Here is a 115,343-nt window from a genome sequence, read left to right on the forward strand (position 1 = left end):
AGGCGCCCAAAGGTTCCCTCAGCCTGGTTGGCAATCAGGTGTTGAGTGTAAGTGCACAAGGGAGCTTGACTGTGAGACCGACGGGTCGAGCAGGGACGAAAGTCGGGACTAGTGATCCGGCGGTGGCTTGTGGAAGCGCCGTCGCTCAACGGATAAAAGGTACCCCGGGGATAACAGGCTGATCTTCCCCAAGAGTCCATATCGACGGGATGGTTTGGCACCTCGATGTCGGCTCGTCGCATCCTGGGGCTGGAGTCGGTCCCAAGGGTTGGGCTGTTCGCCCATTAAAGCGGTACGCGAGCTGGGTTTAGAACGTCGTGAGACAGTTCGGTCCCTATCCGCTGTGCGCGTAGGAATATTGAGAAGGGCTGTCCCTAGTACGAGAGGACCGGGACGGACGAACCTCTGGTGTGCCAGTTGTCCTGCCAAGGGCATGGCTGGTTGGCTACGTTCGGGAGGGATAACCGCTGAAAGCATCTAAGCGGGAAGCCTGCTTCGAGATGAGTATTCCCACCTCCTTGAGAGGGTAAGGCTCCCAGTAGACGACTGGGTTGATAGGCCGGATATGGAAGCCCAGTAATGGGTGGAGTTGACCGGTACTAATAGGCCGAGGGCTTGTCCTCAGTTGCTCGCGTCCACTGTGTTAGTTCTGAAGTAACGAACTGTCGAACCCCCGTCTGTGTGGGTTCCGGGTCGATATCTTCATAGTGTTTCGGTGGTCATTGCGTTAGGGAAACGCCCGGTTACATTCCGAACCCGGAAGCTAAGCCTTTCAGCGCCGATGGTACTGCAGGGGGGACCCTGTGGGAGAGTAGGACGCCGCCGAACAATTTTTAGCCTCAACCCCCGGACCATGTCCGGGGGTTGAGGCATTTTTGCGTTCAGGACCGGCCGCCGGCGGCGGCGCAGGTTCTCTGGCCCAGGTGGTTCGAACCACGGCTCGGTTCGGGGTATGATCTATCCCGTTGCCACAGCGCAGCAGGCCCCAATAGCTCAGTCGGTAGAGCGTCTCCATGGTAAGGAGAAGGTCTACGGTTCGATTCCGTATTGGGGCTCGTACGAAGAAGGCCCCCGCCAAGTGGCGGGGGCCTTCTTACTGTTCAGGAGTGCTGAGGTTCCGGTACGCGCATCGCGAGGATGGCCATGTCGTCCGAGGCCGGCTCGGCGGCGAAGCGTTCGACCGCCCGCAGGACACGGGCCGCCACCGCGCCCGCGGTCAGTCCGGTGCAGGTGGTCAGCACATCGGCCAGGCCCTCGTCGCCCAGCATGCGTGTGCCCTCGCGGCGTTCGGTGACGCCGTCCGTGACACACAGCAGGACGTCGCCCGGGTCGAGGGTGACCATCTGCTCGTACAGCTCGAGGTCGTCCATGACACCGAGCAGGGGCTGCGGTTCGGCCGCCGGTGCGACGGTGCCGTCCTGGCGCAGGCGCAGCGGGAGCGGATGGCCGGCGCAGACGACCTTGAGAACGGCGCTGCCGTCCTCCTGCGGCCACAACTCTCCGTAGAGCAGGGTCAGGAAGCGGCTGCGGGCGCCCTCGTCGAGGATCGCGGCGTTGAGACGCTCCAGGACCGCCGGGCCGCCGAAGCCCTCCCTGGCCAGCAGGCGCAGAGCGTGCCGGGCGAGGCCGGTGACCGCCGCGGCCTCCGGGCCCGTACCGCAGACATCGCCGATGGCGAAGCCGTACGCGCCGTCGCGGATGGGGAAGAGGTCGTAGAAGTCACCGCCGACTTCGTTGCCTTCGCCGGCCGCGCGGTAGATGACCTCGACCTCGACGCCCGGGATGTGCGGCAACTCCGGCGGCAGCAGGCTGCGCTGGAGGGACTGGCTGATGGCCACGCGCTCCGAGTACAGCCGGGCGTTGTCGAGGGCCAGGGCGGCCCGGCGCGAGAGGTCCTCGGCGAGTTCCAGGATCTCCTGGCGGAAGTGGTCGTCGGAGGGCTTGCCGAGGGTGAGCATGCCGATGACGCGGTTGCGCGCCACCAGGGGCAGTACGACCGTCTCGCCGCCGACGGCGGCCGCCGTCGCGAGCGTGGTGCCGATGCCGGAGGAGACGGGCGGGGTGGATCCGATGCCGAGTTCGCGCTTGGAGGTCAACAGCGCCGCCTGCTGACCTGCTTCGGCCGGTGCGGTCCACACGCGTGCGCCGGGGGTGGGCACCGGGTCCGGGGGTGCGATCTTGGAGAGGAGGGCCTTGAGGCCGTCGATGCGCTCCTCGTCCTCGTGGAGCACATAACTGAGGTACGGGTCCGAGGCCTGGTCGGCGATCGTGTAGACGGCGCACCAGGTGGCCAGCGTCGGCACGGTCATCTGTGCCATGAGCGCCAGCGTCTGGTCGCGGTCGAGGGTGCCGGCGAGCAGGTCGGACGCCTCGACGAGGAAGGAGAGGGAACCGCGGCGCAGTCGTTCGAGCTCGCCGAGACGGGCGGACTCCACGGCGAGGGCGATGCGGTCGGCGGCGAACTGGAGGCGCAGGGCCTCCTCGTTGGAGTACCGGCCCGATGCTTCCGCGGCGACGCCCAGCGATCCGGTGAGGCGGCCCTCGACCTTCAGGGGAACGGTGACGACGGAGCGCATGCCTGTCGAGTTGAGGAGGGGGACGGCGCCCGGCACCACGGTGAGGTCCTCGTGTACCGCGGGCATCCGCGCCGACCCGTAGCGTCCGGTGCCGGCCTCGACGGGCACGCGGGCGAAGCGCTGGCGTGCGGAGGGAAGGCCGGTGCTGGCCCGTACTTCCAGTTCGGTCTCGTCGTCGGTGGCCAGCAGCAGGAAGGCCGCGTCCCCGTCGAGCATGTCGCGGGCGCGCTCCACCGTGCGCTGCAGGAGGCCGTCGAGGTCGTCGGGCGCGGGGGAGCCGATGAAGACTTCGAACGGGTCGGTGGTGTGGCTCTCGGAGCCCGTGTCGGTCACGGGGGCGCGCTGCGGGCTCTGGAGCACGGCGCGTTCGTCGTCCCTGACGAGCAGACAGACGGTGGAGGGTTCGCCGTGGGTGTCGCGGACCCGCAGGTGCGAGGCGTAGACGGGGACGACCCGGCCGTCGGTGTCGCGGATGCCGTAACTGCCCTCCCAGCGGGAGAGCTGGAGGGCTTCGGCGATGCCGGTGCCGATGCCGGGGGTGTGCGGCCAGGCGGCGAGGTCGGTGAGCGGTTTGCCGACGACCTGCTCGGCCGCGTATCCGAAGAGGTGCTCGGCGTCGTCGTTCCAGACGGAGATCGCGCCGCTTCTGTCGATCTGGGTGACGGCGACGCGGACGCGTTCGTCGGCGACCGGGAGGAGCGTGGTCGGCAGGACGGGTCCCGCGGACCGGGTGCCCACCGGGCGCTGGGGGAGATCGAGTTGGAACCAGACCTGCTTGTAGGTGGGGCTGTACTCGACGCCCCAGCGGGAGGCGAGCGCCGCGCACAGCAGCAGTCCGCGGCCGTTCTCGCGGTCGGGGCTGCCGAGGGAAAGACCGGTGCCCTGTATCGGGACCTCGCGTTCCGGGTAGCGGTCGGCGACCTCGACCCGTACGCCGTCGTCCGAGCGCAGACACAGGACGTCGGCAGCGGTGCCGGCATGGATGACGGCGTTGGTGACGAGCTCGCTGGTGAGGACGACCGCGTCGTCGACGACGTCCGCGAACCCCCACCCGTGGAGTGTGTCGCGCACGAAGGCCCGGGCGGTCGCGACGGACCGCCCGACAGGGTCGAAGGTGGCAGCCGCCCGCGCGGTGATCACAGAACTCCTCGTACGCGTCTCGACGCCCGGCTCTGCCATGATTCGGCCTGCCCCTCCCGGTGCCCGGTGGTAGTACTGCGTCCGGGCCGCCCCCGCCGGGCGGACCGGGGCGGTTGGACAGCCGGATGCCAGGTTACTTACCTTCGCTGTCCGAGCGGATGCCGGTTGCCGCTGTTTCCGTCCGACGGGGACGGGGACGCTATGCGAAGCTGCCGAACTGTTATGGCCTGGTTCGGCGCAGGTGAAACACTGGGCAGGCTTCCAGGTACAGCCCGGACAGTACGGTCAACCCCTGCGGGAGGGACACGGTGGAGTCTGGCGTGGCGGCGCGTGGCAAGAGCACGCGTGCGAAAGGCGGACGGTCCCGTAGCAATGGGACAACCGAGGTGGACACAGCGGCCCTGAACAGGCTGCTGGGAGCTTTGGTGTCGATGCGGGACGGCAATTTCCGTCGGCGCCTGACCGTGTCCGGCGACGGGGTGATGTCCGAGATCGCGGCTGTCTTCAATGAGGTCGCGGACCGGAACGTTCATCTCACGGGCGAGCTCGCCCGGGTGCGCAGGGTGGTCGGACGCGAGGGAAAGCTGACCGAACGGCTGGAGACGGGGGCCTGCGAGGGCTCTTGGGCGGCGGCGATCGACGCCTCGAACGCTCTGGTCGACGATCTCGCGCGACCCGTGTCCGAGGTGGGCCGTGTCCTGTCGGCCGTCGCCGAGGGCGACCTGGAACAGCGGATGGAGCTGCGCTCCCACGCCCCGGAGGGGGAGGGGGCCGTACGGCCGCTGCGCGGCGAGTTCCTGAAGGTCGCGCGGACCGTCAACAGCCTGGTGGACCAGCTGTCGGCGTTCACCGACGAGGTGACCAGGGTCGCCCTGGAGGTCGGCACCGAGGGTAAACTCGGCGGCCAGGCGCAGGTGCGCGGTATGTCCGGTTCGTGGAAGGACCTCACGGATTCGGTCAACACCATGGCGTACCGGCTGACGGCGCAGGTGCGTGACATTGCTCTCGTCACGACGGCCGTGGCCAAGGGCGATCTGTCGCAGAAGGTCACCGTCCACGTCGCCGGCGAGATGCTGGAGCTGAAGAACACCGTCAACACGATGGTGGACCAGCTCCAGTCCTTCGGCTCCGAGGTCACGCGGGTGGCCCGCGAGGTGGGCACGGAAGGCGAGCTCGGCGGTCAGGCCGAGGTGCCGGGTGTGGCGGGCGTGTGGAAAGACCTCACCGATTCCGTGAACACCATGGCCGGCAACCTGACCTCCCAGGTGCGCGGTATCGCCGAGGTGACCACCGCGGTCGCCAACGGCGACCTGTCGCAGAAGGTGACGGTCAGCGCACGCGGCGAAGTGGCTCAACTCGCCGAGACGATCAACCAGATGACCGAGACGCTGCGGACGTTCGCGGACGAGGTCACCCGAGTGGCGAGCGAGGTCGGCGCGGAGGGCCTTCTCGGCGGCCAGGCGCAGGTGCCCGGCGCCGCCGGGACCTGGAAGGACCTCACCGACTCGGTGAACACCGTCTTCCGCAATCTGACCACGCAGGTCCGTGACATCGCCCAGGTGACGACGGCGGTGGCTAACGGTGATCTGTCGCAGAAGGTCACGGTCGATGTGGCCGGCGAGATGCTGGAGCTGAAGAACACCGTCAACACGATGGTGGACCAGCTCCAGTCCTTCGGCGCCGAGGTCACGCGGGTGGCGCGGGAGGTCGGCGTCGAGGGACGCCTCGGCGGTCAGGCCGAGGTGCCGGGCGCCGCGAACACCTGGAAGGACCTCACCGACTCGGTGAACACGGCCTTCCGTAACCTCACCGGCCAGGTCCGTGACATCGCCCAGGTGACGACGGCGGTGGCCAACGGTGATCTGTCGCAGAAGGTCACGGTCGATGTGGCCGGCGAGATGCTGGAGCTGAAGAACACCGTCAACACGATGGTGGCGCAGCTGTCGTCCTTCGCCGACCAGGTGACCCGGATGGCGCGGGACGTGGGTACGGAGGGCCGTCTCGGCGGCCAGGCCCGGGTCGACGGCGTCAGCGGCACCTGGAAGGAACTCACCGACTCCGTCAACTTCATGGCGGGGAACCTGACCTCGCAGGTGCGGCAGATCGCCCAGGTGACGACGGCGGTCGCGCGGGGTGACCTGTCGCAGAAGATCGACGTGGACGCGCGCGGCGAGATCCTGGAACTGAAGAACACCATCAACACGATGGTCGACCAGCTCTCCGCGTTCGCCGAGCAGGTCACCAGGGTGGCCCGCGAGGTGGGTACGGACGGCCGGCTCGGCGGTCAGGCACAGGTACCGGGTGTCGCCGGTGTGTGGCGCGATCTGACCGACTCCGTGAACGGCATGGCGGGCAACCTCACCGCCCAGGTTCGCAACATCGCCCAGGTGGCCACCGCGGTGGCGCGGGGTGACCTGTCGCAGAAGATCGACGTGGACGCGCGCGGCGAGATCCTGGAGCTGAAGAACACCCTCAACACGATGGTGGACCAGCTCTCGAACTTCGCCGAGCAGGTCACGCGGGTGGCGCGCGAGGTGGGTACGGAGGGCATCCTCGGCGGTCAGGCCGAGGTGCAGGGTGTCTCCGGCACCTGGAAGGACCTCACGCAGTCCGTGAACTTCATGGCGAACAACCTGACCAGCCAGGTCCGCAACATCGCCGAGGTGACGACGGCGGTCGCCAAGGGTGATCTCTCCAAGAAGATCACCGTCGACGCCAAGGGCGAGATCCTGGAGCTGGTGACGACCGTCAACACCATGGTCGACCAGCTCTCCGACTTCGCGGACGAGGTGACCAGGGTCGCCCGCGAGGTGGGTACGGAAGGTGTGCTGGGCGGTCAGGCCCGGGTGCGCGGTGTCACCGGCATCTGGAAGGACCTGAGCGACAACGTCAACCTGATGGCCAACAATTTGACCAGCCAGGTGCGCAACATCGCCCGTGTCTCCGCGGCCGTCGCCAACGGTGATCTGACCAAGAAGGTGACGGTGGAGGCGCGCGGCGAGGTCGCCGAACTCGCCGAGACCGTGAACACGATGGTGACGACCCTGTCGTCGTTCGCCGACGAGGTGACCCGGGTGGCCCGCGAGGTGGGCACCGAAGGCGAGCTGGGCGGTCAGGCGCATGTGCCCGGCGTCTCCGGCACCTGGAAGGACCTCACCGAGTCCGTGAACTCGATGGCCTCCAACCTGACGGGCCAGGTGCGGCAGATCGCCACGGTCACCACCGCCATCGCGAAGGGCGATCTCACCAGGAAGATCGACATCGATGCGCGCGGCGAGATCCTGGAGCTGAAGACCACCATCAACACCATGGTCGACCAGCTGTCCTCGTTCGCCGGGGAGGTCACCCGCGTGGCCCGCGAGGTGGGCACGGACGGGCAGTTGGGCGGACAGGCCCGGGTGCGGGACGTCGACGGCACCTGGCGCGACCTCACCGAGTCGGTGAACGAGATGGCCGGGAACCTGACCCGGCAGGTGCGTGCGATCGCGGCCGTCGCGACCGCGGTGACCCGCGGCGATCTGAACCTCAAGATCGATGTGGACGCCGCCGGTGAGATCCAGGTCCTTCAGGACAACATCAACACGATGATCGCGAATCTCCGCGACACCACCCTCGCCAACGAGGAGCAGGACTGGCTCAAGGGCAACCTCGCCCGGATCTCCGGTCTGATGCAGGGCCGGCGCGACCTGGACGACGTGGCCTCGCTGATCATGAGCGAGCTCACGCCGGTCGTCTCGGCGCAGCACGGCGCCTTCTTCCTGGCCATGCCGACGGGTGGCACCTCGGAGGTCCCGAGCAACGGGGAGCCGTCGTACGAGCTGTGCATGCGCGGCAGTTACGGCTACTCCGCGGGGCTCATGCCGACATCGTTCCGGCCGGGCGAGACGCTGATCGGAACGGCCGCCGAGGAGAAGCGGACGATCCAGGTCAATGTGCCGCCGGGCTATCTGAGGATCTCCTCGGGCCTCGGGGAGGCGTCGCCGGCGTATGTGATCGTGCTGCCGGTGCTCTTCGAGGGGAAGGTCCTGGGCGTGATCGAGCTGGCCTCGTTCCAGCCGTTCACGCAGATCCAGCGGGACTTCCTCAACCAGCTCGCCGAGATGATCGCCACGAGCGTCAACACCATCAGCGTCAACACCAAGACCGAGGTGCTGCTCAAGCAGTCGCAGGAGCTCACCGAGCAGCTGCGTGAGCGCTCCGCGGAGCTGGAGAACCGGCAGAAGGCGCTCCAGGCGTCCAACGCCGAGCTGGAGGAGAAGGCGGAACTGCTCGCGCAGCAGAACCGCGACATCGAGGTCAAGAACACCGAGATCGAAGAGGCCCGGCAGGTCCTCGAGGAGCGCGCCGAGCAGCTCGCGGTCTCGATGCGCTACAAGAGCGAGTTCCTGGCGAACATGTCGCACGAGCTGCGTACGCCGCTCAACTCGCTGCTGATCCTGGCCAAGCTGCTCGCCGACAACGCGGAGGGGAACCTCTCGCCGAAGCAGGTGGAGTTCGCGGAGACGATCCACGGCGCCGGCTCGGACCTGCTCCAGCTGATCAACGACATCCTCGATCTGTCGAAGGTCGAGGCGGGCAAGATGGATGTCAGCCCGACGCGTATCGCGCTGGTGCAGCTGGTCGACTATGTGGAGGCCACCTTCCGGCCGCTGACCGCGGAGAAGGGTCTCGACTTCTCGGTCCGTGTCTCGCCGGAGCTGCCGGCGACGCTGCACACCGACGAGCAGCGACTGCTCCAGGTGCTGCGCAACCTCCTGTCGAACGCGGTGAAGTTCACCGACTCCGGCGCCGTGGAGCTGGTCATCCGGCCGGCGAGTGCGGATGTGCCGCAGTCGATCCGCGAGCAGCTGCTGGAGGCCGGGTCGTTGCAGGACGCGGACGCCGATCTGATCGCTTTCTCCGTCACCGACACGGGCATCGGCATCGCGGCGGGCAAGATGCGCGTGATCTTCGAGGCGTTCAAGCAGGCCGACGGTACGACGAGCCGTAAGTACGGCGGTACGGGCCTGGGTCTGTCGATCAGCCGGGAGATCGCGCGGCTGCTCGGCGGTGAGATCCACGCGGCCAGCGAACCGGGCCGCGGTTCGACGTTCACGCTCTATCTGCCCCTTCACCCGAGTGAACTGCCGCCGCAGGGTTATGCGCAGGTCACCTCGGGCGCCGTGGAGGCGCAGCCGGCGCCGGCCGACGTCGCGGCGGACGAGGCCTTTTCGCAGCCGCCACGCCCGGAGCGTTCCGCGCCGCAGGGTCCGGCCGCGCTCTTCCGGCGCCGCCGAAAGGCGTTGGAGGCGACCGACGAGCGGACGGCGCTGCCCGGTCGGCAGGGGGCGTCGGGCGAGAGTGCCGGGGCGTCGGGCGAGGGTGCCCGGGGCCAGGAGGAGTGGCAGGGCGGCCGCGGTGGCCAGGAGTCGCCGGAGCAGCGGCGGACGTTCACCTTCGACAACGAGAAGGTACTCATCGTCGATGACGACATCCGCAATGTCTTCGCGCTCACCAGTGTGCTGGAGCAGCACGGTCTGTCCGTGCTGTACGCGGAGAACGGCCGTGAGGGCATCGAAGTCCTGGAGCAGCACGACGATGTGACGGTCGTACTGATGGACATCATGATGCCGGAGATGGACGGCTATGCGACGACGACGGCGATCCGCAGGATGCCGCAGTTCGCCGGACTGCCGATCATCGCGCTCACCGCGAAAGCGATGAAGGGGGATCGGGAGAAGGCGATCGAGTCGGGGGCATCCGACTATGTCACCAAGCCGGTCGATCCTGACCATTTGCTCTCTGTGATGGAGCAGTGGATGCGCGACGAGTGAGCGGCCGCTGTTCGGATCTTCGCCCGTTGTGGACCGGCTGTGGCCGAAGGCGTGTGAGGCGGTGGTATCCGGGGAACCTTCTGGTCTCCCGCTACGTTTCCGCTTCGTGCACAGTGACATCGCGGTGACAGGGTGTGGCGACGGGCGGGGTGCGGCTACCATGACCGGCACAAGGACGGGCGACGCAAGGGAGTCGTCCCCTGGGGCGGCGCCCGGTGCGTCCCCCGGCTCGAAGAGCTGGGGAGACCCCACGCCGGGGCGAGGAGGACGGGGCATGGTGCAGAAGGCCAAGATCCTCCTGGTCGATGACCGGCCGGAGAATCTGCTGGCGCTGGAGGCCATTCTCTCTGCGCTCGATCAGACACTGGTGCGGGCATCGTCAGGGGAGGAAGCGCTCAAGGCGCTGCTGACAGACGACTTCGCGGTCATTCTGCTGGACGTCCAGATGCCTGGAATGGACGGTTTCGAGACCGCGGCGCACATCAAGCGGCGGGAGCGGACCCGGGACATCCCGATCATCTTCCTGACCGCGATCAATCACGGACCGCATCACACGTTCCGGGGCTACGCTGCGGGCGCGGTCGACTACATCTCCAAGCCGTTCGACCCCTGGGTGCTGCGCGCCAAGGTCTCGGTCTTCGTCGAGCTGTACATGAAGAACTGCCAACTGCGGGAGCAGGCCGCGCTGCTGAGGCTCCAGTTGGAGGGCGGCGGGCAGTCGGGCGTTGACAGCCACAAGGAGCCGGCGGGCCTGCTCGCCGAGCTCTCCGCGCGCCTCGCGGCCGTCGAGGAGCAGGCTGAAGCGCTGTCGAAGCAGCTCGACGACGACTCCGCGGATGCCGCCGCCGTGGCGACCGCGGCCCATCTCGAGCGCAAACTCACGGGTTTGCGCAGAGCCCTGGACGCACTCGAACCGGGCACCGGCGGGCCCAGCGCCCTGCCCACGCAGAACTGAGCGGCCCAGGCGTCGTCCGGTGGGTGAGGGAACGTCACTTTGCCGCCTCCGAAGGGCGACACGAACGGGTGAAGCAGTAAGCACACGTGTCCACTGCCTCCCACACCGGTAACCTCACCACTATGGCCTCACGTACGTCCGGCAAGGGTTCCCAGGGCACGGCGGGCACCGCGAAGCCGCGCCCCGGCCGTACGACCGGTGCCGCGAAGAAGGCGGCGCCCGCCAGGAAAGCCGTCGCAAAGAAGACCGTGCCCGCGAAGAAGGCACCGGCCAAGAAGGCCGTTGCCAAAAAAGCCGCGCCGAAACCGGCACCGTCTCCCACCGGTGGTGTCTATCGGCTCGCCCGCGCGCTGTGGCTCGGACTCGCGCACGGCCTGGGAGCGATGCTCCGCGGCATAGGGCGTGGCGCGAAGGGACTCGACCCGGCCCACCGCAAGGACGGCCTGGCGCTCCTCCTCCTCGGTCTCGCCCTGGTCGTCGCCGCCGGAACCTGGTCCAATCTCCGCGGTCCGGTCGGCGATCTCGTCGAGATGCTGGTGACCGGCGCCTTCGGCAGGCTCGATCTGCTGGTGCCGATACTGCTCGGCGCGGTCGCCGTCCGGCTGATCCTCTATCCCGAGAAGCCCGAGGCCAACGGCCGCATCGTCATCGGCCTGTCCGCTCTCGTGGTCGGCGTGCTCGGCCAAGTGCACATCGCGTGCGGCTCCCCGGGCCGCGGCGAGGGCACCGGCGCCATGCAGGACGCCGGCGGTCTGATCGGCTGGGCCGCGTCCAAGCCGCTGATCTTCACCATGGGTGAGGTGCTGGCGGTACCGCTGCTGGTCCTCCTCACGCTCTTCGGTCTGCTCGTCGTCACCGCCACGCCGGTCAACGCCATTCCGCAGCGCCTGCGACTGCTCGGCTCCAAGCTCGGCATCCTCGAGCCGGTGTACGAACCGGGGGAGTACGGGGACGACGAATACGAGGAGGGCACCGACGACGACCGCCGTTACGACGAGCAGTGGCGCGAGGCCGTCCCGGCTCGCGTCCGCCGCTCGGGCGCCCGCCGCAGCGTAGCTCCCGTCGACCACGACCCGGACCAGGCCGAGTCGGAGGCGCTGTCCCGGCGGCGCCGGCCGCGCCGCGGCTCGGTGCAGCCCGCCATGGACCGCCCGATGGACGCCGTGGACGTGGCGGCCGCCGCGGCCGCCGCGCTCGATGGAGCCGTCTACAACGGATTCCCGCCCTCGCCCCTGGTCGCCGACCTGACCAAGGACGTCACCGCGGAGCGGCAGCGTGCCGCGTCCCCGCTGCCGGCGGCGCGCGAGCCCGAGCAGGCGGAGCCCAGGAAGCCACGGGTCAAGGAACCCGAGGAGACTCCTTCACAGAGCGGGCCCGTCCCCGACCTCACCAAGCCCGCCCCCGACGACTCCCAGCCCCTGCCGCCGCGCGCCGAACAGCTCCAGCTGGCCGGGGACATCACGTACTCCCTGCCGTCGCTCGACCTGCTGGAGCGGGGCGGGCCGGGCAAGACCCGCAGCGCCGCCAACGACGCGATCGTCGCCTCGCTCTCCAACGTCTTCATGGAGTTCAAGGTCGACGCGGCCGTCACCGGCTTCACCCGGGGCCCGACGGTCACCCGCTACGAGGTGGAGCTCGGCCCGGCGGTCAAGGTCGAGCGGATCACCGCGCTGACGAAGAACATCGCGTACGCCGTCGCCAGCCCCGACGTACGGATCATCTCCCCGATCCCCGGCAAGTCCGCGGTCGGTATCGAGATCCCCAACACCGACCGCGAGATGGTCAACCTCGGCGACGTCCTGCGGCTCGCGGACGCGGCCGAGGACGACCATCCGATGCTGGTGGCGCTCGGCAAGGACGTCGAGGGCGGCTATGTGATGGCCAACCTCGCCAAGATGCCGCACGTCCTGGTCGCCGGTGCGACCGGCTCCGGCAAGTCGTCCTGCATCAACTGCCTGATCACCTCGGTCATGGTGCGGGCCACCCCGGAGGACGTCCGGATGGTGCTCGTCGACCCCAAGCGGGTCGAACTCACCGCCTACGAGGGCATCCCGCACCTGATCACCCCGATCATCACCAACCCCAAGCGGGCCGCCGAGGCGCTCCAGTGGGTCGTGCGGGAGATGGACCTGCGCTACGACGACCTCGCGGCGTTCGGGTACCGGCACATCGACGACTTCAACCAGGCCGTGCGCAACGGCAAGGTGAAGGCCCCCGAGGGCAGCGAGCGCGAGCTGTCGCCGTATCCCTATCTGCTCGTCATCGTGGACGAGCTCGCCGACCTGATGATGGTCGCGCCGCGGGACGTGGAGGACGCGATCGTCCGCATCACGCAGCTGGCGCGCGCCGCGGGCATCCATCTGGTATTGGCGACGCAGCGACCGTCCGTGGACGTCGTCACCGGACTGATCAAGGCGAACGTGCCGTCCCGGCTCGCCTTCGCCACCTCCTCGCTCGCCGACAGCCGGGTCATCCTCGATCAGCCGGGCGCGGAGAAACTGATCGGCAAGGGCGACGGGCTCTTCCTGCCGATGGGGGCCAACAAGCCCACCCGTATGCAGGGTGCCTTCGTGACCGAGGACGAGGTCGCGGCCGTCGTCCAGCACTGCAAGGATCAGATGGCCCCGGTCTTCCGCGAGGACGTCGTGGTCGGCACCAAGCAGAAGAAGGAGATCGACGAGGACATCGGCGACGACCTGGATCTGTTGTGCCAGGCCGCCGAACTCGTGGTATCCACCCAGTTCGGGTCCACGTCGATGCTGCAGCGCAAGCTGCGCGTCGGTTTCGCCAAGGCCGGACGGCTGATGGACCTCATGGAGTCGCGCAACATCGTCGGACCGAGCGAAGGCTCAAAGGCTCGTGATGTTCTGGTGAAACCTGATGAGCTGGATGGAGTGCTGGCCGTGATCCGCGGGGAGTCTCACTCGTAAGGGTTTTGAGAGCAACCGTTTCCCCCGGTCCTACGTCAAGTTGGAGGGTGAGACATACAGATGTCCCACCATCACGGATACCCGGCCATTCCGATGGCGTACAAACTCCCTCCGCCCAGTTGCCCCACCCTTTCGTACCACCCATAGACTGAACCTCCAGCAGGTGGCTACACGCTCGAAAGGCGCCCCCGTGTCCATCGGCAACTCCCCCGAAGACGACCGGCCTTCCCCCGAGGAGGACCGGCCTTCGATCGGTCATGTGCTCCAGCAAGCCCGCATCGACGCAGGTCTGACCGTCGACGAGGTCAGTGCCTCCACCCGGGTGCGCGTCCCGATCGTCACCGCGATCGAACAGGACGACTTCTCCCGCTGTGGCGGTGATGTGTACGCGCGCGGCCACATCCGCATGATCGCGCGTGCCGTCGCCCTCGATCCCGACCCGCTCGTCTCCCAGTTCGACGCCGAGCACGGTGGGCGGCCCGCGCCGACGCCCGCCGCGCCGCTGTTCGAAGCCGAACGCATCCGGCCCGAGCGCCAGCGCCCCAACTGGACCGCGGCGATGGTCGCGGCGATCGTCGCCGTGATCGGTTTTGTCGGCTTCACCACGTTCAACGGCGACGAAGAGGGCAAGGACGGCTCGAACGTCGCCGAGGGCTCGGCGCCCGACAAGAAGCCCTCGCCCAGCAAGTCCACCAGCAAGCCCGTCGACCCCAAGCCCGAACCCTCCGACAGCGCCATCGCCGCGGTGCCGAAGGACAAGGTCACGGTCAAGCTGTCCGTCCTGGCCGACAAGAGCTGGATCTCCGCCAAGTCGCACAACGGCAAGCTTCTCTTCGACGGCACCCTTCTGAAGGGCGAGTCCAAGACCTTCCAGGACGACGAGCGGGTCGATCTGATCCTCGGCAACGCCGGCGCGATCGAGCTGTACGTCAACGGCAAGAAGGTCGAAGACCGGTTCGAGACGGGCCAGGTCGAGCGGCTGTCGTACACCAAGGGTGACCCCGAGGTCGGCTGACGCCACAGGGCGGCGGACGGCCGGGAACCCTCGGGGCCGGGGTGAGGGTCGGGACAAAGTAGTCTTGAGCCCATGCCCGAACGCCGTACCGTCGCCCTTGTCACTCTTGGCTGCGCCCGTAACGAGGTGGACTCGGAGGAGCTTGCAGGCCGCTTGGCAGCGGACGGCTGGGAGCTCGTCCAGGAAGCCGCCGACGCGGACGTCGCCGTCGTCAACACCTGCGGCTTCGTCGAAGCCGCGAAGAAGGACTCCGTCGACGCCCTCCTCGAAGCCAATGATCTGAAGGACCACGGCAGAACCCAGGCCGTGGTGGCGGTCGGCTGCATGGCCGAGCGGTACGGCAAGGAACTCGCCGAGGCGCTGCCCGAAGCGGACGGTGTACTCGGCTTCGACGACTACTCCGACATCTCCGACCGGCTGCAGACCATCCTCAGCGGCGGCGTCCACGCGTCGCACACTCCGCGCGACCGTCGCAAGCTTTTGCCGCTCAGCCCGGTGGAGCGTCAGTCGGCCACCGAGGTCGCGCTGCCGGGCCACGCCCAGGCACCCGAGGACGTGCCCGAGGACCTTCCCGAGGGAGTCGCCCCGGTGTCGGGGCCGCGCGCCCCACTGCGTCGGCGCCTCGGCACCAGCCCCGTCGCGTCCGTGAAGCTCGCCTCCGGCTGCGACCGCCGCTGCTCCTTCTGCGCGATCCCGTCCTTCCGCGGCTCGTTCATCTCCCGGCGGCCCAGCGACGTCCTCGGTGAGACGCGCTGGCTGGCGGAGCAGGGCGTCAAGGAGGTCATGCTGGTCTCCGAGAACAACACCTCGTACGGCAAGGACCTCGGCGACATCCGGCTGCTGGAGACCCTGCTGCCGGAGCTCGCGGACGTCGACGGCATCGAGCGGGTGCGAGTCAGCTATCTCCAGCCGGCCGAGATGCGGCCCGGACTGATCGACGTGCTGACCTCGACGCCGAAGATCGCGCCCTACTTCGACCTCTCGTTCCAGCACTCCGCCCCCGGCGTGCTCCGAGCCATGCGGCGCTTCGGCGACACCGAGCGGTTCCTGGACCTCCTGGACACCATCCGGACCAAGGCTCCGCAGGCCGGTGTGCGCTCGAACTTCATCGTCGGCTTCCCCGGCGAGACCGAGGCCGATTTCGCCGAGCTGGAACGCTTCCTCACGCATGCGCGTCTGGACGCCATCGGTGTGTTCGGCTACTCCGACGAGGACGGCACGGAAGCCGTCTCGTACGACAACAAGCTGGACGCCGACGTCATCGCCGAGCGGCTGGAGCACCTGTCGCGGCTCGCCGAGGAGCTGACCGCGCAGCGCGCCGAGGAGCGCCTCGGTGAACGCCTGGAGGTGCTCGTCGAGTCCGTGGACGGCGAGGACGGTGCGGTCGGCCGGGCCGCGCACCAGGCCCCGGAGACCGACGGCCAGGTGATCTTCACCTCGGGCGAGGGCCTGGTCCCCGGCCGTATGGTCGTGGCGAAGGCTGTCGGTACGGAGGGCGTCGACCTGGTGGCCGAGTTCTGCGAGGTCCTGGAGGACGACCACGGGATTCAGGAGGCGGCCAGATGACCGGAGTGCCGGCATCCGCGGGGGGCGGCACGGGTAGGCCCGCGCCCGGCGGCAAGCTCGGCGCTGCGGCTGTCAATCAGGCCAGCCTCTGGAACATCGCCAACATCCTGACCATGGTGCGGCTGGTGCTGGTGCCCGCCTTCGTCCTGCTCATGCTGCAGGACGGCGGGTACGACCCGGCATGGCGGGCCTGGGCATGGGCCGCTTTCGCCGTCGCCATGATCACGGACATCTTCGACGGCCATCTGGCGCGTACGTACAACCTGGTCACCGACTTCGGGAAGATCGCCGACCCGATCGCCGACAAGGCGATCATGGCGTCCGGCCTGATCTGCCTGTCCGCGCTCGGCGATCTGCCGTGGTGGGTGACCGGAGTGATCCTCTTCCGTGAGCTGGGCATCACGCTCATGCGGTTCTGGGTGATCCGCCATGGCGTGATTCCCGCCAGCCGCGGCGGCAAGATGAAGACCCTCGTGCAGGGCGTGGCGGTCGGGATGTACGTCCTCGCGCTGACCGGTCCACTCGCCACCCTCCGCTTCTGGGTGATGGCACTCGCCGTCGTGTTGACGGTGCTCACCGGGCTCGACTACGTGCGACAGGCGATCGTGCTGAGGCGCAAGGGGCTGGCCAGGGAGCGTGCCGTGGCGGAGGCGGACCGGTGACCGTCGCCGCCGGGATCATCGCGGTGCTTGCGGAGCGTGGCCAGACCGTGGCGGCCGCGGAGTCCCTGACGGGCGGTCTGGTGGCCGCGGAGCTCACCGGTGTCCCCGGAGCCTCGGCGGCCTTCCGCGGATCCGTCACGGCGTACGCAACCGAGCTGAAGCGGGACGTCCTGGGCGTCGACGGGACCCTCCTGGCGGAGCGAGGCGCTGTGGACGCCGAGGTCGCGGTGCAGATGGCGGCCGGTGTGCGCACGGTCCTGGGCGCCGGCTGGGGCATCGCCACCACCGGTGTGGCAGGTCCCGAGCCGCAGGACGGGAAGCCCGTCGGGACGGTATTCGTGGCCGTCTCCGGGCCGGACGGTTCAGGGAAAGTCGCCGCACTGCGGTTGAACGGTGGCCGGGCGGAAATCCGTAGAGAGAGTGTACGGAGCGTGCTCGAGCTGCTCTCCGGCGAACTGCACGAAAATGCGAGGGCACAGGATACGGAACAGAACGGGGGGAATTGATGTTTGCAGCCCTGAGTGAACACGACATCGCTCCCCGCACGGCCGCAGCGCGAGGCGGTACGGTGGGGCGTGAAGGATGCGGCTACACGGTCCGAGGAGGGAGCCACCGATGATTCTGCTCCGTCGCCTGCTTGGTGACGTGCTGCGTCGGCAGCGCCAGCGCCAGGGCCGTACTCTGCGCGAAGTCTCCTCGTCCGCCCGAGTTTCGCTCGGCTATCTCTCCGAGGTGGAGCGGGGGCAGAAGGAGGCTTCCTCTGAACTGCTCTCCGCCATCTGCGACGCGCTTGACGTACGGATGTCCGAGCTCATGCGAGAAGTGAGCGACGAGCTGTCGCTGGCCGAACTGGCCGAGTCGGCAGCGGCCACCGAGACGGTGCCTGTGCCAGTACGCCCGATGCTCAATTCCGTATCCGTGACGTCGGTGGCAGGTGTGCCGACGGAGCGGGTGACCATCAAGGCGCCTGCGGAGGCGGTCGACGTCGTGGCCGCCTGACCATACGGCTGGTGCGGCTCGATGCGAGCCGAGCCCCGGTCGCTGCCCCTGTGGGCGGCGCGCCGGGGTTTTTGCTTTGCGCGGCTTGTGCCCGAATGTCTGGTACGTGCGTCTGTGACATGGTGGGAAAGGCTGACTACCGAGGACATGGTTGAAGGCCTGCCTACCGAACTGATCCGACTGACCACCCACTGGAGGACACGCATGTCTGTCGTGAAGAGCCCGTTGTCCGAGGCCGACCTCAAGGCGGTCGGTAACGCGCTGCGTGGAGCCCTGGTGGATCTGGTGGATCTCGGCCTGGTGGCCAAGCAGGTCCACTGGAACGTCGTGGGACCGCGGTTCCGGTCCGTCCATCTCCAGCTCGACGAGGTCGTGGACACGGCCCGCCAGCATTCGGACATCGTGGCCGAACGTTGCTCGGCCATCGGCGTGACCCCGGACGGCCGGGCCGGCACGGTGGCGTCCCAGAGTGCCATCGGCACGGTGCCGGAGGGCTGGATCAAGGACGTCGACGCCGTGAAGACGCTGGTGGACGCCCTCGGCGCGGTGATCGGGCGGATGCGGGAGCGTATCGAGGTGACGGACGAACCGGACCCCGTGAGCCAGGACATCCTGATCGGGCTCACCGCGGACCTGGAGAAGCACGCCTGGATGTTCCAGGCCGAGAGCGCGTAGATCGGAGCCCGGTGCCGTTTCGCGCGCCGGGCCTGCATCCGGTGCGCCCTCCCGGCGGATGATCGCGCCGGTCTAGCGTGGGGCCGGAGGGAGGCGAGCCATGGCACGAGGCGGAGGAGCGCGCGTGCCTGTGGTCGCCCTGGGACTCATAGCCGGCGGTCTGTGGTGGTGGGCCGTGCTGCGCCTGCTGCTGGCGCCGGACCAGTCCGGTCTGGTCGAGGGGGCGGTGGCGGCAGGCGGCTGGGGGCTGAGCCTGCTGCCGGTGCACGTCACGGCATCCCGCGGGATGGCCAGGGCGTCCCGCGGGGGTGGTGGGACGGTGACCGAAGGGGTGACAGGCGGTGGGGGACCGGTTGTCGGTGGTGGGGGCCCGGTGGTCGGTGGCGGGGCGGCTGTCGAGGGGCCTGCTCGCATCGGTGGCGGATCGCGCTGTACCGGGAAGGCATGGCGCGGCACGTGGATGCGGCGCGTCACGCGGGCCGTGCGTGGGTCCCAGGTCCACGGCGGTTCCGGCCTCACCAGGGCATGGCGACGCCCCCGTTCGGGCGAATGATCTGCCCCGTCGTGAACGACGACGCGTCCGAGGCGAGATACAGGACCGCGTGCGCGATGTCCTCGGGTTCGCCGACCTTGCGGAGGGGAGAGAGCCGGACCATCGCCGCCTCCGCCTGATGCTGGAGCGCCGCGTCGTGGCGGTCGGTCATCGGGGTGCGGACCCAGCCGGGGGCGATGGCGTTCACTCGTATGGAGTGCGGGCCGAGTTCGGTGGCCAGCGTCTTGGTCAGCTGGACGACGGCCGCCTTGGCCGCGCTGTAGCAGAGCAGGCCGGCGCCGGCCGCGTCCACGGCTCCGGAGGCCATGGTGACGAGGGAGCCCGGAGTGCCGGACGCGATCATGGTGCGTGCCGCTTCCTGACAGGCGTACAGAACTCCCTTGAAGTTGACCGCGAGGACGCGGTCGAGGTCCTCGTCTCTGGTCTCCAGCACTGAGCTGCTGTGCATGATTCCGGCGATCGCGGCCAGGATGTCGAGCCGTCCTGCGCTCTCGATCGCGGCCTGCACCTGCGCCCGGTCGGCGACATCGAGGGGGTGGGTGAAGGCCGTGCCGCCAGCGTCGCTGATCATTCTGCGGGTCTCGTCCAGCCCCTTCTCGTCGATGTCGGCGCAGTGGACCGCGGCGCCTGCTTCGGCGAGGAGTACGGCCGACGCCCGGCCGATGCCGCCGGCTGCACCGGTGACGAACGCCGTCCGGCCGGTGAGGTCGTACGCGGTGAGACCCATGCCGGGACCGTACGACCAGATATGACGGGCCGTCAACTAATTGTCGTCGTGGACTGGTTGCCCGGCCACGCGCGCTCATGATGTCCGGGGGTGCCGGGGTGTCAGGTTGGGAGTGTCAGGGGAGGGCGGCGTGGTGTCTGGCAGGGGTGTCGGGAGAGGTGGCGTGGTGTCTGTCGGAGGGTTGGGCCGGGGGCGTCAGGGGGTTGGGATCGGGCCCGCCTGGCAGCCCGGGCACCAGTACGTGACGCGTTCGCCGGTGCCGTCGCTCTGGTCCGCCTTGCGTACGGCGGCGCCGCAGCGCAGACAGGGATGTCCACCGCGGCCGTAGACGTACAGCCGGGGGCCGAAGGTTTGCCGGCGAGGGCCGGCCAGCACACTGCGGTCGGTGGCCGTGGTCTGCCGTTCGAAGGTGTTCTTGTTGAGTTCCAGGAGCCGCTGGGCGGTGGCGACGAGCCGGGCGGGGGCGTCCTCGGGCAGTTCGCCCACGGGGAGCCAGGGCGTGACCCCGGCGAGGAAAGCGAGCTCCGACTTGTAGACGTTGCCGATCCCGGCGAGATTGCGCTGGTCGAGGAGCGCTTCGCCGAGGGGGCGGGCCGGGTCCGTGAGGAGGTTGGCCCGGGCGGTGACGGGGTCCCAGTCGGGGCCCAGGAGATCGGGGCCGAGATGGCCGACGACGTTGTTCTCTTCGGCGGTGCGGACCAGCTCCAGGACGGGGAGGCGATAGCCGACGGCCGTCTGGGCCGCGGTGCCGAGGATGACCCGGATCTGGTGCGCGGGCCCGCCGCTCCAGCGCTTGCCGACGGCGAACACACGCCATGCGCCGTCCATCCGCAGGTGCGAGTGGAGGGTGAGACCGCCCTCGATCCGGGTGAGGAGATGCTTGCCGCGTGCGGTGACGTCGAGAACGGACCGACCGGTGAGGTCGGCGGTCGCGAACCGCGGCACGCGCAGATCGGACACGGTGAGGACCTGGCCCGCGAGGGCGGTGTGCAGCCGCTTCGCGGTCAGCCAGACGGTGTCTCCTTCGGGCATGGATCCATGATGCGGGAGGCCGGCTCGGCGCGGGAGCCGGGCCACGCGAATGAACCCTCGGCGTGAGGAGGCACGCGTCCGCGAGCCCTGTTCGCGGGGCGACGCGGCGCCGTACTGCGTCAGGCGGGGCGCCGCCGCACTGCGGGGGCGGGGCGGCGGCGCATTGCGGGGGCGGGCGGCGTCCGCGAGTGGCCCTTGATGTGCGGGCCGACGCGGCGCCGCACTCCGGGGGCCGGGCGGAGTCCGGGAGGTGAGGGGCCGATGATGTGCGGCCGCGGTCTCGCGCGCTTCGACTGCGGGGGCAATCCTCAGGGGCGCAGCCGAAGCCCTCGCGGTGTGGCGAGGAAGCCGGAGGTTTCCAGGGCCCGGGACAGCGGCGAGGTGAGCGCCGAGACCCCGTTCGCCCGTTCCACCGTGATCGTGCCGATGGCTCCCGCGCGCGCCGCGTTGGCCAGCGCCGTGGCCGCCGCGTTAAGGGCCGGCGAATCCGGGTCGGTGGCCCAGGACAGCAGTGACTTCCCGCCGCGCTCCATGTACATCGTGAGCTCGCCGTCGACCAGCACCACCAGGGACCCCGCCTTCCGGCCGGGCTTGTGGCCGGCGCCGTCCGGCGGCTCGGGCCAGGGCAGCGCGGCTCCGTAGGCGTTGGCAGGGTCCGCGGCCGCCAGGACGACCGCCTGGGGCGGCGCGTCGCCTCCGCTCCGGTCCAGGGTGTTGGCCGTGGCCCGGAGCCGGTCCACCGCGCCGTCCATCGCGAACTGGGCCGCCCCCAGCCCTTCGACCACATAGCCCCGCCGCGCCTGTCCGCTGTCCTCGAAGGCGGCGAGGATCCGGTACGTGGCGGAGAAGCCGCCTTCGACCCCCTCGGCCGCCACAGCGCCGCGGGTCACCACGCCATGGCGGTCGAGCAGGGTCCGGGCCAGGGCGTGTGCGCGATGCGTCGGTTCGGGTTCGAGGGGCGGCAGGAGCGACCAGCGGCCACTGACCGTCGGCGGTCCGGTACGGGACGCGGCGCGGGCGCTCGCCGTCAGGCTCCCGTAGCGCCCGCGCGGCACCGTCCGCTTGGCGCGGTGCGCCGTCGATCCGGCGGTGCGGCCCGAGCCGAGCAGTGAGCGCAGCGGCGAGAGCGTGTCGTTGGTGAGCCGACCGGACCAGGCCAGGTCCCAGATGGCGTCGGCCAGTTGGGGATCGTTGACGTCCGGGTGGGTCGTCGCCCGGACCTGCTCGGCGATCTGGCGGAAGAACAGCCCGTAGCCCGGGGCGAGGGCGGTCAGGACGGATTCGTGGAGCGCGGTGAGCTCCAGCGGATGGGGCTGGGGGAGCAGCAGCGGTGCCGCGTCCGCGAGGTAGAGCGAGACCCAGCCGTCCTTGCCGGGCAGCGCGCCCGCTCCGGCCCACAGGACTTCTCCTGCCGTGGTCAGCTCGTCCAGCATCGCGGGGCTGTAGCCGCGGACGCGGGAGGGCAGGATCAGCTTCTCCAGGGCGGAGGCGGGGACGGCCGCGCCCTGCAACTGCTCGATGGCGCGTGCCAGCCCGTCGATGCCGCTCAAGCTGTTGCTGCCCATGTGCTGCCACTGGGGGACGAAGGCAGCCAGAGCGGCCGGTGGTACGGGTTCCAGTTCGTGGCGCAGAGCCGCCAGCGACCGGCGGCGCAGCCGTCGCAGCACTGCGGCGTCGCACCATTCCTGGCCGATGCCGGCGGGGTGGAACTCGCCCTGCACCACGCGCCCGCTCGCGGCCAGCCGGTGCAGCGCACCGTCGGTCACGGCCACGCCCAGCCCGAAGCGGCCGGCGGCCTGTGCCGTGGTGAACGGGCCGTGCGTCCGCGCGTACCGGGCGAGCAGGTCGCCCAACGGATCCTTGACCGGTTCGGTGAAGGCCTCGGGGACGCCCACCGGGAGCGCGGTCCCGAGTGCGTCGCGCAGACGTCCGGCGTCCTCGATCGCCGCCCAGTGATCGGCTCCGGCGATCCGCACCTGGATCGCCCGGCGGGCCGCGGCCAGGTCCCGCGGCCACTGCCGCTCGGCGCCGCGCTCGACGAGTTCCGCGTCCGTCAGCGGGCCGAGGAGCCGCAGCAGGTCGGCAACGCCCTCCTCGTCCTTGACCCTCCGGTCCTCGGTGAGCCACTGGAGCTCGCGCTCCAGCTCGGTCAGCACGTCGGCGTCGAGCAGCTCCCGCAGCTCCGCCTGGCCGAGGAGCTCGGACAGCAGCCGGGAGTCCAGCGACAGGGCGGCCGCCCTGCGCTCGGCCAGCGGGGAGTCGCCCTCGTAGAGGAACTGGGCGACATAGCCGAACAGCAGCGAACGCGCGAAGGGCGACGGCTCGGGCGTGGTCACCTCGACCATCCGGACCCGGCGGGACTCGATGTCGCCCATCAGCTCGGTCAGGCCCGGCACGTCGAAGACGTCCTGGAGACACTCGCGGACCGCTTCGAGGACGATCGGGAAGGACCCGAACTCGCTCGCCACCTCCAGGAGCTGGGCCGCCCGCTGGCGCTGCTGCCACAGCGGGGTGCGCTTACCGGGGTTGCGCCGGGGCAGCAGAAGCGCTCGCGCGGCGCACTCGCGGAACCGGGAGGCGAACAGCGCGGAACCGCCCACCTGATCGGTGACGATCTGGTTGATCTCACCCTTGTCGAAGACGGCGTCGGCCGCACCGACCGGTGCCTGGTCGCTGTCGAACGTGGCATCCAGATGCACCGGGTCCTGGTCCAGCAGATCCAGGCCCATCAGATCGGCGTCCGGCAGCCGCAGCACGATTCCGTCGTCGGCGTGCATGACCTGGGCGTCCATGCCGTACCGCTCACTTAGCCGGGCGCCGAGCGCCAGTGCCCACGGGGCGTGCACCTGGGCACCGAACGGCGAATGGATCACCACCCGCCAGTCGCCCAGCTCGTCCCGGAACCGCTCAACGAGGATCGTCCGGTCGTCGGGCACATGCCCGCACGCACGGCGCTGCTCGTCGAGGTACGCCAGGATGTTGTCGGCGGCCCAGGCGTCCAGGCCGGCGGCCAGCATCCGCAGCCGGGCGTCCTCGGGGGACAGTCCGCCGACCTCCCGCAGGAACGCGCCCACCGCGCGGCCCAGTTCGAGCGGGCGGCCCAGTTGGTCGCCCTTCCAGAAGGGCAGGCGTCCCGGAACCCCGGGGGCGGGGGAGACCAGCACTCGGTCGCGGGTGATGTCCTCGATCCGCCACGAGGTGGTGCCCAGGGTGAAGACGTCGCCCACGCGCGACTCGTAGACCATCTCCTCGTCGAGCTCGCCGACCCGGCCGCCGCCCTTCTTCGGGTCCGCGCCCGCCAGGAACACGCCGAACAGACCGCGGTCCGGGATGGTGCCGCCGGACGTCACGGCGAGACGCTGCGCGCCCGGCCGGCCCGTGACCGTACCCGCGACGCGGTCCCAGACCACACGCGGGCGCAGCTCGGCGAAGGCGTCCGAGGGGTAGCGCCCCGCCAGCATGTCGAGGACGGCCGTGAACGCCGACTCGGGCAACGAGGCGAACGGTGCGGCCCGCCGAGTCAGCGCCAGCAGGTCGTCGACCTGCCAGGTGTCCAGGGAGACCATGGCCACCAGCTGCTGGGCGAGCACGTCCAGAGGGTTCGACGGGACGCGCAGCGCCTCGATGGAGCCGGTGCGCATCCGCTCGGTGACGACCGCCGACTGCACCAGGTCGCCGCGGTACTTCGGGAACACGACACCGGTGGAGACCGCACCCACCTGATGGCCGGCGCGGCCGACGCGCTGAAGGCCGGAGGCCACCGACGGCGGCGACTCGACCTGCACGACGAGGTCCACCGCACCCATGTCGATCCCCAGCTCCAGGCTGGAGGTGGCGACGACGGCGGGCAGCCGCCCTGCCTTCAGGTCCTCCTCGACCAGGGCTCGCTGCTCCTTGGAGACCGAACCGTGGTGCGCGCGGGCGAGGAGCGACGGGGCGCCGCGCGCGGACCCCGACTGCCCCATGAGCTCCGCGGGCGAGGCCTCTTGCGGCATCGCCTCGCCCGTGGCCCGTTCGTAGGCGATCTCGTTGAGGCGGTTGCACAGGCGCTCGGCCAGCCGGCGGGAGTTGGCGAAGACGATCGTGGAGCGATGGGCCTGGACGAGGTCGACGATCTTCTCTTCGACATGCGGCCAGATCGACGGCTTGTCGCCGCCGTCCGGCGACGACGAGGCCTCGGACGCCGGGGATCCGCCCAGCTCTCCCATGTCCTCGACCGGGACGACCACCGAGAGGTCGAACTCCTTGCCCGACGTCGGCTGGACGATCTCCACCTTCCGCTGCGGCGAGAGATAGCGGGCCACCTCGTCCACCGGGCGGACCGTCGCCGACAGGCCGATGCGCCGGGCCGGGCGCGGCAGCAGCTCGTCGAGACGCTCCAGCGACAGGGCGAGGTGCGCACCCCGCTTCGTCCCCGCGACGGCGTGCACCTCGTCGAGGATGACCGTCTCGATGCCCGACAGCGCGTCCCGCGCGGCGGAGGTGAGCATCAGGAACAGCGACTCGGGTGTGGTGATGAGGATGTCCGGCGGCTTCGTGGCCAGGGAGCGGCGCTCGGCGGCGGGGGTGTCTCCCGAGCGGATGCCGACACGGATCTCTGGTTCGGGCGTCCCGAGCCGCACGGACTCCTGGCGGATACCCGTCAGAGGGCTGCGGAGATTGCGCTCCACGTCGACGGCGAGCGCCTTGAGCGGGGAGACGTACAGGACGCGGCAGCGCTTCTTCGGGTCCGCGGGCGGGGGAGTGGAGGCGAGGTCGTCGAGGGCGGCGAGGAACGCGGCCAGGGTCTTGCCCGAGCCCGTCGGCGCCACGACCAGGACGTCCGAGCCCTCGCCGATCGCCTGCCAGGCGCCTTCCTGCGCGGCGGTGGGCGCGCTGAAGGCTCCCGTGAACCAGCTGCGGGTCGCGGGAGAGAAGGAGTCGAGTGCGGTCCTGGCCATGTCCACCATCGTGCACCGGACCACTGACAATTACTGTCCGCGCAATGGACGTGCAGGTCAGAGGCGCCCCGCTCGGGCGCACAATGGCTGGATGAGCGGTTCGGCGGATCACGAGTGGGCGCGGCACTGGCAGTACGAGGAACTGCCCGGCCTCGACCTGCTGCGCGCCCGCTATGTGCGGCACACCTTTCCCCGCCACAGCCACGAGGGCTTCGTCTTCGGGGCGGTCACCGGCGGGGTCGAGGACGTGCGCATGCCCGAGGGGAACATCAGCGCCCGGCCGGGCACGGTCGTCATGATCAATCCCGAGGTGCCGCACTCGGCGCGAGCCGGCGTGGACGAGGGCTGGGCGTACTCGACCCTGTACCCCTCCGTGGAACTCGTCACCGAGATAGCCGGCGAGGTCACCTCGGTGCGCGGCACGCCCGCGTTCGGCGAGACGATCGTCGAGGACGCGCAGACCGCCGAACTCATTCGCGGTGTCCATCAGGCGGCGGAGGCGGGCAACGCCCTCGCCGCCGACAGCCTGCTCCGGGTGGCTGTGGCCCGGCTGGTCGCGCGGCACGGCAGCCGGCTGCCCTCGCGGACTCCCAGTGCCTCCGGGGCACGTACGGCGGCGGAGGCGAAGGCTCTGCTGGAGGAGCGCATGACCGATCCGCCGTCCCTGGAGCGGCTCGCGCAGGAGCTCGGCACGAGCCCCTTCGCCCTCCTGCGGGCCTTCAAGGCGGCGTACGGCATGCCTCCGCACACCTGGCTCACCAACGCGCGGGTGCGCCGAGCCCGTCGGCTCCTGGACGCCGGGGCCGCGCCCGTCGACGCGGCCGTCGCCGTGGGGTTCACCGACCAGCCTCATCTGAACCGGCATTTCACCCGGATCGTGGGCGTGCCTCCCGGGGCTTATCGCAAAGAGCGCGCAAGAACGTACAAGACGGTGGGCGAGAGCCCCGCGTAGCGTCCCTGACGTGCCTGAACAGACAGCTTCTCCCCAGACCCGCACCCCGAGCCCGCCGGAGATACGCACGACACCCCCAGAGCCCCCGTCCAAGCCGGACTCGGCCGTCGTCCGGGACGCGCTGGGCGTCGGCATCGCCGTCGGCCTCTCCGGCTTCGCCTTCGGCGTGACGTCCGCGGGCGCCGGACTCACCCTGCTCCAGACCTGCGCGCTGAGCCTTCTGGTGTTCACCGGTGCCTCGCAGTTCGCGCTCGTCGGCGCGATCGCTGCGGGCGGCAACCCGCTCGCCGCCGCAGCGGGAGCGTTCTTCCTCGGTGTGCGGAACGCTTTCTACGGGCTGCGGCTGTCGCAGCTGCTCGCCCTGCCGCGCTTCGTACGTCCCTTCGCCGCGCACTGGGTGATCGACGAGACCACGGCCGTCTCCCTCGCGCAGCCGACCCGGCGGGCCGTACGGATCGGCTTCACGGTCACCGGTCTGACGCTGTACGTGCTGTGGAACCTGACCACGCTGGCCGGCGCGCTCGGCGCGGAGGCGCTCGGCGACACGGATGCCTGGGGGCTGGACGCCGCCGGACCCGCCGTGTTCCTGGCGCTGCTCGCACCCATGCTGCGGACGACCACCGAACGCGTCGTCGCCGGGCTTGCCGTCGTCCTGGGGCTCGGGTTCCTGCCGGTGCTGCCCGCCGGCGTCCCGGTGCTGGTGGCGGCGTTCGCTGCGCCCGCCGTGCTCTGGCTCAAGGGCCGGGGGCTGCTCGGGCGCAGGGCACAGGAGAACGACGTCGCGGCGAGAGCCGCCGTGCCGGCCGCCTCAGCGAAGGCGGACCCTGCCGGGAGGGGCGCGGCTGAGGCAGACCGTACCGAGCGAGGCCGTGACGCGTCCGGCCGTGGTGAGTCCGGCCCTGGTGAGACCGGCCGTGGTGAGTCCGGTCGTACGAAGGGAGACGACCGATGAGCATCTGGATCGCGATCGCAGCCACCGCCGTCGGCTGCTACCTGGTCAAGCTGGCCGGTCTGCTTGTGCCGGCCCACACCCTCGAGCGCCCGGTCGTCCAGCGGCTCGCGGCCCTCCTGCCCGTCGCGCTGCTGGCCGCCCTGACCGCCCAGCAGACGTTCAGCGAGAACAGCTCCCTGGTCGTCGACGCCCGCGCGGCAGGCCTCGCGGCGGCGGCGGTCGCGCTGATCCTGCGGGCGCCCTTCCTGATCGTGGTCGGCGCCGCCGTGGCGGTCACGGCGGGCGTGCGGGCACTCGGCGGGTGAAGCGGGGGCGGCGAGTGCGGCGATGAAGCGGGCTGCGGCCCGCGCGGTCAGCCGATCGCGCGGCCGTACGCCCGCAGCGTCCGCGCCTCGATCGTGACGAGCGGACGGGCCTCCAGGGCGGTACCGGGTGCCCACTGGCGCCAGTTCACGGGCCAGCCGCCGTCCTCCTGCTGCCTGCTCTCCAGGTGGTTCAGCGACCGTTCCATCTCCTCGTCCGTGAACCAGCGTCTGGCCAGGGACTCAGGTGTACGGGCGTAGTCGTGCGGGAAGTGGTGCTCCCCCGGCGCATAGCCGTCGGCGACCGGGAACGCCTCGATCCGCGCCGGGTCCAGCACCGCCAGTCCCTGCTCGCGCACCAGCCGCCCGAGCCGGTCGGCAGCGGCCTCCGCCCGGACCCGGTCCGGTACACCCTCCAGGAAGGTGATCGCGGCCTCGATCTCGTACGGATGCGACTTCTCCAGAGCGTCGACGGCGGTCCAGCAGTAGTCCGTGGCCCGGAACAGCCACGCGTGCCAGACCTGGTTGCGGTGCAGCAGCCCGACCACCGGTGCCGTCGTGAGGAGTTCGCTCGGCGGGTCGTCCACCACGGGGACGAACGGCGCCGACGGATAGCCGCGCTGCGAGGGATGGACGGCGGGAAGCGCACCGTCCGGGGTCGAGACATCGGTGAGATAGCGGCACATCCGCTCGGTGCGGAGCCCGCCGCAACGGCCGATGGAGTCCAGGACGCGCAGGGCGTGTGCGGTGTGCAGAGGCTGGCTCACGGGCCCGCGCAGATCCGGTTCGAGGGCGTGGCCGTAGCCGCCGTCCTCGTCGAGATAGGCGGCCAGGGCGGTCTCTACGGCGTCAGAGCTCCCTCCCAGGAAGTGATAAGCGAAACGCCGCTGCTCCAGGACCCGTGCCGTGAGCCAGACGAACTGCTCGGCGCGGGCGAGTGGTGACGCGGGAGAGGGCACAGGAGTTGCTCCGGTTCCAGCCATCCTCCGACGGTAGGGCGGAAAGAGCTTTCGGCATGCGGGACGGACGATGCCGCACCCCCGGGAGCGGGATAATGCAGTCATGCGGTTGACGATTTTCTGGGAGCGGATGGCGGACCACTTCGGCCCTGCCTACGCCGACTCCTTCGCGCGCGACCATGTGATGACCGAGCTCGGAGGGCGTACGGTCCACGAGGCGCTGCAGTCCGGCTGGGAGGCGAAGGACGTCTGGCGGGCCGTGTGCGCAGCCATGGATGTACCTGCCGACAAGAGGTGATTCATGTGATGGACATCCGGGCGGCCGACCAGCGGCCGCGGCTGTAGGCGAGACTGAGCCCGTGGCCCAGACCGACGAGAGCGACCAGGACAGAACCGAGCAGGGCACGCCCGCGGGAGGCGCGACTCCTCCGCAGGTGCCGCCGGGCCCGCCGGTGGCCGGATCCGCCGGTTCTGCCCGGATGCCCCGCTGGCTGCCGCGCGCGATGGTGCTCGGGCTGACGCTCTACGCCTGCTTCCAGCTCGGCAGTTGGGCCTTCCATCAGCTCATCGGGCTGCTGATCAACATCCTGATCGCCTTCTTCGTGGCGCTGGCGATCGAGCCCGCAGTCGGCAGGATGGCCGCGCGGGGGATGCGGCGAGGACTCGCCACCTTCCTCGTCTTCATCGCCGTAATGATCGCGGGAGCCGGCTTCGTCTTCCTGCTCGGCTCGATGCTGGCCGGTCAGATCATCCAGATCGTCGAGGACCTCCCCCAATACCTCGACTCGGTCATCAAGTGGATCAACGACACCTTCAGCACCGAGCTGTCCCGGGTGGAGGTCCAGGACAGCCTGCTGCGCTCCGACTGGCTCCGCCGTTACGTGCAGAACAGCGCGAGCGGCGTGCTGGACATCTCGGCCACGGTGCTCGGCGGTCTGTTCCAGGTGCTGACGATCTTCCTGTTCTCGTTCTACTTCGCCGCCGACGGACCCCGGCTGCGCCGCGCCCTGTGCTCCGTCCTTCCGCCGGCCAGGCAGACCGAGGTGCTGCGGGCGTGGGAGATCGCCGTCGACAAGACGGGTGGCTACATCTACTCGCGCGGCCTGATGGCACTGATCTCCGGCGGCGCGCACTACATCCTGCTGGAGATCCTTGGGGTGCCCTACGCCCCGGCGCTCGCCGTGTGGGTCGGCCTGGTCTCCCAGTTCATCCCGACCATCGGCACCTACCTCGCGGGCGCGCTGCCGATGCTGATCGCCTTCACCGTGAACCCCTGGTACGCCCTGTGGGTGCTCGGCTTCGTGGTGGTGTACCAGCAGTTCGAGAACTATGTGCTGCAGCCGAAGCTCACCTCCAAGACGGTCGACATCCACCCCGCGGTGGCTTTCGGGTCGGTCGTGGCCGGCACGGCGCTGCTGGGAGCGGTCGGTGCCCTGGTTGCGATTCCTGCGGTCGCCACGCTCCAGGCGTTCCTGGGTGCCTATGTGAAGCGGTACGAAGTGACCGACGACCCGCGGGTGCACGGGCATCGGCACCGCGGCGGCCGGACCCTCCGGCGGATGCGCGATGTGCTGGGCAAGAAGCGGGATGCTCCGGGGGCGGGGAAGAACGCGCCCGCGGAGGCCGCGCACGAGGCCGAGCCGCCTGCGGAAGCTGCGCAGGGCGGGGAGCCGCCCGCCGCTCAGCCACCGGCCGCCGGTTCGGCCGGCGCCGACGGTCCCTCGGCAGGGGGCCCGTCCGGCGAACCCGGTGCGAAGCCCGGCACCGACGACCCCGACCGTCCCGCCTGACGAGCGCTGCCAGACAGGGTGCAGGCATGCCGGCCGGGCCGCGGGCGACGGTTCGTGGCGCGCTTGACACCAAAATCGAACATCCATTCTTATGGGATTCCGGTCGCGGTGACCCGGGAGTTGTCCACAGGCTGGAAGGACGTCGAGGCCCATTGTCAGTGGCAGGGGATAGCGTCTTTGACGTGAAGCGATCGACTCAAGCAAATCGGGTGGAACCCATGGCAGGAACCGACCGCGAGAAGGCGCTCGACGCCGCGCTCGCACAGATTGAACGGCAATTCGGCAAGGGCGCGGTGATGCGCCTGGGTGAGCGGCCGAACGAGCCCATCGAGGTCATCCCCACCGGGTCGACCGCGCTCGACGTCGCGCTCGGCGTCGGCGGACTGCCTCGCGGCCGTGTGGTGGAGGTGTACGGCCCGGAGTCCTCCGGTAAGACGACTCTCACGCTGCACGCCGTCGCCAACGCCCAGCGGGCGGGCGGCTCGGTGGCCTTCGTGGACGCGGAGCACGCCCTCGACCCCGAGTACGCGAAGAAGCTCGGCGTCGACATCGACAACCTCATCCTGTCCCAGCCGGACAACGGCGAACAGGCGCTCGAGATCGTCGACATGCTCGTCCGCTCCGGCGCGCTCGACCTGATCGTCATCGACTCCGTCGCCGCGCTGGTGCCGCGGGCGGAGATCGAGGGCGAGATGGGCGACTCGCATGTCGGTCTGCAGGCGCGGCTGATGAGCCAGGCGCTGCGGAAGATCACCAGCGCGCTGAACCAGTCGAAGACCACCGCGATCTTCATCAACCAGCTCCGCGAGAAGATCGGCGTGATGTTCGGCTCGCCGGAGACCACGACGGGTGGTCGCGCGCTGAAGTTCTACGCCTCGGTGCGTCTCGACATCCGGCGTATCGAGACCCTGAAGGACGGCACCGACGCGGTGGGCAACCGCACCCGGGTCAAGGTCGTCAAGAACAAGGTCGCACCGCCGTTCAAGCAGGCCGAGTTCGACATCCTCTACGGCCAGGGCATCAGCCGCGAGGGCGGCCTGATCGACATGGGCGTGGAGAACGGCTTCGTGCGCAAGGCGGGCGCCTGGTACACGTACGAGGGCGACCAGCTCGGACAGGGCAAGGAGAACGCCCGCAACTTCCTGAAGGACAACCCCGATCTCGCCAACGAGATCGAGAAGAAGATCCTCGAGAAGCTGGGCGTCGGCGTGAAGCCGGAGGCGCCGGCGGCCGAGCCCGGTGCGGACGCGGCGGGCAGCCCGGCTGCTCCGGCCGAGGACGCGGCGAAGTCGGTGCCTGCGCCCGCCACCAAGGCCAAGTCGGCCAAGACGGCGGCGGCCAAGGGCTAGCGCATGGCCCGGCGAACCGAATGGCCGGGCGACAGCGCCGACTCGTCGAGGGCCGAGAAGGAGCTGTCGCCCCAGGACCCGGCGGAGCGGGCGCGGGCGATCTGCCTGCGCCTGCTCACCGGGACGCCGCGCACCCGCAAGCAACTCGCGGATGCGTTGCACAAGCGGGAGATCCCTTCGGAGGTGGCCGAGGAGGTTCTCTCCCGCTTCGAGGACGTGGGCCTGATCAACGATGCGGCCTTCGCGGACGCGTGGGTGGAGTCCCGCCACCACGGCCGCGGGCTCGCTCGACGGGCGCTGGCGCGGGAACTGCGGACGAAAGGCGTGGAGTCGTCCCTGATCGACGAGGCGGTGGGGCAGCTCGACTCCGAGCAGGAGGAGGAGACCGCGCGCGAGCTGGTCGCCCGCAAACTCCGCTCCACCCGCGGCCTCGACCGCGACCGCCGCATACGCCGCCTCGCGGGCATGCTGGCCCGCAAGGGCTACCCGGAGGGCATGGCGCTGCGGGTGGTCAGACGGGCCCTGGAGGAAGAGGGCGAGGACGTGGAAGGCCTGGACGAGGGTGGGGCGTTCTAGCCTTCCCGCCCCGTGGGGGAGGAACTCACGCGGACCGGCCTACCATCCAGCCGGAAGCCGGAAGCCGGAAGCCGGAAGCCGGAAGCCGGAAGCCGGAAGCCGGAAGCCGGAAGCCGGAAGCCGGAAGCCGGAAGCCGGAAGCCGGAACTGGTGTGGCCGGCCTCCCCGTGCCGCCCTACACCTCGACCGGGAGACCAGCTGCCTTCCAGGCCTGGAACCCGCCGATGAGGTCCGTCGCGCGGTACAGACCCAGGTCGCGCAGTGAAGCCGCCGCGAGCGAGGACGCGTAGCCCTCGTTGCAGATCACCACGACCCGCAGGTCGTGGCTGACCGCCTCGGGTGCGCGGTGGCTGCCCTGCGGGTCCAGGCGCCACTCCAGCTCGTTGCGTTCCACCACCAGCGCGCCGGGGATGAGTCCGTCGTGGTCGCGCAGGGCGGCATAGCGGATGTCGACCAGCAGGGCGCCGTCCGCCGCTTCCGCGAAGGCCTGCTTCGGCTCGACACGGTCCAGTCCTTCGCGGACCCGCTCCAGCAGTTCGTCGATCCCGATCCGGTCGAACTGCTCACTCACTGCCAGTCCTCCGGGCTCTCGACCTGCTCGAGACGGAGCACCACACCGGTCCGGCTGAAACGCCGGATCAGCGGCAACGGCGGGTAGTAGGCATGGACCGAGACGGCATGCTCGCTCGCCGACTCGTTCAGCACCTCGTGCACATGGTGTGTACCGAAGGCGCGGCCCCGTCCGGCGCCCAACTTCCGCTCGCGGTCGACGCCTTCGTGCAGCTCCAAGGTCTTCCAGCCGCTCGCGGGCAGCCGTACGGCGAGCGAGTTCTCCTTCAGCTCACCTGCGGCCGTGGCGAACGCACCGAACGACTCGGCGTGGTCGTGCCAGCCGGTGCCCGTGCCGGGTGGCCAGGCGATGAGCCAGGCCTCGCTGCCGCCGGGTCCTTCGAGCCGTACCCAAGTACGGCCCTCGGGGTCGAGGGGCAGTGAGGCGATGAGGTCGGTGTCGGCGACGGCGTTCCGCACGAATTCGAGAAGCTCGGCCGCGGTCGGAGCCGACGGCTCGGCCACCACGTCCACCGAGGCCGGCGCGCTCTCGACCGGGGCGCCGGAGACGGACACGGCGGGCTCGGAGGCGGAGGTGCCGGAGACAGATTTGCCGGAGACAGATTTGCCGGAGACAGCGGTGGTGGAGACCGAGATGTCAGAGGCAGACGTGTCGGACGCAAGGGGGAGAGGGGTGACGACAGACTGGGACACGGAAACCGTCCTGGGAGTTCGCGGGAGCGCGCGCAGGCTCAGTGGGCCCGCGCGCTGGGGAAAGGCGAATTCAGCAGGAGGGTCGACACACGCAGCCCGCATAGCGGACGAGGTCCATATGGACCCTCCGCCACAGGCGCACATCGGTGTCGGTCACGTTCCGGAGTACACCACGCGGGTCCGCGACGGTCAATTGATGTCCGCGGTGCGGTCACTGCGCACCGATGACGGCGGGCCACCCCGCGCCGCGTCCGCCGCCGCGTACAGCTCGGCGGGCCGGACACCCGTGAACGCGGCGACCAAATGGCCGTCCGGCCTCACCAGCAGCACGGTGTGTGCCGAGGCGCCGGGATAGCTCTCCGTCACCAGCAGCTCGGCCCGCACGGGCAGAGCCGTCACCGCCGCCGCCAGGCGTGGCATCAAGCCCGCGCCCATCCAGTGCCGCTGGTCCCAGACCCCGGTACCCGGTGCGACGAGGACCACGAGCAACTGCCCGTCGCTCAGCCGGTCCCGCAGTCGCGCGCTCGTCCCGTCGGGCGTGGTCACCCGGACGTCGACGACCGGAGCGCCGGCCTCCGTACCGACGAGGGTCTGCGCAGGGGCGTATTCGGGCGCGAGAGGTGAGTGCGTGTAGACGGGGGGCGCACCGAGCGGGCCCAGCCCCAGATGGCCGTCCATGAGGAGGGCGTCGTGGCCGCGCGCCGCACCGGGCAGATACGAACGCAGCGGGCTACTGCCGCGCAGTATCGGCAGCGACTGATCCGCGGCCCGCAGCCGGGCGGCCACACACGACCGGCGCTCCGCCTGATAGCTGTCCAGCAGCAGTTCGGACCCGCCGTGGTGCCAGACGTGCGCCAGCTTCCACGCAAGGTTCTCCGCGTCCCGCAGCCCTTCGTCGAGCCCCTGAGTGCCCACCGCGCCGAGCAGATGTGCGGCGTCGCCGGCGAGGAAGGCCCGGCCCACGCGCCAGCGCCGGGCCAGCCGGTGGTGCAGGGTGTAAACGCCGGTGTCGATCAGCTCGTACGACGCCGTCCCGCCGGACCAGCCGGCCAGCGTGTCCCGGACCCGGGCGATCAGGGCGTCGGGGGTGACGAGCTCGCCGCGGGCCGGCAGCAGCCAGTCCAGCCGCCAGACGTCGTCCGGCAGCGGGCGCGCGGTGATCTCCTCGCCGCCCGTCCGCCACGGCGGCAGGCGGTGCAGCAACGCCTCGTCGGGCCAAGGGAGTTCGGTGCGCAGCGTGGCGACCGCGTGCCGCTCCACCGCCGTACGCCCCGGGAAGCGCACACCGAGAAGCTTGCGGACCGTCGACCGCGCGCCGTCGCACCCCACGAGATGGCTTCCGCGCCACCATGTCGCCTCCGGGCCACGGGTGTGGACACTGACCCCGTCGTCGTCCTGCTCCAGCGAGTCCACATGGCTCTCGGTCACGATGTTGATCAGCGACTGGGCGGCGACGGCGTCGCGCATTCCGCGGGCCAGGGAGTGCTGAGGGATGTGCAGCGGTGAGGGGGCGAAGTCGTCCCCCAGCGCGACCACGCGGACGTCCTGCTTCCGCCGCATCGTGCGCCAGCCGGCCCAGCGGGCTCCCTCGTCACGAAGAGTGGTGCAGCCGAGCCGTTCCATCATGGACGCGACATCGTGGCGCAGCACGACCGTGCGCGCGGGGCGGGGCTCCTCCTTACCGACGCTGTCGTCGAGCAGGACAGAAGGGACTCCTCGCTGGGCAAGGGCTACGGAGAGCGCCAGTCCCACGGGACCCGCGCCGACGATGATCACCGGGTCCACGGCGTGACTCCTCGGGCCCGGAGGGACGTGCGGAGAGGTGCGGTAGGAGCCCGGTGCGCGATCACAGAACGTATGCAACCTATTGCGCGTGCCCGCGTCAAGCGACCACGGTACGCAACGGAGGGCCCCGGCGAATTGCCGGAGCCCTCCGTGAGGTGCAAGCGGTCAGGCCTTGCTGACGGGACCCTCGGGCCCGATGTGATCCGGTCCGGGTGCGGCCAGATCCGCGATGGCATCAGCGCCTACTACAGCCCCCGTGCTCTTCTTGCGTCGCCGCAGCCTGCGCTCCAGCCAGCTCGCGAAGGAGGTCAGCGCGAAGTTCACGATGATGTACAGCACCGCGACGATCGTGAAGGAGGCGATGGTGTTCGCGCCGTAGTTCGCGCTCATCGGGCGGACCGATGCCAGCAGCTCGGAGAAGGTGAGCACCGCTCCGCCGAGGGCGGTGTCCTTCACGATGACCACGAGCTGGCTGACGATCGCCGGAAGCATGGCGGTCACCGACTGCGGCAGCAGCACGCTGCGCATCGTCTGACCCTTGCGCATACCGATCGCCTTGGCGGCATCGGTCTGCCCCTGTGGCAGGGACAGAATGCCGGCCCGGACGATCTCGGCCAGTACCGAAGCGTTGTAGAGCACCAGGCCAGTGACCACCGCGTACAGCGGACGCATGTCGCTGCTGATGGTCGTGTACTCCGAGTACACAGCGTTCGCGATGATCATCAGGATGAGCACCGGGATGGCGCGGAAGAACTCCACGACCGTGCCGGCGGGCACCCGCACCCACCGATGGTCGGACAGCCGGCCGATGCCGAACAAGGCTCCGAGCGGCAGCGCGATCACCAGGGCGAAAGCCGCGGCTTTCAGCGTCTCCTGCAGTCCCGGCCAGAGGTAGGTCGTCCAGGGCTGGGAGCTGGTGAAGAAGGGCTTCCACTTGTTCCAGTCGAGCTGGTTCTTGGCGTTGAGGCTGTCGTAGACCCACCACAGGACGGCAGCGAGCACGATGACGAACAGCACCGTGTAGAGGATGTTCCGCTGCTTGGCGCGGGGCCCCTGGGCGTCGTACAGGACGGAAGTCATCGCTTCACCGCCACCTTCTTGCTCACCCAGCCGAGGATCAACCCGGTCGGGAGGGTGAGGCAGATGAATCCGAACGCGAAGACGGCCGAGATCAGCAGCAGCTGTGCCTCTGCCTCGATCATCGTCTTCATCAGGTTCGCCGCCTCGAGTACACCGATCGCGGCAGCCACGGTGGTGTTCTTGGTCAGGGCGATGAGGACATTGGCCAGGGGGTTGACGACAGAGCGGAATGCCTGCGGAAGGATGATCATCCGCAGCACCTGCGTGAAGCTCAGACCGAGCGCACGTGCCGCTTCTGCCTGTCCGACGGGCACAGTGTTGATGCCCGACCGCAGCGCCTCACAGACGAAGGCCGCTGTGTACAGGGTCAGGCCCAGCACGGCCAGCCTGAAGTTGATGTCCTTGAAATCGCTGGCGCCGAGGCTCACCCCGAGCGTCTGGAAGAGGCCCAGTGAGGTGAAGACGATGATGATCGTCAGTGGGACGTTCCGGACCACGTTCACATAGGCGGTACCGAAGCCGCGCATCAGAGGGACCGGGCTGACCCGCATGCCGGCCAGCAGTGTTCCCCATATCAGGGAACCGAGGCCGGAATAGACGGCGAGTTTCACCGTCACCCAGAAGGCCCCCAGTACGTCGTAACCTTCAAGAAAGTCGAACACGATCTCCCGCGCTTCCGCCTGTGGGAGGGCTAGGCGCGCCGCCTTCCTGGGCGGCGCGCCTCGTCAGCCCTGCTGCACTACTTGACGACGTTGCCGACCTTGGGGGCCGGCTCGTACTTGTAGTTGGCCGGACCGAAGTTGGCCTTCACGGCCTTCTCCCAGGAGCCGTCCGAAACCATCTTGGTCAGTGCGGCGTCGATCTTCTTCTTGAGCTCGGCGTCGCCCTTCTTCAGACCGATGCCGTAGTTCTCGTTGCTCATCTTGAAGCCCGCGAGCTTGAACTTGCCCTGGAACTCCTTCTGAGAGGCGTAGCCCGCGAGGATGGAGTCATCGGTGGTCAGCGCGTCGACCGCCTTGTTCTCCAGGCCGGTGAGGCACTCGGAGTAGCCGCCGTACTCCTGCAGCTGAGCCTGCGGCGCCAGCTTCTCCTTGACGTTCTTCGCCGAGGTCGAACCGGCGACGGAGCAGAGCTTCTTCTTGTTCAGGTCCGCGGGGGACTTGATCGAGTTGTCGTCGGCGCGGACCAGGATGTCCTGGTGGGCCAGCAGGTAAGGGCCGGCGAAGTCGACCTTCTGCAGTCGCTCGTCGTTGATCGAGTAGGAGGCGACGATGAACTTGACGTCACCGCGCTCGATCGCCGTCTCGCGGTCGGCGCTCTTGGTCTCAGTGAACGTGATGTCCTTGGCGTCGTAGCCGAGTTCCTTGGCGACGTAGGTCGCGACGTCGACGTCGAAGCCGGTGAACTTGCCGTCCGGGGTCTTCAGGCCGATACCGGGCTGGTCGATCTTGATACCGACCTTGATCTTCCCACCCGAGGCGCCCGAGTCGCTGTCCTTGTCGCCGGACCCGCAGGCGGTGGCGGTCAGGGCGAGCGCCAGGACGGCGGCCGAAGCGGCGGTGACCTTGCGAAGCTTCATGGTGACTTCCCTTGAGTTGACGCGATGTAAGTGGTTCAGCTGAGCCGGGCTCAGTGGTGCAGGATCTTCGAAAGGAAGTCCTTGGCGCGGTCACTGCGCGGGTTGCTGAAGAAGTTGTCAGGGGTAGCCTCTTCGACGATCTTGCCGTCTGCCATGAACACCACACGGTTGGCCGCCGAACGCGCGAAGCCCATCTCGTGCGTGACGACGACCATGGTCATGCCGTCCCGGGCGAGTTGCTGCATGACTTCCAGAACCTCGTTGATCATCTCCGGGTCGAGCGCGGACGTCGGCTCGTCGAAGAGCATCACCTTGGGGTCCATCGCCAATGCGCGGGCGATGGCGACACGCTGCTGCTGACCACCGGAGAGTTGCGAGGGGTACTTGTCCGCCTGGTTGGCCACGCCGACCCGGTCGAGCAGGGCGCGAGCCTTCTCCTCGGCGAGCTTCTTCTCCATCTGGCGAACCTTGAGTTGCCCCAGCATCACGTTCTCGAGCACCGTCTTGTGCGCGAAGAGGTTGAAAGACTGGAAGACCATCCCGACGTCTGCACGCAGCCTGGCCAGCTCCTTGCCCTCGTCGGGCAGCGGCTTGCCGTCGATCGAGATCGCGCCCGAGTCGATCGTCTCCAAGCGGTTGATTGTGCGGCACAGGGTCGACTTGCCGGACCCGGAGGGCCCGATGACAACCACGACCTCGCCACGGGCAATGGTCAGGTCGATGTCCTGGAGCACATGCAACGCGCCGAAGTGCTTGTTCACGTTGCTCAGCACGACCAGGTCGCCCGCTGCGGGTACGGCGTCCTCGGCGCCCTTGGTCACTGAAACTCCGCTCATCGGCTTCTTGCTCCGTCCTCCTCGGTTGGGAGGGACCTTAGTCACGCACCGCGACCAGCGTCATTACATCTGAGCGGAAATTGAGCATAACGATCCGGCCGCAAACGGACACTATGTGTGAACACGGTGACGCAGGGCGTACCGTCGGCGTACCGGGTGGGTAACGGAACGCGTCGGGCATGGGAAAGTCTCTTGACTGTCCGCCCGGGAATAAGCCTTGATGCCCTGGTACGCCGGAAGACCGCACGACCGAAGGGGGGCCATGAGGCTGCTGCTCGTCGAGGACGACGATCATGTCGCCGCCGCCCTGTCCGCGGTGCTCGCCCGGCACGGTTTCGACGTCGTGCACGCTCGCAACGGCGAAGAGGCTCTGCACGCGGTGCTGCCCGCGACGCACCCCGACAAGCCGCCGTTCGGCGTCGTCCTGCTCGACCTGGGGCTGCCCGACCAGGACGGCTACCAGGTGTGCGGAAAGCTCCGGAAGATCACATCGACTCCGGTGATCATGGTGACCGCCCGCGCCGACGTGCGCTCTCGTATCCACGGCCTCAACCTCGGCGCCGACGACTACGTCGTCAAGCCGTACGACACCGGCGAACTGCTGGCCCGTATTCACGCCGTCAGCCGGCGCAAGTCGGGCGGCGATGAACCTGCGGTGGCCGTCGGTGACGAGGCGCTGCGGCTCGGCGCTGTCACCGTCGAACTGTCCACCCGGCGCGTCAGCGTCGACGGCGCTCCGGTGCAGCTCACCCGCAAGGAGTTCGACCTGCTGGCGCTGCTCGCCCAGCGGCCGGGTGTCGTCTTCCGCCGGGAGCAGATCATCAGTGAGGTCTGGCGCACCAGTTGGGAAGGCACCGGCCGCACGCTCGAGGTGCACGTCGCCTCCCTGCGCTCCAAGCTCCGGATGCCCGCACTGATCGAGACCGTGCGTGGCGTCGGCTACCGCCTGGTCGCCCCGGCCGCGTAACCCCTGTGCGTACCCGACTTCTCCCGCTCCTCATCGTCCTCATGGCGGGCGTGCTGCTCGCGCTCGGCTTTCCGCTCGCGGTGAGCGTCGCCGCCGCGGAGCAGCAGCGGGTGGTCGTGGACCGTATCGACGACACAGTGCGCTTCGCGGCGCTCGCGCAGTTCGTCACCGACCGCTCCAGCCTCGACGAGCGGCGCTCCACGCTCCAGGAACAGCTCGACCGCTACCACGCCACCTACGGCATCAAGGCGGGCGTCTTCTACCGCGACGGCGACGCGATGGCCCGCGCGCCCGAGGACTGGTCCGTGCCGCCGGACGGCGAGGGCCGCGAGGCCTTCAGGGACGCCCTGTCGGGGCGCCGCAGCCAGGACCCGCCCCAGGTGTGGCCGTGGCAGCGGGGCGGCCGTCTCGTCGTCGCCTCACCCGTCGTACGGGACGGGGACGTCGTCGCCGTCGTCTTCACCGACTCACCCACCGACCAGCTGCGCTCGCGTGTGCTGCGCGGCTGGCTGCTGATCATCGCCGGTGAGAGCGCGGCCATGCTGGTGGCTGTCGGTGCTGCCTTCCGTCTGACCGGATGGGTGCTGCGGCCGGTACGCGTTCTGGACGCCGCCACACACGACATCGCGACGGGCCGGATGAAGTCGCGGGTCGCCGCGGCGGGCGGGCCGCCGGAGCTCAGACGGCTGGCGGGCTCGTTCAACGAGATGGCCGACAACGTCGAGCAAGTGCTGGAACAGCAGCGCGCGTTCGTCGCCGACGCCTCCCACCAGCTGCGCAACCCCCTGGCCGCGCTGCTGCTGCGTATCGAGCTCCTCGCACTCGAACTGCCCGAGGGCAACGAGGAGATCGCCTCCGTCCGTACCGAGGGAAAGCGACTCGCCCGGGTCCTCGACGATCTGCTGGACCTGGCGCTGGCCGAGCACGCCGCCGCGGATCTGCGGCTCACCGACATCGGCGAGCTGGCGGCCGAACGCGTCGCCGCCTGGCGTCCCCTCGCCGAGGAGAAGGGCGTCCGGCTCATCGAGCACCGGGCCGCCGTCACCGCCTGGGTCGACCCGATCGCCCTGTCCAGCGCCCTGGACGCGGTGATCGACAACGCGCTGAAGTTCACGCCGGCCGGTGAGGAGGTCACGGTGACGGTCGCCTCCAACGGCGAGACGTCCACCATCGTGATCACCGACCGCGGCCCCGGCCTGACCGACGAGGAACTCAGCCGCGTCGGCGACCGCTTCTGGCGCAGTGGCCGCCACCAGAACATCAAGGGCTCGGGCCTCGGGCTCTCCATCTCGCGTGCCCTGCTGTCGGCGGGCGGCGGTCGGATCACCTACGCGCACCACGAGCCGCGCGGACTTGTGGTGACGGTGAGTGTGCCGCGCACAGCTCCGTGAGGCATGCCGGGAGCGGCAAGGGCACGACCGCGCGGGCTCGGGAGCTCGGGTGCTCAGTGGAGCCGACGGCTCAGGGCTTCGACGAGCTGTAGTAGCGCCGGGCGCCCTCGTGCAGCGGCAGCGGGTCGGTGTAGACCGCCGTCCGCAGATCCACCAGCTGGGCGGGGTGCACGGTGTTCCCGATCCGGTCGCGGCTCCTGATCACCGTACGGGTGAAGCCCTCCGCCATCGCCGGATCGATCCGGTCGGTCGTCACCAGCAGGTTCGCCACCGCCATCGTCGGTACGGGCGCCCCGCTCTGCGCCTGCAGATAGGCGTCGGGCGGCATCACGGCCGAGCGGTAGTAGTTCGCCGCGTCGCTGGTCACATGCAGCTTCTCCACCAGGTCCGACTCCAGCGGCACCAACCGGATCTGATAGCGCTCCGACAGCTTCTGCACGGTGCTGGTGGGCAGACCGCCCGACCAGAAGAAGGCGTCGAGCTTTCCACGCTCCAGCTGCGACGGCATGGTGTCGATGCCCGCCGGCACGGCCGTGATGTCCCTCTTCGGGTCGATGCCCGCGGCGGTCAGCAGCCGCTCGGCGATCAGACGCACACCCGACCCCACCTGGCCGACGCCGATCTTCCTGCCGCGCAGGTCCTCGATCTTCAGAACCGGCGAGCTCCGGGGCACCACGAGCTGGACGTAGTCGTCGTACAGTCGCGCACAGCCCCGCAGCCGGTCGGCGCCGGGCTTGCTCTCCCGCTTGTACTTCGCGACGGCATCGGCGGTGGCGATGGTGAAGTCGGCCTCGCCCGAGGCCAGCCGTGCCAGGTTCTCCTGCGAACCCTCGCTGAGCCGTAGGTCTATGTCGACGTCCGGCAGATCCTTCGCGAGCGCCTCCTTCAGCAGCACGCCGTAACGCTGGTAGACGCCGCTCTGCGAGCCCGTACTGAACGTGACCGAGCCCTCCGGCGAGGCGCCGCCGAACGGCAGCAGCCACCAGAGCAGCAGTCCCACCACCGCGAGAGCGGTGGCCGACGTCTGCAGAGCACGACGACGGGCGACACGGGACAAAGGCTGGAGCATGTGGCGATCCTGCCAGCTCACTCCCTGTGATGGCCAGGCCCGGCCTCGCGGAAGCCCGGGGCGGAGGGCCGGTGCCACCCCGTACCCTGGTTGGCGCGATGAGTGCGAAAACTTACGAGGTGCGCACCTACGGGTGCCAGATGAACGTCCATGACTCCGAGCGCCTGTCGGGCCTGCTGGAGGGCGCCGGATACGTCCGTGCGCCCGAGGGGGCCGACGGTGACGCCGACGTCGTCGTCTTCAACACCTGCGCGGTGCGGGAGAACGCGGACAACAAGCTGTACGGCAATCTCGGCCGGCTCGCCCCGATGAAGACCAAGCGGCCGGGCATGCAGATCGCCGTCGGCGGCTGCCTGGCCCAGAAGGACCGCGACACCATCGTCACCAGAGCGCCCTGGGTCGATGTCGTCTTCGGTACGCACAACATCGGCAAGTTGCCCGTCCTCCTGGAGCGGGCCCGCGTCCAGGAAGAGGCGCAGGTCGAGATCGCCGAGTCGCTGGAGGCCTTCCCGTCGACGCTGCCGACCCGCCGCGAGTCGGCGTACGCGGCCTGGGTCTCGATCTCCGTCGGCTGCAACAACACGTGCACCTTCTGCATCGTCCCCGCGCTGCGGGGCAAGGAGAAGGACCGCCGGCCGGGCGACATCCTCGCCGAGATCGAGGCACTCGTCGCCGAGGGCGTCTCCGAGATCACCCTGCTCGGCCAGAACGTCAACGCGTACGGCTCCGACATCGGCGACCGTGAGGCCTTCAGCAAGCTGCTGCGCGCCTGCGGCACGATCGAGGGTCTGGAGCGCGTGCGGTTCACCTCCCCGCACCCCCGGGACTTCACGGACGACGTCATCGAGGCCATGGCCGAGACCCCGAACGTGATGCCGCAGCTGCACATGCCGCTGCAGTCCGGCTCGGACACCGTGCTCAAGGCGATGCGCCGCTCGTACCGGCAGGAGCGTTTCCTCGGGATCATCGACAAGGTGCGCGCCTCGATCCCGCACGCCGCCATCTCCACCGACATCATCGTGGGCTTCCCCGGCGAGACCGAGGAGGACTTCGAGCAGACGATGCACACGGTGCGCGAGGCCCGTTTCGCGAACGCCTTCACCTTCCAGTACTCCAAGCGCCCCGGAACCCCGGCCGCCACCATGGCCGGCCAGATCCCCAAGGAGGTCGTGCAGGCGCGCTACGAGCGTCTCGTCGCCCTCCAGGAGGAGATCTCCTGGGCGGAGAACAAGAAGCAGGTCGGCCGGGTCCTCGACGTCATGGTTGCCGAGGGCGAGGGCCGCAAGGACGGCGCCACCCACCGCCTGTCGGGCCGCGCGCCCGACAACCGCCTGGTGCACTTCACCAAGCCGGACGAGTCGGTGCGGCCGGGCGACGTCGTGACGGTCGAGATCACCTACGCAGCGCCGCACCACCTGCTCGCGGAGGGGCGGGCCACCTCGGTGCGCCGCACCCGCTCGGGCGACGCCTGGGAGAAGCGCAATGCCACGCAAGCGGCGCAGCCCGCGGGCGTGATGCTGGGTCTGCCGAAGATCGGCGTCCCGGAGCCGCTTCCGACGGCCGCGGCACCGGGCTGCGGCTGCGACTAGGACCCGGTCCGGACGGGGTCTGAGCGACGGGACGGCGTCAGGCCCCGCGCGGTGCCTTCGACCGACCGCGCGGCGGCTTCCCTGTGCGGACTAGGCTGCCGATCATGCTTGTCGCCGCCGCCGTCTGCCCCTGTCCGCCGCTGCTCGTTCCCGAGGTCGCCGCGGGCGCCGCGCCCGAACTCGACGTGGCGCGGACCGCGTGCGCGGACGCCCTCGGGGTGCTCGCCGCCGCACGCCCCGATCTGCTGGTCGTCGTCGGGCCCACCGATGAGAGCGCCGGCGGTCCGTACGCCGCCGGAGCACCCGGTTCCTTCCGCGGCTACGGCGTGGACGTCGATGTCCGCCTCGGCGGCGACAGTGCTCAACAACTGGACCGGATCCTGCCGCTGTCCCTCGCCGTCGGCGCCTGGCTGCTCGACCGCGCCCGGTGGTCGGGGCCGGTGGAGGGCCTCGGTATCAGCGAGGACCTCTCTCCCGGGCTCTGTGCCGAGAGCGGCCGGGAGCTCGGGAGCCGGGCCGGGCGGGTGGCTCTGCTGGTGATGGGCGACGGCAGCGCCTGCCGCACCCTCAAGGCGCCGGGATATCTGGACGAGCGGGCCGCGGACTTCGACGCCCTCGCCGCCCGGGCGCTCGGCGACGCCGACGTCCAGACGCTGAAGGCGCTGGACAAGGCCCTGGCGGACGAACTGAAGGCGGCGGGCCGTGCCCCGTGGCAGGTTCTCGCCGGAGCGGCCGAAAACGCCGACCTCGAGGGTCGGCTGCTCTATGAGGACGCCCCGTACGGTGTGGGCTACTTCGTGGCGACCTGGTCGTAGACCGGCCCAGGGCCCCCGGACCGGTCGTAACCCGCTCCCGGGCTCGTCGACTCAACGGCGGACGGCCGCGGAAGGACATGTCCGCGGCCGTCCGCCGTTCAGTACCGCCGGCCCGGAGAGCAGGCGGTGCAGTGGCTGCCGAGCAGCCTCAGCTGCGTGCGCCCTCGCCCGCCGTCGTCTCCGCCGCCTCCTCGGCCGAATGCTGCTTCGGGATCTCCACAGCGTCAGCTGCGGGGGCCTCCGCGGCCACCGGCTCGTCGGCCGCGGCAGCCTCCGGCGCCCGCTCCGACGTCTCCGCCGAAGCCTCCGCCTCGGGGGCGGCCTCGCGGGCGGTCTCCGAAGCCGCGTCGGAGACCGCCTCGGCAGCGCCCTCCGCCGGGGCCTCCGCCGTCACCGGCGCGGCGCTCGTCTCCTCGGACGGTGCCTCGGGTGTCGCCTTGCGGCGGAAACGTGAAAAAACGCCCATATCTACTCCAAAACGTACTCGTGTGGGCGAAGTTCCGTACCGCCCGGAGCGTCTCCTTGCGCCGCCCGCGGGCACCGGTCGGTAAACCGGCGTTCGGAACCTCGCAACAGGCAACGAACCCCCGGCCGTACCGTCACCTCGCTCGTTCGGGGACTCCTCCGCATGTTTGCGAAACTGGGTCGGTGAGAACTGCAGCTCCCGCACCGCGGGTCATCGCCGTCGTCGGTCCCACCGCGGCCGGAAAGTCCGATCTGGGTGTCTTTCTCGCCCAGCAGCTCGGGGGCGAGGTCGTCAACGCCGACTCCATGCAGCTCTACCGGGGGATGGACATCGGCACCGCCAAGCTGACGCCCGAGGAGCGCGGCGGCGTCCGGCACCACCTCCTCGACATCTGGGACGTCACCGAGGCCGCGAGCGTCGCCGAGTACCAGCGGCTGGCCCGTGCGGAGATCGACCGGCTGCTCGCCGCGGGCCGCACTCCGGTTCTCGTCGGCGGCTCCGGGCTCTACGTGCGCGGCGCCATCGACGCCCTCGAATTCCCCGGCACCGACCCGCTGATCCGCGCCCGCCTGGAGGACGAACTCATCGAGTTCGGGCCCGGCGCTCTGCACGCCCGGCTCGCCGCCGCCGACCCCGGCGCCGGAAAGGCGATCCTCCCCAGCAACGGCCGCCGCATCGTCCGCGCCCTCGAAGTGATCGAGATCACCGGCCGGCCCTTCACGGCCAATCTGCCCGGCCATGACGCCGTCTACGACACCGTGCAGATCGGTGTCGACGTCGAGCGGCCCGAACTCGACGAACGCATCGCGCTGCGTGTCGACCGGATGTGGGAGGCGGGGCTCGTCGACGAGGTGCGCGCGCTGGAGGCGCAGGGGCTGCGGGAGGGGCGCACGGCCTCACGCGCGCTCGGCTACCAGCAGGTCCTCAGGGCGCTCGTGGGGGAGTGCACCGAGCAGGAGGCGCGCACGGAGACCGTACGCGCCACCAAACGCTTCGCGCGCCGTCAGGATTCGTGGTTCCGCAGGGACCCCCGTGTGCACTGGCTGAGCGGGGCCGCCGCCCACCGGGAGGAACTTCCGCATCAGGCGCTGACGTTGGTCGAACGAGCGGTTACAGCCTGATCACGTGATGGCATCGGGACGCCCTGCCCGTCATTTCGGCGCCCCGGACCGTGCCATCATCGAGCATCGATCGACGGTGAGTCCGAGTTGGGAGGGCGCGTGGCGATGGAGGCCGGCCCTCATGACACAGAGCGACAACCGCTGGGCCCCACGGACAGGGCGTCCCGGCTGAGCCCTGACGGACCCGACGAGCAGGACGTCCTCGCGGACGAGGTCGAGGTCGAACTCCGCCCGCCGCGCCGGCTGCGGATCTGGCAGCTCGCCCCCATCGTGACGCTCGCGGCCCTCGGCTCGCTGATGTTCGCCTTCCCCCTCGCCTTCGGCACCGGGGACGGCGGCGCGGTCGTCGCCATGCTCGGCCTCCTGATCAGCTGCTGCGCCGCGGGCTGGGGCGTGATGGCCGCCCGCCGGGTCGGCCACATCTGGCCCGGTCTGCCGCCCCGCGGCTCCGGCGAACGTCCCGACTGGCGTGTCATCGCCCTCTACGTCGGCGTGGGCGTCGTCATCGTCGCGCTCGCCGTCTGGCGCGTGGCCCGCCTCCGCTGACCCCTGCCGCGGCGCCCCGGCGAGCCACCCCGGGGGTCGCCTCGGATCACCGTTGTCGCACCCTCCTCGTACGATGGACGGCGTGAGCACCTCGCAGACCTCGGCGGTCCCCTTCCTCAAGGGTCACGGGACCGAGAACGACTTCGTGATCGTCCCCGACCCGGACAACGTCATCGACCTGCCCGCGTCCGTCGTCGGGCGGCTGTGCGACCGCCGGGCCGGCATCGGCGGCGACGGGCTGCTCCACGTCGTGCGCTCCGCGGCCCATCCCGAGGCGCGCGCCATGGCCGACGAGGCCGAATGGTTCATGGACTACCGCAATGCCGACGGGTCCGTCGCCGAGATGTGCGGCAACGGCGTACGCGTCTTCGCCCGCTACCTCCAGCGGGCGGGCCATGTCCAGTCCGGTGATCTCGCCGTGGCCACCCGCGGCGGCGTCAAGACGGTGCACATCGCGAAGGCCGCGCCCGGCGGCGGAGCCGACGCGGGCGAGATCACCGTGTCGATGGGCCGGGCGGCCCTGTCCGGACAGACCGTCACCGTCACGGTGCAGGACCACAGTTGGCCCACACACAACGTGAACATGGGCAATCCGCACGCCGTCGCCTTCGTCGAGCACCTCGACGACGCGGGCACCCTGTACGCCCAACCGCCCTTCTCCCCGGCCGCCGTCTACCCGGACGGGGTGAACGTCGAGTTCGTCGTCGACCGCGGCGAACGCCATGTCGCCATGCGGGTGCACGAACGCGGCTCCGGTGAAACCCGCTCCTGCGGCACCGGTGCCTGCGCCGTCGCCGTGGCGGCGGCCCGCAGGGACGGCATCGACCCCGCGGTCACCGGTGTGCCCGTGACGTACACCGTGGACCTGCCGGGCGGACGACTGGTGATCACGGAGCGTCCCGACGGGGAGGTCGAGATGACCGGGCCCGCCGTGATCGTCGCCGAGGGGTACATCGAGCCCGCGCTCCTCGCACAGACCGAAACCCCGCTCGGATAGAGCTTCGCTCGAATGGGTGATCCGGTTCACGCTCGGCGAGAGCCGGACTGCGCCACGTGGTGGGCTCGGTAGCATCAAGCACCGGCCCGGAGGGCACGCCTGCTCTTCCACCGCCGGTCGATTGTTGCCGGAGGTGCCCCCATGAGTGCAGAGGCCGCCAACCCTGGTGCCCACAGCCGCAGACGCGGCCGTCCCAGGATCGACCTCCGCCGGCTGGGGCGTGCCGCGCTCCTCGGACCCGCCGGGCGTGACCGGCTGCCCGACGCCATCGGGCATGTCGCCGAAGCGCACCGCGCCCACCACCCCGACGCGGACCTCGCCATCCTGCACAAGGCGTACGTCCTGGCGGAGACGTCGCACCGCGGACAGTTCCGCAAGAGCGGCGAGCCCTACATCACGCATCCGCTCGCGGTCACCCTGATCCTCGCCGAACTGGGCGCGGAGACCACGACCTTGACGGCCTCTCTGCTCCACGACACCGTCGAGGACACCGATGTGACGCTGGAGCAGGTGAAGGCGGAGTTCGGTGCCGAGGTCGCCTATCTGGTCGACGGCGTCACCAAGCTGGAGAAGGTGGACTACGGCGCTGCCGCCGAACCCGAGACCTTCCGCAAAATGCTCGTCGCCACCGGCAACGATGTCCGCGTCATGTCCATCAAGCTCGCGGACCGGCTGCACAACATGCGCACGCTCGGCGTGATGCGCCCCGAGAAACAGGCCCGCATCGCCAAGGTCACCCGCGACGTCCTCATCCCGCTGGCCGAACGACTCGGCGTCCAGGCGCTCAAGACGGAGCTGGAAGACCTCGTCTTCGCCATCCTCCACCCGGAGGAGTACGAGCGCACCCGTGCCCTGATCGCCGACAACACCGCCGCCGGGGAGCTGCTCGACGCCATGGCGGAGCGCTTCGGCGCGGTCCTGCGGGAGGCGGACATCACCGCCGAAGTGCTCATCAGACCCCGGCACTTCGTCTCCGTTCACCGGGTCAGCCTCAAGCGCGGCGATCTGCGCGGTACGGACTTCGGACGCCTGCTGGTACTCGTCGGCGAGGACGCCGACTGCTACGCGGTCCTCGGCGAACTGCACACCTGTTTCACGCCGGTGATCTCCGAGTTCAAGGACTTCATCGCCGCCCCCAAGTTCAACCTGTACCAGTCACTGCACACCGCCGTCGCGGGCCCGGACGGCGCGGTCGCCGAAGTCCTCATCCGTACGCACCAGATGCACAAGGTCGCCGAGGCAGGCGTCGTCGCGCTCGGCAACCCGTACGTACCCCTGGAAGGCGCGGAACCGGCCGACGGCGAACGCGCCGACCCCACCCGGCCGGGCTGGCTCTCCCGGCTGCTGGAGTGGCAGGAGTCCACCCCGGACCCGGACACCTTCTGGACGTCGCTGCATGCCGATCTGGCACAGGACCGCGAGATCACGGTCTTCCGTGCCGACGGCCGGATGCTCGGCCTGCCCGCCGGCGCAAGCTGCGTCGACGCCGCCTACGCGCAGTACGGCGAGGAGGCCCACGCCTGCATCGGCGCGCGCGTCAACGGCCGTCTGGCCACGCTGAGTACGGTGCTCAGCGACGGCGACACGGTGCATCTGCTGCTCGCCCACGACTCCGCCTCGGGGCCTTCGCCCGAATGGCTCGACCACGCCCGCACCCCCGCGGCGCGCATCGCCATCACCACGTGGCTCGAAGCCCATCCCGAGGAGACGAAGGACGCGGCGGCGGCGCCCCGCCGGCCCGCACCCGTCACCACCGAGCGGCCCACCGACGCGAACGCGGTCGTCGATCTGCCCGACGCGACCGTACGGCTCGCAGGCTGTTGTACACCCGTACCGCCCGACGCCGTCACCGGCTTCGCCGTACGCGGGGGAGTGGTCACCGTCCACCGCGAGGAGTGTTCCGCCGTCGCGCGGATGAAGTCCCTGGAGCGTGAGCCGATCAAGGTCAGCTGGGGCGACGCCGCCGCGTGCCGGGTGACCCTGGTCGCCGAGTCCTTCGGCCGCCCCCGGCTCCTCGCCGATCTCACCGAGGTCATCGCCACCGAGGGCGCCGCGATCGTCTCCGCGACCGTCGAGCCGCCGAGCCAGTCGCGCGTCCGGCACACGTACACCCTGCAACTCCCGGACGCCGCCGGGCTTCCCGCGCTGATGCGGGCCATGCGCGATGTGCCGGGGGTGTACGACGTGAGCCGCACCCAGCATCCGGCGGCCATCACCTGACCTCGTTCGGGTGGCGCGACGCGCGTCGTCACCACGGCCGCCGTACGCGCTGGTAGCGGTAGGGCATGCTGCTCTCTTCCCGGCGCCGTCTGCGTGCCGCCCTGCTGGCCGCCGCGTCGGCCACCCTCGTCGCCGCCGCCCTGCCGTCACCGACGCCGCTCGGCATCGGCGATCCGCTGTTCCCGCACCTCGGCAACCCCGGCTACGACGTGGTCGCCTACGACATCGCCTTCACGTACAACGGCACCAACACCACACCGCTGGACGCCGTCACCAGGATCGAAGCCGTCGCCACCCAGCGACTCGACCGCATCAACCTCGACTTCACCCACGGCACGGTGAGCGAGGTCGTGGTGAACGGTCTCCCGGCCGAGTTCGCCACCGCGGGCGAGGATCTCGTCGTGGAACCGGCCGTCGCCCTCCAGCGCGGCTCCCAGGTGCGCATCACCGTCGCACACACCAGTGACCCGAGAGGCGCGGCCAGTGCGGGCGGCTGGGTGCGCACCGGGGACGGGCTGGCCATGGCCAATCAGGCCGACGCCGCGCACCGGGTGTTCCCGTCCAACGATCATCCCGCCGACAAGGCGTACTTCGCCTTCCGTATCACCGCTCCCAGCGAGCTCACGGCGGTGGCGAACGGGCTCGCGGAGTCGAAGCACCAGAACGGCGCCACCACCACCTGGTCGTACCGCACCACCCACCCCATGGCCACCGAGCTGGCCCAGGTCTCGATCGGCTCCTCCGCCGTGGTGCACCGCCAGGGTCCCGGCGGACTGCCCGTGCGCGACGTGGTCCCCGCGAAGGACCGGGACCGGCTGGAGAAGTGGCTGGCGAAGACGCCCGGCCAGCTGGAGTGGATGGAGGAGAAGGCCGGCCCCTACCCCTTCGAGACCTACGGCGTGCTGGTGGCCGACGCGGACACCGGGTACGAGCTGGAGACCCAGACGCTCTCGCTCTTCGAACGCTCGCTCTTCACGAACCCCGCCTACCCGGAGTGGTACGTCGACTCGATCATGGTGCACGAGCTGGCCCATCAGTGGTTCGGCAACAGCGTCTCGCCCCGCACCTGGTCCGACCTGTGGCTCAACGAAGGACATGCCACCTGGTACGAAGCCCTCTACGCGGAGGAGAAGTCCGGTCACACCGTCGAGAGCCGGATGCGTGAGGCGTACAAGCACTCCGACCAGTGGCGGACCGACGGCGGCCCGCCGGCGGCGCCGAAGCCGCCCGCCCCGGGGAAGAAGATCAGCCTCTTCCGCCCGGTGGTGTACGACGGCAGCGCGCTCGCGCTCTACGCACTGAGGCAGACCATCGGCAAGGAGGCCTTCGAGCAGCTGGAGCGGACCTGGGTGAGCGAGCACCGGGACGGCACCGCGACCACCGCGGACTTCACCGCCCTCGCCTCCGAGATCGCGGGGCGTGACCTCTCGGTGTTCTTCCGTGAGTGGCTCTACGGGCAGCGGACCCCGGCGATGCCGGGTCATCCGGACTGGCGGACCACGGCCCCGAAGAAGGCCGCGGCCCGGTGAAATATGGGTGACGGCCCCGGAGGCACCGTGCGACCATCAGCAGGTCGGCGAGGCGGCCGGGGCCGGAATTTCCGCAGGGGAATGATCCGGGCCCGTCACACGTTGTCACTGACATACGTACCGGAGTTCTCCGGCACGTCACGGCATTTTTCTTCGACGCAAAGGATCCAATGACCTCCTCTTCATCCCCTTCCCAGGACGAGCAGAGTTTCGCGGAGACGCGCACCGAGAGCCTTCGGGCCGATGCCCTGATGGAAGAGGACGTCGCCTGGAGCCACGAGATCGACGGAGACCGGGACGGCGATCAGTTCGACCGTTCCGAGCGCGCCGCGCTGCGGCGTGTGGCGGGTCTCTCCACCGAGCTCGAGGACGTCACCGAGGTCGAGTACCGGCAGCTGCGCCTGGAGCGTGTGGTGCTCGTCGGTGTCTGGACCACGGGGACGGTGCAGGACTCGGAGAACTCCCTCGCAGAGCTTGCGGCCCTCGCCGAGACGGCGGGCGCCCTGGTCCTCGACGGTGTCATCCAGCGCCGCGACAAGCCGGACCCGGCCACCTACATCGGCTCCGGCAAGGCGCAGGAGCTGCGGGACATCGTGCTCGAGACCGGCGCCGACACCGTCGTCTGCGACGGTGAGCTGAGCCCCGGCCAGCTGATCCACCTGGAAGACGTCGTCAAGGTCAAGGTGGTCGACCGGACCGCACTGATCCTCGACATCTTCGCCCAGCACGCCAAGTCCCGAGAGGGCAAGGCGCAGGTGGCCCTGGCACAGATGCAGTACATGCTGCCGAGGCTCCGCGGCTGGGGACAGTCGCTGTCCCGGCAGATGGGTGGCGGCGGCGGTGGCGGCATGGCCACCCGAGGCCCCGGTGAGACCAAGATCGAGACGGACCGTCGTAGGATCCGCGAGAAGATGGCGAAGATGCGCCGGGAGATCGCGGAGATGAAGACCGGCCGAGAGATCAAGCGGCAGGAGCGCCGGCGCAACAAGGTGCCCTCCGTCGCGATCGCCGGTTACACCAACGCCGGAAAGTCGTCCCTGCTCAACCGCCTCACGGGCGCCGGCGTCCTGGTGGAGAACTCCCTGTTCGCCACCCTGGACCCGACCGTCCGCCGGGCCGAGACGCCGAGCGGCCGGCTCTACACCCTGGCCGACACCGTCGGGTTCGTACGGCATCTGCCGCACCACCTCGTCGAGGCGTTCCGCTCCACCATGGAAGAGGTCGGTGACGCCGACCTGATCCTGCACGTGGTGGACGGCTCGCACCCCGCACCGGAGGAGCAGCTGGCCGCCGTGCGCGAGGTGATCCGCGATGTGGGTGCGCTTGACGTACGCGAGATCGTGGTGATCAACAAGGCGGACGCGGCCGACCCGCTCGTGCTGCAGCGGCTGCTGCGCATCGAGCGGCACGCGATCGCGGTGTCGGCCCGGAGCGGCAAGGGCATCGACGAGCTGCTCGCGCTCATCGACATCGAACTGCCGCGACCCGAGGTCGAGATCGAGGCACTCGTCCCGTACACGCAGGGCGGCCTGGTCTCGCGGGTGCACGCCGACGGTGAGGTCCTCTCCGAGGAGCACACCACGGAAGGCACCCTGCTCAAGGCACGGGTGCACGAGGAGCTGGCCGCGGCGCTGGCCCCCTACGTACCGGTGCCTCACTGATCGCCCGGCCGATCGCGCACTGATCACAGCCGACAGCGCCCGCCCCTCGTCGAGAGGGGCGGGCGCTGTCGCTCTGCTGCGCGGACCGTCCGGCGGTCGCGGTCCGCGATCAACCGCGGGTTGCGGCCCGCGCCGGGACTACTGGTTCGCGAACTTGTCGCTCATCGTCGTGTAGATCTGCTGAGCGCCCTCACCCAGGCGCGGACCCGCCAGCCAGCCCGCGGTGACCGGGCCGATGGACGTGTTGGAGACGAGCGCAAGCTTGCCGTTCGGCTGGGTGGCGAACCATCCGCCGCCGGACGAACCGCCGGTCATCGTGCAGCCGATACGCCACATCGTGGGCGTACCCGAGGCGATGGAGAGACGGCCCGGACGGTCGATGCACTTGTGCATGATCGCGCCGTCGTACGGCGGCGCGGCCGGGTAGCCCCACGCGCCCATCGAGCTGATGCTCCGTGCCTCGGGAGCGGCGAAGTTGACGTCGAGCGCCACTCCTACGGTCTCCTCCAGCGACTTGCTGCCCCGCTCCGGCTTCACATGCATCACGGCGTAGTCGTACGGAGCGCCCGTACCACCGGTGGGGCCGCCCTGGCTGATCCACTCGCCCGAGGTCGAGACCCAGTCCGCCCAGTACACGCCGTACGGGGCGACGTCCTGCGGCTGCGCGGAATTCAGCGCCGCGGGGGACTGGCCCTTGTCGTTGTAGGCGGGAACGAAGGCGATGTTGCGGTACCAGCCGCCCGCCTGACCGGCGTGGACACAGTGACCCGCGGTCCAGACGAGGTTGGACTTGCCGGGGTTCTTCGGGTCCTTGACGACGGTGGCCGAGCACACCATCGAGCCCTGCGGGGCGTCGAAGAAGACCTTGCCGACCGGTGCGGCGTTCTGGTGGTACGGCTTCTTCTCCGGGACGGCCTGCACCGGGCGCGGCTCCGGGTCGGTGACGTCCTGATCGCCGGTGATGTCGCCGGCGGCGAGCGTCTTCGCCGGCGCCTTGGCCGTCGTCATCCGCTCGGGCTTCCACAGCCCCTCGATCACCGGGTTGACGAAGTCCTTGGCCTCACGCAGCCACTTGTCCTTGTTCCAGTTCTTCCACTCGCCGTTCTTCCACTTCTCCGGGTCGACACCGTGCTCCTTGAGCCGGTCGGCCAGATCCGCGGGAATCTCGGTGCCGCCCTGATCGGCGGCGGAACTGGAAGAAGCGGGCTTGTCGGCGGCCTTGTCCTCGCCCGGGCCACATGCGGTGGCCGTCAGCGCGAGCGCCGCTGCGGTGCCGATGACGGCCACCAGCGGACGTATGGATCGCATGGAAACGATTCCCCCTGAAGGTGCTTCTGTAGATGCTTCTGACGTGCTGCGGAACGCGTCATGAACGTGTCACGGGACATGCCGTGTACCGGTCATGCGAAAGGGCGGCCTTCCGGGGCCGCCCGCTACCGCGGCGCCACTCTATGACGGTGCCGGGCCGCCGAGTTGGGGCAGACCCTCACCTGCACGGAGTCTCCACGAGGCAGGACAACACCGGGCTCGGGGGCAGAGGCCAACGCCCGTTCAGAAGGCCGAGCGAAAGGCCCCGGCCTCTGATCCCTGCCTGGAGAGGGCAGGGCCGCGACCACTCGGTCTCAGGCCCCTGCCCCTCCCGCGAACCGTGTGCCTACTGGCCCGCGAACTTCTTGCTCACGGCGTCGTAGATGGCCTTCGCCCCGTCATCGAGGCGCGGGCCGGCCAGCCAGCCGGCCGTGACCGGGCCGATCGAGGTGTTGGACACCAGCGCGGGCTTGCCGTCCTGGCCCTCGGCCACCCATCCGCCGCCGGACGAGCCACCGGTCATGGTGCACCCGATGCGGTGCATCGTCGGCTCGTCGGCCTTGATGGAGAGACGCCCCGGCTTGTCGGCGCACTGGAACATCCTCTCGCCGTCGAACGGCGGCGCCGCCGGGTACCCCGTGGCGGTCATCTTGGCGATGTCCGTCGCGGGCGGTGCGTTGAATTCGACCGGCAGCGCGGAACCGACCGTCTCCTCCAGCGACTTGCCCGTGCCGCCCTTCTCCGGGGTCACATGGATCACCGCGTAGTCGTACGGAGCGCCCTGACCGCCGGTCGGCGCACCCTGGTTGATCCACTGCTCGGACGTCTGCGCCCAGTCGCCCCACCACACACCGTACGGAGCGATTTCCTCCCTGGGCGCCTTCGCCAGCTCGGCGGTGGACTTGGCGCTGTCGTTGTACGACGGCACGAAGGCGATGTTGCGGTACCAGCCGCCGTTCTTGCCGGCGTGCACACAGTGGCCCGCGGTCCACACCAGGTTGGACTTGCCGGGGTGCGCCGGGTCCTTCACGACGGTCGCGGAACAAACCATGGAACCCTCGGGGCCGTCGAAGAGGAGCTTGCCCGCCTCGGGCTCGCTGGAGTTGTACGTGGCCTTCACCGCCTGCGCCTTCACCGGGTCCGGCGTCGGGTCGGTGACACCCTCGTCACCGGAGATGTCGGGGGCGACCGGCTTCTCCGGCGGCTTCTGCGCCTCGCGCATCCGGTCCGGGTCCCACAGGTCCTCGATGATCGGGTTGACGAAGTCCTGGGCCTCGCGCAGCCACTTGTCCCGGTCCCAGTTCTTCCACTCGCCGTTCCTCCACTGGTCCAGGTCGATCCCGTGCTCCTTGAGCCGGTCCTTGAGATCGTCCGGAATAGTGATCTTGCCGTCGGTGGACTCGCCGGCGGCGGCGCTCGGCTTGTCGCCCGCGTTGTCCTCGCTCGGACCGCAGGCAGTGGCAGCCAGTACGAGCACGGCGGCGAAGGATGCCGCTGTCAGCTTCGGGCGAATGGGTCGCATGTCGTGATCCCCCTGGGACTTCAGAACTGATGAACTACTGAACCGTCGAACTGCCGGAACCCTACAAGGGCCCCTGCTCCCGGCCGTGACGCCCGGAGCCGGAAGGCGTCCCCACTATGCCGGTGCCGATGGGGACGGCTCCCGGCAGGTTCGCGGTTCCGCCGCCCCAAGGATCTTCCGATTGCCCGTGATCTCCGGCTTCCGGCGTCGTTGGTACGTACGGGGGACACCAGGACAGCGTTCATCCCAGGTGGGTGGCGTACGGCCGCCGTACCGATGTGCAACGCAACTGTTACAGCTGGAGGACCAACAGCCGTGGCCGTGACCGAACCTGCTCCGGCGCCGCCGGCCGCGCACGAGGGAATTCTCCGCCGGCAGTCGCTGCGCGAATCAGCGGCCAGGACCTACGCGCGCTCGCTGCCCATCGTTCCCGTGCGCGCACGAGGGCTCACGATCGAGGGGGCGGACGGCCGGCGCTACCTGGACTGCCTCTCCGGAGCGGGCACCCTGGCGCTCGGTCACAACCACCCAGTGGTGCTCGAAGCCATCAAGAAGGTCCTCGACTCCGGCGCGCCCCTCCACGTCCTGGACCTCGCGACCCCGGTCAAGGACGCCTTCACCACCGAGCTTTTCGCCACGTTGCCGCGGGAGTTGGCCGAGGACGCTCGCATCCAGTTCTGCGGGCCCGCGGGTACCGACGCCGTCGAAGCCGCCCTCAAACTCGTCCGTACGGCGACCGGCCGCTCCGGTCTCCTCGCCTTCACGGGTGCCTATCACGGCATGACGGCCGGAGCCCTCGACGTGTCCGGCGGAGCGACGGACGTCCGGGTCAGCCGGCTGCCGTTCCCGCAGAACTACCGCTGCCCCTACGGCGTCGGCGGTGAGCGCGGCGCCGAACTGGGCGCGCGCTGGACCGAGAGCCTCCTCGACGATCCCAAGAGCGGTGTGCCGACGCCGGCCGGAATGATCGTCGAACCCGTCCAGGGGGAGGGCGGGGTGAACCCGGCCCCCGACAACTGGATGCGCAGAATGCGGGGGATCACCGCCGACCGCGGCATCCCGCTGATCGCCGACGAGGTGCAGACCGGAGTCGGGCGCACCGGCGCCTTCTGGGCCGTCGAACACAGCGGAGTCGTCCCCGACGTCATGGTCCTCTCCAAGGCGATCGGCGGCTCCCTTCCGCTGGCTGTGATCGTCTACCGCTCCGAGCTCGACGCCTGGCAACCAGGCGCCCACGCCGGCACCTTCCGTGGCAATCAGCTCGCCATGGCTGCCGGTGCCGCCACTCTCGCCTTCGTACGCGAGAACCGGCTGGCCGACCGCGCCGCCACCCTGGGCGCCCGCATGCTGGGCCGCCTCCAGGGCCTGGCGACGGCCCACCCCTGCATCGGGGACGTCCGGGGGCGCGGCCTGATGATCGGCGTCGAACTCGTCGACCCGGACTCCGCGGCCCCGGACGCGATGGTGCCCCCACCCGCCCCGGAGCTCGCCTCGGCCGTCCAGCAGCAGTGCCTCGACCGCGGACTCATCGTCGAACTCGGCGGCAGGCACTCCGCGGTCGTACGGCTCCTTCCTCCTCTCACTCTCACCGACGAACAGGCGATGGCCGTCCTCGACCGTTTCGCCGACGCCCTGGCCGCGGCCGAGCGGTCCCTGCATGGAAGCAACGGCAGCAGGCAGTCCTACTGATCCGGACAGAACGCAAGGAAGCATCCGTGAACCCCATTCCCGCTCCCGACGCCCCCGAGGCCGACGGCCGTTCCACCGCTGCCGACCGCCGACAGGACGGTGACCACGGCCGCCTCGCGGCGGAGACGGCGACGGTGCCGCGCCAGCAGGGGAGCCATGGTGAACCGCATCCTGCGGCGCTGCCCACCGGGGCTCTGAGCACCGAACTTCTCGACCATCCCGACCCCCACCGCGCGGCGGACGCGGCAGCGGTCGAGAGCCTGCTCCGCTGCTGGGTGCGGGAGAACAACCTCGACAAGCCCGAAGGAACCGTCCTGCGCATCCCGCTGCACTCCAGCGGCACCGCGCTGCTCGTCCCCGTGCGCTACTGGTCGCCCGCAGGCTGGCACCGCTTCGGTGCTCTCTCCATGGAGGGAGCTCTCCGCGATGCGCAGGCCGTCGACGCCGTGACCGTAGCGGCGCTCCTCAGCCGGGAAGCCGGCCACGGCGAAGGGACCGACCTGGTCGGACGCGTCGCCGACTCCGCACGCCGCACAGCCGACTTCATCGCCGACCGGCGCGTCCGCCCCACCCCCGCGGCCGAGGCGGACCTCTTCCTCAACGCCGAGCAGTCGCTGCTGCTCGGCCACCCCCTGCACCCGACACCCAAGAGCCGCGAAGGACTCTCCGAGGGCGAAATCCGGTGTTACTCACCGGAGTTGTACGGCTCCTTCCCCCTGCACTGGATGGCTGTCGACCGATCCGTCCTCGCCACCGACTCGGCGTGGACCGAGCAGGGCCGCCCGCTGCCGGCCGAGCAGCTCACCGCCGGGCTCAGCGGCGACCTGGCCCTCCCCGACAGGTGCGTCGCCCTGCCCCTGCACCCCTGGCAGGCACGAGAACTGCGGAGCCGCCCCGCCGTCGCCGCACTCTTCGAGGGCGGTCTCCTCCATGACCTCGGCGCCCACGGAGACCACTGGCACCCCACCTCCTCGATCCGGACCGTGCACCGCCCCGGTGCCCCGGCCATGCTCAAGCTCTCCCTCGGCCTGCGCATCACCAACTCCCGTCGTGAGAATCTCCGCAAGGAACTCCACCGTGGTGTCGAGGTCCACCGTCTGCTGCGCACCGGCCTCGCCAAACAGTGGCGCGCTGCTCACCCCGGGTTCGACATCGTCCGCGATCCCGCCTGGCTCGCCGTGGACACGGCCGACGGCGAACCGGTGCCGGGGCTCGACGTCCTGCTCCGGCACAACCCGTTCGGACCCGGGGACGATGCCGCCTGCATGGCAGGACTCACCGCCCTCCGACCCTGGCCCGGACGCCCGGGCATGCACTCGCGCCTGGCCGAGCTCGTGGGCCGACTGGCCGCGCGGACCGGCAGGCCCCTCGGAGCCGTCGCCGCCGAGTGGTTCCTGCGCTACCTCGACCGTGTCGTCCGCCCCGTGCTCTGGCTGGACGGCACCGCGGGCATCGCCCTCGAAGCCCACCAGCAGAACACCCTCGTGATCCTCGACCCCGAGGGCTGGCCCATCGGCGGCCGCTACCGGGACAACCAGGGCTACTACTTCCGTGAGTCGCGCCGCGACGAACTCCAGCGCCGACTCCCCGGCATCGGCACCCTCAGCGACACGTTCGTCTCCGACGCGGTCACCGACGAGCGCTTCGCCTACTACCTCGGCATCAACAACATCCTCGGCCTGATCGGTGCCTTCGGAGCACAGCGCCTCGCCGACGAGCGGATCCTCATCGCCGGCCTGCGCCGCTTCCTCGCGGCGGCCAACGGCCTCGGCTCGCCGCTGCCCGCGCAGCTCCTGGAGTCCCCCACCCTGCGTTCCAAGGCCAATCTGCTGACCCGGCTGCGCGGCCTCGACGAGCTCGTGGGCCCGGTCGACACCCAGTCCGTCTACGTCACCATCGCCAACCCCCTTCGTTCTTGAGGAAGCACACCCCTGACCGACCTGCGAGAGGAGAGCGCCGCAATGCCTCCCATCGATGCGAGCAACGGAACCGAAGCCGGTGCCGCCGCACCCCAGCTCGCCGACAGCGTCGAGGACACCCTCGATCTACGCATCCCCGACGAGCTCCTGGCGCTGTTCCGGGAGGGCGAGCCCGACGCCGACCCAGAGCAGGCCGACGGCTGTGCCGGAGATCTGCTCGACCACCTCGCCGAATGGGGGCCGGCGACCACCTCCCACGGCTCCTTCCAGCTTGTCCCCGTGCGCATCGAGCGGGACCTGGTCCTGATCAGCCGCTGGATGAACGACCCTGCTGTCGCAGCCTTCTGGGAGCTGGCCGGACCCGACTCCGTCACAGCTGCCCACCTGCGCACCCAGCTCGACGGCGACGGCCGCAGCCTCCCCTGCCTGGGTGTGCTCGAGGGCGTGCCCATGAGCTACTTCGAGATCTACCGCGCCGATCTGGATCCTCTGGCGCGGCACTATCCGGCTCGTCCTCATGACACCGGCCTTCACCTCCTCGTCGGGGGTGTCGCCGACCGCGGCCGCGGCGTCGGCTCCACCCTGCTCAGAGCCGTCGCCGATCTCATCTTCGACAAGCGCCCCCGGTGCACACGCGTCATCGCGGAACCCGACCTTCGCAACACTCCCTCCGTCTCCGCCTTCCTCAGTGGTGGCTTCCGCTACTCCGCGGAGATCGACCTCCCCCGCAAGCGGGCCGCTCTCATGGTCCGCGACCGCGCGCTGCGCAACCTGCTGTGAACGATCCGCTGCCTTCCCTACACCGCTCGCCCCGCATCGGTTCCACTCGAGGAGTCCCCGTGCCCCAGCCTCCTGCCAGCTCCGACTCCGAGCACCCGTCCGCGGCACCCTTCAGCCCACCCGGTCTCACCGCGCAGCGCTGGGACCGGGTGGGAGCCCGCCTGCTCGCCAAGATGCTCGGCGAGTTCGCCTACGAGGAGATCATCGAGCCGGTGCCCGACAAGGCCGGTGAGGCACCCGCGCCGGACGCCGGGCAACGTAACCGGGAGGCCGACGCCCAGCACCCACAGGCACCGGACATAGCTCCGAGCGGGAACGGCCACCCCCGGCCCGCTCGCTTCACCCTCGATCTGGACGACGCCGCCCGCCTGTCCTTCCGCGCCCGCCGCGGGGCCTACGGCAGCTGGCGCGTGGATGCCGACTCCATCCGGTGCGACGACAGGCCGTACGCCGACCCGCTCGACTTCCTCGTCCGGGCCCGCCGTCTCATCGACCTCGACGGCGCCACCCTCGGCCACCTGCTCCGTGAGCTCAGCGTCACCCTCGTCGCCGACACGGGCCTCGACCACGCGGCACCGTCCGCCGCCGCACTCGCCGATCTCGGCTACGCCGAGCTCGAAGGCCACCAGACCGGCCACCCCTGGCTCGTACTCAACAAGGGCCGTATCGGCTTCTCCGCCACCGACACCGCCGCATGGGCGCCCGAGGCCCGCAGGCCCGCCCGGCTGCCCTGGATCGCCGTCAGTACATCCCTCGCCTCCTTCCGCGGAGTCTCCTCCCTCGCCGCCGCAGGCGACCTGTACGCCCACGAACTCGACGCCCCGGTACGTGAATCCTTCGTCGACGCCCTGCGCGCCAGGCAGCTCGACCCCGACTCGTACCTCTTCCTGCCGGTGCACCCCTGGCAGTGGGACGAGGTGATCCTTCCCCTCTACGCGCCGGCTATCGCGCGTGGCGAGATCGTGCCACTGCCGACCGACGGTGATCTGCGGCTGCCCCAGCAGTCCATCCGCACCTTCGTGAACCTGGACCGCTCCCACCGGCACACCGTCAAGCTGCCGCTGTCCATCCTCAACACCCTCGTCTGGCGCGGCCTGCCGACCGAGCGCACGCTCGCCGCCCCCGCCGTCACCGCCTGGGTGCACGGACTGCGCGACGAGGACCCCTTCCTGCGGGACGAGTGCGGCGTGATCCTTCTGGGTGAAGTCGCGTCGGTCAGCGTCGAGCACCCGCTCTACGACCGCCTTCCCGAGGTGCCGTACCAGTACAAGGAACTGCTCGGCGCGATCTGGCGCGAGCCCCTGCAGCCGCGCCTGGCACCCGGCGAGCGGGCGAGGACGCTCGCGTCGCTGCTGCACACCGATCCGCAAGGCCGTTCGTTCACCGCCGAACTCGTCACCCGCTCCGGTCTCGACCCAGCCGTATGGCTGCAGCGCCTGTTCGCCGCCCTGCTTCCGCCGCTGCTGCACTTTCTCTACTGCTACGGCACGGTCTTCTCCCCGCACGGCGAGAACGCCATCGTCGTCTTCGACGACCAGGACGTGCCCGAACGCCTCGCGATCAAGGACTTCGTCGACGACGTCAACGTCAGCGCGCAGCCGCTGCCCGAGCACGACTCGATGCCCCAAGACGTGCGGTCCGTGCTGCTCACCGAGGAGCCCGCCTTCCTCACCCAGTTCATCCACTCCGGCCTCTTCATCGGCGTCTTCCGCTACCTCGCGCCGCTGTGCGAAGAGCACTTGGGCGTGCCGGAAGCCGACTTCTGGGCGCTGGTCAGGGCGGAAATCCTGCGTCATCAGGGGCGATTCCCCGAGCTCAAGGACCGCTACGAAGCGTTCGACCTGCTCACTCCCCGTATCGACCGGATCTGTCTCAACCGCAACCGGCTCCACCTGGACGGCTACCGGGACCGCCCGCAGCGCCCGCACGCCGCCGTCCACGGCACCGTCCCCAACCCTCTGGCGTGATCGGATCGGAGTTGTCAGTGGTGAGCCGTAGGGTGGTCGGCCTATGACGAAGCCATCCCTCCCCGAACTACTCCACGCCGCCGTCACCGCCGTCGGTGGTGTGGAAAGGCCTGGCCAGGTCACCATGGCCGAGGCCGTGGCCACCGCCGTCGACGACGGTTCGCATCTGTTGGTCCAGGCCGGTACCGGCACCGGAAAGTCCTTGGGCTATCTGGTGCCCGCACTGGCGCACGGGGAGCGCGTCGTCATCGCCACGGCCACCCTGGCCCTCCAGCGGCAGCTTGTCGAGCGGGACCTGCCGCGCACGGTGGACGCGCTGCATCCCCTGCTGCGCCGCCGGCCGGAGTTCGCCATGCTCAAGGGCCGGTCGAACTACCTCTGCCTGCACCGGTTGCACGAAGGCGTGCCGCAGGAAGAGGAGGACGGCCTGTTCGACCCCTTCGAGGCGGCCGCCCCCACCAGCAAGCTCGGACAGGACCTGCTCCGCATGCGGGACTGGGCCGACGAGACGGAGACGGGCGACCGGGACGACCTCACGCCCGGCGTCTCCGACCGGGCGTGGGGACAGATCTCCGTCTCCTCCCGCGAGTGCCTGGGCGCCAGCAAGTGTGCCTACGGCGCCGAGTGCTTCGCCGAGATGGCACGGGAGCGCGCGAAGCTCTCGGACGTCGTCGTCACCAATCACGCGCTGCTGGCCATCGACGCGATCGAGGGCGCGCCCGTGCTGCCCAGCCACGAGGTCCTGATCATCGATGAGGCCCATGAACTCGTCTCACGGGTGACGGGTGCGGCGACCGGGGAGCTCACGCCGGGCCAGGTCAACCGGGCGGTGCGGCGCGCGGCCAAGCTGGTCAACGAGAAGGCGGCGGATGCCCTGCAGACCGCGGCGGAGACCTTCGAGCGACTGATGGAGCTCGCCCTTCCCGGCCGGCTGGAGGAGATCCCCGAGGATCTCGGATACGCCTTGCTGGCGCTGCGCGACGCATCGCGCAATGTCATCTCGGCGCTCGGCTCCACCCGTGACAAGTCCGTCCAGGACGAGGACGCGGTTCGCAAGCAGGCTCTGGCCGCCGTCGAGAACATTCACGGTGTCGCGGAGCGCATCACCCAAGGCTCCGAGTACGACGTCGTCTGGTACGAGCGCCACGACCGGTTCGGCGCCTCCTTGCGGGTCGCTCCGCTGACCGTCTCGGGGCTGCTGCGGGAGAAGCTGTTCACCGAGCGGTCGGTGGTGCTCACCTCCGCGACCCTCAAACTCGGGGGCGACTTCAACGGTGTGGGCGCGTCGCTCGGTCTGTCCCCCGAAGGGATCGCCGGGGAGGACGTCCCGCAGTGGAAGGGCCTCGACGTCGGCTCGCCCTTCGACTACCCGAAGCAGGGGATTCTCTATGTCGCGCGCCATCTGGCGACGCCGGGCCGCGAGGGGTCCCGCGCCGACATGATGGACGAGCTCTCCGAGCTGGTGGAGGCGGCAGGCGGCCGCACACTGGGACTGTTCTCGTCCATGCGGGCTGCCCAGGCAGCGGCCGAGGAGCTGCGCGGGCGGCTCGACAACCGGATCCTCTTGCAGGGCGAGGAGACGCTCGGCGAGCTGATCAAGGCCTTCGCCGCCGAACCGGAGACCTGTCTGTTCGGCACCCTCTCGCTCTGGCAGGGCGTCGATGTGCCGGGTCCCAGCTGTCAGCTGGTGGTGATGGACCGGATTCCGTTCCCGCGGCCCGACGACCCGCTGATGAGCGCCCGCCAGAAGGCGGTCGAAGAGTCGGGTGGCAACGGCTTCATGGCCGTCGCGGCGACGCATGCCGCCCTGCTGATGGCGCAGGGCGCCGGACGTCTCGTACGGGCCACGGGCGACCGCGGCGTCGTTGCCGTACTCGATCCCCGGCTTGCCAACGCCCGGTACGGGAGTTACCTGCGAGCGTCGTTGCCGGACTTCTGGTACACCACGGACCGCAACCAGGTGCGTCGCTCACTGTCCGCGATCGACGCAGCGGCCAAGGCAGCACTCTGACACCGGATACAGCGCGGGACGCGGTCGACATGCGGGGCCCTGCGGACATGGCAGGGCCCCGGGACCGGCGCAGTGGGTCCCGGGGCCCGGTCGGAGCCGGCGGGTGGTGTCACACCCGCCGCAGCACAGCCACCACCTTGCCGAGGATGGTCGCTTCGTCGCCGGGGATCGGCTGGTACGCCGCATTGTGCGGGAGCAGCCAGACATGGCCGTTCTCCCGCTTGAACCGCTTCACCGTGGCCTCGCCGTCGAGCATGGCTGCCACGATGTCGCCGTTCTCCGCGACGGGCTGTCGCCGCACGGTCACCCAGTCGCCGTCACAGATGGCGGCCTCGATCATCGAGTCACCGACGACCTTGAGGACGAACAGCTCGCCGTCACCGACCAGCTGCCGGGGGAGCGGGAAGACGTCCTCGACCGACTCCTCGGCCAGGATCGGGCCGCCGGCCGCGATCCGGCCGACCAGCGGGACGTACGACGCGGCGGGCTTGCCGCTGGTGTCCGTCGGCTGGGTGCTGGGCTGGTCGGAGCCGCGCACCTCGTAGGCCCGGGGCCTGTGGGGGTCCCGCCGCAGGAAGCCCTTGCGCTCGAGCGCCATCAGCTGATGGGCGACCGATGAGGTGCTGGACAGGCCGACGGCCTGGCCGATCTCGCGCATCGACGGTGGGTATCCCCGTCGCTGGACGGAGTCACGGATCACCTCGATGACACGCCGCTGCCGATCCGTGAGCCCGGAGCTGTCCGCCCTGATCCCTGGGGGCCGGCCGGGCAGCGAACGCGTCGGCTTGGGACCCTCCGGGGTCGTGGCTGCGTCATTCATGGCATGCACCGGCTCGAATCGGTTCTGGGAGCGGTCCTGGGCAGTGATGGTGGCACTGTCTGCGGTGGTGGTCACGTCGGCCCCTCTCGAATGGTCTCCCTAGCTGGACAACGGTAGTTGCTTTCGAAAGGTTGCGCCAAACACACGTTCGAGTGAAATATGGCAGATTAGCTGACGCAAGCACGCGGCTGGGTGTATGTGCGAACGATCGCCCAGTGAGCAATTCGGGCCATTACGGTAACCACCCGCCTCGCGGAACGGCAGGACGGTGCCCGCAGTCTTGCATCCGGGCCCCGGAAAGCGGTGGCGCCGCGCCTCTCGCGTACCCTCGTGGCCGGTCTTCCTGAGCGTCGCCGCACCGGACGCCGTGAGCGTCTTCGCGGCAGGGTTCGCCGCCCGCCAGGAGTCCTCGGTGCCGGGGCGTCACCGCCCGCCGGGAGCCCTCGGTGTCGGGGTGTCACCGCCCGTACGCCGTCCGCGATCCGTGCTCGCCACGCGACACGCTCCAGGAGCGAAAAAGGCGGCCCAACCCCAGATCTAGTGGTTGGATTGTGTCTGCCGCCCACAAGTTGTGGTCCCCGGTGCTCCAAGACCGTGGTCATCGCCTATGCTTGGGGCTGCTTCGAAAGGGCTTCGACCGCCTGTCGAGGCTATTCAGTCGTGCTGTGAAGGAGGGTTGGGAACCGTGCACTGCCCCTTCTGCAGGCACCCCGACAGTCGTGTCGTCGACAGTCGCACCACCGACGACGGGACGTCGATCCGGCGCCGTCGGCAGTGTCCCGACTGTTCCCGCCGCTTCACGACGGTGGAATCCGCCTCGCTGATGGTGATCAAGCGCAGCGGCGTGACCGAGCCCTTCAGTCGTAACAAGGTCATCTCCGGCGTGCGCAAGGCGTGCCAGGGGCGGCCGGTCACCGAGGACGCCCTCGCCCAGCTCGGCCAGCGGGTCGAGGAGGCGGTGCGTGCCACCGGAAGCGCCGAGCTGACCACCCACGACGTGGGTCTGGCCATACTCGGCCCCCTGCAGGAGCTCGACCTCGTCGCCTACCTGCGCTTCGCGTCCGTCTACCGGGCATTCGACTCACTCGAAGACTTCGAGGCGGCCATCGCGGAGCTCCGCGTGCAACGGCCGCCCGCTGAGGAAGGCGGCACGGGCGAGACCCTCGAGGTCCCCGTGCCCGCCACCGCCGCCGACTGAGTGACGCCGGCCGCGGCGGTCGGACCCCCGACCGCCCGCCGACCACAGTCAGGCGGCACCAGAACCTGCCACGGCGCCCTGCGGCGTTCGCGGCATCGGACAAGAACTGTGCCTCGGGAAGATCTGGGCACATCAGGGCGTTTTTGCCCATGTATGGGAGGCGGCATGACAGAGACGACGAGCGGCCCGGCACGAGGATCCCGCGCCAAGGGGTCCAAGGCGAGCAAGGGTCTGCGCATCGAGCGAATCCACACCACCCCCGGAGTGCATCCGTACGACGAGGTGGTCTGGGAGCGCCGTGACGTCGTCATGACCAACTGGCGCGACGGCTCGGTCAACTTCGAGCAGCGGGGCGTCGAGTTTCCCGACTTCTGGTCGGTCAACGCGGTCAACATCGTCACCAGCAAGTACTTCCGCGGGGCCGTCGGCACCCCGCAGCGCGAAACCGGTCTGCGACAGCTGATCGACCGGATCGTGAAGACCTACCGGAAGGCCGGTGAGGACTACAACTACTTCGCCTCTCCCGCCGACGCCGAGATCTTCGAGCACGAGCTGGCGTACGCCCTCCTGCACCAGATCTTCAGCTTCAACTCGCCGGTGTGGTTCAACGTCGGCACGCCTCAGCCGCAGCAGGTCTCTGCCTGCTTCATCCTGTCCGTCGACGACTCCATGGAGTCGATCCTCGACTGGTACAAGGAAGAGGGAATGATCTTCAAGGGTGGCTCGGGCGCCGGCCTGAACCTCTCCCGGATCCGTTCCTCCAAGGAACTGCTGTCCTCCGGCGGCAACGCCTCCGGTCCGGTCTCCTTCATGCGCGGTGCGGACGCGTCTGCAGGAACGATCAAGTCGGGCGGCGCCACCCGCCGCGCGGCCAAGATGGTCATCCTCGACGTCGACCACCCCGACATCGAGAACTTCATCGAGACCAAGGTGAAGGAAGAGGAGAAGATCCGCGCCCTGCGTGACGCGGGCTTCGACATGGACCTGGGCGGCGACGACATCACGTCCGTCCAGTACCAGAACGCCAACAACTCGGTGCGGGTGAACGACGCGTTCATGCGGGCCGTCGAGGCCGGTGACAAGTTCGGTCTGCGCGCCCGGATGACAGGGGACGTCATCGAGGAGGTCGACGCCAAGTCGCTCTTCCGCAAGATGGCCGAGGCGGCCTGGGCCTGCGCCGACCCGGGCATCCAGTACGACGACACCATCAACAACTGGCACACCTGCCCGGAGTCCGGCCGTATCAACGGCTCGAACCCGTGCAGCGAGTACATGCACCTGGACAACACCTCGTGCAACCTCGCCTCGCTGAACCTGATGAAGTTCCTCAAGGACGACGACAAGGGCAACCAGTCCTTCGACGTCGAGCGCTTCGCCAAGGTCGTCGAGCTGGTCATCACCGCGATGGACATCTCCATCTGTTTCGCGGACTTCCCGACGCAGAAGATCGGCGAGAACACGCGCGCCTACCGCCAGCTCGGCATCGGCTACGCCAACCTCGGCGCCCTGCTGATGGCGACGGGTCACGCGTACGACTCCGACGGTGGCCGCGCGCTCGCCGGCGCCATCACCTCGCTGATGACCGGTACTTCGTACCGGCGCTCCGCCGAACTCGCCGCGGTCGTCGGCCCGTACGACGGCTACGCCCGCAACGCCGCCCCGCATCAGCGCGTCATGAAGCAGCACGCCGACGCCAACACCGCGGCCGTCCGCATGGACGACCTGGACTCGCCGATCTGGGCCGCCGCGACGGAGGCCTGGCAGGACGTCGTCCGCCTCGGTGAGAAGAACGGCTTCCGCAACGCGCAGGCCTCGGTCATCGCGCCCACCGGCACCATCGGTCTGGCGATGTCCTGCGACACCACGGGCCTCGAGCCCGACCTCGCCCTGGTCAAGTTCAAGAAGCTCGTCGGCGGCGGCTCGATGCAGATCGTCAACGGCACCGTCCCGCAGGCCCTGCGCCGCCTGGGCTACCAGGAGGAGCAGATCGAGGCGATCGTCGCCCACATCGCCGACCACGGCAATGTGATCGACGCCCCCGGCCTCAAGACCGAGCACTACGAGGTCTTCGACTGCGCCATGGGCGAGCGTTCCATCTCCGCGATGGGACACGTCCGCATGATGGCGGCCATCCAGCCGTGGATCTCCGGCGCCCTCTCCAAGACGGTCAACCTGCCGGAGACCGCCACCGTCGAGGACGTCGAAGAGGTCTACTTCGAGGCGTGGAAGATGGGCGTCAAGGCGCTCGCGATCTACCGCGACAACTGCAAGGTCGGCCAGCCGCTCTCCGCCAAGACCAAGGACAAGGAGAAGGCCGAGGTCACCGCGAAGGCGGAGGAGACGATCCGGACCGCGGTCGAGAAGGTCGTCGAGTACCGCCCGGTTCGCAAGCGCCTCCCGAAGGGCCGTCCCGGCATCACCACCTCGTTCACGGTGGGCGGCGCCGAGGGCTACATGACCGCCAACTCCTACCCGGACGACGGTCTGGGCGAGGTCTTCCTGAAGATGTCCAAGCAGGGTTCGACCCTCGCGGGCATGATGGACGCCTTCTCCATCGCCGTCTCGGTCGGTCTGCAGTACGGCGTCCCGCTGGAGACGTACGTCTCGAAGTTCACCAACATGCGCTTCGAGCCGGCCGGTATGACGGACGACCCGGACGTGCGGATGGCGCAGTCGATCGTCGACTACATCTTCCGCCGCCTGGCGCTCGACTTCCTGCCCTTCGAGACCCGCTCGGCGCTCGGCATCCACTCGGCCGACGAGCGTCAGCGTCACCTCGAGACCGGGTCGTACGAGCCGACCGACGAGGAGCTGGACGTCGAGGGCCTGGCCCAGTCCGCTCCGCGGCAGCAGGAACTGAAGGCGGTCGCCACTCCTGAGGCGGCCATCCCGGCCCCGCAGCAGGCGCACACCTCGGCGGAGCTGGTGGAGATGCAGCTGGGCATCAGCGCCGACGCGCCGCTGTGCTTCTCCTGCGGGACGAAGATGCAGCGGGCGGGCTCCTGCTACATCTGCGAGGGCTGCGGCTCGACGAGCGGCTGCAGCTGATCGCGGGCACCCATCGAGGGTGAACCACCCTGTCGGGGCGGGGAGTCGGATTCTTCCGGCTCCCCGCCCCGCGGTTTGATCCCGGGGGCGGGGGTTACTCCTCCATCGCCCCGCCCACGGCGCGCAGATGGTCGCGGAAGGTCAGGGAGGGCGTCTGCTCCCGCGCGGTCAGAAAGGCCCCGAACCGGACCTGGCTGCGCAGTGACTCACCCGCACGGACGCGTTCCGCCTGGCGGCGCTCCGTGTCCCGGATCGTCTCCGCGAGAGTGAACAGCTCATCGGCACGCGCCGCGGGGATGAACACGACGCCGTCCTCGTCGCCCAGCACCAGATCCGCACGGTCCACCGTCCACTCGCCGACCGTGGCCGACTCCAGGGCGTTTTCCGGCCGGGCATCGAGACTCAGCGGGCCCGTCGGGACGGCTCCCAGACTGAAGACCGGGAGGCCGATCTCCCGGATGTCGGCCGTATCGCGGTGAAGGCCCCAGATCACCATGCCGTCCAGACCCGCGTCCAGCGCCTCCAGGGCCACGAGGTCACCGACGCACGCCTCGTCCGTACGGCCCTGGTTGTCGACCACGAGCACGTCACCGGGCCGCGCCCCTTCGAACGCCTCGAGGAAGATGTCGACGCTGCCCACATGCCGCGCGGGCACGGCCCGCCCGGCCAGCCGGCTGCCCGGCACCACGGCGCGCATGGCTGCCGGTGCGCAGCGCACCGGCAGCCCGGCGCGGATGCAGGCGTCCGCGAGGTGGGCCGTCGTCAGCGTCGCGAAACGCTTCCGAAGTTCTTGATCCATCCGGGCCGTCCTCTCAGTCGCTGCCCATCAGCGAGATGAAGTCCTGCGGCTCGGTGTTGTACCCCCGCATGACCTCACGGAACTGCCACTCGCCCGTATCACCGCGGACGAACTCCGCGACGACGGCCGCTGTGGCCGTCGGGAGATTCGAGAAGTCGTTCTGCCCGAGCTCGGTATGGCCCTCGGCGACCTTCACCACGGTGTTCGCCACATCGCCGAACACCCGGCGACCGTCACGCTGCTGTATGACCACACCCACCAGGACACGTCCGTACGTGGGCGCCAGCCGGTCGAACTCCAGCGTCATGACCTCGTCGGACCCGAAGCCCTGCCCCGTCTTGCTGTCCCGGGTCAGAGTGATGGTGCCGTCGGGTGACCGGCTGTCGAAGTGCACGACGTACGCCGGTTCACCACGGGGGGCTTCCGCGGTATAGGTCGCTGCGACTATGTCCAGGTCGTGGGGCGCCTCGCCCAGGGGACTCGGATCCCATCGGAGGGACACCTCGACCTTGCTGACACCCTTGCTGAGGCTGCTCACCAGATTGCCCTTCCCGTAACTGTCGGGATTTCACGGTCGGTTGACGTTATCGGCTCAGTGCGGGATGCGGCGAGGCGGTCGCTGCCGGACGATCTCCTCGCGGAACGCCTCGATCGCGCTGCTGACCTGGCGTATGAGATGTGTGTGCTCGATACGGCCCAGGTAGAGGCAGCGCCGGGCCAGTCCGGCCAGCTCGAAGGCGAAGCAGAGGGACATCAGAGGGTTGATGAAGAGTTCGCTGCCCCGGGTGCGGGTGGTGAACTGGACGTTGCCGAAATCGCCCCGGACCGCGGCGGCGATGGAGCCGTTGACGATGCTCGGGTGATCCGCGGTGTGCGCCTGAGCATGGGCCACGGCGTCCAGGAAGAGCGCACCTTCAACGGTGGTGCGCGGCACCGAGAAGGCGCCGAGGTATGCACCGTCGGCGTCCAGCGCGGCGATGTTCTCCAGCACCAGGCCGTGGCTCACCCCGTGGTGGGCGTCGACGCCGAAACCGAGGGAGACGACCACCCGCTCCGGCGCGAGCTCCTTCGGGATTCCGTGGAGCGCGGCCACACTCGTCAGATCCTCTTCCGGGGTACCGAGCCCCGATTCGTCGCCGCGCATCAGGATGTCCGTGCCGCCGTCCACCAGGACCACGGCATCGATGTCGTACTGCTCCAGGAGGGCGGTGTACGCGGCCCGCAACGGCTGGACTCCCACGCGGGCGAAGGCGTGGACCGTGCTCGGACAGCCGTGGAGGTCGAGCCACTGGGCAAGGGTGCGCTCGGGGAAGTAGGTCTGGTGAAGCGATGTCGTCGGGGTGACGACCGCGACGTCGGGTGCGAGCCAGGCGTCCGTCGGCAGACCTTCGAGGGCGCTGAACGACAGATTCGCGAGGTGGACCTCTTTGCCCTGGTGACGCAGGGACAGTGCCACCGGCAGGCCGGCGTACACGTCGAACCCGCCGCCCGCGCCCGCGACGAGGACGCGCTCGGCCGACTCCAGCCGGGCGAACAGAGGATTGGTGTGCAACGCCGTCATGACGATCATTGTGCAGCGTGGGTCCGACAGTGCGGCCGGCTTTTCCGGGGAGGGGCGGGGCCCCCCTCCCGCCTCCGAGCGGCACACGGCCCGGAACTGATCATTCCCGAGGGTCGGTCTGCCCCGGATCGACTCCGTCGGGTGCGAGATCGAACCGGCGGCCGGGGCATGTGTCGGTCCGGAAGGAGTGCACTCCTCGGGAGAGTGACCGGCGCCACGTTCCGAGCCGTACGATGGCGCGGTGCTGGTCAAGTGGATTCGCTGCACCGTGGTGGACCGTCGTGGGTTCGAGCGGGGACAGCGGAAGTGGGCGGGGCTGCTGGGTGAGCCGGGATTCCGGGGACAGGGTGGTGGGTGGAGCAAGGGGCGACCGCATGTGGCCCATGTGTTCGCCTTCTGGGAGAGCCGGGCGTTCTACGACTCGTTCATGGCGCGCTCCCACGACCGGCTGGCGTCCGGCCAGTCCGGCACGTACAAGGACAGCCAGGCCAAGCTGTTCGACCACCGCTTCGATGTGAAGACCGGCTTCGAGCCGCGGTTCACCGGGGCCGATGTGGTGCGGGTCGCGCACTGCAAGGTCCGCGAGGACCGGGTCGAGCACTACGCGCTCATGCAGGAGAAGGTGTGGAACCCGGCCATGGCGGGCTCGCCCGGCATGGTCCGGGGGTTGTTCGGCGAGGCTCCCGAGAACGAGTTCCTGGTGATGTCGATGTGGCAGTCGGCCGCCGAGCACGGGAAGTACCGCAGAGAGCGGGTGGAGAGGCTGCTCCTGCGGGCACAGACCGAGGCAGATGTGGCCGCACTCAGCGGTGATGTCGTCCAGCTCGAACCGTCCTGGACCGTCTGACGGACTCCGGCCGACGGGGCGGCGGGCCCCTGATGTGCCACACCTCACGGGCCCGATCGGCCACCCGGAACCTGTCCCGTCGCTCAGCAGGCCCCAGGGCGATCTAGGGTCGAGACATGGCAAGACCGCAACGCATCGTCCTCGTCCGACACGGTGAGTCGGAAGGGAACGCCGACGACACCGTGTACGAGCGCGAGCCCGACCATGCGCTGGGGCTGACCAGCAAGGGCTGGGCCCAGTCCGAGGAGACGGGCCGCCGGGTGCGTGAGCTGTTCGGCCGCGAGCAGGTGAGCGTCTACGTCTCCCCCTACCGCCGCACGCACCAGACCTTCCGCGCCTTCGACCTCGATCCCGAACTTGTCCGGGTCCGCGAGGAGCCGCGCCTGCGGGAGCAGGACTGGGGAAACTGGCAGGACAGGGACGACGTGCGGCTCCAGAAGGCCTATCGGGACGCCTATGGGCACTTCTTCTACCGCTTCGCACAGGGCGAGTCCGGAGCGGACGTGTACGACCGGGTCGGCGCCTTCCTGGAGAGCCTCCACCGGAGTTTCGAGTCGCCCGACCACCCGCCGAACGTGCTCCTCGTGACGCACGGACTGACCATGCGGCTCTTCTGCATGCGCTGGTTCCACTGGACGGTCGCGGACTTCGAGTCGCTGGCCAACCCCTGCAACGGGGACATGCGGGTGCTGGAGCTCGGCGAGGACGGCCGCTACGCCCTTGACCGGCCGTTCGAGCGCTGGCGCACCCCGGAGCCGTACGGCGTCACCGGATAGAGTGGCAGGAAGATGACCGCTGACTCCTCTCGTGACCGGCGCTTCGCACGCGCCCTGGACAGCCTGCGCGGACTGTCCGTGGGAGACGCTCTTGGCTCCCAGTACTTCGTACCGTCGAACTACCCGCTGCTGAAGCGGCGCGAGGTGCCCTCGGGCACCTGGCAGTGGACCGACGACACCGAGATGGCCTCCTCGGTGCTCGCCGTGCTCGCGCATCACGGCCGCATCGACCAGGACGCGCTGGCCGGCTCCTTCGCCGAGCACCATGACTTCGACCGTGGGTACGGCCCCGCCGTCAACCGCATGCTCCGGCTGATCCGAGAAGGCGGCGACTGGCGAGAACTGGCCACAGGGCTGTTCCAGGGCCAGGGTTCGTGGGGAAATGGATCCGCGATGCGGATCGCGCCCCTCGGCGCCTGGTACGCGGACGACCCGGAGCAGGCCACGCACCAGGCCGAGATCTCCTCGTACACCACGCACCAGCACCGTGAGGCTGTGGTCGGCGCCATGGCTGTGGCGGCGGCAGCAGCGATCGCAGCGAATCCGGCGGGACCGCCCCAGCCCACGGATCTGCTCGACGGCGTCATCGCGCTCGTGCCGCGCAGTGCGGTGGGGGCGGGGTTGCGACGGGCGCGGGACATGCTCGACTACAACGACGCCGGGACCGTCGCCGCGGTCCTGGGCAGCGGCCGGCGCACGAGCGCGCACGACACCGTGCCGTTCGCACTCTGGTCGGCCGCTCGGTCGCTCGATGACTTCGAGCGGACGTTCTGGACGACCGCGCAGGTGGGGGGCGATGTGGACACCACGTGCGCCATCGCCTGCGGGGTGGTTGCCGCGGGGAAGGCCGGACAGCCGCCGGCCGCGTGGCTGGAGCGCACGGAGACGCTGCCGGATTGGCTTCCGGCAGCGGCTCGCTGAGGCTCTGCCGCTGATCGTCGAGTTGCTCCGCGTGAGAGGCGGTCTCGGCCTGTTCGGGTTCTGTCGCTCATGCCGCTCACGGGGCCTTGCTACGAGCCGCGTCGGCGGCAGGGGCGTGTGCGGGCCGCGTCGATCGCCGGCGCGGCCCGCACTCCGGCGCTACGCGGCGTGCCCTCCCGGGCCCGCTGTCCCACCGAGCGCATCCAAGTCACTCTTGCGGACCCGAAGGACGAACAGTGCGATCAGCGCCGCCAGTCCGACCAGGCCGACACCTGCCCAGAACGAGGTCGCGATGCCCTCGGCGAGTACCTGGTGCCCCCAAGGCGGCGGCAATTCGTGCGTCTTCTCGAAGACGGCCTTCTGCGCCGGAGTGGACTCTGCGAGGAACGACGGCAGCTGTCGCTCGGCCTCGTCGCGGCTGGCGGTGCTGAAGATGGTCATGAGGATCGACAGTCCCAGCGAACCGCCCACCATCTGGGTGGCGTTGAGCAGACTGGAGGCCGCGCCCGACTCGTGCTGCGAGACACCGGAGACCGCCGTGAGCGTCGCGGTCACGAAGACCAGGCCCATGCCGAAACCGAAGAGCAGCATCGGTCCCAGCACGCCGCCCAGATAGGAGCTCTCGGGTGAGAGCGCGGTGAGCCACGCCATCCCGCTTCCCGTGAACAGCGCCCCGGCCACCAGGAACGGCTTGGGGCCGAGCACGGGGAGCAGCTTCGACGAGAGCCCGGCCGCCGTCACGATCATGACGGTGACCGGCAGGAACGCGAGACCGGAGGTGATGGGGCTGTAGTCCAGCACGTTCTGCACGAACAGGACGATGAAGAAGAACATGCCGAACATGGCCGCAGCGAGGCTCATCATGATCAGATACGTGCCCGAGCGGTTGCGGTCGGCGAACATACGCAGCGGAGTGATCGGTTCGCGTGCCTTGCGTTCGATCATGACGAAGGCGGTGAGCAGGATGATCGCCGCGGCGAAGGCGCCGAGCGTGAGACCGTCGCTCCAGCCGTCCTCGGAGGCCCTGATGAATCCGTAGACCAAGGACGCCATGCCCATGGTCGAGGTGAGCGCACCCGTGACATCGAAGCGCCCGGAGTGCCGGTCGGACTCGTTGATGAACATCGGCGCGAGTACGGCGATGAGGATGCCGATCGGCAGGTTGACGTAGAACACCCAGCGCCAGTCGAGCCACTCGGTGAGCATGCCGCCGGCGAGCAGACCGATGGCCGCGCCGCTGGCCGAGACGGCCGCGAAGATGCCGAACGCGCGGTTGCGCTCCGGGCCTTCGCGGAACGTGGTGGTGATGAGTGCGAGCGCGGTGGGCGAGGCGATCGCGCCGCCGACTCCCTGGAGTGCACGCGCGGCGAGCATCTGCCACGCTTCCTGCGCGACGCCGCACAGCAGCGAGGCGAAGGTGAACAGCAGCACGCCGAAGATGAAGACCCTTCGGCGGCCGAGTATGTCGCCCGCCCTGCCGCCGAGCAGCAGCAGCCCGCCGAAGGTGAGTGTGTAGGCGTTGACCACCCAGGACAGCTGGGTCGTGGTGAACTCGAGTGTCCCCTGGATGTGGGGGAGCGCGATATTCACAATCGTGGTGTCGAGGACCACCATGAGCTGGAGGGCGGCGATGACAGTGAGGGCAATCCCGGGACGTCCTGGTCGGCGCGCTGCCCCGGGCGTGCTGGGAGCTGCTAGTTCGGAAGTTGTCACTGGTGTCCCCCCACAAGTGCGTTAGTGAACGTGTTCGTTCACTGTTGTCAACCGTAGAGAGTCCCCATCAGTGAACGCAAGCGTTCACTGAACTCCAGTCCCCAACGGAGAGAAGATGATGGCCAATTCGCGCTGGACGGTCGCTGCCGAGACATCCCCGGTCTCGCTGCGCCGTCGAGGGCAGGTGTTGGAACGCGCGATCCTCGATGCCGCGCTGGACCAGCTGAGTACGGTCGGCTGGAGCGGACTCACCATGGAAGGTGTGGCCGCCGGTGCTCAGACCGGGAAGGCGGCCGTCTATCGGCGCTGGCCCTCGAAGGAGGACCTCGTCGCCGATGCCCTGCAGGCCGCCCTGCCCCAGCTGGTCGAGGCCGATGATCACGGAAGCATCCGCGAGGACCTCTTCCAGCTGTGCCGGCGTGTGCGCGACGCGATGTACTCGCGGTCCGGCTTCGCGCTCCGCTCAGTGCTTCACGAGTGCGACTCTGCGGCTGCCGAGCGATTCCTCGCAGTGATCGTCCGCCAGGTGATCGAACCGTCCACCCAGCTCTTCCGTGACGTCGTAAGCCGCGGAATGGTTCGGGGAGACGTCCGCCCCGATGCCGCTCACGACCTCGTCATCGACGTGATTCCGGGCTTGATGATGTACCGCTCCAAGGTGCGCGGAAGCGAATGGCCAGACGGAGAAATCGCCGAAATGATCGACCAGGTGATGGTGCCGCTGCTCCGTCCGCACAAGGACTGAGTGACTCTCCGGACGAGGCTGTCCGGCGCAGCCGAACCGTGACGGGAATCCGGTTGTTCCGGGCGGGGCCGGTCGGCGTAGGCTTGCTGGCGCCATGCCGTACGAACCACCCACCCACACAGTCGAGCGCTCGATCCGAGCGACCACCGGCGCCAAGATCATTGCCGGTGTCGACGAGGTCGGACGAGGGGCCTGGGCCGGTCCCGTCACGGTATGCGCCGCGATCACCGGACTGCGCCGGCCTCCCGTCGGGCTCACCGACTCCAAACTGCTGAGCCAGAAGCGCCGCGAGGAGCTGGCGGTCCAGCTGGAGAAGTGGGTCACGGCCCACTCACTGGGGCATGCCTCGCCGGAGGAGATCGACGAGCTCGGCATGACCGCGGCCCTCCGTCTGGCGGCCACCCGCGCGTTGGACGCTCTGCCGGTACGTCCGGACGCGGTCATCCTCGACGGTAAGCACGACTACCTCGGGGATCCGTGGCGCGTCCGTACGGTCATCAAGGGAGACCAGTCGTGCGTCGCGGTCGCCGCGGCCTCGGTGCTCGCCAAGGTGCGCAGGGACGCGATGATGGCTGAACTGCAGGGCGACTTCCTCGACTTCGCCTTCGCCGACAACGCCGGGTACCCCTCGCCCGTCCACAAGGCCGCTCTCAGGGAGCTCGGCCCCACGCCGTACCACCGGCTCTCCTGGGCGTATCTCGACGCGCTGCCCGCATGGCGGCACCTGAAGAAGATTCGACTCTCTCCGGAGGCGGCAGAACTGGAGAGTGGGGGCCAGCTCGGCTTCGAATTCTGAACCAGCCCTGCCGGCAGGGCAGTCGTACTCATGTGCCCACCCGCCTATGCCGTTCGAACCGGCATTTGATAGACATCCACCCATGCCTCTCATTCCCGAGGAGCCTCAGATTCACGAGAGCGCCCAGGGTCCCCGCGCTACACCGGCCGCCGGCCGCACCGCGCCGACCCCCCGTCCCGTACCCGGTCCGCGTTCCATGGCCTCGCCGCGTCCCGGACATCCGGGCCCGGGTTCCACCCGGCCCGCGCCGACGCCGCGTACGCACGCCTCCACCGGACAGCCGCAGGCCACCCGGTCGGAGAACCGTTCCCAGCCGCAGATCCAGTTGATCCCCGCCCCCGCGGACGGCGCACTCGACGCCGCCGAGGAGGCGATCGACCTCCTGCTCGACACAGGCAGGGCACCGGGCGACGTCCTGGTGCTCACCACGGGCGAACAGCACCCGTGGGCCGCACATGAGCTGTCCTTCGGCGAAGCCACCTATTGGGCACAGCACGACGCCGGCGACGACGTGTTCTACGCCGCCGCCACCGCAGTGGGCCGGGCCTCCACCCGTCCCGTGGTGGTCGTCGCACTCAACGGTGGTACCGACGAGGAAGCCGCCACGGCGCTCCCCGCCGCGATGGCCAAGGCAGGTGCTCTGCTCATCGTGTGCGGTGACCCGAAGCGGATCAACACCGCACTCGGTGCGGCTGCCTGACCGCGAGCCCCACCGGAACCTCCCGGTGTGCCGTTGTCCGGCTGCCCTGACAAAGGCGGCCGGACAAGGGCGAGGCACAGAGGGCCCTTCGGTGTGCGTGTCGCCCGGTGACGGAGCCGCGGCGCGCATCCGCGCGATGCCATGAGTCCCTGTCAGTCGGTGGGTCACCCGGTGAGTTGACGGGGTACGTCGTCGTACGTGGGCCCGGTCGACGGGCAGATGCGTGGCAGGACGCCGGGCCGGACCTGTCCCGCATCGGGTCATGGCCCAAGTCGTCGCAGCTTCGTGCGGCAGCCCGGGGCCCGCCGCTGATCAGCCGCCGTGGCCGCCGCCGACTCGCGCGCCGGCAGTTCAGGACTTCAGCGAGCGGCCGTGCGGCGCAGGACGTCCACCGCGCCACTGGCGGTACGCAGCTCCAAGGGCTCGCCGACCGCCGCCATCTCCGCCAGATCACCCGGGGCCGACGTGGAGCTCGGCCGGCGGCCACCCCGCCCCTCGCCCAGGACCTGCCAACCGCCTCGGGTCAGCGTGATGTACGCACCACAGCGCAGCCCGTGGAGGGTGCAGGCGTCCCGCAGCCCCCACATCCATGCACCGTCCTCCTCCGTCCACCGCTCGTCGCCCTCCCGGCAGTAGAGCAGCACGGCTGTCCGCACCGGCGTACGACGGCGAAGGTCGTGCGGGATGACCCGGCGCAGATGGGCCAGCAGGACGTTCCGGAACTCCCAGCCGTCGACCGGCGCGGAGCGTCGTGCGAACGAGGCACTGGCGGCGAGCCGTTCCTCATGGTCGAGGACGGCAACGACCGCCGTCGCCGGCGCCGGACTGTGCCGGGCGTGGAGACCGCTGACCACCTCTCGCGGATTGCGCAGCAACGGGATTCCCGCTGCCGCCCACTCGGCAGGTTCGAGCAGCCTGGCGAGGCGGTTGGTGGAACTGCCCGAGCTGGTGATCGAAGTGGCTGCGGACGAAGCGAATCCGAAGGTCACGAAACTCCCTTCGCATACGCGCCCACAGTGCGGGCAGGATCGGGTGAAGGCGCACCGCGGCACGGCTCTTCCGGACCGCGAACGGGCCGTGCGGGGAGCGTTCCAATTCTCGCTGGCGCGTCGGCATGCGGCAACGAGCAATTTGACGCCACCGGCGGGATTCGGCGGGTATGACGCAGATATCCCTGCCCATCAACAGGTTCATTGACCCCTGTGGTCACGCCTGGACTGCAAGGACCAGCGGGAACACGCCCTTGGCGCCTGCCCTGCGCAGCAGCCGCGACGCCACAGCCAGGGTCCAGCCGCTGTCCGAAAGATCATCGATCAGCAGCACGGGCCCGTCGGCCGCCGCCAGCGTTCCGGCCAGCTCGGCCGACACAGTGAACGCCTCATGCAGTGCCCGGACCCGCTGAGCGCTGTTCGTACGCGAGATACGGGTGTCCGCTGCCTCGGGTGCGTACTCGACGGAGCCCAGCAGCGGCATCCGGCCGACATCGGCAATCCTGGCACCGAGGGATCCGACCAGCTGGGGCTTGCTGCGCGATGCGACGGTCACGATGCCGACCGGACGCGCCGGTGCGTCCGGCGCACCCGATGCCCAGCCGCCGGGACCCTTCGCCCAGTCGGCCAGGACCGTCACCACCGCGTTCACCACGTCGTCCGTCACCGGCGCGTCCGCCGCCTGCGCGGTCAGCATCGGCCGCAGACGGTTACCCCAGCCGATGTCGGAGAGCCTGCCCAGCGCCCGACCGGTGAAGGCCTGCTCGCCCTCCGGAATCCGGCCCTTGAGATTGACGCCCACCGCGGACAGGCCGGTCGGCCACATCTTGCGGGGATCGAGCTCGACACCGGGCCTGCTCAACTCTCCGCGAGCGGCGTCCAGCGCCGTTTCGGAGACCTTGTCGCTGAACCGGCCCCCCGCGCAGTTGTCACAGCGGCCGCACGGAACCGCTTCCTCGTCGTCCAGCTGCCGACGCAGAAACTCCATCCTGCAACCTGTCGACCGCGCGTACTCCCGCATCGCCTGCTGCTCGGCGTCCCTCTGCCGGGCCACCCACGCATAGCGGTCGGCGTCGTACTGCCAGGGCCTGCCCGTGGCCGTCCAGCCGCCCTTCACACGGCGCACGGCGCCGTCCACGTCGAGGACCTTGAGCATGGTCTCAAGCCTGGTACGCCTCAGCTCCACCAACGGCTCCAGCGCCGGCAGCGAAAGCGGCCTGTCCGCCTGCGCCAGCACATCGAGAGTGCGCCGCACCAGCTCCTCCGGCGGGAAGGCGACCGACGCGAAGTACTCCCAGATCGCCTCGTCCTCCTTGCCCGGCAGCAGCAGCACCTCCGCGTGCTTCACTCCTCGCCCCGCACGGCCCACCTGCTGGTAGTAGGCGATGGGCGACGACGGCGAGCCCAGATGGACCACGAAACCGAGGTCGGGCTTGTCGAATCCCATCCCCAGCGCGGATGTGGCCACCAGCGCCTTGACGCGGTTGGCGAGGAGATCCTCCTCGGCCTGCTGGCGATCCGCGTTCTCCGTGCGACCCGTGTACGAGGCCACCGTGTGCCCGCACTGGCGCAGATACGCCGTGACTTCCTCGGCCGCCGCGACCGTGAGGGTGTAGATGATTCCTGACCCCGGGAGCTCGCCGAGATGATCGGCCAGCCACGCAAGGCGGGTTGCGGCATCGGGAAGCTGGAGCACGCTCAGGCTGAGACTCTCCCGATCCAGCGGACCCCGCACCACGAGGGCGTCCGTCCCCGCGCCCGTGCCCAGCTGTTCCGCCACGTCCGCGGTCACCCGGGCATTGGCCGTCGCGGTGGTCGCCAGTACCGGCACCCCGGCCGGCAACTCCGCCAGCATCGTCCGCAGCCGCCGGTAGTCGGGGCGGAAGTCGTGGCCCCAGTCCGAGATGCAGTGGGCCTCGTCCACCACCAGGAGGCCGGTGGCGGCGGCGAGCTTGGGCAGGACCTGGTCGCGGAAGTCCGGGTTGTTCAGCCGCTCGGGGCTGACCAGCAGCACATCGACCTCACCCGCGGCCACCTCCTCCTGGACGGTGTCCCACTCCTCCGTGTTGGACGAGTTGATCGTCCGGGCGCGGATGCCCGCCCGAGCCGCTGCGTCGACCTGGTTGCGCATGAGCGCGAGCAGCGGAGAGACAATCACAGTCGGGCCGCTGCCCTGCCCGCGCAGCAGCGCCGTCGCGACGAAGTACACCGCCGACTTGCCCCAGCCGGTCCGCTGTACCACCAGGGCCCGGCGCTTGTCGGCGACGAGCGCCTCGATCGCCCGCCACTGGTCTTCGCGCAGCCGGGCCCTGCCCGAACCGTCCGAGACGAGGCGGGCGAGCACGGCGTCGGCCGAGGCCCTGAGGTCCGCGGAATCCGCGAGGTCTGCGTTGGTCATGACCCCATGCAACCCGATGGCACCGACAAAGCGCGAATGAGCCGCCAGCCTGTGGATAACGTTATCCACAGGGGTCGCGGACGGTGATCTCCCGCGAGACCGTCATGCCATGAACAAGCACCACGAACCCGTCCACCGCACCGACGACCAGCAGATCACCCTGCGTGGCCCCGCCGAACTCGCCGACGCCCTTCCGTACATGATGGGTTTTCACCCGACCGACTCCATCGTGATCGTCGCGCTCCACGGCAGCCGCGGCCGCTTCGGAGGCCGGGTGAGGCTCGGCATTCCACGATCGCAGCGTGAATGGTCACCCGTGGCCCAGCAGCTCGCGGAATGCCTGATCGAAGGGAGCGAGCGGCGGGGGTCGCGTCCCGACGGCTTTGTCGTCTACCTCTGCCAGGACCCGGCAGAAGGCGAGACGAGCCGAAGCGTGATGGAGCGGCTGCGTCCGCTCGCCCAGCGTCTGCGGACCGCCTGCGGTTCCCTCGACGTGCCCGTCTACGAGGCGCTGTGCATCTCAGACGGACGTTTCTGGTCCTACTGCTGCCCCGACGAACGCTGCTGTCCGCCGGAAGGAAAAGGGCTCGCCATCCCCGGCACGTCGGTGATGGCGGCCGCCGCGGCCTACGCCGGGGTCCACGTGCGCGGATCACTGCGGGAGATGGAGTCGCGGCTCGCGCCCACGACGGCTCCGTCGGCCGAGGCCCAGGCGAGAGCGCTCGACAGGGCAGGAGCGGCACTCGTGCCGAGGATTCTCGACGAACTGGGTCGCAAGCAGGTGGCCGCTGAGACGCTCACCCTGGCCCGCACCCTCATGGCACGCATCGCCGAGACACCCTGGACCTCCAGCAGGTCACAGGCGGACGCCACCGATGACGCACTCCTCAGCCACGACGAAGCCGCCATCATGATTCTCGGACTACAAGACCGCGAGACCCGGGACCGCGCAGCGGAATGGATGGAAGGACCGGAGGCAGATTCCGCCCTGCGTCTCTGGCGGGCCCTGTGCCGACGATGCGTCGCTCCCTATGCGGAGCACGCCACAGCACCCCTCACCCTCGCGGGCTGGGTCGCGTGGTCCACCGGGGACGAACCCGGTGCCCGCGTCGCCCTCGGGCTGGCCCTGCGCCTCGACGACCAGTACGTCTTCGCCCGCCTCCTTCACCAGGCCTGCAACGAGGGCCTGGATCCGGAGACCCTGCGCAATTGCCTCCGCAAGGAGCGCACTGCACGAGAGGGGCTCCAGAACGCCGCCGACGGCGAAAGCCGGCGTATCCACGAGACCCCCGACCAGCCGCAGACACGCGACCCGGCGTGGAGGCGCGGCCGACCGCGCACCCGGCAGGCCCGGGCTCCGATCGGCGCTCGGCCCCGCTTGTCCGCGAAGACGGCCTCCCCGTCGACCCATCCCCGCAAGGCAGCAGGGCAGCGCAGCCCGGACAGCCGGCGCGACGGCCGCCAGGACACGCGGAGCGAGCCATGACAACCGTGACCCGTATGCCTGTGCAGCCGTTCACCGTCGTGGCGGGGTCGTGCGACCCGTGCCCTCGTACACGCAGCGGCTGTCCGGAGCCTACGGAAGGCACATCACAACACTCATGGCATTCACCGCCCCGCGCTCGTCCCGCCCCCCACAGTCGACACAGGCCACCGGACCGGTACCGGGGGCGGGGACGCGGTGGCCCTCCGACCTGCCACCGGTGCACCGCGCGCTCATCTGCGTCTCCTTGCCCTGCCTGGCCGTCTCTCCCACGGACGGACAGCTCACCGGACGGGGCCTCGAAGGCGTCTACCGGTCCGGACGCCGGCTCCTTTCCCGGTCCCGGCTCCGGGTCGCCTAACGAGAACCCGTCGTGGTGCAGAGCCAACTGGTCGCCGCGGACCGCGCAACATTCGTCGCCAGTGTGCGAGCACCGTCCGGCACGGGTCCCGACCCCGACGTGTCCGTCGAGCGTTCACGCGACGCCGATGGCACCGAACGCATCACCCTCTGCAGCTTCGCCCCAGGGCCCATCAGGCTCCCCGTCGAGATCGCGCTCGGCACCGATCTCGCCGACCTGGGGCGCGATCGCGGCGGGACGCCCCGGTCCCGAACTCCCGCCCAGCGTCCACGACACGGGCATGCGATGGACCACCGGCACGGGCGCGTACGCACTCGTCACCGCCGAGCCGGCCCCGAACGACGCCCTCGCCTCAGCGGGGGTGCTGCGCTGGGACGTGGACCTGGCCCCCGGTACCCCCAGCACCATCGAGGTCCGCGTCCACGGCGAACGCCCCGCCCGCCCATCCGGACACACCGGCAGCCACCTTCTGCCCGAGGCGCGTGCCGAGGGCGACGATCCGCGCCTGCCCGCCCTGCTCGCGACCGGTCTGGCCGACCTCACGGCGCTGCTTCAGCGGGACCCTCAGGGGTCCGGGGACATGTATCCGGCCGCCGGTGTGCCGTGGCGCTGCGGGCCGGCACCCGCCGAGGCGCTCTGGGCCGCCCGGATGGCGCTCCCGCTCTCCACCCGGCTCGCGGGAGCCACCCTGCGCGTCCTCGCCCGCACACAAGTGACCGCGCAGGGGCGGGACTTCGGGCTCATCCCCGGACCGATCAGGGACTCCGGACCGCATCTGCCGCCGAGCTGCACGGGGATCGAGGCGACGCTCGCCTTCCCGGCTGTGCTCGCCGAGGCCTGGCGCTGGGGGATGCCCGAACAGGAACTGGCCGGGCTGCTGCCGGTCGCGGAGCGCTGCCTCGCCTGGCTCCGGCAGGCCGCAGGGGACGAAGGATTTCTGGCCGAGCCCGGCCCCTCCGGGCTGCAGCGTGCCGAGACCCAGGCGCACGCACACCGGGCCGCGCTGCTCGGCGCCGACCTCATGGCGGCCTGCGCCCGCCCGGGAGCCGACGCCTGGCGCGAATGGGCAGGGGCGTTGCGCAGACGATTTCGGGAGGACTTCTGGATCGACGACCGACAGGGTGGCCGTCCGGCGGCCGGCCGTCACCGGGACGGGCAGCTCGTGCCGCACCTGGGCGGAGGAGCGGCGCACCTCCTCGACACCGGACTGCTGGGCGGCGGCCGGCACGCACCCGGCCTCCTCGACAAGGTGCAGACCGAGCAGCTGGCCAGGCTGCTCGGCAGTCCCGCTCTGGATTCCGGCTGGGGGCTGCGAAGCCTGGGGGAGAAGGAACCGGGGCACAACCCGTTCGGGCACCGCGCCGGGGCCGTACGGGTGTACGAGACCACCGTCGCGGTGGCCGGACTGGCCACTGCCGGATACGAGAAGGAGGCGGTGTCGCTGCTGCGGGGTCTGCTCGACGCCGCAGAGTCCTTCGACTACCGGCTGCCCGAGATGTACGCGGGGCTGCAGCGTTCGGGACGGGGTCGGCCCGTGCCGCATCCGGCCGCCTGCAGGCCGGCGGCGGTGGCGGCCGCGTCGGGGATCCAGCTCCTGACGACGCTGGCCGGCATCCGCCCCGATGCTCCGGCCCGGACGGTGGCCGTGCGCCCGGTGCGTTGTGCTCCGCTCGGTGCGGTCGGGATCTCCGGGCTGAGCGTGGCAGGTGAGCTCTTCGCCGTACGGGTCAGCAGGCTGGGTGTCGGCATGGTCGAGGAGGCAGCGCGGGGCCTCCAGCTGGGGGTGTGAGGGGGTGGGCGGGGTGGGTGGGGGGAGGGGGGAAGAAAGCACCCCCCTCCCCGACGAAACGAGTGTTTATCGTCAGGCAGACGACTATGATCACGGCATGCCTCCCTACGACCCGTCGGCCTACCCCCCGTTTGCTGTCACCGTCGATCTGGTCGTGCTCACCGTGCGTCGGCATGCGCTCTGCGCACTGGTCGTTCGCCGCGGGGAGCCGCCGTTCCAGGGCCGGTGGGCGCTGCCCGGTGGCTTTGTCCGCGGGGACGAGGATCTGTCGGCGGCCGCGGCGCGTGAGCTCTCCGAGGAGACCGGCCTGTGTGTCCACGACCCCCTCTCGCCGGCCCCCGGTAACGGGGCGCACCTCGAGCAGCTCGCCACCTATGGCGATCCGAAGCGGGACCCACGGATGAGGGTCGTCAGCGTCGCTCATCTCGTGCTGGCTCCCGATCTGCCCGCTCCACGGGCCGGCGGCGACGCGAACAGTGCGCGGTGGGCGCCGGTCGAGGACCTTCTCGGCCAGGAGAGCGGGTTCGCGCGCGAGGGGGAGTCGGCGGCTCCGCTGGCGTTCGACCACGCGCGGATTCTGGCGGACGGGGTGGAGCGGGCGCGGTCCAAGATCGAGTACTCGTCACTGGCCACAGCCTTCTGTCCGCCCGAGTTCACCGTCGGTGAGCTGCGGAGGGTGTACGAGGCGGTGTGGGGTGTCGCTCTGGACCCGAGAAACTTCCATCGCAAGGTGACCGGCACGCCGGGGTTCCTGGTCCCGGCGGGCGGTACGACCACCCGTCAGGGCGGCCGGCCCGCGCAACTCTTCCGGGCGGGCGGAGCCACTGTGCTGAACCCCCCGATGCTGCGACCGGAAGTCTGACACCGAGGCGTCGCGCCCGAGCCCTGCGCCAAGGGCCAGGGGGCGCCCGCCCACGCCCCTGCCCCGGTCTGAGCCCTGCTCCGGTACCTCCCCTCCCGCACCTCTGGGCCCGCCCCGCCGCCAGGCACGCCGCCTGGGCCGACCCACCCCTCCCGCGCCCCTGGGCCCCCTGCTCCCCGGTTTGAGCCCCGTCCGGTACATCCCGTCCCGAAGCGCCCGCCCCTCCCGCGCCTCTGGGGCCCGCCCTGCCCCCGGCACCCTGCCCTGCGCCTACCCCGCCCCACCCGCGCCCCTGGGGCCCGCGCACCCCGGTCTGAGCCCCGCTCCGACACCCCCGTCCCGAACGCCCGCCCCTCCCTCCCCTCCCGTACCTCCCGGACCCGCCCCGCCGCCTGGCACCTTGCTCCCTCCGCCCCCTCCCGACACCCCCCCTCCCGACCCGCCCGCCTTTCGCCGCACCCCCGCCGCCGTCCCTACCCCCACCGTCCCGCGCCCCGCGCTGTCTGACACCCGCCGAGCCAACTCGCCACCCTGCGCAAAAAGTCCAAAATGTCGCGTTATCTTGCTGCGGTAGCCCACGCCCACGCCGCCGAGCGGTCCACCGCTCCTCCGCGAGAGAACAGATGCTCCAGGCCATCGGACTGACCAGCGCCCACCGGCGGGATCTCCCGCCCGCTGTCGACGACCTCACCTTCGAGGCGCGGCCCGGCCAGGTCACGGCCCTCCTCGGGGCGGACGGTTCCGGCAAGTCGACCGCGCTGCGCCTGATGCTCGAACTCGAACCGGGCCGCGGCATCACCTACTTCCGCGGCAACCCCCTGCACCGCATCGCCCACCCCGCCCGCGAGGTCGGCGTGCTCCTCGGCGATGTGCCCGGCCATCCCGCGCGCACCGCCCGGGGCCAGCTCCGTATGCTCTGCGCCGCCGCCGGCGTGCCGGTGGCCCGCGCCGACGAGATGCTCGACGTCGTCGGGCTCGCGGGCCTCGGAGCGCAGCAGCTCGGCACCCTCTCGCGCGGCATGGACCGCAGACTCGGCCTCGCCTCCGCCCTGTTGGGCGACCCGCAGACCCTCATCCTCGACGAACCCGGCAAGGGCCTCGCCCCGCGCGAGACGGGGTGGCTGTACGCGCTGCTGCGCGAGCACGCCGAACACGGCGGAACCGTGCTCTGCACGACGAGCGACCCCAGGGAGGCGGCCCGCCTCGCGGATCATGTCGTCACCATCGACGCCGGGCGGCTCGTCGGCGACCAGGACGCCCGCGAGTTCTCACGCACGCGGCTGCGCCCTCGGGTCGCCGTCCGCACCCCCCACACGGCGCGCCTCGCCGCCGTCGTGCAGCGCGAGGCGCGGGCAGCCCAGCGGTCGGTCGAAGTGGTGACCGAGGCCGGCAACCGGCTCTCCGTCTACGGCAGCAGCTGCGCCGAGATCGGTGAAACGGCTTTCCGGCACGGCGTACTCGTACACCGGCTCACCGACGAGATCGGCGACACGGGTCTCGTGTCCCCGGCCGGCGAGGACACCGATACCGCGGCAGGAGCGCGGCCCACGCAGCCCGCCGGGGGTCCTCCGCCGCTGCCCCGTCCCGCCACCAGCCCTGTCAGGCCGCTGCGTTACGAACTCCTGCGGCTCCTCGGCGTGCGTACTCCGGTCGTCATCCTCGCCGTGGTCCTTCTCGTCTCCCTCGCCGTCTGCATCCTGCTCGCCCGGTCCCGGACCATGCCGCTGCCGGTCGTGCTCGCCGCCTGGCCGCCGTTCTTCCCGCTGCCGCCCGCGGCCTTCGGTGCCGGCCTGATCGGGGCCCTGTCCTTCGGTGAGGAGTTCCGGCACCCCGCGCTCGCCGCCGCCCGCGGCACCGTTCCGCGCCGACTCGGGTTGCTGACCGCCAAACTCACGGTCACCGCCGCTGCCGCCCTGCTGCTGGCGCTCGTCGTCGTGGTGGCCGACGCCCAGGCTCTGCGCGTCGTGTACGGGAGCGACGCGACCGACCTGCCGAGGAACTGGGCCGCTCTGGCGGCCGGTTGGGGTGGCCTCTCGGTCGGCTGCGCCTGGGCCGGTCTGCTGGCCGCGGGAGTCTTCCGCGTCACGGCCGCCGGCGTTGCCGCCGTGCTCGCCGTGCCGATCATCATTGCCCCGCTGGTGCAGAAGGCGATCATCGGACCGTCCGTGCGTTCGATTGCCGGAATCTCCGGGAGACTTCGCGAACTGACCTGGGTACGGCTTCCCCGGCAGGCCGACGAGCTGCTCGTGGCCGGGGTGCGTGTTCTCGCCCAACCCGTCGGAGCCGCACTGGTCTTGTCATTGTCGGTCCTGATCTGCGCATATATGGTCACCGGCCTTCGCCGTAGGGCACCATGGTGATCATGGGCGACCACGGAACGGTCTTCTGCCCACAACTCCTTAGAGTGCGCCCGTTTCCGTCCGATAAGGCGTCAATTGCGAGGCGGGCGCCGATCACCCTTTCGTGTGCTTTTCACCAAAGACCTCAAGGGCCGCCGGAGCCTCGCCGACAAAGGATGCGTGAGTACCCTTGCGCACACCATGATGACCGCCGCCCGCCCCGCCGATTCGGGCCTCGCAGGACCGGGCGAACTCGACCGCTACCCCTACCCGGAGTCCCCGGGTGTCGACCGTGTCGGCCCGCCCTCCTGGGAGGGTTCGGAAACGGAGTTGGGCCGGGTCGGCCGCCGCGCGGCAGGAAACCGGGGCCGCGGGCTGCACGGCCAACTCGTGCAGCAGCTCGGCCAGATGATTGTTTCCGGGGATCTGGGTGCCGACCGCCCGCTCGTCCCCGAGGAGATCGGCCAGCGTTTCGAGGTCTCCCGCACCGTCGTCCGTGAGTCGCTGCGCGTCCTTGAGGCCAAGGGTCTCGTCAGCGCCCGGCCCAATGTCGGCACCCGGGTCCGGCCCGTCAGCGACTGGAATCTTCTGGACGCCGACATCATCGAGTGGCGCGCCTTCGGACCGCAGCGTGACGATCAGCGTCGCGAGCTCTCCGAGCTGCGCTGGACCATCGAGCCCCTCGCCGCCCGTCTCGCCGCCGGCCACGGCCGTGCGGACATCCAGCAGCGACTCTCCGACATGGTCGAGATCATGGGCCATGCCCTTGCCCAGGGTGACGGCATCACGTTCTCGCGGGCCGACAACGAATTCCATGCCCTGCTCATCCAGCTCGCCGGGAACCGCATGCTGGAGCACCTCTCCGGCATCGTCTCGGCCGCCCTCCAGGTCTCCGGCGGCCCGGTCACGGGCTGTGACCGTCCGAACGAGGCCTCACTGGCCCACCACGGCCGTATCGTCGAGGCACTCGCGGCCGGGGACGCGCCCGGCGCCGAGTCCGCCATGCGTCAACTGTTGACGGTTCACCCAGAGGTGGAGCGCGTCGTGCCCGCCCCCCGCGAACACTGATCCGGTCCCGGCCGGAACGCAGAGGCGTACGCACCGTGTGTCGCCGGATTCCACGGGGGTCCGGCGGCACGATTGCGTGGGGAACGACTGTTCTGGTCGTTTCGCGAAGATTGGGGTGTGACTCGGGCCACGCGGATTGGGCGTAACACTCCTCGAAACAGTGCGATGACCTAAGAGGTGACAGCCGAGGAGGGAATACAGCAGTCGTTCACGGCGCTGTGCAGTTCCAAGGCTCCGCCCGCGCCACCGGCACATCCGCAGCCAGGTGGTCGTCGGCTCCGGCCCGATCATGGGCGGGGCCGGAAGCCGTTTCCATCGTTCCGAGAGGTTGTTCGTGTCGGCCAGCACATCCCGTACGCTCCCGCCGGAGATCGCCGAGTCCGAGTCTGTGATGGCGCTCATCGAGCGGGGAAAGGCTGATGGGCAGATCGCCGGCGATGACGTGCGTCGGGCCTTCGAGGCTGACCAGATTCCGCCAACCCAGTGGAAGAATGTTCTGCGCAGCCTCAACCAGATCCTCGAGGAAGAGGGTGTGACGCTGATGGTCAGTGCCGCGGAGTCGCCGAAGCGCGCCCGCAAGAGCGTCGCTGCGAAGAGCCCGGCAAAGCGCACCGCCACCAAGACCGTCGCGGCCAAGACCGCCACGGCGAAAACGGTCGCGGCCTCCGCGGCGCCGACGGCCGAGTCCGTCGACGTCCAGGCCGACGACGAGGTCTCGGAGGCCGCGCCTGCCAAGAAGGCTGCCGCCAAGAAGACGGTTGCGAAGAAGACGGCGGCCAAGAAGACCGCCGCCAAGAAGACCGTGGCGAAGAAGGCCACGTCGAAGAAGGACTCCGACGAGCCCGCCGAGGGCGAGGAGCTCGTCGACGACGCGCAGCCCGGCGCCAAGGGCGAAGAGGAAGAGACCGAGGGCGAGAGCAAGGGCTTCGTCCTGTCCGACGACGACGAGGACGACGCGCCCGCCCAGCAGGTCGCGGTCGCCGGTGCCACCGCCGACCCGGTCAAGGACTACCTCAAGCAGATCGGCAAGGTCCCCCTTCTCAACGCCGAGCAGGAGGTCGAGCTCGCCAAGCGCATCGAGGCCGGCCTGTTCGCCGAGGACAAGCTGGCGAACTCCGACAAGCTCGCGCCGAAGCTCAAGCGCGAGCTGGAGATCATCGCCGAGGACGGCCGCCGCGCCAAGAACCACCTGCTGGAGGCCAACCTCCGTCTGGTCGTCTCGCTGGCCAAGCGCTACACCGGCCGCGGCATGCTCTTCCTGGACCTGATCCAGGAGGGCAACCTCGGTCTGATCCGCGCGGTCGAGAAGTTCGACTACACCAAGGGCTACAAGTTCTCCACGTACGCCACCTGGTGGATTCGTCAGGCGATCACCCGCGCCATGGCCGACCAGGCCCGCACCATCCGTATCCCGGTGCACATGGTCGAGGTCATCAACAAGCTCGCGCGTGTGCAGCGTCAGATGCTCCAGGACCTGGGCCGCGAGCCCACCCCGGAGGAGCTGGCCAAGGAACTCGACATGACCCCCGAGAAGGTCATCGAGGTCCAGAAGTATGGTCGTGAGCCGATCTCCCTGCACACCCCGCTGGGCGAGGACGGCGACAGCGAGTTCGGTGACCTGATCGAGGACTCCGAGGCCGTCGTCCCGGCCGACGCGGTCAGCTTCACTTTGCTGCAGGAGCAGCTCCACTCGGTGCTCGACACGCTCTCCGAGCGTGAGGCCGGCGTGGTCTCCATGCGCTTCGGTCTCACCGACGGTCAACCGAAGACGCTGGACGAAATCGGCAAGGTCTACGGCGTGACGCGTGAGCGGATTCGCCAGATCGAGTCGAAGACGATGTCGAAGCTGCGTCACCCGTCGCGTTCGCAGGTTCTGCGCGACTACCTCGACTGATCCGCACAGTCGATTTCCGGTCGTTCGAGGGCCCGGATCCCGTCAGGGATCCGGGCCCTCGGCATCTGTGAGGGTGCGGCTGAGGTCGACCTGCGTGACTCTGAGTGGACTCAATTCACGCAGAGTCAGGAGGCCGTATGCGTCGTCCCCTCGTCCGAGCCTTGACAGGGGCGCTGGCCCTCATTTCCACGGCGGCCCTCACGCCCCTGGTGGCGTCCGTCCCGGCCGCCGCCGACGGCGTCGTCGTGGGTGGCTCCCCGGTCCGCGCCGCCGACAGTCCCTGGGTGGTGGCCCTCTCCAGCCGTGACCGGTTCGGAGGAACCCGCGCGGGTCAGTTCTGCGGCGGCGTCGTGGTGGCGCCGACCAAGGTGATGACAGCGGCCCACTGCCTGAGCCGGACCGTGCTGGGCCAGAAGGTGAGTGACGTCGCGGACCTGCGGGTCATCGCCGGACGGTCGGCGCTGGCCGGCACGGGCGGGCAGGAGGTCGCCGTCAGTGGCAGCTCGGTCTCACCCCGTTACGACCCGGCGACCAACAGTGCGGATATGGCCGTGCTGACGCTGGCGAAGGCGCTCCCGGCGTCGTTCGTCCTGCCAGTGGCGGGAGCCGGTGACGCCGCGTACGCGCCGGGCACCAGCGCCACCGTCTACGGATGGGGCGACATGAGCGGCGGCGGCAGCTACGCCTCGTCGCTGCGTGCCGCCCGCGTGACCGTCCTGTCGGACGGGACCTGCGAGCAGGCCTATCCCGGCGGTCAGGGGGGCCGCTACGTGGCTTCCACGATGCTCTGCGCCGGAGACCCGCAAGGGGGCCACGACGCCTGCCAGGGGGACAGCGGAGGGCCGCTGGTGGCCCAGGGCCGTCTCATCGGGCTGGTGTCCTGGGGGAGCGGCTGCGGGCGGGCCGACAGTCCGGGGGTGTACACGCGGGTCTCCGCGGTGTCCGGGCCCTGAAAGGTCCCGGGATCAGAAAGGACCGCTGACGCGGTCACGGTACGAGAGCGGGCGGCCGCCCCTGGTGTTCAGGGGCTGCCGCCCGTCAGTCGGTCCTGGACCGACCTTGGCTCGTCGTGGATGTGAGGTATCAGTGATCCTCTTCACCGACGGCGGCCGGTACGGCCGTGAGTCGGTCGGTCTCATCCTGTATTTCCGCGGCGATCTTCTTGAGTTCCGGCTCGAACTTGCGTCCATGGTGGGCGCAGAAGAGCAGCTCACCGCCGCTGGTCAGGAGGACACGCAGATAGGCCTGCGCACCGCAGCGGTCGCAGCGGTCACCAGCCGTCAGCGGGCTCGCGGGGGTCAGAACAGTAGTCACGTCGCCTCTTCTCTAGCTCGACGAGCTGTCGTACCAGGGTCAACATCCAACCAGCCCGAAAACGTTCCCGCTCGGGGCTTTTCCTCGAAACTTCTTCTCAAGGTGGCTGTCTGCTGCCGGTTGGCGGCGAATGAGCCGTATTGCATCGCTCTACGGATTTCGCGTTGCTTGTCTCGATGGGCCCTCCCGGCTGGGTTGCCGGTTGTTGATGAGGACGTGCCCGGAGCCTAAATGGTTCATGCCTCGAAGGGAACGTGATGTACGCGTCACTCCATCGAGGGATCGAACAGGTATGCGACGCTGCACTAGCATGAAAAATCACGTGGGTGGCGTTACATCGGCTCTACCAGGCCTCGGTACCCTCTGACCGGCGACCGACGCCGGGCCTCTACCCCACTTGGCCACATCTGAAATTCAGCGAGGAGCGAACCGCGTGACCGCCGAAACGTCCGTGCCGTCGAGTGCGGTACTGACCGCAGACCGTGACGGGTCCAACTACACCGCGCGGCACCTGCTCGTCCTCGAAGGGCTCGAAGCGGTCCGCAAGCGCCCCGGCATGTACATCGGGTCGACCGACAGCCGCGGTCTGATGCACTGCCTCTGGGAGATCATCGACAACTCCGTCGACGAGGCCCTCGGTGGCTATTGCGACCACATCGAAGTGATCCTCCACGACGACAGCTCCGTCGAGGTCCGGGACAACGGCCGGGGCATCCCGGTCGACGTGGAACCCAAGACCGGCCTGTCCGGCATCGAGGTCGTGATGACCAAGCTGCACGCCGGCGGCAAGTTCGGCGGTGGCTCGTACGCCGCCTCCGGCGGTCTGCACGGCGTGGGCGCCTCCGTGGTCAACGCGCTCTCGGCCCGCCTCGACGTCGAGGTCGACCGCAACAGCGCCACCCACTCGATCAGCTTCCGCCGTGGGGTGCCCGGCATGTTCACCGAGCAGGGCCCCGACGCCCCGTTCGACCCGGCGAACGGCCTGCTGAAGGGCAAGCGGGTGCCCAAGGCCCGCACCGGCACCCGCGTGCGGTACTGGGCGGACCGCCAGATCTTCCTCAAGGACGCGAAGCTCAACCTGGACACGCTCCACCAGCGCGCCCGGCAGACCGCTTTCCTGGTGCCCGGTCTCACCATCGTCGTGCGCGACGAGCGGGACCTGGAGGGCGAGGGCAAGAGCGAGGAGATCTTCCGCTTCGACGGAGGCATCAGCGAGTTCTGCGAGTACCTCGCCCAGGACAAGGCCGTCTGCGACGTGGTGCGGCTCACCGGCACCGGCAGCTTCAAGGAGACCGTCCCGGTCCTGGACGACCGCGGCCACATGACCCCCACCGAGGTCACCCGGGAGCTCGGCGTCGACATCGCCCTGCGCTGGGGCACGGGCTACGACAGCACGGTCAAGTCCTTCGTGAACATCATCGCCACCCCCAAGGGCGGCACCCACGTCTCCGGCTTCGAGCGTTCGCTGACCCGGACGGTGAACGAAGTGCTCCGTTCGGCCAAGATGCTGCGCGTCGCCGAGGACGACATCGTCAAGGACGACGCCCTGGAGGGGATCACCGCGGTCGTCACCGTCCGGCTGGCGGAGCCCCAGTTCGAGGGCCAGACCAAGGAGGTGCTCGGCACCTCGGCCGCCAACAGGATCGTCGCAGGCGTCGTCGCCAAGGAGCTCAAGGCCTTCCTGACCTCCACCAAACGTGACGCGAAGGCGCAGGCCAGGGCCGTCCTGGAGAAGGCCGTCTCCGCCGCGCGCACCCGGATCGCCGCCCGGCAGCACAAGGAGGCCCAGCGCCGCAAGACGGCCCTGGAGTCGTCCTCGCTGCCGGCCAAGCTCGCCGACTGCCGCAGCGACGACGTGGAGCGCAGCGAGCTCTTCATCGTCGAGGGGGACTCCGCGCTCGGTACCGCCAAGCTGGCGCGGAACAGCGAGTTCCAGGCGCTTCTGCCGATCCGCGGAAAGATCCTCAACGTCCAGAAGTCGTCCGTGTCGGACATGCTGAAGAACGCCGAGTGCGGCGCGATCATCCAGGTCATAGGAGCCGGCTCGGGCCGGACGTTCGACATCGACGCCGCCCGCTACGGAAAGATCGTGCTGCTCGTCGACGCCGACGTCGACGGAGCCCACATCCGCTGTCTGCTGCTGACGCTGTTCCAGCGCTACATGCGGCCGATGGTGGAGGCGGGCCGGGTCTTCGCCGCGGTGCCGCCGCTGCACCGGATCGAGCTGGTCCAGCCCAAGAAGGGCCAGGACAAGTACGTCTACACCTACTCCGACAACGAGCTGCGGCAGACCCTGCTGGAGTTCCAGCGCAAGGGGGTCCGCTTCAAGGACTCCATCCAGCGCTACAAGGGTCTCGGCGAGATGGACGCCGACCAGCTGGCGGAGACGACGATGGACCCGCGTCACCGCACGCTGCGCCGGATCAACATCGGTGACCTCGACTCCTCCGAGCAGGTCTTCGACCTGCTGATGGGCAACGAGGTCGCGCCCCGCAAGGAGTTCATCACCAGCTCCGCGGCCACGCTGGACCGGTCCCGGATCGACGCCTGATCCACCGTCCGCCCACCCAGGGGTGGAGCCGCCGGCTCCACCCCTGAGCCGATTCCGGGCGGCGCCCCTCCTCCGTAGCATCGAGGCGATGGAGGAGGGGCATGAACGTGCTGAGCAGCAGGGGGACCGCGTGGCCCACGCATGAGTCGCTGTCCCGGATCGGTGTGCCGCGCACCCGCGCGGTCCTGGACGGCATCGTGCTCGCCGGACTGGCCACATGGGCACTGGCCGGCTCCTACGCCTCCGGTGCGTTCAGCGGCCTGGAGACGGTCCTGCCGGTCGTCGGGCTGCTGCTCTGCGTGGGCGCCGTCCTCGCCTTCCACGAGACGACTCTGAAGCACCGGCTGCTGCCGTCCCTCGGCATGCTGCTCGTCCTCGCCGTGGTGGGCTGGGGGGCGTACGCGAAGGGCGCCGAGGTGGCCGCGGCCGTCCCGTGGATCACGGCGGCCATCCTGGCGATGGAGCGGCTGCCGCTCGCGTACGGCCTGGCCACCGGGGTGCTGATGGTCGGCTCCTTCGCGATGATGCAGCAGGGCGGACCGCTCGGGTCGGGCATCACCGTGGCCGCCATCCTCTTCGGCGGCTACTCGCTCCGTCTGGACGGGCAGGCCCGCGGCGCGGGGTTCCGGCTGCTCGCACAGGAGCGGGCCGCGCGCGAGGCCGAGGCCACCTCGGCGGCTCTCGGGGAACGCGCCCGGATCGCGAGGGAGATCCACGACGTCCTCGCCCACAGCCTCTCCGCGCAGCTCGTGCACCTGGAGGCCGCCCGGATCCAGATCGAGAGAGAGCCGGCAGGGCCCTTCCGCGACCGGATCCTGGAGCGGGTGGTCGCGGCCCGCGGCATGGCGCGCGAAGGGCTCGCCGAGACCAGGCAGGCGCTGTCCGCGCTCCGCGGCGAGATGGTGCCCGTCGAGGACTTCCTGCGGGAGCCGGCCGTCGCCGACGGAGCCGCGACCGAGGTGAGAGGCGACCCGCGGCTGCTGACCGCCGAGGCTTCACAAGCTGTACGCAGGGTGGCCCAGGAGGCCCTCACGAACGCGCGCAAACACGCCCCAGGCGCCACGGTCCGGGTGCTGCTTGCCTACGAGACGGACCACGTGATGCTGGAAGTACGGGACTCGGGCACGGCCGAGAAGACCGGCGAGCTCGGGGCCTCCGGCTCCGGGTACGGTCTGCTGGGAATGCGCGAGCGGGCCGAACTCCTCGGCGGCAGCCTGGAGGCGGGACCGGAGGGAGAGGGTTTCGTGGTGCGGCTGCGAGTGCCGGCATGAGCGAGCGGAACGCCAGAGTGATCGTCGCCGACGACCAGGCGGTGGTGCGTGAGGGCATCGTGATGCTGCTGGGGCTGCTGCCCGGCATCGAGGTCGTCGGCTCGGCCAGGGACGGCGACGAAGCGGTCGCCCTGGTCGCCGAACTCGCCCCCGACGTCGTCCTGATGGACCTGCGGATGCCCCGCTGCGACGGCGTCGAGGCCACCCGCCGGATCCGCAGCGAGTATCCCGCCACCCAGATCGTGGTGCTGACGACGTACGCCGACGACGAGTCCCTCTTCCCCGCGCTGCGGGCGGGAGCACGTGGCTATCTCACCAAGGACGCCGACGGCGACGAGATCGTCCGGGCGATCCAGGACGTCATGGCCGGCCGGGCCGGACTCTCACCGGTCGTCCAGCGCCGTCTCCTGGAGCAGGTCACCGCCGCCGGCCCGCCGGCCGCGCCGCCGCTGCCCGACGGTCTGACCGCCCGTGAGGGCGAGGTGCTCACCCTCATCGCGGAAGGGCTCAACAACACCGAGATCGCCCGACGGCTGCACATCTCCACCGCCACCGTGAAGACCCACATCAACAACCTCTTCTCGAAGGCCGATCTGCACGACCGCGCCCAGGCCGTGCGCTACGCCTACCGGGAAGGTCTGGCGCAGCCACCTGGGACGAGCGTCACCTGATGGGGTGAAGACCGGCGGGAGAAGAGTCCGGGATCTTCCCGCTCTGTCCATCCTTGGGCACGCGGCCGAAACGGTTCGCTGACAAGGAGAGTTGATCGGTGGACAAGCAGGACGGGCAGGACGCCGCCGCGGTGCGGCTCGACGACCCGTGGTACGACGCGCTGGCCGCCGGCTGGGGCGAAGTGGACAGCACGGGGGCTCCCGCCACCGCCGCCCCGGTGCAGCCGGTGGAGCAGGCCGCCGACCGGCCCGGGACCGCCGAGATCTACCTGGAGGTGCACCGCAGCGCCGCCTTCCAGGAGGTCCGCAGCCGCTACCGCCGTTTCGTCGTCCCCGCCGCCCTCGCTTTCTTCCTCTGGTACCTGGCCTACGTCGTGGCGGCCACCGCCGCTCCCGGTCTGATGGCCCGGCCCGTCGCGGGCGCCGTGAACGTCGCCATGGTCGCGGGCCTCGGCCAGTTCCTCACCACCTTCCTGCTGACCTGGGCCTACACCCGCCATGCGCGACTGCACCGGGACCGGGCCGCGCTCGATCTGCGCTGGACCGTGTTCGACCGGGCGAGGGCGCAGGAGACGGCCCGGGGGAGCGAGCGGTGACCGGCGACCACCAGACCCTGGCGCTGCTGTTGTTCAGCGCGTTCATCGCGGTCACGCTCGGCATCACCACCTGGGTGAGCCGCAACCGACACGGCTCGGCGGAGGAGTTCTACGCCGGCGGACGGCTGTTCTCCCCGATGGAGAACGGTTTCGCCATCGCCGGCGACTACATGTCCGCCGCCTCCTTCCTCGGCATCTCCGGTCTGATCGCCCTCTACGGGTACGACGGCATGCTCTACTCCGTTGGCTTCCTCGTCGCCTGGCTGGTCGTGCTGCTGCTCGTGGCCGAACTCGTGCGCAACTGCGGCCGGTTCACCCTCGCCGACGTCGTCGCGTCGAGGATGCGGGAGCGGCCGGTGCGCATCGCGGCGGGCACGTCGTCGGTCACGGTGTCGGTGCTCTACCTGCTGGCGCAGATGGTCGGCGCCGGCAGCCTCGTCGCCCTGCTCCTCGGCGGCACCAGCGAGGCCGCTCAGTCCTGGACGGTGATCGGCGTGGGCGCGCTGATGGTCATCTATGTGTCGTTCGGCGGGATGCGGGCGACGACCTGGATCCAGATCGTCAAGGCCGTCCTGCTGATGGCGGGCGCGATCGCCATGACGCTGCTCGTCCTCGCCCGCTTTCAGGGCGATGTCAACCACCTGCTCAACACCGCCGCCGAACGCAGCGGCCACGGCAAGGACTTCCTCTCGCCCGGCCTGCGGTACGGCGGCGATTGGACCGCGCGGCTGGACTTCATCAGCCTCGGTCTGGCGCTCGTCCTGGGCACGGCCGGTCTGCCGCACATCCTGTCCCGCTTCTACACCGTGCCCACCGCGCGGGCCGCCCGCCGTTCGGTGGTCTGGTCGATCGGCCTCATCGGCAGCTTCTACCTGATGACGATCGTGCTCGGCTTCGGCGCCGCCGCGGTGCTCGGCACCGAGGAGGTCCGCGCCTCCAACGCCGCGGGGAACACGGCCGTACCGCTGCTCGCCCTGGACCTCGGGGGCGGCGCGGGTTCCACCGGAGGCACGGTGCTGTTCGCGGTGGTCGCCGCGGTCGCCTTCGCGACGATCCTGGCGGTGGTCGCCGGTATCACTCTTGCCTCGTCGGCCTCGGTCGCCCACGATCTGTACGCCTCGCTCAAGCGCCGGCACGCCAAGCAGCGCAGCGAGGTCGCGGTCGCGCGGCTCGCCGCCGCCGGGATCGGTGCCGTGGCCATCGCCCTCGGTCTGCTGGCCCGCGATCTGAACGTGGCGTTCCTGGTGGGCCTGGCCTTCGCGGTCGCCGCCTCCGCCAATCTGCCCGTCCTGCTCTACTCGTTGTTCTGGCGGAACTTCACGACGCGCGGCGCCGTCTGGTCGGTGTACGGGGGACTGATCCCCGCCATGCTGCTGGTGGTGCTCTCGCCGGTGGTCTCCGGCAGCCCGGAGTCCCTGTTCCCGGGCGTCGACTTCCATCTCTTCCCGCTGCAGAACCCGGGCGTGATCTCCATTCCGCTGGGCTTCCTCGCCGGCTGGATCGGTACCGTCACCTCCTCGGAGCCGCCGGACGACGCCCGGCACGCCGAGACGGAGGTACGGGCGCTGACCGGGGCGGGCGCGGTCTGACGCGGGTTTCGTCCGACGCGGGCGGGGTCTGGCGCGGCGGGGTCTGGCGCGGGCGGGGTCCGACGCGGTATCCACGACGCTCGGTCAGAGACTCGCCGACCAGGAGTAGCGGTGCTCAGGGCGACCGGTTTCGCCGTACCGCAGGCTCAGTTGCACGCGGTTCGTGCGCTCCAGCAGTTTCAGATAGCGCTGGGCGGTCTGTCTGCTGACGCCGGCCCGGTCCGCGATCTCCTGCGTGGGCAGTGGCCCGTCGGCCGCCAGCAGCACCTGGCGTACGGCCTCGGCGGTGGTCGGCGAGTGGCCCTTGGGCAGATCGGGGGCGACCGATCCGGCCGACAGCGCGCCGAAGATCCGGTCCACCTCGGCCTGTTCCGCCTCGCCGCCACCACGCAGCGTGCGCCGCAGCCCCGCGTACGCCTCCAACTTGGCCCGCAGACCCGCGAAGTTGAACGGTTTGACCAGGTACTGGAGCGCGCCGTGGCGCATCGCCGCCTGGACGGTGGCCACGTCGCGGGCCGCCGTCACCATGATGACGTCGGTCTGATGGCCCAGCCGGCGCAGCTCCCGGACGACCGCGAGACCGTTCCCGTCCGGCAGATAGTGGTCCATGAGCACCAGGTCCACGGGCGTGTCGGCGATCCGGGCAAGCGCCTCGGTCGCCGAATGCGCTGTGGCCACGACCCGGAAGCCCGGCATCTTCGCCACATAGGCCGCGTTGATCTCCGCCACGCGTACGTCGTCGTCCACGACGAGGACCTCGACCGGGTCACCGGCGTTCTCGGCGGGCCGGTCGTTCACCGTGCCTCCCCGGCGACTGCCGGCTCCGGATCGGCGAGTTCGGTCAGTGCTTCGGGAAGCACGACGGTGAACTCCGCGCCTCCGCCCGCCGCTTCGCCGACCCGGGCGCTGCCGCCCTGTCGTTCCGCGAGTCTGCGCACCAGTGCCAGCCCGATGCCGCGCTTGCCGTGGGCCGGGAGTTCCTTGGTGGACCAGCCCTCGGTGAAGATCTGCTCACGCTGTTCGGGCGGGACTCCGGGGCCGCTGTCCGAGATCCGCAGCACCGCTGTACGCCCTTCTGCCCGCAGGCGGAGCTCGACGCGGGCCTCCTCGGAGCCGGCCGCGGCGTCCATGGCGTTGTCGACGAGGTTGCCGACGACCGTGACGATGCCGCGCGGATCCACCAGGCGGTCGGGCAGCAGGGTGTCCGGCGCGATGCGCAGGGAGACTCCGCGCTCGGCCGCGACGGTCGCCTTCCCCACCAGAAGGGAGGCCAGCAGCGGGTCGTGGATCTTCTCGGTGACCTGCTCGGCCGTGGCCCGGTGCACCCCGACGACCTCGGTGACGAACTCCACCGCCTCCTCGTGCATCTCCAGCTCCAGCAGCCCGAGCAGGGTGTGCAGGCGGTTGGCGTGCTCGTGGTCCTGGGCCCGCAGGGCGTCGATGAGTCCGCGGGTGGAGTCCAGCTCCCGGCCCAGCTGCTCCAGTTCGGTGCGGTCACGCAGGGTGGCGACGGCGCCGCCGTCGTCCGTGGGCATCCGGTTGGCGATCAGCACGCGGTGGCCGCGCACGGTGACGAGGTCCTCGCCGGTGACGCGGCCGGTGAGGACGTCGGCCGTACGGCCCTCGCCCAGCACCTCGGTGAGCGGCAGGCCCCTGGCATCGGAGCCGAGGCCGAGCAGCCGCTGCGCCTCGTCGTTGATCAGCCGGACCCTGCCCGCCGCGTCGAGGGCCACCACGCCCTCGCGGATGCCGTGCAGCATCGCCTCCCGCTCGGCCAGCAGGGCGGCGATGTCGGAGAAGGCCAGGTCATGGGTCTGGCGCTGGAGTCTGCGGGAGATCAGATAAGCGGCCAGCGCCCCGACGGCCAGGGCGCCCCCGGCGTAGGCGAGCAGGCCGGGGATCGCCGCGAGGAGACGGGCGCGGACACTGTCGTACTCGATGCCGACGGACACAGCTCCGACGATCGCGCCGCTGTCGTCGCGCAGCGGGACCTTGCCCCGGGCGGAGCGGCCGAGCGTGCCGCTGTCGATCTCCATGACGTCCCGGCCCGCGAGCGCGTCACTCGGGTCCGTCGAGACGACCCGGCCGATCTGGGCGGTGGAGGTGTGCGACCAGCGCACCCCGGTCCGGTCCATGATCACGACGTACTCGGCTCCGGTGGCCCTGCGGATCCGCTCGGCCTCGGCCTGGACCGGTCCCGTGGGGGTGGGCTCGGTCCCGGTGAGGTCCTCGGCCACCTCGGTGGACGCCGTGGTCTCGGCGATCGCCAGCGCCCGGCGCATGGCCTGGTCGTCGAGCTGCTGGCTGAGAGGCGCCAGAAAGAGACCGGTGGCCAGGACGGTCACACCGGTCGCGATGGCCAGCTGCATCAGCAGGACCTGGGAGAAAACCCGCCGCGGCCAGCCGAACCGCCGGCGGCCGGCCGGCGGGGTCGGTTCGGGACTCATGCCTACGAACGGTAGAGGTCGAGCAGCTCTTTCTGAAATTTCCCGACGGTGACGCAAGCCGCTTGCGTTATATGCGGTCCGTTTGCGATTTCCTGAAAGTCGGCGATAAAGCCGCTGGTGTGGGCGGACTCAGGAGTTCCAGGGCGATCCACGGCGAAATTTGACGCGGTCATGGCGGTAGACGACTTAGCAGTTCTCTGCAACTCTCTGACCGCTGAACGCAAAAGTCTCAGTTCAACCGTGCACAAACGCCAGTCGCACGGGCACGTCGTCATGTACGCCGACAGAGCCGCGCCTCGCCTCGGCGCGAGGCCGAAGATCGGGGACAAATGAGACCGCAACGCCGGAGTTGTCGGGTGCTCTCCGCCGTGATCACGACCAGCCTTCTGCTGATCGGATGGCCGACGCTCACCGCCTCGGCGGCCGACGGCCCCAATATCGCCGCGGGCAGGCCCGCGACCGCCAGCACCGCCCATGCCGAGTACTCCGCCGGGAACATCACCGACGGCAGCCAGGGGACGTACTGGCAGAGCGCCGGAGGAGGCCTTCCGCAGTGGGTGCAGACCGACCTCGGGGCCACCAGCCGGGTCGACGAGGTGGTGCTGAAGCTGCCCGCGGGCTGGGAGAGCCGCAGCCAGACTCTGTCCGTGCAGGGCAGCGCGGACGGCACCAGTTTCACCACGATCAAGACCTCGGCCGCCTACAGCTTCCAGCCGGGCTCGGGCAATACCGTGACGGTCGGCTTCCCGGCCACCCAGACCAGATTCGTCCGCGTCCACATCACGGCCAACACCGGCTGGGCCGCCGCCCAGCTCAGTGAGCTGGAGGTGCACGCGGCCGGCGCGTCGTCCGTCAATCTGGCCCGGGGCAGGACGCTCACCGCGAGCAGCCACACCGAGGTCTACACCGCGGCCAACGCGAACGACGGCAACAAGGCCAGCTACTGGGAGAGCGCCAACGGCAGCCTCCCGCAGTGGATCCGAGCCGACCTCGGCGCATCCGTCCGCATCGACCGCGTGGTGCTGCGGCTGCCGGACGGCTGGCCGGATCGAACGCAGACCCTCCAGATCCAGGGCAGCGCCAACGGCACCGACTACACGGACCTGACCGCGTCCAAGGCGTACGCCTTCAACGCGGCAGGCGGACAGTCTGCGACGATCACCTTCGACGCCGCCACCACGCGGTACGTCCGGGTCCTCGTCACCGCCAACTCCGGGCGGGCGGCAGCCCAGCTGTCCGAGCTGGAGATCTACGGTCCGGCCACCGGGGACACCCAGGCTCCGACCACGCCCACCGAACTCAGCTACACGGAACCGGCCACCGGACAGATCAGGCTGGCCTGGAAGCCGTCCACCGACAACACCGCCGTGACCGGCTACGACATCTACGCCAACGGTGACCTGCGGACCAGCGTGGCGGGCAATGTCACGACGTTCACCGACACCCAGCCGGCGAGCGCGACCGTGTCGTACTTCGTGCGGGCCAAGGACGCGGCCGGTAACCAGTCCGGCAACAGCAACACCGTCACCCGCAGGGGCGACACCGGCGACACCCGGGCCCCGACGGTCCCGTCCAACCTCGCCTTCACGGAACCCGCCGCCGGACAGATCAGGCTGACCTGGGGGGCGTCGACCGACAACACGGCGGTGACCGGCTACGACATCTACGCGAACAACTCGCTGCGCCAGAGCGTGGCGGGCAATGTCACGACGTTCACGGACACCCAGCCGGCGAGCGCGACCGTGTCGTACTTCGTGCGGGCCAAGGACGCGGCCGGTAACCGGTCCGGCAACAGCAACACCGTCACCCGCAACGGCAGCGGCGGCAACGGGTCCAACCTCGCGGTCGGCAAGCCGATCACCGCGTCGTCCGTGATCCACACGTTCGTCGCCGAGAACGCCAACGACAACAGCCTCGCCACCTACTGGGAGGGCGCTGCCGGCAGCTACCCGAACACCCTCACCGTCAAGCTGGGCGCCAACGCCGACGTCAGCAGCCTCGTCCTGAAGCTCAACCCGGACAGCTCCTGGGGCAGCCGTACCCAGAACATCCAGGTCCTCGGCCGCGAACAGAGCGCATCCGGCTTCGCCGGCCTGGTGACCGCCAAGGACTACACCTTCAACCCCGCGAGCCAGAACGCGGTGACCGTCCCGGTCGACGCCCGCGTCGCCGACGTCCAGCTGAGGTTCACCTCCAACTCCGGTTCGTCCGCAGGACAGATCGCCGAGTTCCAGGTCATCGGAGTCGCCGCGCCCGATCCGGACCTGGAGGTCACCGGTCTCACGGCCGCGCCCGCCGCGCCCGTCGAGTCGGATCCGATCACCCTGTCCGCCACCGTCCGCAACAGCGGTCCCGCGGCCTCCGCCGCGAGCACCCTCGCCTTCCGCCTCGGCGGGACGAAGGTGGGATCGGCCGGGGTCGGGGCCCTCGCGGCCGGGGCGCAGACCACGGTCAGCGCCACCATCGGCGCCCGCGACGCGGGTACCTACCAGCTGAGCGCGGTAGCCGACGAGGCGAACGCCGTCATCGAGCAGAACGAGTCCAACAACACCTACACCAGCCCCACCTCGCTGGTGGTGAAGCCCGTCGACAGTTCCGACCTGCTCGCCTCGGCCGTGAACTGGACGCCCAGCGGCGCCTCCGCCGGTGACACCGTCACCTTCTCCGTGGCCCTGAAGAACCAGGGCACGGTCGCCTCGGCAGGCGGCAGCCATGGCATCACCCTGACCCTGACCGACTCCAAGGGCGCCACAGTGAAGACCCTCACCGGTGCGCACAGCGGGGTCATCGCCGCGGGCGCGACCGCCGCGCCGGTGAACCTCGGCACCTGGGCCGCCGCCAACGGCTCGTACACCGTGAAGGTGGTCGTCGCCGACGACGCCAACGAACTGCCCGTGAAGCGCGCCAACAACACCAGCAGCCAGTCGCTGTTCATCGGCCGCGGGGCGAACATGCCCTACGACATGTACGAGGCCGAGGACGGCTCCGCGGGCGGCGGAGCGGCTGTCGTCGGGCCGAACCGCACGGTCGGCGACATCGCGGGAGAGGCCTCGGGCCGAAAGGCCGTCACCCTCAACAACACCGGTAACTACGTGGAGTTCACCACCAGGGCCAGCACGAACACCCTGGTGACCCGGTTCTCCATCCCGGACGCTCCCGGCGGCGGAGGCATCGACTCCACGCTGAACGTGTATGTCAACGGCACCTTCCGCAAGGCCATCGACCTCACGTCGAAGTACTCCTGGCTGTACGGCGCGGAGGCCAGTCCCGGGAACTCGCCGGGCGCCGGCGCCCCTCGGCACATCTACGACGAGGCGCACGTCATGCTGGGCGAGACCGTCCCGGCGGGCAGCAGGATCAGGCTGCAGAAGGACGCGGCGAACACCTCGCGCTACGCGATCGACTTCGTCAATCTGGAGCAGGTCGCGCCGGTCGCCAACCCGGACCCGGCGAGGTACACCGTCCCGGCCGGATTCACGCACCAGGACGTGCAGAACGCCCTGGACAAGGTGCGCATGGACACCACCGGCACGCTGGTCGGCGTGTACCTGCCGGCCGGTGACTACCAGACGGCGAGCAAGTTCCAGGTCTACGGCAAGGCCGTCAAGGTGGCCGGCGCGGGGCCCTGGTACACCCGCTTCAACGCCCCCTCGACCCAGGACAACACCGATGTGGGCTTCCGGGCGGAGGCGTCGGCGAAGGGCTCGTCGTTCGCGGGCTTCGCCTACTTCGGGAACTACACCTCGCGCATCGACGGCCCGGGCAAGGTGTTCGACTTCTCCAACGTCACCGACATCGTGATCGACAACATCTGGAACGAGCACATGGTGTGCCTCTACTGGGGCGCGAACACCGACAAGATCACGATCAAGAACTCCCGGATCCGCAACATGTTCGCCGACGGCATCAACATGACGAACGGCTCGACGGACAACCTCGTCACCAACAACGAGGCCCGGGCCACCGGTGACGACAGTTTCGCCCTGTTCTCGGCGATCGACGCCGGTGGGGCGGACATGGAGAACAACGTCTACGAGAACCTGACGTCGATCCTCACCTGGCGTGCGGCCGGCATCGCCGTCTACGGCGGTTACAACAACACCTTCCGCAACATCCACGTCGCCGACACCCTCGTCTACTCGGGCATCACGATCAGCTCGCTGGACTTCGGGTATCCGATGAACGGCTTCGGGACCGAGCCGACGACCGTCGAGAACGTCTCGATCGTCCGGGCCGGCGGCCATTTCTGGGGGGCGCAGACCTTCCCCGGCATCTGGCTGTTCTCGGCCTCGAAGGTGTTCCAGGGGATCCGCGTCAACAACGTCGACATCGTCGATCCGACGTACAGCGGCATCATGTTCCAGACCAACTACGTGGGAGGTCAGCCGCAGTTCCCGATCAAGGACACCGTGCTCACTGACATCTCGATCACCGGTGCACGCAAGAGCGGCGACGCCTTCGACGCCAAGTCCGGCTTCGGCCTCTGGGCGAACGAGATGCCCGAGCCGGGCCAGGGGCCCGCGGTGGGTGAGGTCACCTTCAACGGCCTGCGGTTCGCCGGCAACGTCCAGGACATCAAGAACACCACCTCCACCTTCAAGATCAACATCAATCCCTAGATCGACCCCGGGATCAAGCCCGTGATCGGCTACTGATCCACACGCGGACTAGCGCAAGCCGCTTGCATGGCTTGCGCTAGTCTTGCGTGCATGACGCGACGACTTGCTCAGGTGGCGAAGAAGGTAGGGGTCAGTGAGGCCACGGTCAGCCGGGTGCTCAACGGCAAGCCGGGGGTCTCCGAGGCCACGCGCCAGTCCGTCCTGACCGCGCTGGACGTCCTCGGCTACGAGCGCCCCACCCAGCTGCGCGGCGAGCGCGCGCGCCTGGTGGGCCTCGTGCTGCCGGAGCTCCAGAACCCGATCTTCCCGGCGTTCGCCGAAGTGATCGGCGGAGCGCTTGCCCAGCAGGGCCTCACCCCCGTCCTGTGCACCCAGACGAAGGGCGGGGTCTCCGAGGCCGACTACGTCGAACTGCTGCTCCAGCAGCAGGTGTCCGGCGTGGTGTTCGCCGGCGGGCTCTTCGCCCAGGAGGACGCCCCGCACGACCACTACCGGCTGCTGGCCGAACGCCGGATCCCGGTGGTGCTCATCAACGCGGCCATCGAGAATCTCGACTTCCCCTGCATCGCGTGCGACGACGCCGTGGCGGTCGAGCAGGCCTGGCGCCACCTCGCCTCGCTCGGCCACGACCGCATCGGTCTCGTCCTCGGCCCGCTCGATCATGTGCCGTCCCGGCGCAAGCTCGCGGCGGCCCACGCGGCCGCGAAGGCGTCCGGCGGGGAGCTGGCCGACGAGCGGATCGAACGCTCCATGTTCTCGTTGGAAGGCGGGCAGGCGGCGGCCTCCAGGCTGCTCGACCGCGGTGTCACCGGCATCTTGTGCGCGAGCGATCCCCTCGCCCTCGGTGCCGTGCGCGCGGCTCGCCGGCGAGGGCTCGCCGTCCCCGGGGACATCTCCGTCGTGGGCTACGACGACTCCGCCTTCATGAACTGCACGGAGCCGCCGCTGACGACCGTGCGCCAGCCCATCGAGGCGATGGGCCGCGCCGCGGTGGAACTGCTCTGTGCGCAGATCCAGGGCGGCGAGGTCCCGCCCGGTGAGCTGCTCTTCGAGCCGGAACTGGTGGTGCGCGGCTCCACCGCAAAGGCTCCGCGCACCTGATTCAACCGACTGTCAATCATTTACGAAATCGGCGCGACATATTGCGGTCCTCTGTCGCCGGTGGTTGAGTGTGGCGCGTTCCCGCTGCTTGTCAGCCGCGGGTCATCCACGCTCAGGCCCGAAGGGGACCACCGATGAGAAGTGCTGGGTTCCGCCGTACGCGCCGTTCCGCCGCGACCGCGCTCGTCTCCGCGCTCGCCCTGACCGCGCTGGCCGCCTGCGGCACGAGCAGCAGCGGTGACAACGACGAGGGATCCGGCGGCGGTTCGTCCGATCCGTCAGCTCCCCTGGACCCGAAGACCAAGCTGACGCTGACGATCGACTGCATGCCGCCGGCCGCGAAGGCCGCGGAACTCAAGGAGTGGAAAGAGGACGTCAAGGCGTTCAACAAGACGTACCCGAACATCAGGATCGAGGGCCGGTCCACTCCCGGCCAGTGCCTGGAGCCGCCGCGGTTCACCGCGATGCTCAAGGCCAAATCCCAGCCGGACGTCTTCTACACGTACTTCACGGACCTAACGCAGGTGCTGGACAACGCCGGCGCCGAGGACATCACGGCGTACGTGACTCCGAAGACCGTCCCGGCGGTCGGGGACATCGACCCGAACGTCCTGAACTCCCTGAAGAAGGACGGAAAGCTCTACGGCCTGCCCACGAGCAACTACACCATGGGCCTGCTGATCAACCGCAAGCTCTTCCAGCAGGCCGGGCTCGACCCCGACGCCCCGCCGACGACCTGGGAAGACGTCCGCGCGGCCGCGAAGAAGATCGCCGGACTCGGCAACGGCACCGCCGGGTTCGGGGAGTACAGCGCCGGCAACACCGGCGGCTGGCACTTCACCGCCCATATGTACGGCCTCGGCGGGAACATCGTGGACGAGAGTGGCAAGAAGGCCGCCTTCAACGACGCGACCGGCAAGCAGGTCGTCGAGAACCTCAAGGCGATGCGCTGGCAGGACGAGAGCATGGGCAAGACCCAGCTGCTCAAGTGGGGCGACCTGCAGAAGCAGATAGCCAGCGACAAGCTCGGCATGTTCCTCGCCGCCCCCGACGACATCGCGTACATGGTCCAGCAACTCGGCGCCAAGTACGAGAACTTCGGCATGGGCCCGATCCCCGGCCAGAAGGCCACCCTCTACGGCGGCAACAACTACATGGTCAAGAAGGGCAGCTCGCCCGACAAGATCAAGGCCGCCGTCGCCTGGCTCAACTTCAAGAACCTCACGGTCGGCAAGGGCCAGTTCGACTGGGCCCGTAGCAAGGCCGACGGTCTGCCTGTCGGTGTGCCGCAGCCCAACTTCTGGCTGGGCGCCAGCAAGGCGAAGGACGACGCGGCGCGCGCGGCCAACGCCACCATGCCGGTCGAGAACTTCAAGCCCTTCATGGACAACCCGGTGCAGGGCAAGGCCGAGCCGCCCAAGGCCCAGGAGATCTACAAGGTCCTCGACAACGTGATGTCGGGCGTCCTGACCAACAAGAACGCGGACGCGGGCAAGTTGCTGGCCACCGCCGAGTCGCAGGTCAACCAGATCCTGGCGAACCAGTAGCCGATGTCGGCCCCCACTCTCATCCCACGCAAGGCCGCACCGCGTCCCGGCCGCGACGGCGGGCCCCGTACGAACGCATCGAGGGAGGCGTTCGTACGGGCCCTGCGCCGCAACCTGTCGGCGCACGGCTTTCTGATCGGCGCTGTCGTCTGCTTCTCGTTCTTCTCCTGGTATCCCATGGTCAGGGAGTTCATCCTGGCCTTCCAGAAGACCGAGAACGGACAGACGACCTGGGCCGGCTGGTCCAACCTGACCACCGTCTTCAACGACCCGGCGTTCTGGCAGGCCTGGCGCAACACGCTCCTGTTCACGGGGCTCGCGCTGGTCTTCGGATTCATCGTGCCGTTCGTCGTCGCCCTGGTCCTCAACGAGTTCCGGCACGGCCAGGGGTTCCTGCGCCTGCTCGTCTACCTGCCCGTGATGCTGCCGCCGGTCGCCTCGGTCCTGCTGTTCAAGTACCTCTACGACCCGGGCTACGGACTGCTGAACAGGCTGCTGGAGCTCGCGCACCTTCCCCAGCAGCAATGGCTCCAGGACCCCGACACCGCGATGCTCTCCGTGGTCATCGCCGCCACCTGGATGAACATGGGCGGCGCCACCCTCATCTACCTCGCCGCACTCCAGGGCGTCCCGGGTGAGCTCTACGAGGCGGCCGAGCTGGACGGCGCCGGCCTGCTGCGCAAGATCTGGTACGTCACCATCCCGCAGACCCGGCTCATCCTCTCGCTGATGCTGCTGATGCAGATCATCGCGACGATGCAGGTCTTCACGGAGCCGTTCCTGCTCACCGGCGGCGCCGGCCCCGAGGGCTCGACCACGACGGTCGTCTATCTGATCTACCAGTACGCCTTCAACTTCAACAACTACGGCAGCGCGGCCGCGCTCGGCCTGGTCCTGCTCGTACTGCTCGCGGGGTTCTCCGCGGCGTACGTCCGGCTCAGCCGCGCCGAGGACGAGTAGGCGGGAAGACGGCCATGACCACACGCACACTCATCTCACCGGCCCAACTCGCCAGGCCCCGTGGCAGACTGCTCTACTGGACCGCCTTCGTCCTGGTGATGATCCTGTTCACGCTGGTCTTCCTCGGACCGCTCTACTGGATGGTCTCCGGCGGGCTCAAGACCACCCAGGAAGTCGTCCAGTCGCCGCCCACGTTGGTCCCGGGCTCGGTGAACCCGGAGAACTACTCCCGGGCCTGGGAGGTGATGGACCTCTCCCGGCTGCTGTTCAACACCCTGTACTACGCCTTCGGGGCGCTCGCGTTCCAGCTGGTCTTCGACGTCGCCGCGGCCTACTCGCTCTCCCGGCTGCGGCCGGTATTCGGCAAGGCCATCCTCGCGATGATGCTGGTGACGCTGATGATCCCGGCCACCGTCCTCGTCGTACCGCAGTACCTCACCGTGCTGGACGTCCCGATCATCGAGCGCAATCTGCTCAACTCGCCCTGGGCGATCTGGCTTCCTTCGGTCACCAACGCCTTCAACATCTTCCTGCTCAAGCGGTTCTTCGACTCGATCCCGCACGAGCTGCTCGACGCGGCCGCCATCGACGGTGCGTCCCGGTTCAGAACCCTGTGGTCGGTGGTGCTGCCGATCTCGCGGCCCATTCTGGGCGTCGTGTCGATCTTCGCGGTCGTCGGCGTCTGGAAGGACTTCCTCTGGCCGATGCTCACCCTGCCCGACCCGACCAAACAGACGCTCAACGTCGGTATCTACTCCCTCTCCCACGGCGTGCCGGAGAACGTGCTGATCGCCGCGCTCACGATCGCCTCGATCCCCACGCTCCTGATCTTCCTCGCCTTCCAGCGCAACATCATGAGCGGTCTCACCGCGGGCGGACTCAAGGGCTGACCCCGGCCCGCACCGCCTGTTCCCCTCGAGCCTCCGCCGCCGGCCTTGCCCTGGCGCCCCGCTGTCCGGGCCGGCGGCGGAGTCCCACCTGCCCGAAAGGACCTCACGTGGCAGCCCCTCTGGATCACACGGACGACTGGTGGCGCGCCGCCGCCATCTATCAGGTGTACGTACGCAGCTTCGCCGACGGTGACGGCGACGGCACCGGTGATCTCGCCGGGGTGCGGGCCCGGCTGCCCTACCTCGCCGAACTCGGCATCGACGCCATCTGGTTCAACCCCTGGTACCTCTCCCCGATGGCGGACGGCGGTTACGACGTCGCCGACTACCGCTCCATCGACCCGGCTTTCGGCACTCTGGCGGAGGCCGAGAAGCTCATCAGCGAGGCACGCGGACTGGGCATCCGCACCATCGTCGACATCGTCCCCAATCATCTGTCGGACCAGCACGCCTGGTTCCGGGCCGCCGTCGCGGCGGGGCCCGGCAGCGCGGAGCGCGAGCTGTTCCACTTCCGCCCGGGCCGCGGCGAGAACGGTGAACTGCCGCCCAACAACTGGCCGTCGCAGTTCTCGGGGGAGACCTGGACCAGGGTTGCGGACGGCGAGTGGTATCTGCACCTGTTCACGCCGCAGCAGCCGGATCTCAACTGGAGTCACCCGGTTGTCCGCCAGGAGCACGAGGACGTCCTGCGCTTCTGGTTCGAGCGGGGAGCCGCCGGCGTACGCATCGACTCGGCGGCCCTGTGCGCCAAGGACCCCGACCTGCCGGACGCCGCCGAGGACGACACCACCCCCTACGTCGACCGCGACGAACTGCACGACATCTACCGCTCCTGGCGGGCCGTCGCCGACGAGTACAACGGTGTCCTCATCGGCGAACTGTGGGTGCCCGATCCGGACCGGTTCTCGCGCTATCTGCGCCCCGACGAGCTGCACACCGCCTTCAACTTCGACTTCCTCGCCCGGCCCTGGGACGCGGCGGAGCTGCGTGCCTCCATCGACACGACACTGGCCTTCCACGCCCCGGTGGGCGCGCCCGCCACCTGGGTGCTCTGCAACCACGACGTCACCCGCACGGTCACCCGCTACGGACGGGCCGAGGACACCGGCTTCGACTTCGCGAAGAAGCGCTTCGGCACACCGTCCGACCTCGTGACCGGAACCCGGCGGGCACGCGCCGCCGCCCTGCTCTCCCTCGCGCTGCCCGGCAGCGTCTACCTGTTCCAGGGCGAGGAACTGGGCCTCCCCGAGGCGGACATACCGCTGGACCGCATCCAGGACCCGATGCATTTCCGCTCGCTCGGGGTGGACCCCGGACGGGACGGCTGCCGGGTGCCCCTGCCGTGGCGTGCGGACGCCCCGCACTTCGGCTTCGGTTCCGAGCAGGAGCCGTGGCTGCCGCAGCCCGCGGACTGGACGGCCTACGCGGCCGACCTGCAGGCCGCGAGGGAGGACTCCATGCTCGTCCTCTATCGCGAAGCCCTGCGCCTCCGCCGCACCGAGGAGGGCTTCGGCGACGGTCCCCTGAACTGGCTGCCGACCGCCCCGGACGTCCTCGCCTTCGTCAGGACCGGCGGCCTGATCTGCGTCGTCAACTTCTCCCAAGAGCCCGTCAAACTCCCCGGCCACACCGGCATCCTGCTGACGAGCGGCCCCCTGGACGGCGACGGGAGGCTCCCGCAGGACACGGCGGCCTGGCTACGGTCCTGACCCGCGGCCGGAGCCGCCGGCCCCTTTCCCCGGGCCCCTCAGGAGGCCCCAGGAGGCCCCAGGACCTACCGTTCCCGACGGACGCGCGCCCCCGACGCCCGGGCCCTTCCCGCCTGTTCACGGCGCGGGCCTGGGCGGGCGGGGGCCGCTGTAGTGACCGCTCGGCCGCATCCGCAGTGGCTGCTCCTCGTACTCCTCCAGCGCATGCGCGATCCAGCCGGCCGTACGCGCCACGGCGAACACGGTCTCGCCCGCCTCGGCCGGCATCCCCGACGACAGCGACAGCACGGCGAGCGCCATGTCCACATTGGCGTGAAGCTCCACATGGCGGGCCGTCGTCGACTCCACCTCGCGAGCCGCCCGCAGCGCCGGGCGGGCCGCGGGGATCTGCTCCAGTGCGCCGAACAGGGCCTCGGCGCGCGGGTCCTGGGCCGGATAGAGACGGTGCCCGAGCCCAGGCACCCGGCGTCCCGCCCGCAGATGGTCGGCGACGACCGGTGCCGCCCCGCCCCGTTCGAGGACGTCGGCGAGCATCCGGTGGGCGAGCCCACTGGCGGCCCCGTGCAGCGGCCCGTCCAGGGCGCCGAGCCCGGCGGACACGACGGCGTACGGATGGGCGCGCGCGGAGGCGGCGACCCGCACCGCGAGGGTGGACGCGGCCAAGTCGTGGTCAATGAGCAACGAAAGCGCCATGTCCAGGGCGCGCAGAAACGCCTCGTCGGGGCGGGTCGTGGTGAGCCGTGACCACAGCCGCCAGGCCAGCCGGCCCTCTCCCCGGTGCGGCTCACCGACCGAGGGCAGCGCGTCGACCAGGACGGGGATCAGGGAGCGGGCGCTGCCGAGGACGGCGTCACGGCCGAGGTCGAAACGGAGTGGATCGGCGACGGCCGCGGCGATCGCCGCCACCCGCAGCCGGTCCGTCGACCCGCTGTGCACGGGCAGCGCCTCGACCGCGCGGCGGGCGGCGGCCAGCGGTTCGGGAGGGGAGGTGAAGCGGATGCCCCTGTGCAGCGTGCCGGTCCAGAGCCAGTCGGCGATCTCCTCGTAGGAGTGGCTGCGGGCCAGCTCGGTGGCGTCCACCCCGCGGAAGTAGTAGCGGTCCTTGTCGATCAGCGTGATGCCCGTGCGGATCCGCTGGGTGACGTCACTGCCGGCCGAGGGCTCCCGCCGCCCCTTGCGGACGAGCGCGTCGACCTCCTTGGCGTCGAAGGTGCTGCCCCGGCCGGTGGGGTCGCGGCGGCTGGAGAGCTGTCCGCGGCTGACGTACGCGTACACCGTCTCGGGCTTCACACCGAGTCGCTCGGCCGCCTCGCGCGTGGTGATCCGGTCCGTCTCCGGTGCGTTCTCCGTCATGGGGGACACCGTACACAAGCAGTACACATATTGATGCGATCAATATTGACAGTGATGTAATCAAGCATGGACAGTCGAATCAATTCGAGGAGCTGTGATGCAGATGGACAGGCAGTTGGACGTACCGCGCGGACTCGCCGGGGTCGTGGTCACCGACACCGCACTGGGAGACGTCAGAGGGCGAGAGGGCTTCTACCACTACCGCCAGTACTCGGCCGTCGAGCTCGCGCAGAGCACCGGGTTCGAGGACGTCTGGCATCTGATGTTCTACGGGGAGCTCCCGGACGCCGACCGGCGGCGGGCCTTCCTCGCCGAGACGGCGGCCCTGCGCCGGCTGCCCGACGACGTACGGGCGGCGCTGCCGGCGATCGCCCGCTCCAGCGCTCCGTCCGGCCCGCTCGCCGGGCTGCGGACGGCCCTCTCGCTGCTGGGTGCCGCCTCCGGGTTGCGGCCGGTCTACGACCTCGACACCGAGTCGCGCCGCCGGGACGCGCTGACCGCGTGCGCCGCCGTGCCGACGCTGCTCACGGCGCTGCACCGGCTGGGCCGGGGACTCGAACCGGTCGAACCGCGCGAGGACCTGCCGTTCGCGGCCAACTACCTCTACATGCTGACCGGTTCGGAGCCGGAACCCGCCCGGGCCAGGGCGATCGAGCAGTACCTCATCTCCACCGTCGACCACGGCTTCAACGCCTCCACCTTCACCGCCCGGGTCATCGCGTCCACCGGCGCGGACCTCGCGGCCTGCCTGGTCGGCGCGACGGGCGCGCTCTCGGGCCCTCTGCACGGCGGCGCCCCGAGCCGGGCCCTGGACACCCTCGACGCCATCGGCACCCCGGACCGCATCGACCCCTGGATCCGCGAACGGGTCCTCGCGGGCGAACGCATCATGGGTTTCGGCCATCCCGTCTACCGCACCGAGGACCCGCGCTCACGCATGCTGCGGGGCATCGCGGAGAGCTTCGGCGGCCCGCTGGTGGAGTTCGCGGTCCAGGTGGAGGCACAGGTCGAGGCGATCCTGGCGGAACTGAAGCCCGGCCGGGAG

Annotated in this window: 87 protein-coding genes, 1 tRNA gene, 2 rRNA genes and 1 pseudogene (1 of these 91 running past the window's edge); 63 read left to right on the forward strand and 28 right to left on the reverse strand. The window is 69.8% G+C overall.

What is annotated here, in order from left to right; genetic code table 11:
* The 3 genes from ABTX78_RS02795 to ABTX78_RS02805 all read left to right on the forward strand — a co-directional run.
* A 23S ribosomal RNA gene (locus tag ABTX78_RS02795) occupies positions 1-623 on the forward strand; the annotation flags it as partial.
* A gap of 88 nt (positions 624-711) precedes the next feature.
* Positions 712-828 (forward strand): 5S ribosomal RNA (rrf, locus tag ABTX78_RS02800).
* A 154-nt stretch (positions 829-982) separates the two neighbouring features.
* Positions 983-1,055, forward strand: a tRNA-Thr gene (locus ABTX78_RS02805).
* Between the two features lie 45 nt (positions 1,056-1,100).
* On the opposite strand, the gene ABTX78_RS02810 is transcribed toward ABTX78_RS02805, so the two are convergent.
* Positions 1,101-3,755, reverse strand: a complete 2,655-nt coding sequence (locus ABTX78_RS02810) for a SpoIIE family protein phosphatase (protein ID WP_352205034.1) — start codon at positions 3,753-3,755, stop codon at positions 1,101-1,103.
* A 269-nt stretch (positions 3,756-4,024) separates the two neighbouring features.
* Between ABTX78_RS02810 and ABTX78_RS02815 the strand changes: the two genes are divergently transcribed.
* From ABTX78_RS02815 to ABTX78_RS36095, 10 genes are all read left to right on the forward strand, one after another.
* Positions 4,025-9,529: a HAMP domain-containing protein gene (locus tag ABTX78_RS02815; RefSeq protein ID WP_352205035.1), complete on the forward strand. Its 5,505-nt coding sequence runs from the start codon at positions 4,025-4,027 to the stop codon at positions 9,527-9,529.
* 274 nt (positions 9,530-9,803) lie between these two features.
* Positions 9,804-10,484, forward strand: coding sequence for a response regulator (locus tag ABTX78_RS02820; RefSeq protein ID WP_352205036.1), 681 nt, complete (start codon positions 9,804-9,806; stop codon positions 10,482-10,484).
* Positions 10,485-10,606: 122 nt separating this feature from the next.
* Positions 10,607-13,414, forward strand: coding sequence for a DNA translocase FtsK (locus tag ABTX78_RS02825; protein ID WP_352205037.1), 2,808 nt, complete (start codon positions 10,607-10,609; stop codon positions 13,412-13,414).
* A gap of 190 nt (positions 13,415-13,604) precedes the next feature.
* Positions 13,605-14,429, forward strand: coding sequence for a helix-turn-helix domain-containing protein (locus ABTX78_RS02830; protein WP_352205038.1), 825 nt, complete (start codon positions 13,605-13,607; stop codon positions 14,427-14,429).
* Between the two features lie 72 nt (positions 14,430-14,501).
* Positions 14,502-15,995, forward strand: coding sequence for a 30S ribosomal protein S12 methylthiotransferase RimO (gene rimO / locus ABTX78_RS02835; protein ID WP_352205039.1), 1,494 nt, complete (start codon positions 14,502-14,504; stop codon positions 15,993-15,995).
* Complete coding sequence (pgsA, locus tag ABTX78_RS02840; protein ID WP_352205040.1) at positions 15,992-16,657, forward strand: CDP-diacylglycerol--glycerol-3-phosphate 3-phosphatidyltransferase; 666 nt, start codon at positions 15,992-15,994, stop codon at positions 16,655-16,657. The genes rimO and pgsA overlap by 4 nt, the downstream gene beginning before the upstream one ends.
* Positions 16,654-17,163 carry a CinA family protein gene (locus tag ABTX78_RS02845; RefSeq protein WP_352205041.1) on the forward strand — a complete coding sequence of 170 codons (510 nt, stop codon included), beginning with the start codon at positions 16,654-16,656 and terminating at the stop codon, positions 17,161-17,163. The genes pgsA and ABTX78_RS02845 overlap by 4 nt, the downstream gene beginning before the upstream one ends.
* 109 nt (positions 17,164-17,272) lie before the next feature.
* The gene (locus tag ABTX78_RS02850) at positions 17,273-17,656 is read left to right on the forward strand and encodes a helix-turn-helix domain-containing protein (protein ID WP_313943729.1); all 384 of its coding nucleotides are present in this window, start codon (positions 17,273-17,275) and stop codon (positions 17,654-17,656) included.
* A 204-nt stretch (positions 17,657-17,860) separates the two neighbouring features.
* Positions 17,861-18,331: a Dps family protein gene (locus ABTX78_RS02855; RefSeq protein WP_352205042.1), complete on the forward strand. Its 471-nt coding sequence runs from the start codon at positions 17,861-17,863 to the stop codon at positions 18,329-18,331.
* A 124-nt stretch (positions 18,332-18,455) separates the two neighbouring features.
* Entirely contained in the window at positions 18,456-18,884 is a 429-nt protein-coding gene (locus ABTX78_RS36095; protein ID WP_502993741.1) for a hypothetical protein, read from the forward strand.
* Here ABTX78_RS36095 and ABTX78_RS02865 read toward each other — a convergent pair.
* From ABTX78_RS02865 to ABTX78_RS02875, 3 genes are all read right to left on the reverse strand, one after another.
* Positions 18,847-19,611, reverse strand: a complete 765-nt coding sequence (locus tag ABTX78_RS02865; RefSeq protein WP_352205043.1) for an SDR family NAD(P)-dependent oxidoreductase — start codon at positions 19,609-19,611, stop codon at positions 18,847-18,849. The two genes, ABTX78_RS36095 and ABTX78_RS02865, sit on opposite strands and share 38 nt — an antisense overlap.
* Positions 19,612-19,806: 195 nt before the next feature.
* Positions 19,807-20,643: an Fpg/Nei family DNA glycosylase gene (locus ABTX78_RS02870; protein ID WP_352205044.1), complete on the reverse strand. Its 837-nt coding sequence runs from the start codon at positions 20,641-20,643 to the stop codon at positions 19,807-19,809.
* A 308-nt stretch (positions 20,644-20,951) separates the two neighbouring features.
* The gene (locus tag ABTX78_RS02875) at positions 20,952-25,583 is read right to left on the reverse strand and encodes an ATP-dependent helicase (RefSeq protein WP_352205045.1); all 4,632 of its coding nucleotides are present in this window, start codon (positions 25,581-25,583) and stop codon (positions 20,952-20,954) included.
* Between the two features lie 91 nt (positions 25,584-25,674).
* On the opposite strand from ABTX78_RS02875, the gene ABTX78_RS02880 reads away from it, so the two are divergent.
* The 3 genes from ABTX78_RS02880 to ABTX78_RS02890 all read left to right on the forward strand — a co-directional run bounded on the left by ABTX78_RS02880 (position 25,675) and on the right by ABTX78_RS02890 (position 27,792).
* Positions 25,675-26,535: an AraC family transcriptional regulator gene (locus ABTX78_RS02880; protein ID WP_352205046.1), complete on the forward strand. Its 861-nt coding sequence runs from the start codon at positions 25,675-25,677 to the stop codon at positions 26,533-26,535.
* Positions 26,536-26,596: 61 nt separating this feature from the next.
* Positions 26,597-27,487, forward strand: coding sequence for an AzlC family ABC transporter permease (locus ABTX78_RS02885; protein ID WP_352205484.1), 891 nt, complete (start codon positions 26,597-26,599; stop codon positions 27,485-27,487).
* Entirely contained in the window at positions 27,484-27,792 is a 309-nt protein-coding gene (locus tag ABTX78_RS02890; protein WP_352205047.1) for an AzlD domain-containing protein, read from the forward strand. Before ABTX78_RS02885 ends, ABTX78_RS02890 begins: the two co-directional genes overlap by 4 nt.
* 47 nt (positions 27,793-27,839) lie before the next feature.
* Here ABTX78_RS02890 and ABTX78_RS02895 read toward each other — a convergent pair whose 3' ends face one another.
* Entirely contained in the window at positions 27,840-28,772 is a 933-nt protein-coding gene (locus ABTX78_RS02895; protein WP_352205048.1) for a hypothetical protein, read from the reverse strand.
* 79 nt (positions 28,773-28,851) lie between these two features.
* Between ABTX78_RS02895 and ABTX78_RS02900 the strand changes: the two genes are divergently transcribed.
* From ABTX78_RS02900 to recX, 4 genes are all read left to right on the forward strand, one after another.
* Positions 28,852-29,046, forward strand: a complete 195-nt coding sequence (locus ABTX78_RS02900; RefSeq protein WP_352205049.1) for a DUF3046 domain-containing protein — start codon at positions 28,852-28,854, stop codon at positions 29,044-29,046.
* A 61-nt stretch (positions 29,047-29,107) separates the two neighbouring features.
* Positions 29,108-30,538, forward strand: coding sequence for an AI-2E family transporter (locus ABTX78_RS02905; protein ID WP_502993743.1), 1,431 nt, complete (start codon positions 29,108-29,110; stop codon positions 30,536-30,538).
* Positions 30,539-30,756: 218 nt separating this feature from the next.
* Positions 30,757-31,887: a recombinase RecA gene (gene recA / locus ABTX78_RS02910; RefSeq protein WP_352205050.1), complete on the forward strand. Its 1,131-nt coding sequence runs from the start codon at positions 30,757-30,759 to the stop codon at positions 31,885-31,887.
* Positions 31,888-31,890: 3 nt separating this feature from the next.
* A complete protein-coding gene (gene recX / locus ABTX78_RS02915) occupies positions 31,891-32,463 on the forward strand; it encodes a recombination regulator RecX (RefSeq protein ID WP_352205051.1) in 573 nt (190 codons plus the stop codon).
* 175 nt (positions 32,464-32,638) lie between these two features.
* Here recX and ABTX78_RS02920 read toward each other — a convergent pair whose 3' ends face one another.
* The 8 genes from ABTX78_RS02920 to ABTX78_RS02955 form a co-directional block, all read right to left on the reverse strand.
* On the reverse strand, positions 32,639-33,034 hold the full coding sequence (locus ABTX78_RS02920) for a rhodanese-like domain-containing protein (protein ID WP_352205052.1): 396 nt from the start codon (positions 33,032-33,034) through the stop codon (positions 32,639-32,641).
* Positions 33,031-33,546, reverse strand: a complete 516-nt coding sequence (locus ABTX78_RS02925) for a cupin domain-containing protein (RefSeq protein WP_352205486.1) — start codon at positions 33,544-33,546, stop codon at positions 33,031-33,033. Before ABTX78_RS02925 ends, ABTX78_RS02920 begins: the two co-directional genes overlap by 4 nt.
* 250 nt (positions 33,547-33,796) lie before the next feature.
* Positions 33,797-33,883 (reverse strand): putative leader peptide, encoded by an 87-nt coding sequence (locus tag ABTX78_RS02930; protein ID WP_311605579.1) that lies wholly within the window; start codon positions 33,881-33,883, stop codon positions 33,797-33,799.
* 32 nt (positions 33,884-33,915) lie between these two features.
* Complete coding sequence (locus tag ABTX78_RS02935) at positions 33,916-35,511, reverse strand: FAD-dependent monooxygenase (RefSeq protein WP_352205053.1); 1,596 nt, start codon at positions 35,509-35,511, stop codon at positions 33,916-33,918.
* A 165-nt stretch (positions 35,512-35,676) separates the two neighbouring features.
* A complete protein-coding gene (locus tag ABTX78_RS02940) occupies positions 35,677-36,591 on the reverse strand; it encodes an amino acid ABC transporter permease (protein ID WP_352205054.1) in 915 nt (304 codons plus the stop codon).
* Entirely contained in the window at positions 36,588-37,253 is a 666-nt protein-coding gene (locus ABTX78_RS02945; protein WP_352205055.1) for an amino acid ABC transporter permease, read from the reverse strand. Before ABTX78_RS02945 ends, ABTX78_RS02940 begins: the two co-directional genes overlap by 4 nt.
* Before the next feature lie 77 nt (positions 37,254-37,330).
* A complete protein-coding gene (locus ABTX78_RS02950; RefSeq protein WP_352205056.1) occupies positions 37,331-38,170 on the reverse strand; it encodes a glutamate ABC transporter substrate-binding protein in 840 nt (279 codons plus the stop codon).
* Positions 38,171-38,220: 50 nt separating this feature from the next.
* Positions 38,221-39,006, reverse strand: coding sequence for an amino acid ABC transporter ATP-binding protein (locus tag ABTX78_RS02955; protein ID WP_352205057.1), 786 nt, complete (start codon positions 39,004-39,006; stop codon positions 38,221-38,223).
* 262 nt (positions 39,007-39,268) lie between these two features.
* Here ABTX78_RS02955 and ABTX78_RS02960 point away from each other — a divergent pair, with 262 nt between their 5' ends.
* Both ABTX78_RS02960 and ABTX78_RS02965 read left to right on the forward strand, forming a co-directional pair.
* Complete coding sequence (locus tag ABTX78_RS02960; protein WP_352205058.1) at positions 39,269-39,973, forward strand: response regulator transcription factor; 705 nt, start codon at positions 39,269-39,271, stop codon at positions 39,971-39,973.
* A gap of 5 nt (positions 39,974-39,978) precedes the next feature.
* Entirely contained in the window at positions 39,979-41,364 is a 1,386-nt protein-coding gene (locus tag ABTX78_RS02965) for an ATP-binding protein (RefSeq protein ID WP_352205059.1), read from the forward strand.
* A gap of 70 nt (positions 41,365-41,434) precedes the next feature.
* Here ABTX78_RS02965 and ABTX78_RS02970 read toward each other — a convergent pair whose 3' ends face one another.
* Positions 41,435-42,433 (reverse strand): TAXI family TRAP transporter solute-binding subunit, encoded by a 999-nt coding sequence (locus ABTX78_RS02970; RefSeq protein ID WP_352205060.1) that lies wholly within the window; start codon positions 42,431-42,433, stop codon positions 41,435-41,437.
* A 98-nt stretch (positions 42,434-42,531) separates the two neighbouring features.
* Here ABTX78_RS02970 and miaB point away from each other — a divergent pair, with 98 nt between their 5' ends.
* Together miaB and ABTX78_RS02980 are read left to right on the forward strand one after the other, a co-directional pair.
* Entirely contained in the window at positions 42,532-44,022 is a 1,491-nt protein-coding gene (miaB, locus tag ABTX78_RS02975) for a tRNA (N6-isopentenyl adenosine(37)-C2)-methylthiotransferase MiaB (protein WP_352205061.1), read from the forward strand.
* A gap of 104 nt (positions 44,023-44,126) precedes the next feature.
* Positions 44,127-44,837: a class III extradiol dioxygenase subunit B-like domain-containing protein gene (locus ABTX78_RS02980; RefSeq protein ID WP_352205062.1), complete on the forward strand. Its 711-nt coding sequence runs from the start codon at positions 44,127-44,129 to the stop codon at positions 44,835-44,837.
* Between the two features lie 148 nt (positions 44,838-44,985).
* On the opposite strand, the gene ABTX78_RS02985 is transcribed toward ABTX78_RS02980, so the two are convergent.
* A complete protein-coding gene (locus tag ABTX78_RS02985) occupies positions 44,986-45,303 on the reverse strand; it encodes a hypothetical protein (RefSeq protein ID WP_352205063.1) in 318 nt (105 codons plus the stop codon).
* A 182-nt stretch (positions 45,304-45,485) separates the two neighbouring features.
* Between ABTX78_RS02985 and miaA the strand changes: the two genes are divergently transcribed.
* From miaA to hflX, 6 genes are all read left to right on the forward strand, one after another.
* Positions 45,486-46,424, forward strand: coding sequence for a tRNA (adenosine(37)-N6)-dimethylallyltransferase MiaA (miaA, locus tag ABTX78_RS02990; RefSeq protein ID WP_352205064.1), 939 nt, complete (start codon positions 45,486-45,488; stop codon positions 46,422-46,424).
* A gap of 99 nt (positions 46,425-46,523) precedes the next feature.
* The gene (locus ABTX78_RS02995) at positions 46,524-46,970 is read left to right on the forward strand and encodes a hypothetical protein (protein WP_352205065.1); all 447 of its coding nucleotides are present in this window, start codon (positions 46,524-46,526) and stop codon (positions 46,968-46,970) included.
* Positions 46,971-47,043: 73 nt separating this feature from the next.
* Positions 47,044-47,967 (forward strand): diaminopimelate epimerase, encoded by a 924-nt coding sequence (gene dapF / locus ABTX78_RS03000; protein ID WP_352205066.1) that lies wholly within the window; start codon positions 47,044-47,046, stop codon positions 47,965-47,967.
* A 141-nt stretch (positions 47,968-48,108) separates the two neighbouring features.
* Positions 48,109-50,187 carry a RelA/SpoT family protein gene (locus tag ABTX78_RS03005; protein ID WP_352205067.1) on the forward strand — a complete coding sequence of 693 codons (2,079 nt, stop codon included), beginning with the start codon at positions 48,109-48,111 and terminating at the stop codon, positions 50,185-50,187.
* Between the two features lie 65 nt (positions 50,188-50,252).
* Complete coding sequence (locus ABTX78_RS03010) at positions 50,253-51,716, forward strand: M1 family metallopeptidase (RefSeq protein WP_352205068.1); 1,464 nt, start codon at positions 50,253-50,255, stop codon at positions 51,714-51,716.
* Between the two features lie 170 nt (positions 51,717-51,886).
* On the forward strand, positions 51,887-53,377 hold the full coding sequence (hflX, locus tag ABTX78_RS03015; protein ID WP_352205069.1) for a GTPase HflX: 1,491 nt from the start codon (positions 51,887-51,889) through the stop codon (positions 53,375-53,377).
* A 138-nt stretch (positions 53,378-53,515) separates the two neighbouring features.
* Here hflX and ABTX78_RS03020 read toward each other — a convergent pair whose 3' ends face one another.
* Both ABTX78_RS03020 and ABTX78_RS03025 read right to left on the reverse strand, forming a co-directional pair.
* The gene (locus ABTX78_RS03020; RefSeq protein WP_352205070.1) at positions 53,516-54,685 is read right to left on the reverse strand and encodes a trypsin-like serine peptidase; all 1,170 of its coding nucleotides are present in this window, start codon (positions 54,683-54,685) and stop codon (positions 53,516-53,518) included.
* Between the two features lie 346 nt (positions 54,686-55,031).
* Positions 55,032-56,207, reverse strand: coding sequence for a trypsin-like serine peptidase (locus ABTX78_RS03025; RefSeq protein ID WP_352205071.1), 1,176 nt, complete (start codon positions 56,205-56,207; stop codon positions 55,032-55,034).
* 315 nt (positions 56,208-56,522) lie between these two features.
* On the opposite strand from ABTX78_RS03025, the gene ABTX78_RS03030 reads away from it, so the two are divergent.
* Genes ABTX78_RS03030 through ABTX78_RS03050 form a run of 5 tightly spaced genes read left to right on the forward strand, consistent with a single transcriptional unit; the run spans position 56,523 to position 64,573 of the window.
* Positions 56,523-57,896, forward strand: a complete 1,374-nt coding sequence (locus ABTX78_RS03030; RefSeq protein WP_352205072.1) for a diaminobutyrate--2-oxoglutarate transaminase family protein — start codon at positions 56,523-56,525, stop codon at positions 57,894-57,896.
* 26 nt (positions 57,897-57,922) lie between these two features.
* On the forward strand, positions 57,923-59,815 hold the full coding sequence (locus ABTX78_RS03035) for an IucA/IucC family protein (protein ID WP_352205073.1): 1,893 nt from the start codon (positions 57,923-57,925) through the stop codon (positions 59,813-59,815).
* 42 nt (positions 59,816-59,857) lie between these two features.
* A complete protein-coding gene (locus ABTX78_RS03040; RefSeq protein ID WP_352205074.1) occupies positions 59,858-60,595 on the forward strand; it encodes a GNAT family N-acetyltransferase in 738 nt (245 codons plus the stop codon).
* Positions 60,596-60,654: 59 nt separating this feature from the next.
* A complete protein-coding gene (locus tag ABTX78_RS03045) occupies positions 60,655-62,562 on the forward strand; it encodes an IucA/IucC family protein (protein ID WP_352205075.1) in 1,908 nt (635 codons plus the stop codon).
* A 43-nt stretch (positions 62,563-62,605) separates the two neighbouring features.
* Positions 62,606-64,573, forward strand: a complete 1,968-nt coding sequence (locus tag ABTX78_RS03050; RefSeq protein WP_352205076.1) for an ATP-dependent DNA helicase — start codon at positions 62,606-62,608, stop codon at positions 64,571-64,573.
* A gap of 109 nt (positions 64,574-64,682) precedes the next feature.
* On the opposite strand, the gene lexA is transcribed toward ABTX78_RS03050, so the two are convergent.
* On the reverse strand, positions 64,683-65,468 hold the full coding sequence (gene lexA / locus ABTX78_RS03055; protein ID WP_313943692.1) for a transcriptional repressor LexA: 786 nt from the start codon (positions 65,466-65,468) through the stop codon (positions 64,683-64,685).
* A 610-nt stretch (positions 65,469-66,078) separates the two neighbouring features.
* Between lexA and nrdR the strand changes: the two genes are divergently transcribed.
* Together nrdR and ABTX78_RS03065 are read left to right on the forward strand one after the other, a co-directional pair.
* Complete coding sequence (gene nrdR / locus ABTX78_RS03060) at positions 66,079-66,591, forward strand: transcriptional regulator NrdR (protein WP_352205487.1); 513 nt, start codon at positions 66,079-66,081, stop codon at positions 66,589-66,591.
* 165 nt (positions 66,592-66,756) lie between these two features.
* Positions 66,757-69,639 carry a vitamin B12-dependent ribonucleotide reductase gene (locus ABTX78_RS03065; protein WP_352205077.1) on the forward strand — a complete coding sequence of 961 codons (2,883 nt, stop codon included), beginning with the start codon at positions 66,757-66,759 and terminating at the stop codon, positions 69,637-69,639.
* 94 nt (positions 69,640-69,733) lie between these two features.
* Here the strand turns inward: ABTX78_RS03065 and ABTX78_RS03070 are convergent, their stop codons facing one another.
* Genes ABTX78_RS03070 through ABTX78_RS03080 form a run of 3 tightly spaced genes read right to left on the reverse strand, consistent with a single transcriptional unit; the run spans position 69,734 to position 71,999 of the window.
* Positions 69,734-70,438: an RraA family protein gene (locus ABTX78_RS03070; protein ID WP_352205078.1), complete on the reverse strand. Its 705-nt coding sequence runs from the start codon at positions 70,436-70,438 to the stop codon at positions 69,734-69,736.
* A 13-nt stretch (positions 70,439-70,451) separates the two neighbouring features.
* On the reverse strand, positions 70,452-70,976 hold the full coding sequence (locus ABTX78_RS03075; RefSeq protein ID WP_352205079.1) for a TerD family protein: 525 nt from the start codon (positions 70,974-70,976) through the stop codon (positions 70,452-70,454).
* A gap of 54 nt (positions 70,977-71,030) precedes the next feature.
* On the reverse strand, positions 71,031-71,999 hold the full coding sequence (locus ABTX78_RS03080) for a DUF1152 domain-containing protein (RefSeq protein WP_352205080.1): 969 nt from the start codon (positions 71,997-71,999) through the stop codon (positions 71,031-71,033).
* A gap of 241 nt (positions 72,000-72,240) precedes the next feature.
* On the opposite strand from ABTX78_RS03080, the gene ABTX78_RS03085 reads away from it, so the two are divergent.
* From ABTX78_RS03085 to ABTX78_RS03095, 3 genes are all read left to right on the forward strand, one after another.
* On the forward strand, positions 72,241-72,846 hold the full coding sequence (locus ABTX78_RS03085; RefSeq protein ID WP_327679486.1) for a YdbC family protein: 606 nt from the start codon (positions 72,241-72,243) through the stop codon (positions 72,844-72,846).
* Positions 72,847-72,962: 116 nt separating this feature from the next.
* Positions 72,963-73,622 (forward strand): histidine phosphatase family protein, encoded by a 660-nt coding sequence (locus tag ABTX78_RS03090; protein ID WP_313943685.1) that lies wholly within the window; start codon positions 72,963-72,965, stop codon positions 73,620-73,622.
* A 12-nt stretch (positions 73,623-73,634) separates the two neighbouring features.
* A complete protein-coding gene (locus ABTX78_RS03095; protein ID WP_352205081.1) occupies positions 73,635-74,543 on the forward strand; it encodes an ADP-ribosylglycohydrolase family protein in 909 nt (302 codons plus the stop codon).
* A gap of 159 nt (positions 74,544-74,702) precedes the next feature.
* Here the strand turns inward: ABTX78_RS03095 and ABTX78_RS03100 are convergent, their stop codons facing one another.
* Entirely contained in the window at positions 74,703-76,256 is a 1,554-nt protein-coding gene (locus ABTX78_RS03100) for an MFS transporter (RefSeq protein WP_352205082.1), read from the reverse strand.
* Positions 76,257-76,374: 118 nt separating this feature from the next.
* On the opposite strand from ABTX78_RS03100, the gene ABTX78_RS03105 reads away from it, so the two are divergent.
* The 3 genes from ABTX78_RS03105 (at position 76,375) to ABTX78_RS03115 (ending at position 78,497) form a co-directional block, all read left to right on the forward strand.
* A complete protein-coding gene (locus tag ABTX78_RS03105) occupies positions 76,375-77,001 on the forward strand; it encodes a TetR/AcrR family transcriptional regulator (RefSeq protein ID WP_352205488.1) in 627 nt (208 codons plus the stop codon).
* 94 nt (positions 77,002-77,095) lie between these two features.
* On the forward strand, positions 77,096-77,797 hold the full coding sequence (gene rnhB, locus ABTX78_RS03110; protein WP_352205083.1) for a ribonuclease HII: 702 nt from the start codon (positions 77,096-77,098) through the stop codon (positions 77,795-77,797).
* An 82-nt stretch (positions 77,798-77,879) separates the two neighbouring features.
* Positions 77,880-78,497, forward strand: a complete 618-nt coding sequence (locus ABTX78_RS03115) for a hypothetical protein (RefSeq protein ID WP_352205084.1) — start codon at positions 77,880-77,882, stop codon at positions 78,495-78,497.
* Positions 78,498-78,856: 359 nt separating this feature from the next.
* Here the strand turns inward: ABTX78_RS03115 and ABTX78_RS03120 are convergent, their stop codons facing one another.
* Both ABTX78_RS03120 and ABTX78_RS03125 read right to left on the reverse strand, forming a co-directional pair.
* Positions 78,857-79,486 (reverse strand): hypothetical protein, encoded by a 630-nt coding sequence (locus ABTX78_RS03120; protein ID WP_352205085.1) that lies wholly within the window; start codon positions 79,484-79,486, stop codon positions 78,857-78,859.
* A gap of 217 nt (positions 79,487-79,703) precedes the next feature.
* Positions 79,704-81,884, reverse strand: a complete 2,181-nt coding sequence (locus tag ABTX78_RS03125; protein WP_352205086.1) for a RecQ family ATP-dependent DNA helicase — start codon at positions 81,882-81,884, stop codon at positions 79,704-79,706.
* A gap of 109 nt (positions 81,885-81,993) precedes the next feature.
* On the opposite strand from ABTX78_RS03125, the gene ABTX78_RS03130 reads away from it, so the two are divergent.
* The 8 genes and pseudogenes from ABTX78_RS03130 (at position 81,994) to ABTX78_RS03160 (ending at position 92,633) form a co-directional block, all read left to right on the forward strand.
* Complete coding sequence (locus ABTX78_RS03130) at positions 81,994-83,370, forward strand: DUF4192 domain-containing protein (protein ID WP_352205087.1); 1,377 nt, start codon at positions 81,994-81,996, stop codon at positions 83,368-83,370.
* Between the two features lie 421 nt (positions 83,371-83,791).
* Positions 83,792-84,007: pseudogene (locus ABTX78_RS36100) on the forward strand (glycogen debranching N-terminal domain-containing protein); the annotation flags it as partial.
* 1 nt (position 84,008) lies between these two features.
* Positions 84,009-85,517 (forward strand): amylo-alpha-1,6-glucosidase, encoded by a 1,509-nt coding sequence (locus ABTX78_RS03135; protein ID WP_502993746.1) that lies wholly within the window; start codon positions 84,009-84,011, stop codon positions 85,515-85,517.
* A 97-nt stretch (positions 85,518-85,614) separates the two neighbouring features.
* Positions 85,615-86,379 (forward strand): NUDIX hydrolase, encoded by a 765-nt coding sequence (locus tag ABTX78_RS03140; RefSeq protein WP_352205088.1) that lies wholly within the window; start codon positions 85,615-85,617, stop codon positions 86,377-86,379.
* 623 nt (positions 86,380-87,002) lie between these two features.
* Positions 87,003-88,739 (forward strand): ATP-binding cassette domain-containing protein, encoded by a 1,737-nt coding sequence (locus tag ABTX78_RS03145; RefSeq protein WP_352205089.1) that lies wholly within the window; start codon positions 87,003-87,005, stop codon positions 88,737-88,739.
* 159 nt (positions 88,740-88,898) lie between these two features.
* Positions 88,899-89,786 carry a FadR/GntR family transcriptional regulator gene (locus ABTX78_RS03150; protein WP_352205090.1) on the forward strand — a complete coding sequence of 296 codons (888 nt, stop codon included), beginning with the start codon at positions 88,899-88,901 and terminating at the stop codon, positions 89,784-89,786.
* Positions 89,787-90,120: 334 nt separating this feature from the next.
* A complete protein-coding gene (locus ABTX78_RS03155) occupies positions 90,121-91,680 on the forward strand; it encodes an RNA polymerase sigma factor (RefSeq protein WP_352205091.1) in 1,560 nt (519 codons plus the stop codon).
* Positions 91,681-91,817: 137 nt separating this feature from the next.
* Positions 91,818-92,633 carry a serine protease gene (locus tag ABTX78_RS03160; protein WP_352205092.1) on the forward strand — a complete coding sequence of 272 codons (816 nt, stop codon included), beginning with the start codon at positions 91,818-91,820 and terminating at the stop codon, positions 92,631-92,633.
* 130 nt (positions 92,634-92,763) lie between these two features.
* On the opposite strand, the gene ABTX78_RS03165 is transcribed toward ABTX78_RS03160, so the two are convergent.
* The gene (locus ABTX78_RS03165; protein WP_352205093.1) at positions 92,764-92,994 is read right to left on the reverse strand and encodes a DUF7455 domain-containing protein; all 231 of its coding nucleotides are present in this window, start codon (positions 92,992-92,994) and stop codon (positions 92,764-92,766) included.
* 433 nt (positions 92,995-93,427) lie between these two features.
* Here ABTX78_RS03165 and ABTX78_RS03170 point away from each other — a divergent pair, with 433 nt between their 5' ends.
* The 5 genes from ABTX78_RS03170 to ABTX78_RS03190 all read left to right on the forward strand — a co-directional run bounded on the left by ABTX78_RS03170 (position 93,428) and on the right by ABTX78_RS03190 (position 99,672).
* The gene (locus tag ABTX78_RS03170; protein ID WP_352205094.1) at positions 93,428-95,545 is read left to right on the forward strand and encodes a DNA gyrase/topoisomerase IV subunit B; all 2,118 of its coding nucleotides are present in this window, start codon (positions 93,428-93,430) and stop codon (positions 95,543-95,545) included.
* Positions 95,546-95,646: 101 nt separating this feature from the next.
* Positions 95,647-96,816 (forward strand): sensor histidine kinase, encoded by a 1,170-nt coding sequence (locus ABTX78_RS03175; RefSeq protein WP_352205095.1) that lies wholly within the window; start codon positions 95,647-95,649, stop codon positions 96,814-96,816.
* Positions 96,813-97,487, forward strand: coding sequence for a response regulator transcription factor (locus tag ABTX78_RS03180; protein ID WP_352205096.1), 675 nt, complete (start codon positions 96,813-96,815; stop codon positions 97,485-97,487). The genes ABTX78_RS03175 and ABTX78_RS03180 overlap by 4 nt, the downstream gene beginning before the upstream one ends.
* 98 nt (positions 97,488-97,585) lie before the next feature.
* Entirely contained in the window at positions 97,586-98,083 is a 498-nt protein-coding gene (locus tag ABTX78_RS03185) for a DUF485 domain-containing protein (protein WP_352205097.1), read from the forward strand.
* Positions 98,080-99,672: a monocarboxylic acid transporter gene (locus tag ABTX78_RS03190; protein ID WP_352205098.1), complete on the forward strand. Its 1,593-nt coding sequence runs from the start codon at positions 98,080-98,082 to the stop codon at positions 99,670-99,672. The genes ABTX78_RS03185 and ABTX78_RS03190 overlap by 4 nt, the downstream gene beginning before the upstream one ends.
* Before the next feature lie 84 nt (positions 99,673-99,756).
* On the opposite strand, the gene ABTX78_RS03195 is transcribed toward ABTX78_RS03190, so the two are convergent.
* Both ABTX78_RS03195 and ABTX78_RS03200 read right to left on the reverse strand, forming a co-directional pair.
* Positions 99,757-100,470 (reverse strand): DUF7342 family protein, encoded by a 714-nt coding sequence (locus ABTX78_RS03195; RefSeq protein ID WP_352205099.1) that lies wholly within the window; start codon positions 100,468-100,470, stop codon positions 99,757-99,759.
* Positions 100,467-102,119, reverse strand: a complete 1,653-nt coding sequence (locus ABTX78_RS03200) for a sensor histidine kinase (protein ID WP_352205100.1) — start codon at positions 102,117-102,119, stop codon at positions 100,467-100,469. Before ABTX78_RS03200 ends, ABTX78_RS03195 begins: the two co-directional genes overlap by 4 nt.
* A 329-nt stretch (positions 102,120-102,448) precedes the next feature.
* On the opposite strand from ABTX78_RS03200, the gene ABTX78_RS03205 reads away from it, so the two are divergent.
* The 6 genes from ABTX78_RS03205 (at position 102,449) to ABTX78_RS03230 (ending at position 112,945) form a co-directional block, all read left to right on the forward strand.
* Positions 102,449-106,738, forward strand: a complete 4,290-nt coding sequence (locus ABTX78_RS03205; RefSeq protein ID WP_352205101.1) for a discoidin domain-containing protein — start codon at positions 102,449-102,451, stop codon at positions 106,736-106,738.
* A 90-nt stretch (positions 106,739-106,828) separates the two neighbouring features.
* Positions 106,829-107,839, forward strand: a complete 1,011-nt coding sequence (locus ABTX78_RS03210; protein WP_352205102.1) for a LacI family DNA-binding transcriptional regulator — start codon at positions 106,829-106,831, stop codon at positions 107,837-107,839.
* A 134-nt stretch (positions 107,840-107,973) separates the two neighbouring features.
* Positions 107,974-109,386, forward strand: a complete 1,413-nt coding sequence (locus ABTX78_RS03215) for an extracellular solute-binding protein (protein WP_352205103.1) — start codon at positions 107,974-107,976, stop codon at positions 109,384-109,386.
* 3 nt (positions 109,387-109,389) lie between these two features.
* The gene (locus ABTX78_RS03220) at positions 109,390-110,346 is read left to right on the forward strand and encodes a carbohydrate ABC transporter permease (RefSeq protein ID WP_352205104.1); all 957 of its coding nucleotides are present in this window, start codon (positions 109,390-109,392) and stop codon (positions 110,344-110,346) included.
* Positions 110,347-110,360: 14 nt separating this feature from the next.
* On the forward strand, positions 110,361-111,236 hold the full coding sequence (locus ABTX78_RS03225; protein WP_352205105.1) for a carbohydrate ABC transporter permease: 876 nt from the start codon (positions 110,361-110,363) through the stop codon (positions 111,234-111,236).
* Positions 111,237-111,343: 107 nt separating this feature from the next.
* Positions 111,344-112,945, forward strand: a complete 1,602-nt coding sequence (locus ABTX78_RS03230) for a glycoside hydrolase family 13 protein (RefSeq protein ID WP_352205106.1) — start codon at positions 111,344-111,346, stop codon at positions 112,943-112,945.
* A gap of 117 nt (positions 112,946-113,062) precedes the next feature.
* Here ABTX78_RS03230 and ABTX78_RS03235 read toward each other — a convergent pair whose 3' ends face one another.
* Positions 113,063-114,298 carry a citrate/2-methylcitrate synthase gene (locus tag ABTX78_RS03235; RefSeq protein ID WP_352205107.1) on the reverse strand — a complete coding sequence of 412 codons (1,236 nt, stop codon included), beginning with the start codon at positions 114,296-114,298 and terminating at the stop codon, positions 113,063-113,065.
* Between the two features lie 97 nt (positions 114,299-114,395).
* Between ABTX78_RS03235 and ABTX78_RS03240 the strand changes: the two genes are divergently transcribed.
* Positions 114,396-115,343: the 5' portion of a citrate synthase/methylcitrate synthase gene (locus ABTX78_RS03240; protein WP_352205108.1), read on the forward strand. The gene runs 201 nt beyond the window's last position; only the first 948 of its 1,149 coding nucleotides appear in the window; it begins with the start codon at positions 114,396-114,398; its stop codon lies off the right edge, out of view.

Origin of the sequence: Streptomyces sp. NPDC096193, from assembly GCF_040302905.1 — a bacterium.
GTDB lineage: Bacteria > Actinomycetota > Actinomycetes > Streptomycetales > Streptomycetaceae > Streptomyces.

Coding starts and splice junctions, on each gene's coding strand:
- dapF (WP_352205066.1), top strand. CDS start 47,044: ATGGACGGCGTGAGCACCTCGCAGACCTCGGCGGTCCCCTTCCTCAAG.
- hflX (WP_352205069.1), top strand. CDS start 51,887: ATGACCTCCTCTTCATCCCCTTCCCAGGACGAGCAGAGTTTCGCGGAG.
- ABTX78_RS03020 (WP_352205070.1), bottom strand. CDS start 54,685: ATGCGATCCATACGTCCGCTGGTGGCCGTCATCGGCACCGCAGCGGCG.
- rimO (WP_352205039.1), top strand. CDS start 14,502: ATGCCCGAACGCCGTACCGTCGCCCTTGTCACTCTTGGCTGCGCCCGT.
- ABTX78_RS03070 (WP_352205078.1), bottom strand. CDS start 70,438: ATGGATCAAGAACTTCGGAAGCGTTTCGCGACGCTGACGACGGCCCAC.
- ABTX78_RS02985 (WP_352205063.1), bottom strand. CDS start 45,303: ATGGGCGTTTTTTCACGTTTCCGCCGCAAGGCGACACCCGAGGCACCG.
- ABTX78_RS03175 (WP_352205095.1), top strand. CDS start 95,647: ATGAACGTGCTGAGCAGCAGGGGGACCGCGTGGCCCACGCATGAGTCG.
- ABTX78_RS02850 (WP_313943729.1), top strand. CDS start 17,273: ATGATTCTGCTCCGTCGCCTGCTTGGTGACGTGCTGCGTCGGCAGCGC.
- ABTX78_RS03225 (WP_352205105.1), top strand. CDS start 110,361: ATGACCACACGCACACTCATCTCACCGGCCCAACTCGCCAGGCCCCGT.
- ABTX78_RS03050 (WP_352205076.1), top strand. CDS start 62,606: ATGACGAAGCCATCCCTCCCCGAACTACTCCACGCCGCCGTCACCGCC.
- ABTX78_RS02960 (WP_352205058.1), top strand. CDS start 39,269: ATGAGGCTGCTGCTCGTCGAGGACGACGATCATGTCGCCGCCGCCCTG.
- ABTX78_RS02875 (WP_352205045.1), bottom strand. CDS start 25,583: ATGGCCAGGACCGCACTCGACTCCTTCTCTCCCGCGACCCGCAGCTGG.
- ABTX78_RS03095 (WP_352205081.1), top strand. CDS start 73,635: ATGACCGCTGACTCCTCTCGTGACCGGCGCTTCGCACGCGCCCTGGAC.
- ABTX78_RS03215 (WP_352205103.1), top strand. CDS start 107,974: ATGAGAAGTGCTGGGTTCCGCCGTACGCGCCGTTCCGCCGCGACCGCG.
- ABTX78_RS02980 (WP_352205062.1), top strand. CDS start 44,127: ATGCTTGTCGCCGCCGCCGTCTGCCCCTGTCCGCCGCTGCTCGTTCCC.
- ABTX78_RS03180 (WP_352205096.1), top strand. CDS start 96,813: ATGAGCGAGCGGAACGCCAGAGTGATCGTCGCCGACGACCAGGCGGTG.
- ABTX78_RS03040 (WP_352205074.1), top strand. CDS start 59,858: ATGCCTCCCATCGATGCGAGCAACGGAACCGAAGCCGGTGCCGCCGCA.
- ABTX78_RS03080 (WP_352205080.1), bottom strand. CDS start 71,999: ATGACGGCGTTGCACACCAATCCTCTGTTCGCCCGGCTGGAGTCGGCC.
- ABTX78_RS02970 (WP_352205060.1), bottom strand. CDS start 42,433: ATGCTCCAGCCTTTGTCCCGTGTCGCCCGTCGTCGTGCTCTGCAGACG.
- recX (WP_352205051.1), top strand. CDS start 31,891: ATGGCCCGGCGAACCGAATGGCCGGGCGACAGCGCCGACTCGTCGAGG.
- ABTX78_RS03025 (WP_352205071.1), bottom strand. CDS start 56,207: ATGCGACCCATTCGCCCGAAGCTGACAGCGGCATCCTTCGCCGCCGTG.
- ABTX78_RS03220 (WP_352205104.1), top strand. CDS start 109,390: ATGTCGGCCCCCACTCTCATCCCACGCAAGGCCGCACCGCGTCCCGGC.
- ABTX78_RS02855 (WP_352205042.1), top strand. CDS start 17,861: ATGTCTGTCGTGAAGAGCCCGTTGTCCGAGGCCGACCTCAAGGCGGTC.
- rnhB (WP_352205083.1), top strand. CDS start 77,096: ATGCCGTACGAACCACCCACCCACACAGTCGAGCGCTCGATCCGAGCG.
- pgsA (WP_352205040.1), top strand. CDS start 15,992: ATGACCGGAGTGCCGGCATCCGCGGGGGGCGGCACGGGTAGGCCCGCG.
- ABTX78_RS02825 (WP_352205037.1), top strand. CDS start 10,607: ATGGCCTCACGTACGTCCGGCAAGGGTTCCCAGGGCACGGCGGGCACC.
- ABTX78_RS02820 (WP_352205036.1), top strand. CDS start 9,804: ATGGTGCAGAAGGCCAAGATCCTCCTGGTCGATGACCGGCCGGAGAAT.
- ABTX78_RS03005 (WP_352205067.1), top strand. CDS start 48,109: ATGAGTGCAGAGGCCGCCAACCCTGGTGCCCACAGCCGCAGACGCGGC.
- ABTX78_RS03235 (WP_352205107.1), bottom strand. CDS start 114,298: ATGACGGAGAACGCACCGGAGACGGACCGGATCACCACGCGCGAGGCG.
- ABTX78_RS03160 (WP_352205092.1), top strand. CDS start 91,818: ATGCGTCGTCCCCTCGTCCGAGCCTTGACAGGGGCGCTGGCCCTCATT.
- ABTX78_RS03125 (WP_352205086.1), bottom strand. CDS start 81,884: ATGACCAACGCAGACCTCGCGGATTCCGCGGACCTCAGGGCCTCGGCC.
- ABTX78_RS02870 (WP_352205044.1), bottom strand. CDS start 20,643: ATGCCCGAAGGAGACACCGTCTGGCTGACCGCGAAGCGGCTGCACACC.
- ABTX78_RS02810 (WP_352205034.1), bottom strand. CDS start 3,755: ATGGCAGAGCCGGGCGTCGAGACGCGTACGAGGAGTTCTGTGATCACC.
- ABTX78_RS03105 (WP_352205488.1), top strand. CDS start 76,375: ATGGCCAATTCGCGCTGGACGGTCGCTGCCGAGACATCCCCGGTCTCG.
- ABTX78_RS02950 (WP_352205056.1), bottom strand. CDS start 38,170: ATGAAGCTTCGCAAGGTCACCGCCGCTTCGGCCGCCGTCCTGGCGCTC.
- ABTX78_RS03130 (WP_352205087.1), top strand. CDS start 81,994: ATGAACAAGCACCACGAACCCGTCCACCGCACCGACGACCAGCAGATC.
- ABTX78_RS03200 (WP_352205100.1), bottom strand. CDS start 102,119: ATGAGTCCCGAACCGACCCCGCCGGCCGGCCGCCGGCGGTTCGGCTGG.
- ABTX78_RS03145 (WP_352205089.1), top strand. CDS start 87,003: ATGCTCCAGGCCATCGGACTGACCAGCGCCCACCGGCGGGATCTCCCG.
- miaB (WP_352205061.1), top strand. CDS start 42,532: ATGAGTGCGAAAACTTACGAGGTGCGCACCTACGGGTGCCAGATGAAC.
- ABTX78_RS03140 (WP_352205088.1), top strand. CDS start 85,615: ATGCCTCCCTACGACCCGTCGGCCTACCCCCCGTTTGCTGTCACCGTC.
- ABTX78_RS03090 (WP_313943685.1), top strand. CDS start 72,963: ATGGCAAGACCGCAACGCATCGTCCTCGTCCGACACGGTGAGTCGGAA.
- ABTX78_RS03115 (WP_352205084.1), top strand. CDS start 77,880: ATGCCTCTCATTCCCGAGGAGCCTCAGATTCACGAGAGCGCCCAGGGT.
- ABTX78_RS03010 (WP_352205068.1), top strand. CDS start 50,253: ATGCTGCTCTCTTCCCGGCGCCGTCTGCGTGCCGCCCTGCTGGCCGCC.
- ABTX78_RS03205 (WP_352205101.1), top strand. CDS start 102,449: ATGAGACCGCAACGCCGGAGTTGTCGGGTGCTCTCCGCCGTGATCACG.
- ABTX78_RS02900 (WP_352205049.1), top strand. CDS start 28,852: ATGCGGTTGACGATTTTCTGGGAGCGGATGGCGGACCACTTCGGCCCT.
- ABTX78_RS02880 (WP_352205046.1), top strand. CDS start 25,675: ATGAGCGGTTCGGCGGATCACGAGTGGGCGCGGCACTGGCAGTACGAG.
- ABTX78_RS02890 (WP_352205047.1), top strand. CDS start 27,484: ATGAGCATCTGGATCGCGATCGCAGCCACCGCCGTCGGCTGCTACCTG.
- ABTX78_RS02940 (WP_352205054.1), bottom strand. CDS start 36,591: ATGACTTCCGTCCTGTACGACGCCCAGGGGCCCCGCGCCAAGCAGCGG.
- recA (WP_352205050.1), top strand. CDS start 30,757: ATGGCAGGAACCGACCGCGAGAAGGCGCTCGACGCCGCGCTCGCACAG.
- ABTX78_RS02895 (WP_352205048.1), bottom strand. CDS start 28,772: ATGGCTGGAACCGGAGCAACTCCTGTGCCCTCTCCCGCGTCACCACTC.
- ABTX78_RS03065 (WP_352205077.1), top strand. CDS start 66,757: ATGACAGAGACGACGAGCGGCCCGGCACGAGGATCCCGCGCCAAGGGG.
- ABTX78_RS02955 (WP_352205057.1), bottom strand. CDS start 39,006: ATGAGCGGAGTTTCAGTGACCAAGGGCGCCGAGGACGCCGTACCCGCA.
- ABTX78_RS02865 (WP_352205043.1), bottom strand. CDS start 19,611: ATGGGTCTCACCGCGTACGACCTCACCGGCCGGACGGCGTTCGTCACC.
- ABTX78_RS03210 (WP_352205102.1), top strand. CDS start 106,829: ATGACGCGACGACTTGCTCAGGTGGCGAAGAAGGTAGGGGTCAGTGAG.
- ABTX78_RS03135 (WP_502993746.1), top strand. CDS start 84,009: ATGCGATGGACCACCGGCACGGGCGCGTACGCACTCGTCACCGCCGAG.